Genomic DNA, 112859 nt, shown 5'->3' with positions numbered 1-112859 from the left:
GCAGTGCCATGGGAGGTACCTTCCCGCCCGGCGCCGCACCGCACGCGGCCCGCGCCCACGCGCCCGCCCGCACCGCCTCCTCGGCGGGTGGGCATCATGGGCCCGTGCGACTCGAAGCGATCACCTGGGAACGGCTCACGGACACCCTCGCCGACCGGCTCCTGGAGCTGGCGCCCGCCGACGGGGGCGCCTGGCCGCGCGTCGCCTTCGACGGCGCGCCCGCGGCCCGGCCCGGTGACCTCGCGGAGCGGGTCGGCGAGGCGCTGCGCGTGCGCGGGCGGTCCGCGCTCGTCGTCGGCGCCCAGGGGTTCCTGCGGCCCGCCTCGCTGCGGTTCGAGTACGGACACGAGGACGTCGAGGCCTACTACAGCGGCTGGTTCGACACCGGTGCCCTCTGGCGTGAGGTCTTCGGACCGCTGGACCCCGGCGGCACCGGACGCGTCCTGCCCGACCTGTGGGACCCGGCGGCCGACCGCGCCACACGCAGCCCCTACGCCCAGCTCCCGCCGGGAGGAGCGCTGTTGCTGCACGGCCCTCTGCTGCTCGGCCATTGGTTCCCCTTCGACCTGACGGTGCACGTACGGCTCTCTCCCGGGGCCCTGCGCAGGCGCACGGCCCCCGAGGAGCAGTGGACGCTCCCGGCCTTCGAGCGCTACGAGGCCGAGCGGGACCCCGCGTCCGCCGCCGACGTGGTCGTACGGGCCGACGACCCGCGCCACCCGGCGTGGAACGGCTGAGCCGCGGCGCGGCCGTCCCCTGCTGACCAGGTGCGGGTGCAGCCGTCCGACGGGGCGGTGACAATGAGGTCGTCGGGACTGGATGAGGCCGTAGCGAGGCCGTCGGTACCAGCGGTGCCCCCGCGCCGCGCCGGCCGTCCGGCATCGGGAGGTACGTCATGACCACCGCCGGAGACATCATGCACCGCGGGGCCCGGTGGATCCCCGCCCACGAGACCCTGGACCGCGCCGCGCAGCTGATGCGCCAGCTGGACGTGGGCGCCCTGCCCATCAGCGACGAGAACGAGCGGCTGTGCGGCATCCTCACCGACCGCGACATCGTCGTCCGCTGTGTGGCGATGGGACACGACCCGGCCAAGGTCACCGCGGGTGAACTCGCCCAGGGCACCCCGCGCTGGATCGCCTCGGACGCCGGTGTCGACGCCGTCCTGGAGGAGATGCAGGGCCACCAGATCCGCAGGCTGCCCGTGATCGAGGACAAGCGCCTCGTCGGGATGATCAGCGAGGCCGACCTGGCCAAGCACCTGACGGAGGAGCAGCTCGCGGCCTGGTGCGAGAGCGTCTACGCCAAGGGCTGACGGCTCCGGAGCCGGGGCGGCGCGCGGTCACAGCCAGCCGTTGCGCCGGAAGCCCCGGTACAGCACGACGCACGCCGTGGCGATCACCCCCATGACGAGTGCGTAGCCGAACCGCCAGCGCAGCTCGGGCATGTGGTCGAAGTTCATGCCGTAGATGCCGCACATCATCGTCGGGACGGCCACGATGGCGGCCCAGGCCGTGATCTTCCGGGTGGCGTCGTTCTGCGCGACCGTCACCTGGGCGAGGTGGGCCTGGAGGATCGAGTTCAGCAGTTCGTCGAAGGCCGCTATCTGCTCGGTGACCCGCTTGAGGTGGTCGTCCACGTCGCGGAAGTACGCCTGTATCTCGGGGGCGATGACGCGTATCGGCTGGGTGGCGAGCACCTGGAGCGGGCGGGCGAGGGGCACCACCGCGCGCTTCAGTTCGAGCAGTTCGCGCTTGAGCTGGTAGATGCGGCCGGGGTCGGCCGTGCGCGCCCCGGTGGAGGAGAACACCTCCGACTCGACCTCGTCGATGTCGGCCTGCACCGCCTCCGTCACGTCGAGGTAGTCGTCGACGACGTGGTCCGCGATCGCGTGCAGCACCGCGGCCGGTCCCTGGGCGAGCTGCTCGGGCGTCGACTCGAGCTGCTCGCGCAGCGGGCCGAGGGAGCCGTGCCTGCCGTGCCGCACGGTGATCACGAACTCGCGGCCGACGAAGACCATGATCTCGCCGGTGTCCACGACCTCGCTGGTCGCGGTCAGCTCGGCGTGCTCGACGTAGCAGACGGTTTTGAACACGGCGAACAGCGTCTGGTCATAGCGCTCGACCTTCGGCCGCTGGTGGGCGTGGACCGCGTCCTCGACCGCCAGCGGATGCAGGCCGAACAGCTCGGCGATGCCGGCGAACTCCAGCTCCGTGGGTTCGTGCAGGCCGAGCCAGACGAAGCCGTCGTCGTCCTTGCGGACCTGGGCCACGGCCTCGACGAGGTCACCGTCGCGCTCCGCGGTCTGCCGCACCCCTTTGCGATAGGTCACGCACTTCACCACTGAGGAGCCCAGGGGGGAGCGGGCGGGGTGGCTCAGATCGACGCGCGGGCTGCGCCGGGTCAGGCGCGCCACCTTCTGCAGGCCGCGAACGCTCCTCAGGTTCCCGACCTTGCGGAGGCTGCTCACCTTCCGCAAGTTGCTCCCCATCGACATGTGCGGCTCCTCGTGCTGGACTTGAGGGACAAGTCTGCCAGTCCGGCCCCCACCGCGTTTCAGCCTGGGGGATCGGAAGATTCCGGTCCGGGTCGTTGCCGCGCCTGCCCACCGCGGCGCCCCGGAACCGTTGCCGCTACGCCTGCCCGCCGCCGTCCGGCGGAACCGTCGGCGCGGGGCGCGCCCCCACCCGGGACACCGCCCGCGCCCCGGCGCCGCAGCCCTCGGCCACCGCGTCGCACAGCTTCGCGCCCGCGAGCCGAGAGGCGACGAACGCGCCGGTGAACGCGTCGCCCGCGCCCGTGGAGTCCCGCGCGTCCACCCGTTCCGCGGGCATCCGCACCCGCACCTCGCCGTCCCGTGCGGCCACCGCGCCCCCGCGGCCCGACGTGACCACCACCGTGGGGAAGCGGCGGCTCAGCGCCCGCGCCGCGTCCGCCGCGCCGGGCAGGCCCGTGAGCAGCTCCGCCTCGTCCCGGCTCGGCAGCAGGACGTCCACGCCGCCGCACCACGCCAGGAAGCGGTCCGTGCCGTGCCGTGCGAGGAAGCCCGCCGACGCCGGGTCCACGCTCACGGTCACGCCGCGTGCGCGCGCCGCGCCGAGGGCCGCCCGCGCGGCCGCCCGGCTGGACTCGGCGAAGAACAAGTAGCCGGACAGGTGCAGCCAGCCCACGCCGTCGAGCAGCGACGGCGACCAGTCGGCGGTGGTGAGGCGCAGCGACGCACCGCTGTCCGTGAGGAAGGTCCGCTCCGCCGTGCCGTTGCCCGTGTCGACCAGGCTGATCACGGTGCCGGTGGGCGCGTCGGGGTCGACGACGAGGTGGGGGCGTACGGCGGCCCGGACCAGGTTCTCCTCGTGCCAGGCCGCCGCGTCGGCGCCCACGCGCCCCAGGAAGCGCACGTCCCGGTGCCCCCAGCAGGCCGCCCAGCACGCGACGTTGGCGCCCGCGCCGCCCGGCACCGTGCGGATCGCGGCCTCGGTGTCGGTGCCGGGCACCAGCGGGGTGCGGTGCCGGGCGACGACGTCCGTGACGACGTCACCGACGACCAGCAGCCCCTGAGCACGGCTTCCGCCCGCCGGGTCCCCGGCGCGGCCCCCGCTCGTCATCCCCGCGCCCACGCGGCCGCGATCCGTGCCGCCAGCCGGACGTTGCCTCGTACGGCCGCCAGATTCGCCTCCAGGGAGGCCCCTTCGGTGTGCCGGACCAGGTGGTCGAGGAGGAACGGCGTCACCGCCTGCCCCGTCACGCCCCGCGCGTCGCACTCCCGTAGAGCCTCATCGAGTACGCGCGTGTGGAGTGCGGGATCGAGCTGCTGCTCCTCGGGCACGGGGTTCGCCACGACGAGCGCCGACTCCGGCCCGGCAAGCGCGTCCTGGGCCCGCATCACCCCCGCCACCTCGGCCGGCGTACGCAGCGTCCAGTCCACGGGGTGCCCGGAGTCGGCGAGGTAGAAGCCGGGGAAGCGCTCCGTCCGGTACCCGGCGACCGCGACGCCGAGAGTCTCCAGGCGCTGCAGCGTCGCCGCCACGTCCAGGATCGACTTCACCCCCGCGCACACCACCGTGATCCGCGTGCGGGCGAGCAGGCCGAGGTCGGCGGACTCGTCCTGCGTCGCCGTCCACTCCCGGTGCACCCCGCCGAGCCCGCCCGTGGCGAACACCCGCAGGCCCGCGCGGGCGGCGAGCAGCGCGGTCGCCGACACCGTGGTGGCCCCACTGGCGCCCGTGGCGGCGGCCAGGGGCAGATCGCGGTGGCCCAGCTTCCGGATGCCGTCCTCCCCGGCGACCCGTTCCAGCTGCTCCTTGTCCAGGCCGACATGGGGGCGGCCGTCCAGGACGGCGATCGTCGCCGGGACGGTGCCCTCCTCGCGCACGGCCTCTTCCAGTTCGAGCGCCACGCGCAGATTGCGCGGGCGCGGAAGGCCGTGCGCGATGATCGTGGACTCCAGGGCCACGACCGGCCGCCGCCGCGCGAGAGCCGCCTGTACCTCGTCGGACACCACCAACACGGGCCTGCCTCCTGCCAGTCGGGCCGCCTGAGCTCCTGGGTTCATCCCTGGCGGGCGGCGTGCCGCGGCAAACCCATTAGGGTGACCGGCCATGACCACGAATGATCAGAGCGTTGCCTCATTTGCCGTGCACATCCCGGATGTCGACCTCGAAGAGGAGCCGCTGGACCCGGAGCAGATCGTCTCCGGTACCCCGGTGGTCACCGGCAAGGTCCTGTGGGAGTCCGCCGACGGCAAGCAGCTGCGCGGCATCTGGCAGATCACGCCGGGCGTGGTGACCGACACCGAGGCCGACGAGCTGTTCGTGGTCGTCAGCGGGCGCGCCACCATCGAGGTGGAGGGCGGCGACGTCATCGAGGTCGGCCCCGGCGACGCGGCCGTCCTGCGCGAGGGCGACCGCACGACGTGGACGGTCCACGAGACGCTGCGCAAGGCGTACCACATCACGCTGGGCGGCTAGGGCGTGTCCGATGGGTCGGCGCGCTGCCGGGCGGCGGCTCGTGAGCCCCTGCTGAACAGGGCGAGGGCCGCGAGCGGCAGGAGCAGGAGCGCCGCCGCGAGGTTGAGCCAGCCGTAGCTGGCCCGCGCGACCACGAGTCCCGCGACGGCGCCGCCGACGCCCGCCGCCGCGTTCATCGTCAGGTCCGACAGGCCCTGCGCGGCGGCGCGCGCGCCCGGCGGCACGGAGTCGGTGAGCAGCGCGGAGCCGGCCACCAGGCCCGCCGACCAGCCGAGGCCGAGGACGAAGAGGCCCACCGCCGTCTGCGCGTGGTTGCTGCCCGCGGTGCCCGCGAGCAGCGCGGAGACGGCGAGCAGCCCCACGCACAGACCGATGACGCTGAGCCGTCCGAGCCGGTCCGCGAGCCGCCCCATCACCGGTGAGAACGCGTACATGCCCGCGATGTGCCCGCTGATCACCAGGCCGATCAGATCGATGCTCGCCCCGTGGTGACCGAGGTCGACCGGGGTCATCGACATGATCGCGACCATCGCGGTGTGCGCGATGGTGACCGTCACCAGGGCCAGCCTGGCCTTCCCCGAGGCGGCGACGGCGGCGATCCCGGCCCGCAGCGACCCGCCCGCCGCCGAGGTGTCCGCCTCGGGCTCCAGGGCGCGGGCGGTCAGGAGCGGATCGGGGCGCAGCAGCACCGCCACGACGACCGCCGAGAGCAGGAACACCCCGGCCGCCCACACGAAGGCCCCCGACGCCTTGGGGATGCCGAGCGCGGAGACGCTGCGGCCCGCGGGCGCCGCGATGTTCGGGCCGAGCACCGCGCCGATCGTCGTGGCCCACACGACGTTCGAGATGGCCCGGGCCCTGGCGCTCGGCTCGGCCAGGTCGGCGGCCGCGAACCGCGCCTGGAGGTTCGCGGCGGAGGCCGCGCCGAACCCGGCCATGCCCACCAGGAGCAGCGGAAAGCTCTCGACGGCCGCGGCCACGACGACGACCGCCGCGCCCAACGCGCCGATCAGATACGCCAGTACGAGACCGGGGCGCCGGCCCCGGGCCGTCATCAGGGCGGCCAGCGGCACCGAGAGGACGGCGGTGCCCGCGACGGTCGCGGTGGGCGCGAGCCCGGACAGCGACTCGGAGCCGCTGACCTCCGTCGCGAGCACGGTGGCGAGCGCGATGCCGGTGGCGACGCCGAGCCCGCCGAGGATCTGGCTGGCGACCAGGACCGCGGAGACGCGGCGGCGCAGGGCGGGCAGGTCCGTCACGTCGACAGGTCCGGCGGACACCCGCTCGGTCGCGGTCATCGCCCGCCTGCCGCGGCCGCGGCCGACGGGATGCCCGTACGGGACGACATCGAGGGGCACGGCGGCTGTGCCGGGTGCGGCACACCTCTCCGGAGGGGCGGGGGACACGGGGATATGGAGGATGCGCTCACGCGCGCAGTGTGCCAGCAGGTGCCGACACACCGACACGCCTCGCCCCGCGACGAGGCCCGCCTGCGGGAGGGCCCGTCGCCCCGCGGCCTCAGAACAGCGGCTCGGGCAGGACCCCCTCCAGGGCCAGCAGCTGCCGCTTGGTCTCCAGGCCCCCGCCGAAGCCGCCTATGCCGCCGTCGCTCTCGACCACGCGGTGGCAGGGCACCACGACCGGCAGCGGGTTGGCGCCCATCGCCATGCCCACGGCCTGGGCCGCTCCGGGCTGGCCGACACGGCGGGCGAGGTCTCCGTAGCCCACGACCGCCCCGAACGGGACGCCCGCCGCCAGCTCGCGCAGCACCTGGCGGTTGAAGCCGGAGATCAGCGACCAGTCGAGCGGCAGCTCGAAGTCGCGCCGACGGCCCGCGAAATAGTCCTCCAGCTGGCGTATGGGCTCCGCGAGCAGCGGCGAGGAGGGCGCTTCGGCCGGCTCGGCGCCGAGCCGGGAGCCGAGCCGCTCGACGGCCTTGTCCCGCACGTCGTCGGTGGCGTGGAAGACGACGTTGACCAGGCCGGTCCCGGTCGCGGCGAGCAGCAGTGGGCCGATGTCGCTGGCGACGACGGCCCAGACCGGGCCCGGCCGCCCGGCCCGCCGCTGCTCCTGCTGGGTGTGCCCCGTGGCGTTCATGGACACCACCGTACGACCGGGCACTGACAACGCCGCCGGGCCGGCCCGTCAGTGGCGGAGTGCCGCGCGCACCACGTCGGGCTTGTTGGTGATGATGCCGTTCACGCCGAAGCCCGCGACCCGCCGCGCCGCCGCGGGCTCGTCGACGGTCCAGGTGAAGATCTCCAGACGCTTGCCGTGCGGGCCCTTGAGGCGCTGGATCGCGGCGACGTAGCCGTCGGAGATGGACGTGTGCGTGGAGTTGATCTGGTCGGCGAACTTCGCGTACTTCGGCAGCTCGGCGACGGCGGGCGTCCCCAGGAAGCCGGTCTTGATGTCCGGCCGCAGCGCCCGCACCTGCCGCACGCTGTCCGCGCTGAAGCTCTGGACGACCAGGTCGTGCCGCACGCGGTGGCGCTCCAGCCAGCCCGTCTCGCGCAGCACGCGCAGGGTGTCGCGCTCGATGCCGGGGTACAGCTCGGGCTTCTTGATCTCCAGGACGAGCCGCTGGCCGTTGCGCGCGACGCGGTTCATGTACTGCGTGAGCGTCGGCACGCGCGCGCCCTTGTACTTGGCGCCGAACCAGCTGCCCGCGTCGAGCTTCGCGATCTCCTTGGCGGTGAAGTCCTTGACCTTCCAGGGAGCGCGGCCGGGGAAGACCTCCTCGACGTTCGTCGTCCGCTTGAGGTTGTCGTCGTGCACGATGACGAGCACCCCGTCCTTGGTGCGCTGCACGTCGTTCTCGACCCAGCGGAAGCCGAGGCGGTCGGCCTTGTCGATGGCGGCGAGGGTGTTCTCGGGGGCGTGGGCGGAGGCCCCGCGGTGGGCGACGACCAGCGGTTCGGCGTGCGCGGCGGCCGCGCTGACGCGGGTCTCCCGGGCTGGCGTCTCGGCGGCGGCGGTGGAGGGGAGCACCAGAGCACCCGCCCCCAGAAGGGCGGCGGTCGTGGCAGCGGCTGCGCGTGGGGGCACGGCTTCTCCTCGCGTCGGAACTCAGGGGGATGCCGTGAGCGTGACAGTGCACCGCCAACTACAGACAGGTGCAGGATGACCACAGGCTGAACACCAGCCACCCATGTGGGGACCCCGCGCGCGGAAGCCGTGTTTCTTTGCCGGAAAATCGTTCGTACGTTCCTGGATGGGCCCTACCCTCGCCTCAGCCGACGCTCCGTCACCCGGCGGTCGACCGGGGGCGGACGGGGTGTTCCGGGACATTCGGGTACGACAGGCGGAAGGGCTAGCGCTCATGGAGGGCACGGTCGACGGCTTCAGCTACGGGCTCGTCACGCCTGTGGTCGCGTACCTCATGGCCTGTCTCGGCGGGGCGCTCGGCCTGCGCTGCACCACGAGGTCGCTGCTCGTCGCACACTCCTGGCGGCCGGGCTGGCTCGCCCTCGGCTCCGCCGCGATCGGCTCCGGCATCTGGACCATGCACTTCATCGCCATGATGGGCTTCACCGTCCAGGGGACCCCCATCACCTACGACCGCCTGACGACCTTCGCGAGTCTCGCCGTCGCCATCGTCATGGTCGGCGTAGGGATCTTCATCGTCGGCTACCGGGGCGCCAGAGGGACGGCCCTGTTCACCGGCGGCACCATCACGGGCCTGGGCATCGCCTCGATGCACTACCTGGGAATGGCCGGGATGCGCCTGGGCGGCACGCTCCAGTACAACACCCTCACCGTCGCCGCCTCCGTCGTGATCGCCGTCGTCGCCGCCATCGCCGCGCTGTGGGCCGCAGGGCAGGTCAGGGGCTTCCTGTGGAGCCTCGGCGCCAGCCTGGTCATGGGCCTCGCCGTCAGCGGCATGCACTACACCGGCATGGCCGCCGTCAGCGTCCACCTGCACAGCACCCCGAGCCCGTCGCCCGGGGGCTCGTCGGCCGAGCTGCTCGCGCCCCTCATGATCGGCCCCCTGGCCTTCCTGCTGCTCTCGGGCGTGGTCGTGATGTTCGACCCGCTGATGATGCTCGGCAAGGCCGACCTGAAGGCCGCCGCGCGGCCGCGCACCCCCGCCTACCCCGTGCCGCGCTCCGGCGAGCGCCAGTACGGGCACGTCGGCCGCAGGGCACCGGCGCGGCCGGGCCGCAGGAGCCGCCGCAGGCCAGGTGCGCGCGCCCCGCAGAAGTGGTGAGAGCGCCGACGGGCGACGGCGGACGGAGCGGCGTTGTCAGTGCGGAGTCGTACGGTGGATCCCATGCGGCCCGTATCGAAGATCGAACGCACGGTGGCGCCTTTCGAGGTCGTCAGCCCGTTTCAGCCCAGTGGCGACCAGCCGGCCGCCATCGCCGAGCTGGAGAAGCGCATCCGCGCAGGTGAGAAGGATGTCGTCCTGCTCGGCGCGACCGGCACCGGCAAGTCGGCCACCACCGCGTGGATGATCGAGAAGCTCCAGCGCCCGACGCTCGTCATGGCGCCGAACAAGACCCTGGCCGCTCAGCTGGCGAACGAGTTCCGAGAGCTCCTGCCGAACAACGCGGTGGAGTACTTCGTCTCGTACTACGACTACTACCAGCCCGAGGCGTACGTCCCGCAGTCGGACACGTACATCGAGAAGGACTCCTCGATCAACGAGGAGGTGGAGCGCCTGCGCCACTCCGCGACGAATTCGCTGCTCACCCGCCGCGACGTCATCGTGGTCGCCTCCGTCTCCTGCATCTACGGCCTCGGCACCCCACAGGAGTACGTGGACCGCATGGTGCCGCTCAAGGTCGGTGAGGAGATCGACCGCGACCAGCTCCTGCGCCGCTTCGTCGACATCCAGTACACGCGCAACGACCTCGCCTTCACCCGGGGCACCTTCCGCGTCCGCGGCGACACCATCGAGATCTTCCCGGTCTACGAGGAGCTGGCCGTGCGCATCGAGATGTTCGGCGACGAGATCGAGGCGCTGTCCACGCTCCACCCGCTGACCGGCGAGGTCATCAGCGACGACGACCACCTGTACGTCTTCCCGGCGTCGCACTACGTGGCGGGCCCCGAGCGCATGGAGAAGGCGGTCAACGGCATCGAGAAGGAGCTCGCCGAGCGCCTCGCGGAGCTGGAGAAGCAGGGCAAGATGCTGGAGGCCCAGCGCCTGCGCATGCGCACCACGTACGACCTGGAGATGCTCCGCCAGATCGGCTCCTGCTCCGGCGTCGAGAACTACTCGATGCACTTCGACGGCCGCGACCCCGGCACCCCGCCGCACACCCTGCTCGACTACTTCCCGGACGACTTCCTGCTCGTCCTCGACGAGTCGCACGTCACCGTCCCCCAGATCGGCGCCATGTACGAGGGCGACGCCTCCCGCAAGCGCACCCTCGTCGACCACGGCTTCCGGCTCCCCTCCGCGCTCGACAACCGCCCCTTGAAGTGGGAGGAGTTCCAGGAGCGCATCGGGCAGACCGTCTATCTGTCGGCGACCCCGGGCGCGTACGAGATGTCCCGCTCCGACGGGCACGTGGAGCAGATCATCCGCCCCACCGGACTCGTCGACCCGGAGGTCGTCGTCAAGTCCACCGAGGGCCAGATCGACGACCTGGTGCACGAGATCCGCAAGCGCACCGAGAAGGACGAGCGCGTCCTCGTCACCACGCTCACCAAGAAGATGGCCGAGGACCTCACGGACTACTTCCTGGAGCTCGGCATCCAGGTCCGCTATCTGCACAGCGACGTCGACACCCTGCGCCGGGTGGAGCTCCTGCGCGAGCTGCGGGCCGGCGAGTTCGACGTCCTGGTCGGCATCAACCTCCTGCGGGAGGGCCTCGACCTGCCCGAGGTCTCCCTGGTGGCGATCCTCGACGCCGACAAGGAGGGCTTCCTGCGCTCCGGCACCTCCCTGATCCAGACCATCGGCCGCGCCGCGCGCAACGTCTCCGGTCAGGTCCACATGTACGCCGACAAGATCACCCCGGCGATGGAGAAGGCCATCGACGAGACCAACCGCCGCCGGGAGAAGCAGATCGCGTACAACAAGGAGCGGGGCATCGACCCGCAGCCGCTCCGCAAGAAGATCAACGACATCGTGTCGTCGATCGCGCGCGAAGAGGTCGACACCGAGCAGCTCCTCGGGACGAACTACCGCAAGACGAAGGACGGCAAGGGCGCCAAGGCCCCCGTGCCCTCGCTCGGCAAGGCGGCCGCCGGGGCCCCCGCCAAGGCGGCGAAGAAGTCCGCCAAGGACAAGCAGGTGCCCACGGACAAGCCCGCCACCGAGCTGGCCGCGCAGATCGAGGAGATGACCGAGCGGATGCGCGCCGCCGCCGCGGACCTCCAGTTCGAGATCGCCGCGCGGCTGCGCGACGAGGTGTCGGAGATGAAGAAGGAACTGCGGCAGATGAAGGAGGCGGGCCTGGCGTAGCGCGGAACGGTCCGCACGTCGCGGTGTGTTGCAACACCGACACAATGTGCGGACCGAGGTGCGGCGCGCTGGACACCGCTGCATAGGGTGATGGGGCGGTCGCCGGAAGGCGGCGGCCGCCCTGGGGAGTTCGAGAAGGGGACAGCGCGTGACGGTCAACATGACCAAGGGCCAGGCCATCAGCCTGCAGAAGAACGACGGGGGCGTCCTGACCGCGGTGCGCATGGGCCTCGGCTGGCAGGCGGCCCCGCGGCGCGGCCTGTTCGGCACCCGGACGCGCGAGGTCGACCTGGACGCCTCGGCCGTCCTGTTCGCCGACAAGCAGCCCGTGGACGTGGTGTTCTTCCGCCACCTCGTCAGCGACGACGGCTCCGTGCGGCACACCGGGGACAATCTGGTCGGCGGCGTCGGCCAGGGCGGCGACGACGAGGCCATCCTCGTCGACCTCCAGCGCGTCCCGGTCCACATCGACCAGATCATCTTCACGGTGAACTCCTTCACCGGCCAGACGTTCCAGGAGGTGCAGAACGCCTTCTGCCGCCTGGTCGACGAGACCAACGGCCAGGAGCTCGCCCGCTACACCCTGGACGGCGGCGGCCAGTACACCGCCCAGATCATGGCCAAGGTCCACCGCGCGGGCACCGGCTGGCAGATGACGGCCATCGGCAGCCCTGCCAACGGCCGCACCTTCCAGGACCTGATGCCGGCGATCCTGCCGCACCTGTAAGGCCCGACTCGGCCGTCCCCGGACGGCAGTCCGTACGTACGAAGGCCCGGCGAGGGGGCCGACAAGGGGGAACGAACGCGATGACGGCCGAGCTGGTCAGGGGGCAGAACCATCCGCTTCCCGGCACCCGTCTGGAAGTCCGGGTGTCGGCCGCTCAACCGGTCGTTGCCGCGGCCACGCTCAGCGACGACCGGCGCAAGGTGCGCGGCACCTCCTGGGTCGCCCACCCCGGGGCGCCCACCCTGCCGGGCCTCGAAGTGTCCCGGCAGGCCGCCGCCGACCACCGCCTCGCCGTCGACCTCGACGCGCTGCCGGACGACGCCCACCAGGTCAACGTCCTGCTCGCGCTCCCCGTCGGCGTCGCGGGCCCGGCAGGATTCGGGGCCGTCGCCGCGCCGTTCGTCGCCGTCACCGGCCTCGACGGCGCCGAGATCGCCAGCTACACCCTCACGGACCTCTCCGTGGAGTCGGCCGTCGTCGCCCTGGAGCTGTACCGCAGGCAGGACGCCTGGAAGGTGCGCGCCGTCGGCCAGGGCTACGCGGGCGGCCTCGCCGAGATGCTCACCGACCAGGGCCTGCCCCAGGCCCAGGACCTCGCGGCGACCATCGACGAGGCCGTGGCCCAGGGCCTCGCCCGCTCCGTCACCCCGCCCCCGCCGCGCCCCGCGGACGAGGCCCGGGTGCGCGCCGCCGCCCAGGGGCACACCACGGGCCGGCACCCCGCCGCGCCGCAGGGCGACCCGGCCGTCACCCACCCCGTCCCGCCCGCCCCCGCGCAGCCGGGCCCGCCCGCGCCGGGCGATGCCGCCCCGGCCCAGCCCGGCGACGGCGGCCCCGTCAACTACACGCACCCGCGCCGCCAGACCAGCGCGCCCCCGCCGCCCCCGCCCGCCGCACCGCGGGCCGCGCCGGGACAGCCCGCTCAGCCCGTCGCGGGCGACGCCACCGGCTGGTCCCTGGAGGAGCGCCTCTACAACCAGGTGTGGGGCATGTTCGAGGACCTGGCCCGCACCACGGCGGCGTACCGCAGCGCCGTCGACTTCGCCGACTCGCGCATGGAGCAGGAGCTGGACAAGGTCCTCTCCGACCCGCGTAGCCGCATCGGCGGCGCGGGCGACGCCGCCCGCGAGAGCGCCCGCGCCAAGCACGGCGACCTCGTCGACCAGGCCAGGGCCGCGCTTGACCGCGACCTGGGCCAGCTCGCCGCCGAGGCGGACGTCGTGGAGCCCGCGCTGCCCCCGGCCTTCGCCGACTGGTCGAGCCCCGTCTGGCACGCCTACCGCGCGCCCATGGAGATCCCCATGGCCGTGCGCCTCGGCGGGCTCCAGCTGCCCGAGCGCCCGGACCTGCGCATCCCCATGCTGGTGCGGCTGCCCCTGGAGCGCGGCCTGTGGATCGACAGCGGCCGCTCGGGCACCGACTCGCTCGCTGACGCCGACACCCTGCGCCGCCTCGCCCTGGACAGCGCCGTCGCACACGCGGCGCGCCTGCTGGCCGTCTATCCGCCCGGCGAGTTCACCGTGCACGTCATCGACCCGGCGGGCACCGGCGCGGCCGCGCTCGCCCCGCTCGTGACGTCCGGGGTCCTCGACGAGCCGCCCGCCTCCGGGGCCGCGGGCACCGGCGCCGTTCTCACCAAGCTCACCCAGCGCGTCGATCTTCTACAGATGGCCGTCCGCGGCGGCGTCACCTCGTCCCTGCCGCCGGACCTCGACACGGGCGAGCACCTCCTGGTGGTCAACGACTTCCCGCACGGCTTCGACGACCGCGCCGTGACCCAGCTGCGCTATCTGGCCGACGAGGGCCCGGCCGTCGGCGTCCACCTGATGATGGTCGCCGACCGCGAGGACGCCCGGGAGTACGGCCCGCTGCTCGACCCGCTGTGGCGCGCGCTCCTGCGTCTGACCCCGGTGCCCGACGACCACCTCGCCGACCCCTGGGTGGGCCACGCGTGGACGTACGAGCCGCCGCTGCCGCCGTCCGGCAGCGAGGTCCTCCACCACGTCCTGGCGGGCGTGGGCAGGGCCCGGCGCACCGGCAGCCGCTGAGCTCCGCCGACGCGCGCGTGTGCCCCTGACGCGTGACGCATGTGTCCCTGGCGAGTGATGCGTATGTCGACTAAGTGATCGCATCTGCCTTCTGACCTGGCCACTTGGCGGCCGTTTGCCGTGGCCTTTACCAAACCTTGGTCTTTCGCGTAGGCTTCTCCGTGCGGAGGGGAGTACTCCCGTACGCGACGTGCCCGTCAATACGGACCGCCATCGGTCCCGGGGCGTCGGCCCGGCAGGCACCGTGGGGTGCCCGGGTGGAAGAGACCTCCGGCAGCGACGACGCTGATCAGTAGCCGTACGACGCCGGAGGCGCAGTGGACGTTTCTATGACCTTGTGGGTGACGACCGTTCTCGGTCTGTGTGCCCTGATCGCGGTCGACTTCTTCATCGGGCGCAAGCCGCACGATGTGTCGATCAAGGAAGCCGGCATCTGGACGATCGTCTGGATCGTGCTCGCCGCGCTCTTCGGGCTCGGCCTGCTGATCGCGGGCGAGGGCCAGGCCTCGGGCGAGTTCTTCGCCGGCTTCATCACCGAGAAGTCGCTGAGTGTCGACAATCTCTTCGTCTTCATCCTGATCATGGCGAAGTTCTCGGTGCCGTCGCACCTCCAGCAGCGCGTGCTGCTGTTCGGTGTGCTGATCGCCCTGGTCCTGCGAGCGATCTTCATCGCCGCCGGCGCCGCGGTCATCGCCAACTTCTCGTGGGTCTTCTACATCTTCGGCGCGTTCCTGATCTACACCGCCTGGAAGCTCATCCAGGAGGCGCGTGCCGACGAGGAGGAAGAGGACTGGGAGGAGAACCGCCTCCTGAAGTCCATCGAGAAGAAGTTCGGCGTCTCGGACCGGTACGAGGGCACGAAGCTGTTCGTCCGTAAGAACGGCAAGAAGATCATGACGCCCCTGATGGTCGTCATGCTCGCCATCGGCACCACCGACGTCCTGTTCGCGATGGACTCGATCCCCGCGATCTTCGGCCTCACCCAGGACCCGTACATCGTCTTCACCGCCAACGCGTTCGCCCTGATGGGTCTGCGACAGCTGTACTTCCTCATCGGTGGCCTCCTCAGGAAGTTGGTCCACCTCAGCTACGGTCTGTCGGTGATCCTCGGCTTCATCGGCGTGAAGCTCGTCCTGCACGCCCTGCACGAGAACGGGGTGCACGTCCCCGAGATCTCCATCCCGGTCTCGCTCGGCGTCATCTGCGGTGTCCTGGTGATCACGACGATCACCAGCCTCATGGCCTCCAAGAAGCAGCAGGAGCGCGAGGCGGCGGCAGGCAAGGACGAGGCCTCGAAGGACAGCATCGAGGCGTAACCGCTCTCTCCGTAGAGAGGCAGTACGAAGGCGCCCCTCTCCGTAGGGAGCGGGTAGCGCCGAAACGAACCACCGGAAGCGGTGCACAGTCCACGACTGTGCACCGCTTCCGCATAGAGAGGAACGTATGGAGTCGCGGCCCTCCCGCGCGCGGGGCAGCATCGAAGACATGATCCCCAGACTCCGGGCCATCGCCTCGCGGTGGACAACCGCAGTGCCCGTTCTCGGAGTCGTCCTGCTCGCCTGCACCTGGGGGCGGGAGCTTCCCGGTGGCGTCGTCGCCCTGGTGACGGTGGTCCTCGCCGGAGCCGTGCTCGCCGCGGTGCACCACGCCGAGGTCATCGCGCACCGTGTGGGCGAACCGTTCGGCTCCCTCGTCCTCGCCGTGGCCGTGACGATCATCGAGGTGGCCCTGATCGTCACCCTGATGGCCGACGGCGGCGACAAGAGCTCCACCCTGGCGCGCGACACCGTCTTCGCCGCCGTGATGATCACCTGCAACGGCATAGTCGGTCTGTGCCTGCTCACCGCGGCCCTGCGGCACCGCGTCGCCGTCTTCAACCCCGAGGGCACCGGAGCCGCCCTCGCGACGGTCGCCACGCTGGCCACGCTCAGCCTGGTCCTGCCGACGTTCACGACGTCCAAGCCGGGCCCGGAGTTCTCCACCTCGCAGCTCACCTTCGCGGCCCTGGCCTCACTCGTCCTGTACGGCCTGTTCGTGGCGACGCAGACCGTGCGCCACCGCGACTACTTCCTGCCGGTCACCAAGGAGGGCGAGGTCCGCGACGCCGACGACCACGCCGAGGTGCCCTCCGCCCGCACCGCCCAGATCAGCCTCGGACTGCTCGCCCTCGCCCTGGTCGGCGTCGTCGGCCTCGCCAAGGGCGTGTCGCCGACCATCGAGTCGGGCGTCGAGTCCGCGGGCCTGCCGCACGCCGTCGTCGGCGTGATCATCGCGCTGCTCGTGCTGCTCCCGGAGACCATCGCGGCCGTGCGCGCCGCCCGCCGCGACCGCGTGCAGACCAGCCTGAACCTGGCCCTCGGCTCGGCGATGGCCAGCATCGGCCTGACCATCCCCGCCGTCGCCATCGCCTCCGTGTGGCTGACCGGACCGCTCGTGCTCGGACTCAGCTCGACCCACATGGTGCTGCTCCTGCTCACGGTCGGCGTCAGCACGCTCACCGTCGTGCCGGGCCGGGCCACCCTTCTCCAGGGCGGCGTCCACCTGGTGCTCTTCGCGGCCTATCTGGAACTGGCCATGAACCCGTGAGCGCGGGGCGGTGCCCGTCACCCGGTGACCGGCACCGCCCTGCTCTCGGGCCGCGTCTCCGGGAGCAGCGCGAAGCAGCCGAGGCTCAGCACCGCCACGGCCGTCAGATACGCCGCCACGCCCCAGGGCGTGCCCGTCCCGCGTGCCGTCGCGGTCGCCACGATCGGCGTGAGCGCGCCGCCGAGCACCCCGGCGAGGTTGTAGCCCACCGCGGCCCCCGTACAGCGCACACGCGGCTCGTACAGCTCCGGCAGATACGCCGCGACCACCCCGAACATCGTCGTGAACGCGATGAGGGCCACCAGGAAGCCGAGGAACATCAGCAGCGGCTGTCCTGTCGCCAGGAGCGCCACCATCGGGAACATCCACAGGGCGGTCGCCGCGCACCCGAGCAGGCACAGCGGACGCCGTCCGTAGCGGTCCCCCAGGTGCGCGGACACCGGGGTCAGCGCCCCCATGGCGACGACGGCCGCCATCACGCACGTCAGCATCACCGGACGGCTCACGCCGAGCCGCTCCACTCCGTAGGACAGCGACCACGTCGTCACGGCGTAGAAGACCGCGTACCCGACCGCGATGGCGCCCGCCGTGAGCAGGACGAGCCGCCAGTGGCCGCGCATCACTTCGACGAGCGGCACGCGCGCGGGCTCGCGTACGCCCAGGAAGTCCGGGCTCTCCTCCAGAGAGGCGCGCAGCGCGAGCCCGGCCGCCGCGAGCAGCCCCGCCACCCAGAACGGGATCCGCCATCCCCAGGAGGCGAACTGCGCCTCCGTGAGCGTCACCGAGAGCCCCAGGGTGATGCCGTTGGCGAACAGGAACCCGATCGCGGGGCCGACCTGCGGGAAGCTCGCCCACAGCCCGCGCCGTTCGGCGGGCGCGTGCTCGGCCGCCAGGAGCACCGCCCCGCCCCACTCGCCGCCGAGCCCCACGCCCTGCACGAACCGCAGGACGAGCAGCAGCAGGGGAGCGGCCGCGCCGATCGACTCGTACGTCGGTACGCAGCCGACGGCGACGGTGGCGAGGCCCGTCATGAGCAGCGAGCCCACCAGGACGGGCCGTCGGCCGTGCCGGTCGCCGATGTGCCCGAAGACCACGGACCCCAGCGGCCGGGCGACGAAGCCGACCCCGAACGTCGCGAACGCGGCGAGCGTCCCCGCCAGGGGCGAGAACGTCGGGAAGAACAGCGGCCCGAGCACGAGCGCCGCCGCGGTGCCGTACACGAAGAAGTCGTAGAACTCGATGGCGGTCCCCGCGAGCGCGGCGGCGGCGAGCCGCGGCAGCGACGGAGCGGCACCGGCCCGGGGGTTCGACGGAGAGTCACTGGTGTGCACGGTGCGTCAACTGCCCGCCGTACGGGGCGGTTACGGGAAGGGCTTCAGTACGTGACCGTGATGCGCCTCTCCCGGCCGTCCACCCGGACGACGCCCCCATAGGGGATCACGTACTGGGGATCCGTGTGCCCCAGGTCCACGTCGAAGACCGCCATGGTGTCCGGGGCGTACGCGCCGAGCGCCCGGAGCACCGCCTCGCGCTGTTCGAGCGCGTAGCGGGTGCGCTCCTCCGGGCCGTGGGGCCGGTCGAAGCTCCAGCTCTTCGCGCGGCCCATGACGAGCGCGCCGAAGCGGGCGAGGAGCCCGCGCTCGCCCATGCTGCGCAGGATCCGGAACACCTCGGCGGCGGAGGGGAGTTCCTCGGACGTCTCCAGGAAGAGCACATGACCGTCGTACGCCGCCGGGTCGGGGGCGATCTCGCGGTCCGCCATCAGGAGCCAGGACAGCACCTCCAGGCTGCCGCCCCAGGTGCGCCCCTCCACGACCCGCTCGGCTCCCTGTGGCAGGTGCCAGGTCCAGCCCTCGCCCGGTTCGGTCGCCGGTTCGTCGAGGAACGTGTCCGGGTCGTCCCACGGGACGTCCACGACACGGAAGCGGTCGGCGGGAACCACTTCGTAGGGCCCCGGTACGAAGAAGGCGGCCCGGAGGGAGTCGGCGGTCTGCCGAGCCATGGCTCCCGGCCGCCCCAGCTCGCACATCACCGAGGCGCCGTGGAAGCTGACGACGCCCGTCTGCCACAGGAAGGCGTGCAGGACGGTGTTGTCGCTGAACCCGAAGAAGGGCTTCGGGTGCGCGCGGATCAACTCGCGGTCCAGGAACGGCAGCAGGGTGATCTGGTCGTCGCCTCCGATGCTCGCGATGACGGCCTTCACGGTCGGGTCGGCGAACGCGGCGTGCAGGTCATCGGCCCGCTCGCGCGGCGAGGCACCCATCTTGCGCGTCGCCGGGTTCCACCGGCTCCAGGTGGAAGTGCGTCCGCAGGCGCGCGATCCCCAGGTCGTAGGGCAGTGGGAAGAGCTCCGGAAGCCCGGAGGACGGCGAGACGACCGCCACGCGGTCACCGGGCTGGGGCTTCGGGGGGTACCGGGGCGGCTCCACGGGCGGCGTCATGCCCGGCAGCGTACGTCGGCCCGCCCGGCACCCGCACCGCGATAAACGGCCTGTGACGCACCGCGCTGGACAGCCCGTGACGCACCGTGAGGAACGGCCTCCGACGCACCGTGATAGACCGTCTGTGAGCAGCAGCCCGACGCACGGAGGTCCCTGTGCCCCACACCCTCGCCACCGCTCCGATCATGATCCTGAACGGGCCCAATCTGAACCTCCTGGGCAAGCGGCAGCCGGAGATCTACGGCACCGACACGCTCGCCGACGTGGAGGCCCGGTGCGCCGAGGCGGCCGCGGCGCACGGCGGGTCGGTCGACCTCAGGCAGTCCAACCACGAGGGCGAGCTGGTGGACTGGATCCACGAGGCGCGCGAGAACCACGTGGGCATCGTCATCAACCCCGCTGCCTACTCCCACACGTCCGTCGCGATCCTGGACGCGCTCAACACCTGTGACGGCATGCCGGTGGTGGAGGTCCACATCTCCAACATCCACCAGCGGGAGGCCTTCCGGCACCACTCGTACGTCTCGCAGCGCGCCGACGGCGTCATCGCGGGGTGCGGGGTGCAGGGGTACGTGTTCGGAGTGGAGCGGGTGGCCGCGCTCGCCGCTGCCGGAGCGGCGCGGGGCTGACGGCGGCGCCGGGTCCCGGCGCCGCCCGGCCGTTCACCAGCCGCGCTCGCGCCACTCCGCCAGGTGCGGGCGCTCGGCGCCGAGCGTCGTGTCGTCGCCGTGCCCGGGGTAGACCCAGGTCTCGTCCGGAAGCGTGCCGAAGATCTTCGTCTCGACGTCGCCGATGAGGCTCGCGAACCGCTCCGGGTCCTCCCAGGTGTTGCCGACGCCCCCGGGGAAGAGGCAGTCGCCCGTGAAGACGTGCGGATGGCCGTGCGGGTCGTCGTAGACCAGCGCGATCGAGCCCGGAGTGTGGCCCACGAGATGGCGCGCGGTGAGCGAGATCCGGCCGAATTCGATCGTGTCGCCGTCGTCCACGAGGACGTCCGTCGGCACCGGGATGCCCTCGGCGTCCTCGCGGCCCGCGTACGTCCGCGCGCCCGTCGCCCCGACGACCTCCTCCAGGGCCTGCCAGTGGTCCCCGTGCTGATGCGTGGTGACGACGGCGGCGATGCCGTCGTCACCGATCAGGGTCAGCAGGGTCCCGGACTCGTTCGCCGCGTCGATCAGGAGCTGCTCGTCGGTGGCCCGACAGCGCAGCAGATAGGCGTTGTTGTTCATCGGCCCGACCGCGACCTTGGAGATCATCAGGTCCCGCAGCTCGTGCACGTCCGCGGGTCCACCGATCTTCACCGCTCCGCTGTACGTCATGGAAGTCAGCCTGATACGAAAATTCTTCGTTGGCAAACATCAACTGGGGGTCAGGAAGTCCCGGTGGGCTGCAGGCTGACCTGGTAGCCGAGTTGGTTGAGCTGGCTGATGAGCCGTCGGGTGGCCCGGGTCTTCCCGGTGCGTTCCAGGAAGTAGTCGCCGCCGAGGTCCTGGTGCGGGACGCCGTGGGTGAGCATGTGCCAGACGGCGATCAGGAGGGAGTGTTCCAGGGCGACCACCGCCCGGCGTTTGCCGCGGCGGGCGACCAGGCGTCGGTAGCGGGCGGCGAGGTAGGTGTTCTTGGTACGGGCGGCGGCCATCGCGGACTGGCCCAGCGCGGCCTTGAGCCAGGGGTCGCCGTGCCGAGTCCGTCCCGTGGGCTGGCGCCCCGCGGACTCGTGGTTGCCCGGGCAGACGCCGGCCCAGGAGGCCAGATGCTCGGCCGAGGCGAACCGGGCCATGTCCGCACCGATCTCGGCCAGGATCACCTCCGCGGCCCGGGTGCTGACACCGGGGATGGTGGTCAGCAGGTCCACGCTGCGACGCATCGGCTCCAGCGCGGTCCCGATCCGGGCACTGAGGCGCACCTCCATCGCGGTGGCGGCGTCGATCCGGTCCAGCATCGCCCTCGCGAGGAAGGCGTGGTGGTCACCGAAACGGCCGGTCAGGGCCTCGATCAGGTCCGGGATCTTCAACCGCAGGCGGCGCTTGGCCAGGTCCGCGAGCACCCGCGGGTCCCGTTCACCTGTGATCAGGGCCTCCAGCATGGCCCGTCCGGACACGCCCAGGATGTCACTGACCACGCAGGACAGCTTGATCCCGGCGTCCTCCAGGAGCTTCTCCAGCCGCTGGGCTTCCCGGGTGCGCTCGCGGATCACCTCGGTGCGGTAGCGGGTGAGGTCCCGCAGCTGGCGGATCGGCTCCGGAGGCACGAACGAAGCACGGACCAGGCCGTGCTCGACGAGCTTGGCGATCCACTCCGAGTCCTTCACGTCCGTCTTGCGGCCCGGCACGGCCTTCATGTGACGGGCGTTGAGCAGCCAGCACTCCATGTCGTGCTCCAGCAGGTAGAACACCGGCTTCCAGTAGATCCCGGTCGCCTCCATGCCGACCACGGTGACCCCTTCGGCCAGCAGCCAGTCCCGCATGGCCAGCAGACCGGAGGTCATCGACGTGAAGGTCCGCACCTCGCCCCGGCGCCGCCTGCCGGCACCGGGCACCCGGATACAGACCTTCACGTCAGCCTTGCTGATGTCGATCCCCGCACACCGCTCGTAGACCACGTCCATCGCTCCGGCACCTCCCTTGGGCCGTTCGCCCCGCGCACGGCCGCCCGGGGAGATCCGGAAGGCGAAAGATCCTGATACTCGTGCTCGAAGCAACACTTCCGGGTGCCTGTCGAGTGATCTCCAGCGTCTTGCTAATCCACGGGCTCGGACACGCCAAGGCTGAACGACGTCAACCGGACGGCCGCAAGGCCATTTTCGCGCCCTCGGGGCGGCGCGCGCAGGGCGCTCGGATTGCTAATCCGTCCTAGAGAGGGGGCAGAGAGGGGAGCGGGCCGCCCTCGACGGTCAGGGCGGCGGCGAGCTCCGCCGGGTCGCGGCGGCCGGCGAGCCAGCCGAGCAGAGCGGGTGCCGGGCCGCTGACCGTGACCTCCGGCTTCTCCCCGCCCTCCAGGGCGCGGCCCGTGCTCCACGCGCGCGTGCCGTCGGTGACACGGGTCGCGGGGACGTCGGCCTTCCCCAGGAAGCGGTCCGCGAGGAAGGCGATCTCGCGCTCCACGAAGTCGGCGGGCAGGTCCTCCAGCTCGTACCCCACGCCCAGGTCGACGTGGTGCAGCTCCATCTCGATCCACCGCCGGAACGGCACCCGGGAGGCGGAGTCCGTGACGCCGTTGCGCAGCTCCACCGTCCGGGACCAGTCCGCGGGCCGGTCGGCCTCGTCCTGGAAGCGGGCCGCGGAGAGCCGCAGGTCCTCGATCTGCTCGGCCAGGGGGCGCGGCGCGCCCCGCTCGATGTCGCCGTCGCGCGCCTCGGCGCTCGCGTACATGGGGCGGCCTGCGAGAACGTTTACCAGCGCGTCGGCGTTGCGTGCCAGGTGGGTGAGGACGTGGCCGCGGCTCCAGCCCGGAAGCCGTGACGGCTCGGCGGTCGCGGCGTTGTCCCATGCGGAGACTGCGCTCAGCAGTCTTTCGGTCGCGTCACGTACAGACGCCAGGTCGCGCACATGATCAATCATGGGCCAGACGATAGCCCCGCCACACGTTCGGGTGAAGGCGGTGGAGCACCCCCTCAAATCGAATGTCCGTGCTATACGCTCGGTGGCGGCATCGGGCACTCTTGATGGTCCGGGTTTCATCAACCACAGGTTCCGGCCCGGCGTTGTCAGTGGGTCGCCCTAGTCTGTGAAGGACGGGGGCCCCGCCCCTGTCACTTCTCTCAAGAAAGGTGCGGACCGGCGTGGCCGACCGTCTCATCGTCCGTGGCGCGCGCGAGCACAATCTCAAGAACGTCTCGCTCGACCTCCCGCGTGACTCCCTCATCGTCTTCACCGGTCTGTCCGGATCCGGCAAGTCCTCGCTCGCGTTCGACACGATCTTCGCCGAGGGCCAGCGCCGGTACGTCGAGTCCCTCTCGTCGTACGCGCGCCAGTTCCTCGGCCAGATGGACAAGCCGGACGTCGACTTCATCGAGGGCCTCTCGCCCGCGGTCTCCATCGACCAGAAGTCGACCTCGCGCAATCCGCGCTCGACGGTCGGCACCATCACCGAGGTGTACGACTACCTGCGCCTGCTGTTCGCGCGCATCGGCAAGCCGCACTGCCCCGAGTGCGGCCGCCCGATCAGCCGCCAGTCGCCGCAGGCCATCGTCGACAAGGTCCTCGAGCTGCCCGAGGGCAGCCGCTTCCAGGTCCTGTCGCCGCTGGTGCGCGAGCGCAAGGGCGAGTTCGTCGACCTCTTCGCCGATCTCCAGACGAAGGGGTACAGCCGCGCCCGGGTCGACGGCGCCACCATCCAGCTCTCCGAGCCGCCCCAGCTCAAGAAGCAGGAGAAGCACACCATCGAGGTGGTCGTCGACCGCCTCACGGTCAAGGAGAGCGCCAAGCGCCGCCTGACCGACTCCGTGGAGACCGCGCTCGGCCTCTCCGGCGGCATGGTCGTGCTCGACTTCGTCGACCTCCCCGAGGACGACCCCGAGCGCGAGCGGATGTACTCGGAGCACCTCTACTGCCCGTACGACGACCTGTCCTTCGAGGAGCTGGAGCCCCGCTCCTTCTCGTTCAACGCGCCCTTCGGCGCCTGCCCCGACTGCACCGGCATCGGCACCCGCATGGAGGTCGACCCCGAGCTCCTCGTCCCGGACGAGGAGAAGTCGCTCAACGAGGGCGCCATCCACCCCTGGTCGCACGGCCACACCAAGGACTACTTCGCGCGTCTCGTCGGCGCCCTCGCCGACGCGCTCGGCTTCTCCATGGACATGCCCTGGGCGGGCCTCCCGCAGCGCGCCAAGAAGGCCCTGCTGTACGGCCACAAGACCCAGATCGAAGTCCGCTACCGCAACCGGTACGGCCGCGAGCGGGTGTACACCACCGCCTTCGAAGGCGCCGTCCCCTTCGTCAAGCGGCGCCACTCCGAGGCCGAGAGCGACTCCAGCCGCGAGCGCTTCGAGGGCTATATGCGCGAGGTGCCCTGCCCCACCTGTGAGGGCACGCGCCTGAAGCCGATCATCCTGGCCGTCACGGTGATGGGGAGGTCCATCGCCGAGGTCTCCGCGATGTCCATCAGCGACTGCGCGGACTTCCTCGCCCAGCTGAAGCTGACCGCCCGCGACAAGAAGATCGCCGAGCGCGTCCTCAAGGAGGTCAACGAGCGGCTGCGCTTCCTCGTCGACGTCGGCCTCGACTACCTCTCGCTGAACCGCGCCGCGGGCACCCTCTCCGGCGGCGAGGCCCAGCGCATCCGCCTGGCCACCCAGATCGGCTCCGGCCTGGTCGGCGTGCTCTACGTCCTCGACGAGCCCTCCATCGGCCTGCACCAGCGGGACAACCACCGACTCATCGAGACCCTGGTCCGGCTCCGCGACATGGGCAACACCCTCATCGTGGTCGAGCACGACGAGGACACCATCAAGGTCGCCGACTGGGTCGTCGACATCGGCCCCGGCGCGGGCGAGCACGGCGGCAAGGTCGTGCACAGCGGCTCCCTGAAGGAGCTGCTCGCCAACGACAAGTCCATGACGGGCCAGTATCTGTCGGGCAAGAAGGAGATCCCGCTCCCCGACGTGCGCCGCCCCGCCGACCCGAGCCGCCGGCTCACGGTGCACGGCGCCCGGGAGAACAACCTCCAGGACATCGACGTCTCCTTCCCCCTCGGCGTGCTCACCGCCGTCACGGGCGTCTCCGGCTCCGGCAAGTCGACCCTCGTGAACGACATCCTGTACACGCACCTGGCCCGGGAGCTGAACGGCGCGCGCTCGGTCCCCGGCCGCCACACGCGCGTGGACGGCGACGACCTCGTCGACAAGGTCGTCCACGTCGACCAGTCGCCCATCGGCCGCACCCCCCGGTCGAACCCGGCGACGTACACCGGCGTCTTCGACCACGTCCGCAAGCTCTTCGCGGAGACCACGGAGGCCAAGGTCCGCGGCTACCTCCCCGGACGCTTCTCGTTCAACGTGAAGGGCGGCCGCTGCGAGAACTGCTCCGGCGACGGCACCATCAAGATCGAGATGAACTTCCTCCCGGACGTGTACGTCCCGTGCGAGGTCTGCCACGGCGCGCGGTACAACCGCGAGACGCTGGACGTGCACTACAAGGGCAAGTCCATCGCCGAGGTCCTCGACATGCCGATCGAGGAGGCGCTCGGCTTCTTCGAGGCGGTCCCCGGCATCGCCCGCCACCTGAAGACCCTCCACGAAGTGGGCCTCGGGTACGTCCGCCTCGGCCAGCCCGCGCCCACGCTCTCCGGCGGCGAGGCCCAGCGCGTCAAGCTGGCGAGCGAGCTGCAGAAGCGCTCCACGGGCCGCACGGTCTACGTCCTGGACGAGCCGACCACCGGTCTGCACTTCGAGGACATCAGCAAGCTCATCAAGGTCCTGTCCGGCCTCGTCGACAAGGGCAACACGGTCATCGTCATCGAGCACAACCTCGACGTGATCAAGACGGCCGACTGGGTCGTCGACATGGGCCCGGAGGGCGGCAGCGGCGGCGGCCTCGTCATCGCCGAAGGCACCCCCGAGCAGGTCGCCGGAGTCCCCGCGAGCCACACGGGCAAGTTCCTGCGGGACATCGTCGTCGCCGACCGCATCAGCGACGCGGGCGCGCCGCCGGCGCGGCGCACGCGGAAGAAGGCGGCCGTCGCGGCCACCTCCGCCCCCGCGAAGAAGACGGCGACGGCCAGGACGACCAAGACCGCCGCCGCGAAGAAGGCGACGGCCGCCACCAAGGGCGCCGCCGAGAAGGCCCCCGCCAAGAAGGCCCCCGCCAAGAAGGCAGCCACGAAGAAGACCGCTGCCAAGAAGGCGGTCGCGAAGAAGGCCCCCGCGAAGAAGGCGACGGCACGCAGCCGCAAGGCCTGACCACGCGCGGGCCGCGAGGCCCGACCGCGCCAGGCCTCAGGCCAGGCCGCACACCAGGGACGCGCCCTCCGCAAGGACGGCGCGTCCTTGGCTTGTCGCGCGGCGCCCCACCGTGATCGGCTGAGGCAACCGGGACCGACTGCGCCCGGCGCCGGGACCCGTACGACGACCAGGGAGACGGACGAGATGCCCACACCCGCAGCGCCCGCCGTCCGCACCGAGCGGAGCGGATCCGTCACCACCGTGGTCCTCTCCCGCCCGGACGTACGGAATGCCGTCGACGGACCCACCGCCCGCGCCCTGGCCGACGCCTTCCGGGCCTTTGAGGCCGACCCGGACGCGTCCGTCGCCGTTCTGTGGGGCGAAGGCGGCACCTTCTGCGCGGGCGCCGACCTCAAGGCGATGAACACCCCGGACAGCAACGACGTCGCCGAGGTGGACGGCGTGCACGACGGCCCGATGGGGCCCACCCGCCTCGCGCTGACCAAGCCCGTCATCGCCGCGATCTCCGGGCACGCCGTGGCGGGCGGCCTGGAGCTGGCCCTCTGGTGCGATCTGCGGGTCGCGGAGGACGACGCCGTGCTCGGCGTGTTCTGCCGCCGCTGGGGCGTGCCGCTCATCGACGGCGGGACGGTGCGGCTGCCCCGGATCATCGGCGAGGGACGCGCCATGGACCTGATCCTCACCGGGCGCCCCGTGGACGCCGCCGAGGCCCTCGGGATGGGGCTCGTCAACCGCGTCGTACCGAAGGGCGCCGCCCGTGCCGCCGCCGAGCGGCTGGCCGCCGAGATCGCCGCGTTCCCGCAGACCTGTCTGCGGCACGACCGGCTCTCCGCCCGTGAACAGCACGGGCTGCCCGAACAGCGGGCGCTGGCGGGCGAGTTGCGGCACGGCCTGCACGCGCTCGCCGAAGCGGCCGAAGGCGCCGCCCGTTTCACCGCCGGAGCGGGACGGCACGGCGCCTTCGGTGACGGCTGAACGACGAGGACGACGAGGACGACGAGGACAACGGCAGCGACAGGGGGGCGGCGACGGCAACGGCGAGAGCGCGACGCCCCGGGCTACGCGTCGCCCTTCCCGGGCTCCAGGAACTGCATGTCCAGCTGGATCTTGACGACCTCACCGAGCATCCCGGGAGCGAAGGACAGGCCGTACTCGCTGCGCCGGATCTCGCCCGTCGCCTCGAAACCGGCGTGCCGGACGTCCCCGAACTCACCGAGCCCGCCGAACTCCACGGCGAGCGTCACCGGACGCGTCACCTCGCCGATGGTCAGCTCGCCCTCCATCGTCCAGTCCTCGCCGGCGCCGTGGAGGCGCGTCGAGCGGAAGGCCATCGTGGGGCGGCGCTCCACGTCGAGCAGGTCGGAGGCGCGGACGTGCGCGTCGCGGTCGGCGTTGCCGGTGTCGATCGACGCCAGCTGGATCGTGGACGTCACGGAGCTGGTCTCCAGGGTCTCGCCCACGACGAGCTCCGCGTCGAACTCGGCGAAGCGGCCCCGCACCTTGGAGATGCCCAGGTGGCGGATCGTGAAGTTCACCGCGGAGTGGAACGGATCGATGGCCCAGCGGCCCGCGGGCAGCGGAAGAGGGGCGGTGGCAACGGTGGCGTCAGCGGTTTCGAAGCTCATGCCGACCACTCTGGGACGGGCCGGGAGGCGGAGGAAGGCCGGGCTGAGACTGGTAGTGACAGGGCCACGATCCGGGCCCGCCACCCTCGTCACCCCCTGGTACGTTCGCGGGGTGAGCGACAACGAGTTGGGCGCCTTCCTGCGTACGCGCCGGGAAGCCGTCACTCCCACCGAGGTCGGCCTGCCCAGCGGGCCGCGCCGGCGCACCCCCGGGTTGCGCCGCTCCGAGGTCGCCACGCTCGCGGGCATCAGCGTCGAGTACCTCACCCGTCTCGAACAGGGCCGTGACCGCAACCCGTCGGCGCAGGTCCTCGGCGCGCTCGCCGACACGCTGCGCCTGACCATCGAGGAGCGCATCCACCTGCGCCGCCTCGAAAAGGCGAGCAACGGCGCCGACAACCCGTGCTGCACGGCGGCCCCGCCCCCGGCCCGGGAAGTGCGCCCGACCGTGCGGGCCGTCGTCGCCCGCCTGGAGCCCACTCCGGCCGTGCTGCTCAACCGGCTCAGCGACGTCATCGCGTACACGACGGGTTACGAACGCGTCGCCCGCCCGCTGGGGTTGCTCGACGGAGACCGGCCCAATCTGCTGCGGTTCGTCTTCACCGACGAGCGGGCCCGCACCGCCTTCCCCGAGTGGGAGCGCGTCGCCGACGAGCAGATCGCGCACCTCAGAAGCGAATCGCCGTTGATCGACCCCCATGTGCTGCAGTTCGTGGACGAGTTGACGGTCCTCGCCGGAGCGCCGTTCGCCGATCGCGTCCGGGCCGTGCCCGCGGTGCCGCGCCGCAGCGGTGTGCAGCGCCTCGCCCATCCGCAGGTGGGCGCCTTGCGGCTCGCGTACGAGTCGCTCGCCATGCCCGACGTCGACGGGCAGCGCCTGCTGGTGCACCTCCCGGCCGACGACGCCACGTCGGCCGCGCTCGACCGGCTGAACGGCCGCCAGCCGGGCGGCCTGCGCGCGGTCAGCGGCTGAGACGGCACGCGCGGACACACCAGCACGCGCGGACCGCTCGGGCGGACCCCTACGCGTCTACGCGTCCACCTCCGCGGCGTACGGCGGCTCGGCGCCCGCCCGTGAGCAGGTCACGGCCGCAGCGCGCGCCGCGAACCGCAGGACATCCGTCCACGCCCCGGCGTCGAGCTCGGCCACGGCGTCCGCCGAGAGCGCGTCCCGGGCGGCCAGGCCGTGCAGCAGCGCGGCGTTGACCGTGTCGCCCGCGCCGATCGTGTCCACGACGTCCACGGGGACGCCCGGCACGCTGATCTCGCCGCACGCGCGCGTGAGCACCGACAGGCCCTCGCCGCCCCGCGTGACCACGACGGCGGCGGGCCCGGACGCCAGCCACTCCTCGGGCGTGCCGCCCAGCCACCGCGCGTCCTCCTCCGACAGCTTCAGGAGCGCCACCGACGGCAGCCAGCTCTTGAAGCGGGCGCGGTAGGCGTCCGGGTCGCGGATGAGCCCGTCCCGGATGTTGGGGTCGAGGGCCGTGAACACGCCCTCCGCCGCCGCGCGCCGCATCAGCTCCTCGTACGCGCTCGCGCCCGGCTCCAGGACCATGGAGCAGGTTCCGAAGATCATGGCCCGGACGCCGTCGGGGAGCCGCGCGGGCGCGGCGAAGAGCCGGTCGGCCGTGCCGTCGACGTAGAAGGAGTAGTCGGCCGAGCCGTCCGCGGCGATCGAGGCCACGGCAAGGGTCGTCGGCTCGGCGCCGCGCTGCACCCACGAGACGTCGACGTCCGCCGCCCGCAGCCGCGCGAGCAGGGCCTCGCCGAACGCGTCGTACGAGATCCGGGAGCAGAAGGCGGCGGGGGAGCCGAGGCGGCCGAGCGCGACCGCGGTGTTGAAGGGGCCGCCGCCGAGCCGGGGCGCGAGCGGGGAGAGCCCCGCGCCCGCGGGCGAACCGGCGTCCTGCGGAACGAGGTCGATGAGGGCTTCACCTGCGGCGACTATCACTGAGAGGTCCTTTCCTGCGCTCCGCTTGCGCACAGGCTAGAGCCTGTGCGCGGGGCCGGACCGGGGCGGGCGGCACTCGGTCACGGCGCGGGCCGACACGGTCACGCCCGTGCCGGACGCGGTCCCGAAGGTCCGTAACGGTAGGGTCTGCCCCGTCGCCAAACCCTCCTGACCTGTGGAGACCTCATGTCCGGCACCCCCCACGCCCGTCGCGCCGTGCTGCGAGCGGCCGCGCTCGTCCCGGTCGCCGGGCTCGGTCTGACGGCCTGCTCGTCCGGCGACGGCAAGGGCAACCGCTCGGCGCCGACGGAGCCGGTGGACCTGGGCGCGGCCGACGAGGTGGCGGTGGGCGCCTCGAAGCTGTACGGCGACCACAACGTGGTGGTGAGCCGGATCGCGGACGACGAGTACAAGGCGTTCAGCACGATCTGCACGCACGCGCGGTGCCCCATCAACAAGCTCCAGGGCAGCAGGCTGATCTGCCACTGCCACGGCAGCCAGTTCGACGCGAAGAACGGCAAGGTGCTGAAGGAGCCCGCCGTCGCGCCCCTGGAGGAGCTGCCCGTGAAGGTGGCGGGCGGCAAGATCGTGGCGGGCCCCGGGGCCTGAGCGGGACCGGTGCCCGGGCGGGATCAGGGGCGGCGCCGGGCGGGCCCGGGCGCTCACTCCCAGTCCCACTCGATCCCGATGATCCCGGCCCGCACCTGCGGCTCCACGAGGTGCACCGACCGGTGGCTGCCGCTCAGCGTCAGCTCCCGGCGCCCCGCGCGCGGGGCGGCCGCCGAGTGCTGTGTGAAGCGATGGCAGCGCACGGGCAGGGCGCCCTTGGCGAAGCGGACCTGGAGGGCGTACTGGCCGCCCGCGAAGCTGAAGCCGCGGAAGTACTCGCCGCTCGCTCCGGCCGTGCCGTCCTCGAAGCCGTAGCGGAACATGTGCGTCTCGCCGGTGCGCAGCCGTGCGTCGAAGAGCAGCTCGGCCACCAGGACGCCGGTGTCGTGGTGCCAGCGGACGCGCCCGGTGCGGCAGTTGTCCAGGGCGAGGATCCGGGTGCGCTCGGGCGCGCAGCCGGGGTCGCCGTGGTGGATGGCGACGTAGCGGTCCACACCGTCCCGGTGCGCCCGCACGATGTGCTCCGAGTCGCGGCCGAGCAGCTCGCGGTCCGCGCCGATGCGGACGCGCTCGTGGTGGCCCACGGTGTGCAGGCCGCCGTCGAGCGGGGACCCCAACTCGGCCAGGAGCGCCTGCAGGACGTCGGCGGCCTCCACCAGGGAGCGGTACGAACGGGCGGGGGGCCGTTCCCCGTCGGGGCGCTCGTCGGCGCGGGCGAGCAGCCGGATCAGTGACTCCTCGGGGAGGTCGAGTATCTGCTCCAGGGCGCGGACGGCCCGCAGCGACTCGGCGCGCTGCGGGCGGCGGGCGCCCTGCTGCCAGTAGCTGAGGCTGGTCACCCCGACGCTGACGCCGTGGCGCGCGAGGTGGTGGCGGACGCGTTGCAGGGGCAGCCTGCGCGCGGCGATCGCCGCGCGCAGCGCGACGTGGAAGGGGCCGGTGCGCAGGGCGGAGGCCAGCTCCGCGGGGACGGTGTCCGCGAGGGGAGAGGCGGGCAGGCGGGTGGGGGGCTGCGTGGGGGAGGGCGCGGGCCGCACCGCTGGTCCTTTCTGTGAACGTTCACACAGACCGTGGGTGTGTACGCGCTGATCGGAGCGGGCGACCAGGTGAGCGTACGGCCGGTGTTCACAGGGGTGGGCTGTTGTTCACGGTTCCATTAACCCCGCATTGAAGCGTGTTGACCGGAAGTCAACAAGGCTTGATGCTCAATCCAGCGTCCGGACGCGTTCCTCCACCTCAAACCCCCACTGCTCGGGAGGACCGCGATGCACCACAGATCCAGCAACTCCAGTCGGCAAAGACGGCTGTCCGCCCTCGCCGTCGCCGTGACGGCCGTGCTGGCCGTGCCGACGGCCACGGCCGCGGCGGCCCCGCACGACACCTCGGCGCCGCGCTCCGCAGCGTCCTCCGCGTCGTCCCCGGCGGCCGGCGCCCGCGCCGCCGCGGAGCCGTCCGTCCTCGCCGCCAAGCGCCTGAACGTCACCATGCAGGCGCAGCAGAAGACCAACTGGTGCTGGGCGGCGGCGGGCAACACCATCGCCACCTACCTGGGCAAGAACTACTCCCAGAACCAGTTCTGCAACGCCGCCTTCAACCGCAGCCAGAACACCGAGTGCCCCAACAACCAGGCCACCCTGGGCAACGTCCAGAACGCCCTGGGCTGGATGGGCATCAACCGCGGCTCGTACGTCACCGGCTGGCTGCGCTACGACACCGTGCAGGCGGAGGTCAACGCCAACCGCCCCGTCGAGACCCGCATCCAGTGGTCCAACGGCGGCGGCCACATGCACACCATCTACGGCTACGACACCGCCAACAGCTGGGTGTACTGGGGCGACCCGTGGCCGTCGAGCGACCGGTACAACTGGGCGTCGCACTCCTGGTACGTCAACAACAACACCTTCTCCTGGACCCACTCGCTGTACCGGATCGGGGCGTGAGAGCGATGACCCGTCACCTGCCCCACGCCTCCGTGGAGAGCCGTTACGCCCGTGGCCGCCTCCTGAAGGCCGCGCTCGCCGGTTCCGCCGCCGCGCTGCTGCTCGGGGTCGCGGCGCCGCACGCCACCGCCGACTCAGGACCGGCGGCGCCACCCGCGCCCGCCGCGCCCTCCGAGGCCACCCGGGGCGCCGCCCACGACGCGGCCGAGGCCCCGGAGACCCTCGACACGCTCTCCCGGTTCTTCGCCCGTGACGGGGCGGTCAGCAAGGCGAAGGCCGCGCCGCGCGTGACGGGGGAGCGGGCCGTACCCGTCTACTACATGTCGCCCGACTTCGTCGCGGGCAAGCGGGGCGCACCGATCGCCCGCATGGAGTTCCTCGCCAGCGAGGCGGTCTCCTCCGACGGCCAGAAGGCGTCGCTGTGGACGGCCAGGCAGTCCGGCTCCTGGCAGGTGGTGAACATAGCCACCGGGAACGACGAGACGCGCTACGCGCGCGTGGGCGGCGACAAGCTCCCCGGCGGCACCGTCTTCCTGGAGCCCCAGATCAACGCCTGGTACGTGCAGAAGGGGGAGCGGGTCCTTCCGCTCGACCGGGACGCGATACGTGCCGTCGGCGCGAACGGCACCACGGTCGCCGCCTACCAGCGGCGGGTGCACAAGGCGTACGGGGACAAGCTGCCGGGATCCGCGTACGCGAAGTCCGGCAAGGCCGGAGGCTACGACAAGCCCGCGGCCGCGCCCGGTTCCGCGGGCAGGACCGCTTCCGCCGCCGGTGGCGCGGACGGTCCGGTGACCGTGGTGTCCTCGGTGGCCGCCGCCGGTGCCGCCGTCGCGCTCGGCCTGTCCGGGGTCGCGTTCGTCCGGCGTCGCTCGCGCCGCCTCGGCTGACGGGCCCGGCCCGCCGGCACGTCTCCCGCCCGCCCCGCCGGGGCGGGCGGGTCGTCCCGGTCGGGACGCGGGGATGTCACACCCCGCCAGTAGGCTGTCCGACATGGCCGACCCTTCCAGCTACCGCCCCAAGCCGGGACAGATCCCCGACTCGCCCGGGGTCTACAAGTTCCGTGACGAGCACCGTCGTGTGATCTACGTCGGGAAGGCCAAGAGCCTGCGCCAGCGCCTCGCCAGCTACTTCCAGGACCTGGCGAACCTGCACCCGCGCACGGCCACCATGGTGACGAGCGCCGCCTCCGTGGAGTGGACCGTCGTCGCCACGGAGACCGCCGCGCTCCAGCTGGAGTACACCTGGATCAAGGAGTACGACCCGCGTTTCAACGTCAAGTACCGCGACGACAAGAGCTATCCCTATCTCGCGGTGACGATGAACGAGGAGTTCCCGCGCGTGCAGGTGATGCGCGGTCAGAAGAAGAAGGGCGTGCGCTACTTCGGCCCGTACGGCCACGCCTGGGCCATCCGCGACACCGTGGACCTGCTGCTCCGGGTGTTCCCCGTGCGGACGTGCTCGGCGGGCGTCTTCAAGAACGCCGCCCGCACCGGCCGCCCCTGCCTGCTCGGCTACATCGGCAAGTGCTCCGCGCCCTGCGTGGACCGCGTCTCCGCCGAGGACCACCGCGAACTGGCCGAGGACTTCTGCGAGTTCATGACGGGCCGCACCGGCACGTACATCCGGCGCCTGGAGCGTCAGATGACGGACGCGGCCGAGGAGATGGAGTACGAGCGCGCGGCCCGCCTCCGCGACGACATAGACGCCCTCAGGAAGGCGATGGAGAAGAGCGCGGTCGTCCTGGCCGACGCCACCGACGCCGACCTGATCGCCGTCGCCGAGGACGAGCTGGAGGCCGCCGTCCAGATCTTCCACGTACGCGGCGGACGCGTGCGCGGCCAGCGGGGCTGGGTCACCGACAAGGTCGAGGCCGTCACCACCGCCGACCTCGTCGAGCACGCCCTCCAGCAGCTGTACGGCGAGGAGAGCGGCGACGCCGTGCCCAAGGAGGTGCTCGTCCCCGCGCTGCCCGACCCCGTGGCACCCGTCCAGGAGTGGCTCACCCAGCGCCGCGGGTCGAACGTGTCCCTGCGCATCCCGCAGCGCGGCGACAAGAAGGCCCTCATGGAGACCGTCGCGCGCAACGCCCAGCAGTCGCTCGTCCTGCACAAGACCAAGCGCGCCTCCGACCTCACCACCCGCTCCCGGGCCCTGGAGGAGATCGCCGCCGCCCTGGAGCTTGACAGCGCGCCGCTGCGCATCGAGTGCTACGACATCTCGCACCTCCAGGGCGACGACGTCGTCGCCTCCATGGTCGTCTTCGAGGACGGACTCGCCCGGAAGAGCGAGTACCGCCGTTTCCAGATCAAGGGCTTCGAGGGGCAGGACGACGTCCGGTCCATGCACGAAGTGATCACGCGGCGCTTCCGGCGTTACCTCGTCGAGAAGGAGAAGACGGGGGAGTGGTCCGCCGAAGAGGTCCAGGAGAGCCTGACCGAGGAGGACGGGCGCCCCAAGAGGTTCGCGTATCCGCCGCAGCTCGTCGTCGTGGACGGCGGCCAGCCGCAGGTCGCCGCCGCCCAGCGGGCCCTGGACGACCTCGGCATCGACGACATCGCGGTCTGCGGCCTCGCCAAGCGCCTCGAAGAGGTCTGGGTGCCCGGCGACGACGACCCCGTGGTCCTGCCGCGCACCAGCGAGGGGCTCTATCTGCTCCAGCGCGTACGAGACGAGGCGCACCGTTTCGCGATCACGTATCAGCGGTCCAAACGGGCCAAGCGGTTCAGGGCGAGCCCGCTGGACGCCGTGCCCGGCCTCGGCGAGTCCAGGAAGCAGACACTGATCAAGCACTTCGGGTCGCTGAAGCGGCTCAGGTCCGCCACCATCGACCAGATCTGCGAGGTTCCGGGCATCGGCCGCAAGACGGCGGAGGCCGTCCTCGTGGCCTTCGCCCAGGCGGCACCGGCGCCCCCCGCCGTGAACACCGCCACAGGAGAGATCATGGAAGACGAGGACCTCGCGGGGGCGGGAGACTCGGAAGAAGGCGAGGAGCCCGCACCGGCGGGAGACTCGTCCCACGACAAGGGGGCCACACCGACCGCGGCCCCGGATGAAGGCGGGACGGCCACGCACGTGGGCGTTCCGGAACGACGACGGGGGATGGAGACATGAGCGAGCACGACGAAGGCGGTACCCAGGTGAGTACGGGCACGACCATAGAGCCGGGCGAGGCCGCCGAAGCGGCCATCCCGGAGCTGGTCATCATCTCCGGCATGTCCGGCGCGGGGCGCAGCACGGCCGCCAAGTGTCTGGAGGACCTCGGCTGGTTCGTCGTGGACAACCTGCCGCCCGCGCTGATCCCCACCATGGTCGAGCTGGGCGCCCGCTCGCAGGGCAACGTGGCGCGCATCGCGGTCGTCGTCGACGTGCGCGGCCGCCGCTTCTTCGACAACCTCCGCGAGTCCCTCGCGGACCTGGAGTCCAAGCACGTCACCCGGCGCATCGTCTTCCTGGAGTCCTCGGACGAGGCCCTGGTGCGCCGCTTCGAGTCGGTGCGCCGCCCGCACCCGCTGCAGGGCGACGGCCGCATCGTCGACGGCATCGCCGCCGAGCGCGAGCTCCTGCGCGAGCTGCGCGGCGACGCCGACCTGGTCATCGACACCTCCAGCCTGAACGTGCACGAGCTGCGCGCCAAGATGGACGCCCAGTTCGCGGGCGACGAGGAGCCCGAGCTGCGGGCCACGGTGATGTCCTTCGGCTTCAAGTACGGCCTGCCGGTCGACGCGGACCTCGTGGTGGACATGCGCTTCCTGCCCAACCCGCACTGGGTCCCGGAGCTGCGCCCCTACACCGGTCTCAACGAAGAGGTGTCGGCGTACGTCTTCAACCAGCCGGGCGCCAAGGAGTTCCTCGACCGCTACACCGAGCTGCTCCAGCTGATCGCCGCGGGCTACCGCCGCGAGGGCAAGCGGTACGTGACCATCGCCGTGGGCTGCACGGGCGGCAAGCACCGCTCCGTCGCCACGTCCGAGAGGCTCGCCGCGAGCCTGTCCTCCGCCGGCATCGAAACGGTCATCGTCCACCGGGACATGGGGCGCGAATGAAGCCCAACCGCCGGGTGCTCCGTCTGAACCGCCTGGGCCGCAAGCGGGGCACCCAGCCCAAGGTCGTCGCCCTCGGCGGCGGCATGGGCCTGTCCGCCTCGCTCACCGCCCTGCGCCGCATCACCGGAGACCTCACCGCCGTCGTCACCGTCGCCGACGACGGCGGCTCCAGCGGCCGCCTGCGCCAGGAGCTCGGCGTGCTGCCGCCCGGCGACCTGCGCAAGGCGCTCGCCGCGCTGTGCGGCGACGACGACTGGGGCCAGACCTGGGCCCGGGTCATCCAGCACCGCTTCCAGTCCCGCGGCGACCTGCACGAGCACGCGGTCGGGAACGTACTGATCGTCGCCCTGTGGGAGCAGCTCGGCGACCACGTCCAGGCGCTCGACCTGGTCGGCAAGCTGCTCGGCGCGCACGGGCGCGTGCTGCCCATGTCGGCTGTGCCCCTGGAGCTCCAGGCGCTGGTCAGGGGCCACGACCCGGAGCGCCCGGACGACGTGGACACCGTGCGCGGCCAGGCCACCGTGGCGCTGACGCCCGGCGAGGTGCAGTCCGTGCACCTGGTCCCGCAGGACCCGCCCGCCGTCCCGGAGGCCGTGGCCGCCGTCCTGGACGCCGACTGGGTGGTCCTCGGGCCCGGCTCCTGGTTCTCCTCCGTGATCCCGCACCTGCTCGTGCCCGAACTGCTCGACGCGCTCACGGAGACGAAGGCCCGCCGGGTCCTGTCGCTCAACCTCGCGCCGCAGCCCGGAGAAACCGAAGGCTTCTCTCCGCAGCGTCATTTGGAGGTTTTGGCCCGACACGCCCCTAAACTCGCCCTGGACGTGGTGCTGGCCGACGAGGCCGCCGTGCCCGACCGTGGGTCCCTGACCGATGCCGCCAAGCGGTTCGGTGCCACGGTGGAGCTGGCGCCGGTGGCCCGCGAGGACGGCAGCCCCAAGCACGACCCGGAGCTGCTTGCCGCCGCGTACGACCGTATTTTTCGGATGCATGGAAGGATCGGCCCATGGCGATGACGGCAGCGGTGAAGGACGAGATCTCCCGGCTTCCCGTCACCCGGACCTGCTGCAGGAAGGCGGAGGTCTCGGCGATCCTGCGGTTCGCGGGCGGCCTGCACCTGGTCAGCGGCCGCATCGTGATCGAGGCGGAGCTGGACACGGCGATGGCGGCGCGCCGCCTCAAGCGGGACATCCTGGAGATCTTCGGACACGGCTCCGAGCTGATCGTGATGGCCCCGGGCGGCCTGCGCCGCGGCTCGCGCTACGTGGTCCGCGTGGTCGCGGGCGGCGACCAGCTGGCCCGCCAGACCGGCCTGGTGGACGGCCGCGGCCGGCCCATCCGCGGTCTGCCGCCGCAGGTGGTCTCGGGGGCCACCTGCGACGCCGAGGCCGCCTGGCGCGGGGCCTTCCTGGCCCACGGCTCGCTGACCGAGCCGGGCCGCTCCTCCTCCCTGGAGGTGACCTGCCCCGGTCCCGAGGCCGCGCTCGCCCTGGTCGGCGCCGCCCGGCGGCTGCAGATCGCCGCGAAGGCCCGCGAGGTGCGCGGCGTGGACCGCGTCGTCGTCCGTGACGGGGACGCGATCGGCGCCCTGCTGACGCGCCTCGGCGCCCACGAGTCCGTGCTCGCCTGGGAGGAGCGGCGGATGCGGCGCGAGGTGCGCGCCACCGCCAACCGCCTCGCCAACTTCGACGACGCCAATCTGCGCCGCTCGGCCCGTGCCGCCGTCGCCGCGGGCGCCCGGGTGCAGCGCGCCCTGGAGATCCTCGGCGAGGAGGTCCCCGAGCACCTCGCGGCCGCGGGCCGCCTTCGCATGGAGCACAAGCAGGCCTCCCTCGAGGAGCTGGGCGCGCTCGCCGACCCGCCGCTGACCAAGGACGCCGTCGCGGGGCGCATCCGCCGTCTGCTCGCGATGGCCGACAAGCGGGCCCAGGACCTGGGCATCCCCGGCACGGAGTCCAATCTGACCGAGGACCTGACCGAGGAGATGGCGGACAACCTCGCCGTCTGACGGACCGTCCCGCCGGACCCGCCCGACAGGGCCGGTCCGGCGGAGCGCTTTCCGGGGCCCGGAAGGCGCTCCGGAGGCGTCCGAAACGCGGAATTTGCGCTCACCCGTGCACGAGGTGAAACGGGTGAGCGGCATGGTGAGCGTGGTGCTTCTCACTACCGGACGGTATTGCCTTCGAGGGGTCCTCTCGATGTCACCCGGAGGCCTTCGGAGAGGTAGGGTCGGAGGCGGTCGGGGACATCCCAATACAACTCGCCGGCGTCTCAGACCGGCGTACCAACGAGGAGATCGGTTCGTGACGATCCGCGTAGGCATCAACGGCTTTGGCCGCATCGGTCGTAACTACTTCCGCGCGCTCCTTGAGCAGGGTGCGGACATCGAGATCGTGGCTGTCAACGACCTGGGTGACACCGCGACCACCGCACACCTGCTGAAGTACGACACCATCCTCGGCCGCCTCAAGGCCGAGGTGTCCCACACCGAGGACACCATCACCGTCGACGGCCACACCATCAAGGTGCTGTCCGAGCGCAACCCCGCCGACATTCCGTGGGGCGAGCTGGGCGTCGACATCGTGATCGAGTCCACCGGCATCTTCACCAAGCGCGAGGACGCCGCCAAGCACCTCGCCGGTGGCGCCAAGAAGGTCCTCATCTCGGCCCCGGCCAAGAACGAGGACATCACCATCGTGATGGGCGTCAACCAGGACAAGTACGACGCGGCCAACCACCACGTCATCTCCAACGCCTCCTGCACCACCAACTGTGTGGCGCCGATGGCGAAGGTCCTGGACGAGAACTTCGGCATCGTCCGCGGCCTGATGACCACCGTGCACGCGTACACGAACGACCAGCGCATCCTGGACTTCCCGCACTCGGACCTGCGCCGCGCCCGCGCCGCCGCCGAGAACATCATCCCGACCACCACCGGTGCCGCCAAGGCCACCGCCCTGGTCCTGCCGCAGCTCAAGGGCAAGCTGGACGGCATCGCCATGCGCGTCCCGGTCCCCACCGGCTCCGCCACCGACCTGGTCGTCGAGCTGCAGCGCGAGGTCACCAAGGACGAGGTCAACGCCGCGTTCAAGAAGGCCGCGGACGGCGAGCTCAAGGGCATCCTGTACTACACCGAGGACCCGATCGTGTCCTCGGACATCGTCAGCGACCCGGCCTCCTGCACCTTCGACTCCTCCCTGACCATGGTCCAGGAGGGCAACTCGGTGAAGATCCTCGGCTGGTACGACAACGAGTGGGGCTACTCCAACCGCCTCGTCGACCTCACGGTCTTCGTCGGCGGTCAGCTCTGAGGCGCGAGCGCGCTTAGAGCAGGCACCCCGATGTGAGCAGCAGGGTCCGGACCGTTAACGTCCGGACCCTGCAGCATGTCAAAGCCCTCTCCGGAGCCCCTTCTCAAGGAGTCCCTCTCTATGAAGACGATCGATGAACTGCTCGCCGGCGGTGTCGCGGGCAAGCGGGTCTTCGTCCGCGCGGACCTGAACGTGCCCCTCGACGGCACCACGATCACCGACGACGGCCGCATCCGCGCCGTCGTGCCCACCGTCAAGGCCCTCGCCGACGCGGGTGCCCGCGTGGTCGTCGCCTCGCACCTGGGCCGCCCCAAGGGCGCCCCGGACCCTGCCTTCTCGCTGGCCCCGGCCGCCACCCGTCTCGGTGAACTCCTGGGCGCGGACGTACGGTTCGCCACCGACACGGTCGGCGACTCCGCCAAGGCCGCCGTCGCGGACCTGGCCGACGGCCAGGTCGCGGTCGTGGAGAACCTGCGCTTCAACGCGGGCGAGACCAGCAAGGACGACGCCGAGCGCGGCGCCTTCGCGGCGCAGCTCGCCGAGCTGGCCGACGTCTACGTGGGCGACGGCTTCGGCGCCGTGCACCGCAAGCACGCCTCCGTCTTCGACCTGCCGGGCAAGCTGCCGCACTACGCGGGCTACCTGATCGCCACCGAGGTCGGCGTCCTGAAGAAGCTCACCGCCGACGTCAAGCGGCCGTACGCGGTCGTCCTCGGCGGCGCCAAGGTCTCCGACAAGCTCGGTGTCATCGACCACCTCCTGGAGCGGGCCGACCGCATCCTCATCGGCGGCGGCATGGCCTACACCTTCCTCAAGGCCCAGGGCCACGAGGTCGGCATCTCCCTCCTCCAGGAGGACCAGATCCCGGCGGTCAAGGGCTATCTGAAGCGTGCCGAGGAGCGCGGCGTGGAGTTCGTGCTCCCCGTCGACGTCCTGGTCTCGGCGGACTTCCCCGACCTGAAGACCAAGGCTCCGGCCCACCCCACCACGGTCGCAGCCGACGCCATCCCGGCGGACCAGGAGGGCCTCGACATCGGCCCGGAGACCCGTAAGCTCTACGCCTCGAAGCTCGCCGACGCGGCCACCGTCTTCTGGAACGGCCCCATGGGCGTCTTCGAGCACCCCGATTACGCCGAGGGCACCAAGGCGGTCGCCCAGGCCCTCCTCGACTCCCCGGCCTTCACGGTCGTCGGCGGTGGCGACTCCGCCGCCGCCGTGCGCCAGCTGGGCTTCGACGAGAAGGCATTCGGCCACATTTCGACCGGCGGCGGCGCGTCCCTCGAATACCTCGAGGGCAAGACGCTCCCCGGCCTCGCCGCACTGGAGGACTGACCCTGATGAGCACGCGCACGCCGCTGATGGCGGGCAACTGGAAGATGAACCTCAACCACCTCGAGGCCATCGCGCACGTCCAGAAGCTCGCGTTCGCGCTCGCCGACAAGGACTACGAGACCGTCGAGGTCGCCGTCCTGCCGCCGTTCACCGATCTGCGCTCCGTGCAGACCCTGGTCGACGGCGACAAGCTCAAGATCAAGTACGGCGCCCAGGACATCTCGGCGCACGACTCCGGCGCGTACACCGGTGAGATCTCGGGCCCGATGCTCTCGAAGCTGAAGTGCACGTACGTGGCCGTCGGCCACTCCGAGCGCCGGCAGTACCACAAGGAGACCGACGAGGTCTGCAACGCCAAGGTGAAGGCGGCCTTCAAGCACGGCATCACGCCGATCCTGTGCGTCGGCGAGGAGCTGGAGGTCCGTGAGGCGGGCAACGCCGTCGCGCACACGCTCGCCCAGGTCGAGGGCGGCCTCAAGGACGTCCCGGCCGAGCAGGCCGAGTCGATCGTGATCGCGTACGAGCCCGTCTGGGCCATCGGCACCGGCAAGGTCTGCGGCGCCGACGACGCGCAGCAGGTCTGCGCGGCCATCCGCGGCAAGCTCGCCGAGCTGTACACGCAGGAGCTCGCGGACCGGGTCCGCATCCAGTACGGCGGCTCCGTGAAGTCCGGCAACGTCGCCGAGATCATGGCGAAGCCCGACATCGACGGTGCCCTGGTGGGCGGCGCGAGCCTGGACACGGACGAGTTCGTCAAGATCGTTCGCTTCACCGAGCAGTGAGTATGCGCTAACGCCGTTACGACGTACCCTTGCGGGGGTCGGGGCTTGAAATGTGAGCGGAAATCGCTCGCGGAGTAAGCTTCGGCCCCCGTCGTCGATTCAGATCCGAGGAAGTTGGTCCAGCCGTGGTTATGGGGTTCTCGATCGCCCTGATCGTCTTCAGCCTGCTGCTGATGCTGCTGGTGCTGATGCACAAGGGCAAGGGCGGCGGCCTTTCCGACATGTTCGGTGGCGGAATGCAGTCGTCGGTCGGTGGCTCCTCGGTCGCCGAGCGCAACCTGGACCGCATCACCGTCGTGGTCGGTCTGCTCTGGTTCGCCAGCATTGTCGTGCTCGGCATCCTGATGAAGGTCAACAACTGACAACAGGAACGGGCCGCTTGCCACATGATCGCGGCCACGCCCTGAAGTCCCGCTCATAGCCCCATGTTCCGTACGCGCCCGCGCGCGCGGCCTATCATGGGGCTTGCGTGTCGGGGTGGGGTGTAACTCCCAACACTGGACGCGCGTTGGGCCTTACGTAGACTGAGGCGCCCGCAGCGGAGCCGGCAGTCGACCCCGCGGCGCAGCCGCCGTTCGAACAGGCAGCACCATCACGCAGGGAGTTACGACCGTGGCAAGTGGCAACGCGATCCGAGGCAGTCGGGTCGGGGCGGGGCCGATGGGCGAGGCCGAGCGCGGTGAGTCCGCGCCGCGACTGCGCATCTCCTTCTGGTGCTCCAACGGGCACGAGACGCAGCCCAGCTTCGCCAGCGACGCGCAGGTCCCCGACACATGGGACTGCCCCCGCTGCGGCTTTCCGGCAGGTCAGGACCGGGACAACCCCCCGGACCCGCCGCGCACCGAGCCGTACAAGACCCACCTCGCGTATGTGCGCGAGCGACGCAGCGACGCGGACGGCGAGGCGATCCTCGCCGAGGCGCTGGCCAAACTGCGGGGCGAGATCTAGAAGTTGAGAACCGGCCGGGCACCGTGAGGTGCCCGGCCGGATCCGTTTCGGCGTCGCCCCGCCGCAGCCCGCCGTCGGTGCGGAACGCGCAGGTCAGCGTGTGTTCCGTCGGCCGTTGTCAGTGGTGCCCCCTACCGTGGTGCGTGATCGTGAACCACGCGGTGGACGGGGGGAGTTGTGAAGGCTGCGGAGACCGCGCAGGCCGACGTCGACGGCGCGCGGAGCCTCGCCTGGCGCGGGGGATTCGGGAGGCTGTGGAGCGCCGCCGTGCTCTCCAGCTTCGGCGACTCGCTGCGCAAGGCGGCCCTGCCGCTGCTCGCCGCGTCGCTCACCGACGATCCGCTGCTCATAGCCTCCGTGACCGCCTGCGGCTATCTGCCGTGGCTCGTCTTCGGGCTGCTCGGCGGCGCCGTCGCCGACCGCGTGGACCAGCGGCGCGCCATGTGGCGGGTGGACGTGGCGCGCGGTGTGCTCGTCGGGGTCTTCGCCCTCGCCGTGGCGCTCGGCCACGCCTCCATCGGCCTGCTCATCGCGCTCGCCCTGGTGCTCACGACGTTCCAGACGCTGTTCGACAACGCCGCCACGGCCCTGCTGCCCGCCCTCGTGGACCGCTCCGCCCTGGGCAGTGCGAACGCCCGGCTGCTGACCGGGCAGCAGCTCGTCGGCGGCCTCCTCGCCGCGCCCGTGGTGCCCTTCCTGATCGCCGCGGGCCCCGGCCTGCCGTACGCGGTGGACGCGGTGACGTATCTGGTGGCGGCCGCGCTCGTGGCCTCCCTGCGCACGCCCGCGCCCGCGCATCCGCCCAGACCCGCCGGGGCCACCCTGCGGTCCGACATCGCGCACGGCCTGCGGGCCCTGGCGGGGGACCGGGTGCTGCGGGGGCTGTGCGCGGCCACCGCCGTGGGCAACGTCGGCATAGGCGCGCTCCTCGCCACCCTCGTCGTCCTCGTCACCGACTGGCTGCACGCCGGCAGCGGCGGGTACGCGGCGGCCATGACCGCGTACGCGGCCGGGAGCCTCGTGGGCGGGGCGCTCGCCGGGCGCCTCGCGCGGCGGCTCGGGCGGGTCCGCGGCGTGCTCGCCGCCGGGACGGCCCAGATCGCCGCGCTCGTGGCCATGGGCACGGTCCGCGACATCACGGCCCTGACCGCGAGCATGGCCCTGTTCGGCGCCATGGGGATGGTGTGGAACGTGAGCACCCACACCTTGATGCAGGAGCGGGTGCCCGTCGCCGTGCTCGGGCGCATCAGCGCGGCGTTCCGGACCCTGGCCCTCGCGGGGGCGCCGCTCGGGGCGATGCTCGGCGGGGCCGTGGCCGCGCTCCGGGGGCCCAGTGCGCCGATGCTGCTCGCGGCCGCCCTGTTCGCGCTCTCGGTCGCCGTGCTCACCCCTGTTCTCAAGTCGGCCGACAGCGGGCAGACGGCTCAAACCGCACGCTGATCAACTAGGTTGGGAGGGCAGTGGGGCGTACGCACGGTACTCAGGTTGTACGAGAGAGGGCTGAAGTACAGATGAACGCAGTTGGCCGCACCAGGCTCAACCAGACGGCCGAGTGGACGGCCCTGGTCAAGCACCGGGAGCAGCTGGGGGAGGTGCGGCTGAGGGAGCTGTTCGACGCCGACCCCGCGCGCGGCACCGCGTACACCCTCCAGGTCGGCGATCTGCACGTCGACTACTCCAAGCACCTGGTGACCGACGAGACCCTCGCGCTCCTGCGGGACCTCGCCGCGGCGACGGACGTGTTCGGGCTGCGGGACGCGATGTTCCGGGGCGAGAAGATCAATACGACGGAGGGGCGTGCGGTGCTGCACACCGCGCTGCGTGCGCCCGCCGACGCGGTGATCGAGGTCGATGGTGAGAACGTCGTGCCGAAGGTCCACGCGGTGCTCGACAAGATGGCGGCGTTCGCGGAGCGGGTCCGTACGGGTGAGTGGACGGGGCACACCGGCCGGCGCATCAAGAACGTGGTCAACGTCGGCATCGGCGGCTCCGACCTCGGCCCCGCCATGGCCCATGAGGCGCTGCGTGCCTACACCGACCGCGATCTGACGGTCCGCTTCGTGTCGAACGTGGACGGTGCCGATCTGCACGAGGCGGTGCGGGACCTGGACGCGGCGGAGACGCTGTTCATCATCGCCTCCAAGACGTTCACGACCATCGAGACGATCACCAACGCCACGTCCGCGCGGGACTGGCTCCTGACCGAGCTGCGTGCCGACCAGAGCGCGGTCGCCAAGCACTTCGTGGCCCTGTCGACGAATGCCGAGAAGGTCGCGGACTTCGGTATCGACACGGCGAACATGTTCGAGTTCTGGGACTGGGTCGGTGGTCGGTACTCGTTCGACTCGGCCATTGGTCTGTCGTTGATGATCGCGATCGGTTCGGATGCCTTCGGGGAGATGCTCGGCGGGTTCCGGCTGGTCGATGAGCACTTCCGTACGGCGCCGGCGGAGGCGAATGTGCCGTTGCTGCTCGGTCTGCTGGGGGTCTGGTACGGCAATTTCCATGACGCGCAGGCGCACGCGGTGCTGCCGTACTCGCATTACCTGTCGAAGTTCACGGCGTATCTCCAGCAGCTGGACATGGAGTCCAACGGCAAGTCGGTGGACCGGGACGGCCGTGCGGTGGAGTGGCAGACCGGTCCGGTGGTGTGGGGCACGCCGGGGACCAACGGCCAGCACGCGTACTACCAGCTCATCCACCAGGGCACCAAGCTCATCCCGGCCGACTTCATCGGCTTCGCCGAGCCGGTCACCGATCTGCGGCCGGGCCTGGTCGCCCAGCACGACCTGCTGATGGCCAACTTCTTCGCCCAGACGCAGGCCCTGGCCTTCGGCAAGACGCCGGAGGAGGTGCGCGCGGAGGGGGTGCCGGAGGAGCTGGTGCCGCACAAGACGTTCCGGGGCAACCACCCGACGACGACGGTCCTGGCCCGCGCGCTGACGCCCTCGGTCCTGGGCCAGCTCATCGCGCTCTACGAGCACAAGGTGTTCGTCCAGGGCGCGATCTGGAACATCGACTCCTTCGACCAGTGGGGCGTCGAACTCGGCAAGGTCCTCGCCAAGCGCGTCGAACCCGCCCTGACCGAGGGCGCCGACGTACCCGGCCTGGACCCGTCCACGAAGGCCCTGGTCGCGAAGTACCGGGAGCTGCGCGGGCGTTGAGCCCGGCGGGGCGCCTCCTGGACGTTGCCGGGCCAGGCCCGGCAACGTCCGCGTTCACCCGCATGGCCGATCGGAGCCCTCTCCGGACTGCGGGGACCCGGGCCCCGCTGAAGCATGGCGGACATGACGCGACAGCAGGGCTGGTCCGCACCCGTACCGCCACCCCAGCCGAGGAGTCGGAGCGCGAGATCACAGTCACGTACGAGGTGACCGGTGACGCGAAGGACGTCACGATCACGTACTCGACGTACGGCGACGGCCATGCGTCGCAGAACCAGGTGACCGACGTCGACCCGCCGTGGCGCAAGCAGTTGAAGACGAAGGGCTTCGTCAAGGGCGGGAGGCTCGCCATCACCACCGCGGCTTCAGGCGGCACAGTCCACTGCCGGGTCACGGCCGACGGGACCACCCGTACCGCCACGGCCAGTGGTGTCTTCGCCACGGCCGTCTGTGACGGCTTCTGAGAGTGGTAGTACGCCGACGGGCCCCGATCCGGTGGAGGATCGGGGCCCGTCGGCGTGTGCGGTGCGGTCAGGGAGACGCCGGGGGATACAGGTCCCGCGGCAGCTGGGACGCCGCTGCCGCGTCCAGGAGCCACAGCGTGCGGGAGCGGCCGTAGGCGCCCGCCGCGGGGGCCTGGACCTCGCCGGCCCCGGAGAGCGCGATCGCCGCCGCCTTCGCCTTGTCCTCGCCCGCCGCGAGCAGCCACACCTCGCGGGCGGACCGGATCGCGGGAAGGGTCAGCGAGATGCGGGTGGGCGGCGGCTTCGGCGCGCCGTGCACGCCGACCACCGTGCGCTCCGTCTCGCGGACCGCGGGCAGCTCGGGGAAGAGTGACGCCACGTGCGTGTCCGGGCCGACGCCGAGCATGAGCACGTCGAACGTCGGCACGCGACCGCCCGCGGCGGCCGCCGACTGATAGTGCTCGGGCCCGGCCGCGGCGGCCAGCTCGGCCGCGTACGCCTCGGCGGCGGCGTCCGCGCCGTCCGTGTCGGCACCCACGCCGTACGGGCCGTCCGACGCGGGCATCGGGTGCACCCGCGCCGGGTCGAGCGGCACCGAGTCGAGCAGGGCCTCGCGGGCCTGCGTGTAGTTGCGCTCGGGGTCGCCCTCCGGCAGGAACCGCTCGTCGCCCCACCACAGGTCGAGCCGGGACCAGTCCACCGCGTCGCGCGCGGGGGCCGAACTCAGCGCCGCGAGCAGGCCGTTGCCGTTGCGCCCGCCGGTGAGGACCACCGAGGCGAAGCCGCGGGCGGCCTGCGCGTCGACGATCTTCGTGATCAGGCGCGCCGCGGCGGCCTGGGCCATCAGCTCCTTGTCGCGGTGGACGACGAGCTGCGGTGCGGTGGTCACTTGGCGGCCGCCTTCTTCGACGGGGCCTTCTTCGCGGAGGCCGTCTTCTTCGGCGCGGGGGCTTCGCCCGCCGGGGCCTGCCCGGCAGGGGCGGCGGCACCGGACGGCTCCGCCGGGGCCTTCGCGGAGACGGTCGACCGCGCGGTCTCGCCGAGCCGGTCCACGCCGAACTTCAGCGCCGACGCGTACGTGTCGTCCGGGTCGAGGCGCCGCAGCTCCTCCGCGATCAGCTCGGAGGTCTCGCGGCGCTTGAGCGCCACCGCGCGGTCCGGCTGCCCCTGGATGGAGAGCGTGGCGAGCGCGCCGTCCGCACGGTCGAGCACGATCGGGCCGCAGTTGGTGTCCATGCGCACGCCGGTCAGACCGGGGCCCGTGGAGAGGCTGCGCTTGACCGGCACGGAGAGCCGGTCGGCGAGCCACATCGCGAGCAGCTCGACGCTCGGGTTGAACTCCTCGCCCTCCACCTCGGCGGCGGTGACCTCGCAGGTCACCTGGTCCAGGGCGGCCGCGAGCATGGAGCGCCACGGCGTGATCCGGGTCCAGGACAGATCGGTGTCACCGGGGTGGTACGCCTCGGCGCGAGCGGTCAGCTCCTGTACGGGCCGCTCGGCGGCGTAGGTGTCGGTGACCCGGCGCTGGGCCAGCGCGCCCAGGGGGTCCTGGGCGGGGTCGAGCGGAGCGTTCACCGGCCACCACACGACGGTCGGGGCGTCCGGCAGGAGCAGCGGGAGCACCACGGACTGGGCGTGGTCGACGACCTCGCCGTACAGCCGCAGGACCACCGTCTCGCCGGTGCCCGCGTCGGCGCCGACGCGGACCTCGGCGTCCAGGCGCGATGACGTGCGGTCCCGGGGCGAGCGCGAGACGCGCTTGATGACGACCAGCGTGCGCGAGGGGTGCTCGCGCGAGGCCTCGCTGGCCGCCTTCAGGGCGTCGTACGCGTTCTCCTCGTCGGTGACGATGACGAGGGTGAGGACCATGCCCACGGCCGGGGTGCCGATCGCCCGGCGGCCCTGCACGAGCGCCTTGTTGATCTTGCTGGCCGTGGTGTCCGTAAGGTCGATCTTCATGGCCGGCGCCAGCTCCGTCCGTCTCGTGCGAGCATCTCGTCCGCCTCGACCGGGCCCCAGGTGCCGGACGGGTACTGCGCGGGCTTGCCGTTGGCGTCCCAGTACTCCTCGATCGGGTCGAGGATCTTCCAGGACAGCTCGACCTCCTCCGTGCGCGGGAAGAGGTTGGCGTCGCCGAGCAGGACGTCCAGGATCAGGCGCTCGTACGCCTCGGGGCTGGACTCGGTGAAGGACTCGCCGTAGGCGAAGTCCATCGACACGTCCCTGATCTCCATGGACGTGCCGGGCACCTTGGAGCCGAAGCGGACCGTGATGCCCTCGTCGGGCTGGACGCGGATGACGATGGCGTTCTGCCCGAGCTCCTCCGTCGCCGTGTGGTCGAAGGGGGAGTGCGGGGCGCGCTGGAAGACGACCGCGATCTCGGTGACGCGGCGGCCGAGGCGCTTGCCGGTGCGCAGGTAGAACGGCACGCCCGCCCAGCGGCGGTTGTCCACCGACAGTTTGACGGCGGCGTAGGTGTCGGTCTTCGACTTGGCGTCGATGCCGTCTTCCTGGAGGTAGCCGACGGCCTTCTCGCCGCCCTGCCACCCGGCCGAGTACTGTCCGCGCACGGTGTCGCGGCCCAGGTCCTTCGGAAGGCGCACGGCGCCGAGCACCTTGGCCTTCTCGGCGACCAGCGCGTCCGCGTCGAAGGAGGCGGGCTCCTCCATGGCGGTCAGGGCCATGAGCTGGAGCAGGTGGTTCTGGATGACGTCACGAGCGGCGCCGATGCCGTCGTAGTAGCCCGCGCGGCCACCGATGCCGATGTCCTCGGCCATGGTGATCTGCACGTGGTCGACGTACGACCGGTTCCAGATCGGCTCGAACATCTGGTTGGCGAAGCGGAGCGCCAGGATGTTCTGGACGGTCTCCTTGCCCAGGTAGTGGTCGATCCGGAACACCTGGTCCGGGGCGAACACCTCGTGGACGATCGCGTTCAGCTCCTGGGCCGACTTCAGGTCGTGGCCGAAGGGCTTCTCGATGACGGCGCGCCGCCACGAGCCCTCGGGCGCGTCCGCGAGGCCGTGCTTCTTGAGCTGCTGGACGACCTGGGGGAAGAACTTCGGCGGCACCGACAGGTAGAAGGCGAAGTTGCCGCCCGTGCCCTGCTTCTTGTCCAGGTCCTGGATCGTGGCCTTGAGCTGCTCGAAGGCGTCGTCGTCGTCGAAGTTGCCCTGGACGAAGCGCATGCCCTGGATGAGCTGCTGCCAGACCTCCTCGCGGAAGGGGGTGCGCGCGTGCTCCTTGACGGCGTCGTGCACCTCCTGCGCGAAGTCCTCGTCCTGCCACTCGCGGCGGGCGAAGCCGATCAGGGAGAAGCCCGGCGGCAGGAGGCCGCGGTTGGCGAGGTCGTACACCGCGGGCATCAGTTTTTTTCGGGACAAATCGCCCGTTACGCCAAAGATGACCAGGCCCGACGGCCCCGCGATGCGCGGGAGCCGTCGGTCCGCGGCGTCACGAAGCGGATTGGCTCCATGAACTGCGGTCAAGGTGTCAGCCCTCCGAGGGGGTGAGGCGCTTCAGCTCGGCCTCGGTCGACTTGAGCAGGTCGTTCCAGGACGCCTCGAACTTGTCGACGCCCTCGTCCTCCAGGAGCTGCACGACCTCGTCGTACGAGATGCCGAGCTTCTCGACGGCCTCGATGTCCGCGCGCGCCTGCTCGTACGTCCCGGCGATGGTGTTGCCGGTGATCTGGCCGTGGTCGGCGGTGGCCTCCAGGGTGGCCTCCGGCATGGTGTTCACCGTGCCGGGCGCGACCAGGTCGTCGACGTACAGCGTGTCCTTGTACGCCTTGTCCTTGACGCCCGTCGACGCCCACAGCGGGCGCTGCTTGTTGGCGTGCGCCTTGTCGAGCGCGACCCAGCGGTCCGAGGAGAAGACCTCCTCGTACGCCTCGTACGCGAGCCGGGCGTTGGCGAGGGCGGCCTTGCCGCGCTGCGCCTTGGCCTCGTCGGTGCCGAGGGCGTCGATGCGCTGGTCGATCTCGGTGTCCACGCGGGACACGAAGAACGACGCCACCGAGTGGATCTTCTCCAGGTCCAGGCCGCGCTCCTTGGCCTTCTCCAGGCCCGCCAGATACGCGTCCATGACCTCGCGGTAGCGCTCGAGCGAGAAGATCAGCGTCACGTTGACGCTGATGCCGAGGCCGATGACCTCGGTGATCGCCGGGAGGCCCGCCTTGGTCGCGGGGATCTTGATCAGCGTGTTCGGCCGGTCCACCAGCCACGCCAGCTGCTTCGCCTCGGCGATCGTCGCCGCCGTGTGGTGCGCGAGCCGCGGGTCGACCTCGATGGACACCCGGCCGTCCTGGCCGCCCGTGGCGTCGAAGACCGGACGCAGGATGTCGGCGGCGTCGCGGACGTCCGCCGTCGTGATCATGCGGATCGCTTCCTCGACGGTCACCTTGCGCGCGGCGAGGTCGGCGAGCTGCTGCTCGTAGCCGTCACCGGACGAGATGGCCTTCTGGAAGATCGACGGGTTGGTCGTGACGCCCACGACGTGCTGCTGGTCGATCAGTTCGGCGAGGTTGCCGGACGTGATCCGCTTGCGCGACAGGTCGTCCAGCCAGATCGCGACGCCTTCGTCGGAGAGGCGCTTGAGTGCGTCTGTCATGGAATTACATCTCCTACTGGTCGTATGGGGGCGTCAGCGCTGGGCTGCCGCGATCGATTCCCGTGCCGCCGCGGCGACCGCGTCGGCAGTGAATCCGAACTCGCGGAAGAGGACCTTTCCGTCCGCGGAAGCGCCGAAGTGCTCCAGCGAAACGATGCGGCCCGCGTCACCGACGTACTTGTGCCAGGTCAGGCCGATGCCCGCCTCGACGGCCACGCGCGCCTTGACGGACGGCGGCAGCACGCTGTCGCGGTACCCCTGGTCCTGCTCCTCGAACCACTCGACCGACGGCATCGAGACGACCCGCGTGGGCACGCCCGCGGCCTGCAGCTGCTCGCGCGCCTCGACGGCGAGCTGCACTTCGGAACCGGTGCCGATGAGGATGGCCTCGGGGCTGCCGCCCTCGGCCTCGAACAGCACGTAGCCGCCCTTGGCCGCGCCCTCGGTGACCTCACGGTCGTACGTCGGCACGCCCTGACGGGTCAGCGCCAGGCCGTGCGGGGCGCCCTTGCCGAACTCCTTGGTCCAGCGGGTGAGGATCTCGCGCCAGGCGATCGCGGTCTCGTTGGCGTCCGCGGGACGGACCACGTTCAGGCCCGGGATGGCACGCAGCGAGGCCAGGTGCTCGACGGGCTGGTGCGTGGGGCCGTCCTCGCCCAGGCCGATGGAGTCGTGCGTCCACACGTACGTCACCGGCAGGTGCATCAGCGCGGACAGGCGCACGGCGTTGCGCATGTAGTCCGAGAACACCAGGAACGTACCGCCGTAGATACGGGTGTTCCCGTGCAGCGCGATGCCGTTCATCTCCGCGGCCATGGAGTGCTCGCGGATGCCGTAGTGGATCGTGCGGCCGTACGGGTCGGCCTCCGGCAGCGGGTTGTCCGCGGGCAGGAACGACGACGTCTTGTCGATCGTGGTGTTGTTCGAGCCGGCCAGGTCGGCGGAGCCGCCCCACAGCTCGGGGATCACCGCGCCGAGCGCCTGCAGCACCTTGCCGGAGGCGGCACGCGTCGCGACGCCCTTGCCCGCCTCGAAGACCGGGAGCTTCTCCTGCCAGCCGGCGGGCAGCTCACCCGCGGCGACGCGGTCGAACTCGGCGGCCCGCTCGGCGTTGGCGGTGCGCCAGGCGGCGAAGCCCTTCTCCCACTCGGCCTTGGCCTGGGCGCCCCGGTCGAGGGCCTGGCGGGTGTGCGCGATGACCTCGTCGGCGACCTCGAAGCTCTGCTCCGGGTCGAAGCCGAGGACGCGCTTGGTGGCCGCGACCTCCTCGTCGCCGAGCGCCGAGCCGTGCGCGGCCTCGGTGTTCTGCGCGTGCGGCGCGGGCCAGGCGATGATCGAGCGCATGGCGATGAACGAGGGCTTGTCCGTGACGGCCTTGGCCCGCTGGATCGCCTCGTACAGCGCGGCGGGGTCGAGGTCGCCGTTCTCCTTGGGCTCCACGCGCTGGACGTGCCAGCCGTAGGCCTCGTAGCGCTTCTCGGTGTCCTCGGAGACCGCGGTCTCCGTGTCGCCCTCGATCGAGATGTGGTTGTCGTCCCACAGCAGGATCAGATTGCCGAGCTTCTGGTGCCCGGCCATCGACGACGCCTCGGCGGAGATGCCCTCCTGGAGGCAGCCGTCACCGGCGATGGCGTAGACGAAGTGGTCGAACGGGGAGGTGCCCGGGGCGGCCTCGGGGTCGAAGAGACCGCGCTCGTAGCGCGCGGCCATCGCCATGCCCACGGCGTTCGCGACACCCTGGCCGAGCGGCCCCGTGGTGGTCTCCACGCCGACCGTGTGGCCGTACTCCGGGTGGCCCGGGGTCTTCGAGCCCCAGGTGCGGAAGGCCTTGAGGTCATCCAGCTCAAGACCGAAACCGGCCAGGTAGAGCTGGACGTACAAGGTCAGCGAGGAGTGCCCCGCGGAGAGCACGAATCGGTCCCGGCCGGTCCAGTCGGCGTCCGCCGGGTCGTGCCGCATCACCTTCTGGAAGAGGGTGTACGCGGCAGGCGCGAGGCTCATGGCCGTACCCGGATGGCCGTTGCCGACCTTCTGTACGGAATCCATGGCCAGGACCCGGCCGGTATCGACGGCACGCTGGTCCAGATCGGTCCACTCGAGGTCTGTGGTGGTCGGCTTGATGCTCACCCTGGGTCAGGGCTCCTCTCCACAATGTCGAATGCCGGTGGCAGGAATCGCACCGGCCGCTGTCGAGCCTACCCCTGTAAGAACGTGCATTTTTTCGAGTCATTCCAGACTGCCGGGGCCCGCTCGGATCCGCCTCCTGAACGGGCGACACCGCTCTCACCATGTGAAGTCGGGGCCGCTCATCTGGGTTCCGATTCCGCCCGCGGTGTCCGTTCGCGCGCCCGGCCGCGAAGACCCCTCGTCTGGAGGCTCAACACGAACCCACCCCCGCGAAGGGCCAGGTATGGGCAACGTCTACAGTGGCGTGGTACGCGTGAGCCTTTACCGGATCTTCATGTCTGAAGGTCCGTCGTGGGCTTGCTGGGATGTCTCTGTCAGGGGTGTGCGTGACGGCCGTTGAATCCCGTCCAGTGGGGACGCTCGGGACGAGCCAGAGCCCGAGCCACCGGCCGTTCGGGGCCCGAGTCAAAGCGTTCGTGGCGCTGACCAAGCCGCGGATCATCGAGCTGCTGCTGATCACCACCGTTCCGGTGATGTTCCTCGCCGAGCAGGGTGTGCCCGATCTGAAGCTGGTGTTCCTCACCTGCCTCGGCGGCTACCTGTCCGCGGGCGGCGCCAACGCGCTGAACATGTGGTACGACCGCGACATCGACGCCCTCATGGAGCGCACGTCGCAGCGGCCGCTGGTCACCGGGATGGTCAGCCCGCGCGAGTGCCTGGTCTTCGGCATCACCCTCGCCGTCGTCTCCACCCTGCTCTTCGGCCTCGCCGTCAACTGGCTGTCCGCCTGGCTGTCCCTCGGCGCGCTGCTCTTCTACGTGGTCGTCTACACGATGATCCTCAAGCGGCGCACCTCCCAGAACATCGTCTGGGGCGGCATCGCGGGCTGTCTGCCGGTGCTCATCGGCTGGTCGTCCGTGACCAACTCGATGTCCTGGGCGCCCGTCATCCTCTTCCTCGTGATGTTCTTCTGGACGCCGCCGCACTACTGGCCGCTGTCCATGCGGGTCAAGGAGGACTACGCGCGCGTGGGCGTGCCGATGCTCCCGGTCATCGCCTCCAACAAGGTGGTCGCCCGGCAGATCGTCCTCTACAGCTGGGTCATGGTCCTGGTCTCGCTGCTGCTCCAGCCGCTGGGCTACACCGGCTGGTTCTACACGGTCGTCGCCCTGGCCACGGGCGGCTGGTGGCTGTGGGAGGCGCACGCGCTGCAGAACCGCGCGAAGGCGGAGGAGACCGGCGGCAAGCTCAAGGAGATGCGCCTGTTCCACTGGTCCATCACCTATGTGTCGCTGCTGTTCGTGGCCGTCGCGGTGGACCCGTTCCTGCGCTAGTCCCTCGACGCCGCTCGGGCTTCTCGGCCCCGTCGCCCTCCGGGTGACGGGGCCGTTCCGTGCTCAGGGCCCGGTGAGGTGCAGATGGCCGTCCCCGTCGAGGCGGGCCGCGCGGCCGGTGCGGAACCAGCCGTCCCGCAGCACCGCGTCCGTGGCCTTCTTGTCCTTGAGGTACCCGTCGAAGAGCAGCGGGCCGCGCACCCACAGCTCGCCGTGCGCGACGCGCGCCGCGACGCCCGGCGCGGGCACCCCGCAGCTGCCGGGCCTGGCCCGTACGTCGGCGTGGTCGAGGACCGCCACGTCCCCCGCCTCGGGCGTGCTGAGGAAGGCGCGGACGCGGGCCGCCGGGGTCGCGGTGCGGATGGCCTCCAGAAGACGCGGGGGAGTGGCGCCCGCCGCCGTCTCCGTGTCGGCGCTGCGCAGCGTGGCCAGGTGGTGCGGGGCCGTGTCCAGGACCTGCCACCACACCTCGGGCGGGCACAGCAGACGCGTGGCCCGGTGCTCACGCACGGCCGCGCAGATCGCCCCGGGCCCCGGCGCCTCCGGGAGCACGACGGTGCCCCGGGCCTGCCACTGCCGCAGCACGGCGGTCCACACGCCCCAGTGCCCCGCGGGGAAGCCGCACACCAGGACGCCCGGCGGCTCGGGGCGGCCGCCGCAGTGCGCGCGCAGGACGCTCGCGCGGTGCGACAGGACGACGCCGCGCGGCCGCCCCGGCCCGGCGAAGAGCACCAGGTGCGGGTCATTCTCCTCGGGAGTCTCAGCCGCCTCGGGCTCCCCGGGCCGGTCGCCATCCGTGCGTACGGCGTCTTCGGTGAGTACGGCGTGCCGCACCCGCGCCGCCGTCGCGAGCCGTGCGCCCTCCGTCGCCGCCTCGGTGTCCGTCAGGACCAGGCACGGTGCCGCCGCCCGCACGACGCGGGCCGACCACGCGTCCCGGGCCAGCGGCACGAGGACCGCCCCGGCGCGCGCGGCCCCCGCGTACACCCGGAGCGTCTCGACCGGATCCCCGGTCGGCGGCCACACGACGCGGTCGCCCCGCCGCACACCGAGGGCCGCCAGCCGCCCGGCGGCCCGGTCGGCCCCCGCGTCGAGGGCGGCGAAGGTGAGCGCCCGCCCGCCGAGCACCACGGCCGGGCGGTGCGGGGCGGCCCCGGCGGCGGACCGGACGACCTCGCCGACCAGCAGACCGGACATGCCCTCGTCCTACCACGGGGCGCCGCAAGGCGGAACGGCCGCGCGCGCCCGCCGTACGACCGTGGCCGAGACCACGCCACCCAGGCGTCGCCCCGCGATCTACCCGTCGGTAGCATCCTGTGCCATGGCAGACACGGAGCAGGGCGAGCAGGCGGCCGAGGCGGCCACGGAAGTCACGGTCGACAAGGACGCCGCGCGCGCCGAACGCAAGGCCGCCAAGCTGGCCAAGCAGATCACCGCGTTCGCGCGGGCCCACGGCGGCGCCGAGGGGCAGGTCGCGTACATCGGGCAGCGGGGCTCCCGGATCGTCCTCGTCGGGGCGGACGGCGGCTGGGGCGACCTCGTCGCGCCCACCCACGCGATCGCCCTGAGCGCCGTGGAGAAGGCCGGGATCACGGTCCACGACGACTTCGACGGCGACTTCGCCGCCAAGGTGCGGACCGGCCCCTACGAGTGGACGCGCATGGCGGGGATCCAGATCGGCGGCCCCTCGGGCGGATGAGACGCGCCCGGGACGGGCACGGAGTGACAAGGCGAGCAACACCTGTCGCCACGGTCACCCGTTAGGACCGTAGGAGTACGGTCCACGCAGGGGAGCCAGGATGATCGAAACGCCGTCCCTGGTGGACCAGCACTGCCACGGCGTCCTGCGCACGGAGCTGGGCCTCGGCACGTTCGAGGCCCATCTGGGCCGGGGCGAGGGGCCGCCCGCCCCCGGCACCACCTTCTTCGACACCCAGACCGGCTTCGCGGTGCGCCGCTGGTGTCCGCCGCTGCTCGGTCTCGAACCGCACTGTCCGCCCGCCCGCTATCTGGCCCGGCGCCGGGAGCTGGGCGTCCTGGAGGCCGGGCGGCGCCTGCTGCGCGGCAGCGGCATCACCACGTACCTCGTCGACACCGGTCTGCCGGGGGACCTCACGCGGCCGGGGGAGCTCGCGACCACCGGGGCCGCCCAGGCGCACGAGATCGTGCGCCTGGAACTGCTCGCCGAGCAGGTCGCCGACACCTCGGGAACCGTCGACTCCTTCCTCGCCAACCTGGCCGAGTCCGTGCACGGGGCCGCGGCCGGAGCGGTCGCGTTCACCTCGGTCGCGGGTCTGCGCGAGGACCGGCCGCTGCCGCCGGAGCCGCCGGGGCCCGGCGAGGTGCGCGGCGCCGCGGGCCGCTGGCTCGCCGGACGGCAGGTGGGCGGCGAGCTGGCCGACCCCGTGCTCCTGCGGCATCTGCTGTGGATCGCCGTGGCCTCGGGCCTGCCGCTGCAACTGCACACCGGCGCCGCGGACCCGCAGCGCTCCTTCGGCGCGTTCGCCCGTGCCACCGCGGGGCTCGGCACCGACCTGGTGCTGCTGCACGGCTATCCGCACCACCGCGCGGCGGCCCACCTCGCGGGCGTCTTCCCGCACGTGTACGCGGATCTGGGCCCGGCCCTGGTGCGCACCGGGGCCCGGGCGGCCGCCGTGCTCGCCGAGATCCTGGAGCTGGCCCCCTTCGGCAAGCTCCTGTTCTCCAGCGGCGCCCACGGCCTGCCGGAGCTGCACGTGGTCGGCGCCACCCTGTTCCGTGAGGCGCTCGGCCGGGTGCTCGGCACCTGGGTGGCCGAGGGCGCGTGGTCGCTCGCGGACGCGCAGCGGGTGGCGGCGATGATCGCGGCGGACAACGCGCGGCGGGTCTACGGCCTCACGGACGAGTGACGCCCCGCTGCGTCAGCGGGGCGTCGGGCGCGTCGGGCGAAGCGGGCGGGCGCGGGCGCGGCGCTCAGACCGCGGACAGCTCCGCGTCGGCCTGCGCCGGGACCTCCGGTGCCGCCGTCGGCCGCTCGCGCAGCGACAGCAGCACCCGCAGGACCGCGATCCACACCGCGCACGAGCCCAGCATGTGCGCCGCGACCAGGACCTCCGGCAGGTCCGTGAAGTACTGGACGTAGCCGATCGCGCCCTGTGCGAGCAGCACCAGGAACAGGTCGCGGGTGCGGGCCAGCGGCCCTGCCGGGGCGTCGACCGCCTTGAGGACGAACCACAGGGCGAAGGCCAGCGTGACCACGATCCACGCCAGGACGGCGTGCAGCTTGCTCACGCCCTCCCAGTCCAGGCCGATCGCGCCCACGTTCATGCGCGGCACGTCGCTGGAGTCGCCCGCGTGCGGGCCCGCGCCGGTCACCACCGTGCCGACCGCGATCAGCAGTACGGTCACACCGGTCAGGACCCAGACGAGCTGGGCGACGGCCTTGCCGATCAGCGGGCGGGTCGGGGCGTCGCCCTCGCGGGTGCGCTGCCACGTCGCCGTGGCGACCGCGATCAGGGCGGTGGAGAGCAGGAAGTGCGCCGCGACCGTGTACGGGTTGAGCCCGACGAGCACGACGATGCCGCCGAGGACCGCGTTGCCCATGACGATCCAGAACTGGACCCAGCCGTACCGCGTCAGGCTGCGCCGCCACGGCTTCTGCGAGCGGGCCGCGATGATCGCGAATCCGACCGCCGCGCACAGGGCGTACGTCAGCATGCGGTTGCCGAACTCGACGACGCCGTGGAAGCCCATCTCGCTGGTCGCGGTGAGGGAGTCCTCGGTGCACTTGGGCCAGGTCGGGCAGCCGAGGCCGGACCCCGTCAGGCGTACGGCGCCGCCGGTGACCACGATGACGACCGTCATCAGGAGGGAGACGAGGGCCGCGCGCTGGACGGTCCGTTGGGTCGGGGTCCAGCGTTCGGCGATGAAGGCGAGCGGGTTGCGCGCGAACTGGGCGGCTTCGGCTCGGGTCACTTTTGGCACGGCCCCATCGTAGGGGGCCGCTTGTGCACGGCTTCACGAGGGGGACGTATCCGCTCCAACTGTGAGGGCGATGACGTCCTGCGGGCCCCGCGGGCTACTCCCAGCGGAAGAAGCGCGCCGCCGCGCCGAGCCCGAGAACCGCCCACACCGCGAGGATCCCGAGGTCGCCCCACGGCATCGCGGCGCCGTCCTGGAGCACGTCGCGCAGGCCGTCCGAGAGGGCCGAGATGGGCAGCAGGGCCAGCGCGGACTCGACGGCTCCGGGGAACCGGTCGAGCGGCACGATGACGCCGCCGCCGACGAGCAGCAGCAGGAACACGAGGTTCGCGGCGGCCAGCGTCGCCTCCGCCTTGAGCGTGCCCGCCATCAGCAGGCCGAGCCCGGAGAAGGCGGCCGTGCCGAGGACCAGGAGCAGCAGGACGGCCAGCGGGTTGCCGTGCGGCGACCAGCCGAGCGCGAAGGCGATCACGGTGAGGAGCGCGATCTGGAGCACCTCGGTGACCAGGACCGACAGGGTCTTCGCGGTCATCAGGCCCCAGCGCGGCAGTGGCGAGGCGCCCAGCCGCTTGAGCACGCCGTAGCGCCGCTCGAAGCCGGTGGCGATGGCCTGCCCGGTGAACGCCGTGGACAGGACGGCGAGCGCGAGGACGCCGGGGGCGAGGAAGTCCACGGCCTTGCCGTCGCCGGTGTCGACGACGTCGACAGCGCTGAAGAGGACGAGCAGCAGCGTGGGGATGACGATGGTGAGCAGCAGCTGCTCGCCGTTGCGCAGCAGCATCTTCGTCTCCAGGGCCGCCTGCGCGCGGATCATCCGGGAGAGCGGGGCGGCGCCCGGCGCGGGGGCGTACGTCCCCGGCGTACCGGTGGTGGCAGTGGTGTCGGGGGCGCTTGTCACGACCGCAGCTCCTTACCCGTGAGCTCCAAGAAGACGTCCTCCAGGGTGTGCCGTTCGACGGAGATCCGGTCCGGCATGACGCCGTGCTGCGCGCACCAGGAGGTGACGGTGGCGAGCAGCTGGGGGTCGACGGTGCCGCTCACGCGGTACGCGCCGGGCGTGAGCTCGGCGGCGGCCGAGTCCGGCGGCAGGGCCTTGAGGAGCGAGCCGACGTCGAGGCCGGGGCGGCCGGTGAAGCGCAGGGTGTTCTCGGCGCCGCCGCGGCACAGCTGCTCGGGGCTGCCCTGGGCGATGACCTTGCCCGCGTCGATGATGGCGACGTCGTCGGCGAGCTCCTCGGCCTCGTCCATGTAGTGGGTCGTGAGGATCACCGAGACGCCGTCGCGGCGCAGGTCGCGGACGAGGTCCCAGGTGGCGCGGCGGGCCTGGGGGTCGAGCCCTGCGGTCGGCTCGTCGAGGAAGACAAGGTCGGGGCGGCCGACGACGGCCAGGGCGAGGGCGAGCCGCTGCTGCTGGCCGCCGGAGAGGCGCCGGTAGCCGGTGCGGCCGCAGGACTCCAGGCCCAGGCGCGCGATCAGGGCGTCCACGTCCAGGGGGTGGGCGTGCAGCTTGGCGACGTGCCGCAGCATCTCGTCGGCGCGGGCGCCGGAGTAGACGCCGCCGGACTGGAGCATCACGCCGATGCGCGGGCGCAGCGCGGCGGCCTGCGTGACCGGGTCGAGGCCGAGGACGCGGACCGTCCCGGCGTCGGGGGTGCGGTAGCCCTCGCAGGTCTCGATGGTGGTGGTCTTCCCGGCGCCGTTCGGGCCGAGCACGGCGGTCACGGTGCCTGCGCGGACGTCCAGGTCGAGGCCGTCCACCGCGGTCTTCGCCCCGTACCGCTTGACCAGGCCGTGGACCTGGACGACGGACTCATTTCCCATGACGGGAAGTCTAGAGAGGACCGCGGGGGCTGTGGGCAGGGGGCCGGTCGGCCTTCGGCGGGGCCGCGTCAGACGGTGTGCGGCCGGTGCTCGGCCAGCCACCCCCGCGCGTACGCGACCGCGTCCGGCAGCGAGAAGAGGCGGGCCGTGGCGGCGCCGACCCGGCCCCGCGTCACCGGGCGCTCCTTCTCGAAGGCCGCGCCGAGGTCGGCGAAGCGGTCTTCGGAGATGGCGGGCTCGCGCACGGTGATCCAGCGGCGGCCCTCGTCCGTCATGACCGCGAAGGAGTTCTCGACCAGGGGTGCGGGGAGCCGGTACTCGGCCAGGTGGAAGGCCGTGCAGGAGTCGAATCCCGCCCCCAGGAGCAGCACGCGCGCGCCGGTCGCCTCCAGGGCGGCCAGCGGGCTCCGCTCGCCCAGGCGGCAGTCCAGGGCGTGCTCGGCCATCAGCTCCGCCGCGCGCGGGCCGACGGCCGCGAAGGAGGTCTGCGGGTGGGCGCTGCGCACGGCGCCGGGCCAGGTGCGCACGGTCTCCGGGACGACGCCCACGCCGCGGACGCGCGCGGTGCGCGGGTCGTACGCGGGCATGGAGTCGCGGATCGCGGGCCACCACTCCTCGGGCACGGGAGGGTGCTGCCACTCCGCGGGGTCGGAGTTGTCCGAGGAGTGCGTGGGCACCACCAGGGTGCCCTCGTCCCCGAGGGCGTCGAGCAGGGCGAGGACGACTGCTTCGGCGCCGCCGCAGACCCAGCCGAGCGAGCTGAGCGAGGTGTGCGTGAAGAGCGTGTCACCGCGTCGCACGCCGAGTGCGCGCAGCTCGTCGGCGAGCGTGGCGCGCGTGCACAACGGGCCGGTCACAGGGGGTGTCGACATGCTTGAAGAGTGTTCTGGAAAGCTTGCGGAAGCGCCACCGATTTGATCGGGCGGTGATCGTTTTCGCAGGTCAGCTTAGGTATGCCTAAGTGATGCACCGCACCGCCCGGTGATCGAAGCACGGCTTGTCAGGCTCTGAGGAATTACGCAACAATGGCGTTGTGAAAAACGTTGGCGAGGCTCGGGAGACCCCTCCGGGGGCTCCTCAGGAAGAGCTCGCGACCGGTGAGCGGTCCACGCGCAACCGTGTCGCGCGCTCCATCCTGGACCACGGCCCGTCCACCGTGGCCGACCTCGCGGGCCGCCTCGGCCTGACCCAGGCCGCCGTCCGCCGCCACCTCGACACCCTCCTTCAGGAGAACGTGGTCGAACCCCGCGAGAAGCGGGTGTACGGCGCCCGTACGCGCGGCCGCCCCGCCAAGGTCTTCGCGCTCACCGACTGCGGCCGGGACGCCTTCGACCAGTCGTACGACAAGCTGGCCGCCGACGCCCTGCGCTGGATCGGGGAGACGCACGGCGAGGAGGCCGTCGTCGCGTTCGCCCGGGCCCGCGTCGCCGAGCAGGCGAAGGCCTACCGGGCGGCGATGGACGCGGTCCCCGCCGAGGACCGCACCCAGGCACTGGCGAAGGCGTTGACCGCGGACGGGTACGCTGCTACGGCGCGTAGCGCACCCCATCCGCACAGGGGCGAGCAGCTCTGCCAGCACCACTGCCCGGTCGCCCATGTCGCCGAGCAGTATCCGCAGCTGTGCGAGGCGGAGACGGAGATCTTCTCCCAGCTGCTCGGGACGCACGTCCAGCGACTCGCCACCATCGCCCACGGTGACGGCGTCTGCACGACGTTCATCCCGCGCCGCGAGATCCCGCACAGCACCCCACAGACCACCAACCACGCATCAGCAAGCACGGCCGGGAGGAACCCCGCATGACTCTCCCCACGGAGACTGCCCACCCTGAGCTCGAGGGCCTGGGCAATTACGAGTACGGCTGGGCCGACTCCGACGCGGCCGGTGCCGCCGCCAAGCGCGGTCTGAGCGAGGATGTCGTCCGCGACATCTCGGCGAAGAAGTCCGAGCCGGAGTGGATGACGAAGCTGCGCCTGAAGGGCCTCCGGCTCTTCGACAAGAAGCCCATGCCGAACTGGGGCTCGGACCTCTCCGGCATCGACTTCGACAACATCAAGTACTTCGTGCGCTCCACGGAGAAGCAGGCGGAGTCCTGGGAGGACCTGCCCGAGGACATCAAGAACACGTACGACAAGCTCGGCATCCCCGAGGCGGAGAAGCAGCGCCTGGTCGCCGGCGTCGCCGCGCAGTACGAGTCCGAGGTCGTCTACCACCAGATCCGCGAGGACCTGGAGGAGCAGGGCGTCATCTTCCTGGACACCGACACGGCGCTGAAGGAGCACCCGGAGCTCTTCAAGGAGTACTTCGGAACCGTCATCCCCGTCGGTGACAACAAGTTCGCGTCGCTGAACACGGCCGTGTGGTCCGGCGGATCGTTCATCTACGTCCCCAAGGGCGTGCACGTCGAGATCCCGCTCCAGGCCTACTTCCGCATCAACACGGAGAACATGGGCCAGTTCGAGCGGACGCTGATCATCGTCGACGAGGACGCCTACGTCCACTACGTCGAGGGCTGCACCGCCCCGATCTACAAGTCGGACTCGCTGCACTCCGCGGTCGTCGAGATCATCGTCAAGAAGGGCGGCCGCTGCCGCTACACGACGATCCAGAACTGGTCGAACAACGTCTACAACCTGGTCACCAAGCGCGCCGTGGCGTACGAGGGCGCGACCATGGAGTGGATCGACGGCAACATCGGCTCCAAGGTCACCATGAAGTACCCGGCCGTCTACCTGATGGGCGAGCACGCCAAGGGCGAGACCCTGTCCATCGCCTTCGCGGGCGAGGGCCAGCACCAGGACGCGGGCTCCAAGATGGTCCACATGGCGCCGAACACCTCCTCCAACATCGTGTCGAAGTCGGTGGCCCGTGGTGGCGGCCGCACCTCGTACCGCGGTCTGGTCGAGATCGGCGAGGGCGCCGCGGGCTCCAAGTCCAACGTGCTCTGTGACGCGCTGCTCGTCGACACGATCTCCCGCTCGGACACCTACCCCTACGTGGACGTCCGCGAGGACGACGTGTCCATGGGCCACGAGGCCACCGTCTCCAAGGTCTCCGAGGACCAGCTCTTCTACCTGATGAGCCGCGGCCTCACCGAGTTCGAGGCGATGGCGATGATCGTGCGCGGCTTCGTCGAGCCGATCGCCAAGGAGCTCCCCATGGAGTACGCCCTGGAGCTCAACCGGCTGATCGAGCTGCAGATGGAGGGCTCGGTCGGCTGACCGGCCGCCGTTCCAAGCAGCTGGCGGCCCAGCGGGCCGAGGATCGCAATACGCAGAGAGAGAGCACTACGACAGCCATGGCTGAGGCTCAGAACATCCCGGTGGGATCGACCACCGCCGGTTCCATCGCGGTGGCCGCCGAGTCCACCGTCGCCACCCGTATGAGCGCGCCCCCGTCCTTCGACGTGGCGGACTTCCCGGTGCCGCACGGCCGCGAGGAGGAGTGGCGGTTCACCCCCCTCGAGCGCCTGCGCGGGCTGCACGACGGCACCGCCGTCGCCACCGGCGAGGGCGTCAAGGTCGAGGTCGAGGCCCCCGAGGGCGTCACCGTCGAGACCGTCGGGCGCGACGACGCCCGGCTCGGCAGGGCCGGCACGCCGGTGGACCGTGTCGCCGCCCAGGCGTACTCGTCCTTCGAGAAGGCCTCGGTCGTGACCGTGCCCAAGGAGACGGTGCTCAGCGAGCCGATCCGGATCGCCGTGCACGGCGAGGGCGGCACCGCCTTCGGCCACCAGGTCATCGAGCTGGGCGCGTTCGCCGAGGCCGTCGTCGTGATCGACCACTCCGGCGACGCGGTCCTCGCCGCCAACGTGGACTACGTCCTCGGTGACGGCGCGAAGCTCACCGTCGTCTCCGTGCAGGACTGGGACGACAAGGCGGTGCACGTCGCGCAGCACAACGCGCTCGTGGGCCGCGACGCCTCCTTCAAGTCCGTGGTCGTCACCTTCGGCGGTGACACGGTCCGCATCCACCCGCGCGTGGCGTACGCCGGCACGGGCGGCGAGGCCGAGCTCTTCGGCCTGTACTTCACGGACGCGGGCCAGCACCAGGAGCACCGCCTCCTGGTCGACCACAACGTCCCGCACTGCAAGTCCAACGTCGTGTACAAGGGCGCCCTGCAGGGCGAGGCCGCGCACGCCGTGTGGATCGGCGACGTCCTCATCGAGGCCAGGGCCGAGGGCACGGACACCTACGAGATGAACCGCAACCTCGTCCTGACGGACGGCGCCCGGGTCGACTCGGTGCCGAACCTGGAGATCGAGACCGGCGAGATCGTCGGCGCGGGCCACGCGTCGGCGACCGGCCGCTTCGACGACGAGCAGCTGTTCTACCTGATGGCCCGCGGCATCCCGCAGCACGAGGCGCGCCGCCTCGTGGTCCGCGGCTTCTTCGCCGAGCTCGTCCAGCAGATCGGTGTCGACGACATCGAGGAGCGGCTCATCGCGAAGATCGAAGAGGAGCTGGAGGCGTCCGTCGCATGACGTTCGTACGCGCCTGTGGACTGAGCGAGCTGGAGGAGGACACCCCCAAGCGGGTGGAACTCGACGGCACGCCGGTCTCGGTCGTCCACACCGAGGGTGAGGTGTTCGCGATCCACGACATCTGCTCGCACGCGAACGTCTCGCTCTCCGAGGGCGAGGTGGAGGACTGCCAGATCGAGTGCTGGCTGCACGGCTCCGCGTTCGACCTCCGCACCGGCAAGCCGTCCGGCCTTCCCGCGACGCGCCCCGTCCCCGTTTACCCCGTAAAGATCGAAGGGGACGACGTGCTCGTCTCCCTCTCCCAGGAGTCCTGAGGCACCCATGGCAACGCTTGAAATCCGCGACCTGCACGTGACCGTCGAGGTCGAGAACGGCACCAAGGAAATCCTCAAGGGTGTCGACCTGACCGTGAAGCAGGGCGAGACGCACGCCATCATGGGCCCGAACGGCTCCGGCAAGTCGACCCTCGCCTACTCCATCGCGGGCCACCCGAAGTACACCATCACCGGCGGCACCGTCACCCTCGACGGTGAGGACGTCCTGGAGATGGAGGTCGACGAACGCGCCCGCGCCGGCATGTTCCTCGCCATGCAGTACCCGGTCGAGGTCCCGGGTGTGTCCGTCTCCAACTTCCTGCGCACCTCCGCCACCGCCATCCGCGGCGAGGCCCCCAAGCTCCGCACCTGGGTGAAGGAGGTCAAGGAGACGATGGCCGGGCTCCAGATGGACCCGTCCTTCGCCGAGCGCAACGTGAACGAGGGCTTCTCCGGCGGTGAGAAGAAGCGCCACGAGATCCTCCAGATGGAGCTCCTCAAGCCGAAGATCGCGATCCTCGACGAGACCGACTCCGGCCTGGACGTCGACGCGCTGCGCGTCGTCTCCGAGGGCGTCAACCGCGTCCGCGACACCGGCGAGGTGGGCACCCTGCTCATCACCCACTACACGCGCATCCTGCGCTACATCAAGCCCGACTTCGTCCACGTGTTCGCGAACGGGCGCATCGCCGAGTCCGGCGGCCCCGAGCTCGCCGACAAGCTGGAGGCCGAGGGCTACGAGGCTTACGTGAAGGGAGGCGCGTCCGCGTGACACAGCTGCCGGGTCTCCTCGACGCCGAGGCGCTCCGCAAGGACTTCCCCATCCTGGAGCGCTCGCTCCACGACGGCAAGAAGCTGGTCTACCTGGACAACGCGGCGACTTCGCAGACGCCGCGCCAGGTCATCGACGCAGTCAGCGAGTACTACGAGCAGCACAACGCCAACGTCCACCGCGGCGTGCACGTCCTCGCCGAGGAGGCCACGGCGCTGTACGAGGGCGCCCGTGACAAGGTCGCCGCGTTCATCAACGCGCCGAGCCGCGACGAGGTGATCTTCACCAAGAACGCCTCGGAGTCGCTCAACCTCGTGGCGAACATGCTCGGCTGGGCCGACGAGCCCTACCGCGTGGACCACGAGACCGAGATCGTCATCACGGAGATGGAGCACCACTCCAACATCGTGCCGTGGCAGCTGCTCTCGCAGCGCACGGGCGCGAAGCTGAAGTGGTTCGGCCTGACCGACGACGGTCGGCTCGACCTGTCGAACATCGACGAGGTCATCACGGAGAAGACGAAGATCGTCTCCTTCGTCCTGGTGTCGAACATCCTGGGCACGGTCAACCCGGTCGAGGCGATCGTGCGCCGCGCCCAGGAGGTCGGCGCGCTCGTCCTGATCGACGCCTCCCAGGCAGCGCCGCACATGCCGCTCGACGTGCAGGCCCTGCAGGCCGACTTCGTGGCCTTCACCGGCCACAAGATGTGCGGCCCGACGGGCATCGGCGTGCTGTGGGGCCGCCAGGAGCTGCTGGAGGACCTGCCTCCGTTCCTCGGCGGCGGCGAGATGATCGAGACGGTGTCGATGCACTCCTCGACCTACGCCCCCGCGCCGCACAAGTTCGAGGCGGGTACGCCCCCGATCGCGCAGGCCGTCGGCCTCGGCGCGGCCGTGGACTACCTCACGGCCATCGGCATGGACAAGATCGAGCAGCACGAGCACGCGATCACCGAGTACGCGGTGAAGCGCCTGCTCGAGGTCCCGGACCTGAGGATCATCGGCCCGTCCACGGCCGAGGACCGGGGCGCCGCGATCTCCTTCACGCTCGGCGACATCCACCCGCACGACGTGGGCCAGGTCCTCGACGAGCAGGGCATCGCGGTCCGGGTCGGCCACCACTGCGCCCGCCCCGTCTGCCTGCGCTACGGAATTCCCGCGACCACGCGAGCGTCGTTCTATCTGTACTCCACGCCCGGCGAGATCGACGCCCTGGTCGACGGCCTGGAGCACGTACGGAACTTCTTCGGCTGAGGGGCTGGCTCGGAGTGAAGCTGGATTCGATGTACCAGGACGTGATCCTGGACCACTACAAGCACCCGCACGGGCGCGGTCTGCGCGACGGCGACGCCGAGGTGCACCACGTCAACCCGACGTGCGGTGACGAGATCACGCTGCGGGTCAAGTACGACGGCTCGCGCATCGCCGACGTGAGTTACGAGGGCCAGGGCTGCTCCATCAGCCAGGCCAGCGCGTCGGTGCTCAACGACCTGCTCGTGGGCAAGGACCTCGCGGAGGCGCAGAAGATCCAGGCTGTGTTCCTGGAGCTGATGCAGTCCAAGGGCAAGCTGGAGCCGGACGACGCGATGGAGGAGGTCCTGGAGGACGCGGTCGCGTTCGCCGGGGTCTCCAAGTACCCCGCGCGCGTCAAGTGTGCTCTGCTGAGCTGGATGGCGTGGAAGGACGCGACGGCGCAGGCCCTAGGGGCCGACGCCGACGCTGAAAGGAAGACGGCATGAGCGAGAACACTGTGACTTCTGAAGAGGGCCTCACGACCAAGCCCGCCTCGGAGGAAGAGGTCCGCGAGGCGCTCTACGACGTCGTCGACCCCGAGCTGGGCATCGACGTCGTCAATCTGGGCCTGATCTACGGCATCCACGTGGACGACGCCAACATCGCCACCATCGACATGACGCTCACCTCGGCGGCCTGCCCGCTGACCGACGTCATCGAGGACCAGGCGAAGTCCGCGACGGACGGCATCGTCAACGAGCTCCGGATCAACTGGGTCTGGATGCCGCCGTGGGGCCCGGACAAGATCACCGACGACGGCCGCGAGCAGCTGCGGGCGCTCGGGTTCAACGTCTGAGTTCCCCGCCCGAGCGGCCACGCTCCCGGGCTCGAGAGGCCCCCTGTGCCCTGGCACAGGGGGCCTCTTCGTATATGGCGCCCCGGGTTTATGTACACCCGTACGCATCGATGCGTACACTCGTACGCATGGGATACGGACTGCTGGCCGCGGCCATCGCGGCGGAGGTGGCCGGGACGACGGCCATGAAGTACAGCGAGGGGTTCAGCAAGCTGTGGCCCTCGCTGGTCACCGTGGTGGGGTATGTGCTGGCCTTCGCGCTGCTCGCGCAGACCCTGAAGACGCTGTCGGTGGGGACCGCGTACGCGATCTGGGCGGGGATCGGGACCGCCGCGGTCGCCGGCATCGGCATGGTGTTCATGGGGGAGTCGGCGAGTCTGCTCAAGCTGTCCGGCATCGCGCTGGTCATCGCGGGGGTCGTCGTGCTGAATCTGGGCGGGGCCCACTGATGGGGCGCCGCTACGACCCCGACAGACGGCAGCGGATCATCGACGCGGCCCTGCGGGTCGCGGGCGAGAAGGGGATCGCGGGCCTCAGCCACCGGTCCGTCGCCGCCGAGGCCGATGTGCCGCTGGGCTCGACGACGTACCACTTCAAGACCCTCGACGACCTTCTGGTGGCGGCCCTGCGGCAGTCCAACGAGGGGTTCGCGCGGCTCGTGCGGGAGCGCGGGGTGCTCCAGGACCCGGACGCCGACCTCGCGGCCGAGCTCGCGGCCCTCCTCGGGGAGTGGGCCGCCCGAGGGCGTGAGGGGCTTGAGCTGGAGTACGAGCTGTATCTGGCCGCGCTGCGCCGCCCCGTGCTGCGGCCGGTGGCCGCCGAGTGGTGCGAGGGGGTCGCGGTGGTGCTGCGCGAGCGCACCGACCCCGCCACCGCGCGGGGGCTGGTCGCGCTCATGGACGGCATCTGCCTTCAGGCGCTGCTCACGGGCGGCGAGTACGACGAGGCGTACACCCGCGAGATGCTCGGCCGGGTCCTGCTCAACTCCCGGGCGCCCGAAGGCGTGTGACGGCGCGCAGGGCCGTCTCGACGCTCGCCGTGACGTCCGTGACGGGGTACTGCACGTGGCGCACCACGCGCTTGGCGTCCACGACCAGGGTCAGGCGCTTGAGGCGGCTCACGCCCGCCGCGCGGAACGTGGGCAGGCGGAGCGCCGCCGTCAGGGCCAGATCCGCGTCCGACAGGAGCGGGAACCGCAGGCCCTCCTTGGCGGCGAAGGCCCGCTGCTCGTCGGGGCGCTGCGTCGACACGCCGCGCACGGCGGCGCCCGCCGCGGTGAACTCCGCGAGCCGGTCGCGGTAGGTGCAGGACTCCAGGGTGCAGCCCGGTGCGCCGGGGATCGCCGACCAGCCGGGCGGATAGGCGTCCTTGCGGGCGTAGGCGCCCGGGAAGCAGTACAGGACGGTGTGCGCCGCGTCCGCGACCGGGTCGCCCGGCTCGCCGTCCGCGGAGCGCAGCCGGAGCTCCGGCACGCGCGTGCCCAGGAGTTCGTGGACGCGCCGGGCCTCCTGCGAGGCCTGCGTCGGTGTCGTCGCGCTCATCTCTCCCTCTCCAAGGACCCAGGTGTCTCCCCAGTCCTGAAGGGCGATCAGGACCGGCAGCAGGGCCCGCCCGCGCGGCGTCAGACGGTATTCGTGGCGCGGCGGGCGGTCCTGGTACGGCACCCGGGTCAGCACGTCCGCGTCCACCAGGAGCCGCAGGCGCTCGGCGAGCACCTTGCGGGACAGGCCGAGTTCGCGCTGGAGCTCGTCGAAGCGGTGCACTCCGCGGGCCGTGTCGCGCACGATCAGCAGGGTCCACCAGTCGCCGACGACGTCCAGGGCCTGCGCGATGGCGCAGTGGGCGTCGCCGAGGCTCGTCCGCCGTGGCATGTCCCTCACACTCTCCCGGGATCGGTGGGGCGTTGACCCGGAGCTTCGCATGCTGCCATAGTCCATTCCCAAAAGGAACTCACTAATCAGGGCAGGGGGACGCCGCATGCCGCGCGCGCTGCGTGAGGTGCCGAGGACGGTCTGGCTCCTGGCCGCCGGCCAGTTCTTCAACATGGTCGTGGCCTTCACCTTCGTGTACTTCTTCGTGTACCTCACGCACGAGCGCGGTCTGTCCGTCGCCCAGGCCGGTCTGATCAGCGGCATCGGCGGGGCCGGGCAGGTCGCGGGGAACTTCACCGGAGGCTGGTTCGGCGACAAGTACGGGCACCGGCGCGTGCTGCTCGTCGGGTCGCTCGTCAGCGGCGCCGGGGTGCTCGCGCTGCCCGTCCTGCCGCTCGCCCTGCTGTACGTCGTGCCGGGCCTCGGCCAGTACGCGGGCGGCTGCGTGCGGGCCGCCAACGGCGCGCTCGTCGCCGTGACCGTGCCGGAGGGGGCGCGGCGGCAGGGCTTCGCGGTGATGCGGTTCGCGGCCAACGCGGGCTTCACCGCGGGGCCGCCGCTCGGCGCGCTGCTCATCGCCCACTTCTCGTACGCCGTCCTGTTCGTCGTCGACGGGGTCGGCACGCTCGTCTTCGCCGCGTACGCCGCGCGCGTGCTGCCCGCGCGCGGGGCCGGGCGCGCGGCCGCCGGAGAGCCGGGCGGCCCCGGGGTGTTCGCGTCGCTGCGGCGGCGGCCCACCGTCGTCGCGCTGCTCGCCGCCGTCCTCGTGACCGACCTCGTCTACCGGCAGCAGTACGTGACGCTGCCCGTCGACCTCGGCCGGAACGGCCTCGACACCGGCTTCTACGGGTGGCTCCTCGCCGTCAACGGCGGGCTCATCCTGCTCCTGGAGCTGCCGGTGACGCTCGCGCTGCGGGGGCGGCGGCCGCTGCGGATCGTGGGGAGCGGGGTGCTGCTCGTCGGGGCGGGGTACGGGGTGCTCGCGCTCGGCGTGGGCGCGGGGACCGCCGTCGCGATGATGGCGCTGCTCACGGCGGGGGAGATCCTCTACAAGACCACGGCCACGGCGTACGTCGCGGACAGCGCGCCCGCGCACGCGCAGGGGCGGTTCCAGAGCCTGTACTCCGGGGTGTCGGTGAGCGGGGTGGTGCTCGCGGGGCCGCTGGGCGGGGCGCTGTACGAGGGGGCACCGGGGGCGCTGTGGCCGGTGTGCGCCGCTCTCGCCGGGCTCGCGGGGGCGCTGCTGCTGTGGGCGGGGCGCGGCCCCGGTGGCGGGCCGTGCCCCTGCGGGACGATCGCCCGCGGCGAGCGCGAAGAGTGCCGGTTAGCGTCCGCGGGCCCGGCCCGGTTAGGTTCTCACTCATGACCGATACGACTGCTTCCCGCACCACCGGCGCCGTGGGCGCCGGGCTCGCCACCATCGCCGCTGACGGCACCGTGCTCGACACCTGGTTCCCCGCCCCCGAGCTCGTCGACGAGCCGGGCCCCGCCGGGAGCGAGCGGCTGAGCGCCGAGCGTGCCGTGGAGCTGCTCGGCGAAGGTGCCGCGAAGGCGATCGGGCCGGACGCCCGCCGCGGTGTGGAGGTCGTCGCCGTCCGTACGGTCATCGCGTCGCTCGACGAGAAGCCGCTGGACGCGCACGACGTCTACCTGCGGCTGCACCTGCTCAGCCACCGCCTGATCAAGCCGCACGGCGCGAGCCTGGACGGCATGTTCGGCTTCCTCGCCAACGTCGCCTGGACCTCGCTCGGCCCGGTCGCCGTCGACGACCTGGAGAAGGTCCGTCTGAACGCCCGCGCCGAGGGCCTGCACCTCGCCGTGACGAGCGTCGACAAGTTCCCGCGCATGACGGACTACGTCGCGCCCAAGGGCGTCCGCATCGGCGACGCCGACCGCGTCCGGCTCGGCGCGCACCTCGCCGAGGGCACCACCGTGATGCACGAGGGCTTCGTGAACTTCAACGCGGGCACGCTCGGCACCTCCATGGTCGAGGGCCGCATCTCCGCCGGCGTCGTCGTCGGCGACGGCTCCGACATCGGCGGCGGCGCCTCCACCATGGGCACGCTCTCCGGCGGCGGCAACGTCCGCATCGTCATCGGCGAGCGCTGCCTGATCGGCGCCGAGGCCGGCGTCGGCATCGCGCTCGGCGACGAGTGCGTCGTCGAGGCGGGCCTGTACGTCACGGCCGGTACGCGCGTGACCATGCCCGACGGCCAGATCGTCAAGGCCCGTGAGCTCTCCGGCGCCTCGAACATCCTCTTCCGCCGCAACTCGGTCACCGGCGCCGTCGAGGCCCGGCCGAACAACGCGGTGTGGGGCGGCCTCAACGACGTACTGCACAGCCACAACTGACCGTCACGGTCCCGCACGAAAGGGCGCCCCTCCTCACTGGAGGGGCGCCCTCTGTGCGTATGCTGCGCGAAACGGAGGGGAGATCGACATGAACAGAGCAGGAACGAAGGCCTTGGTGTCGGCGGGCGCGGCGGTGGCCCTGCTGCTCGCCGGGGGCGGGTCGAGCGTGGCCGGCCCGAGCGTGGCCAAGGACGCGGGCGCTAAGCCCAAGGGGAGCCACAGCTACAAGCTCCAGCACACCGACATCCACTACGGCGGCGACAAGACGCGCTTCGAGTCGCAGGTGAAGCTCGCGGACGGCCGCCGCGTCGCCATGCACTACCTGGACAAGAAGGGCCTGTACGTCCAGGACTACAGCCCCAAGGCGCGCGGCTGGTCCAAGCCCAAGAACGTCTACCGCACCAAGACCGACGTCTGCCAGGGCATCACGCTCAAGGCCCGCGCCGGGACCGTCGCGGCGATCGCCGACTGGGCGAGGTACTGCTACGACGGCGAGCCCCCGCAGGAGTCGCTCGCCGCCGTCGCCACCGGCCGCCTGACCACGTGGGACCGCCACCTCACCAAGAGCTTCGACGGCTGGATCAAGGCCGAGATCACCAAGAACGGCAAGCAGGTCACGTTCAAGCGCTACGCGCACCGGCTGAAGTGGACCAAGGGGGAGGGCTTCGGCCCCAAGCACTGAGCCACTCCTGCCGCACCCGCCCCGGACCCGCGTCGCGCCACAGGCATAGCGACGCGGGTCCGCGCACGTCATCCACAGCAGAGGGGGCAGCGAGGCCGCCGGAGAAGAGAAGGTGACGATGGATGCCGAAAGCCAGGAACGCTTCCGGGAGTTCGTGGAGAGCAGGTCCGGCGCTCTGCTGAGGACCGCCGTCCTGCTCAGCGGCGGCGACCGGCACGCCGCGGAGGACCTGCTGCAGACCGCTCTGGTGAAGGTCGCCGACCGGTGGAGCAGGGTCGACGAGCCGGAGGCGTACGTACGGCAGGTCCTCTACCGGCAGCAGGTCGGCCGGTGGCGGCTGAAGTGGCCGCGCCGCGAGGTGGCCGTCGCCGAGCCGCCCGAGCGGGCGGACGACGGCGGTGAGGGAGCCGCCGAACTGCGCGTCGTGATGCGCGGCGCGCTCGCCCGGCTCACCGCGCGCCAGCGCGCCGTGCTCGTCCTGCGGTACTTCGAGGACCTGCCCGAGGCCGACGTGGCCCGCATCCTCGGCTGCTCCGTCGGCACGGTCCGCAGCACCACGCACCGTTCGCTCGCCCGGCTGCGCGCGCTCGCGCCCGAGCTGGCGGCGCTCGGCCCGGCGACCGCCGGGATCGCCCCGCCCCGTGGCATCTCACCTGTGGAGGTACGTCCGTGAACGTGGAACAGCTGGTGCGCGAGACGCTCCAGGAGGAGGCCGCGGCGAGCGGTACGGCGCGGGGCGACCTCGCCGACCGGGTCCTGACCGCCCGGCGGCGCCGCAACCGGCGCGGCGCCGCCGGAGCCGTCGCCGTGGCGGCGGCCCTGGTCGCCGCGGCGGTGACGGTGCCGGAGCTGGGTGACGACGCGGAGGCCGCGAGCCCGGCGAGCGAGTCGATCACCGGGGACGTGGTGGCGCACCCCGACCAGTCCCCGCCGCGTGACATGGTCGCGGCCGGAGGCACCGCCGTGTCGGGGTACTTCACCAGCCGCACGGTCAAACAGCCGGGCGGCGACGAGCTGTTCACCCGCCACTACACCGTCCTCGACCAGAAGGCCGGCCGGTACAAGGCGCTCGACACGAAGTGGGCCTGGGTCGACGTGGCACCCGGAATGCGCACCGCCGCCGTCCTGGAGGGCGAACTGCCCGCCCGGCGCATCGGCATGCTCGACCTCATCACGGGGAAGGTCGAGCGCTGGATCCCCGTCGAGCGCCCGGTCGCGGGCGTCGAATGGTCCCCGGACGGCAAGCGCCTCGTGGCGACCGCCTACAGCAAGAACCCCGACCGGCTCATCGACAGGTCCGGCGACCACCCGGCCAACGGCGCCCAGCCGCACGGCAGCCGCACCGGCTTCTACCTCGTCGACGCGGGCTCGGGCGAGGTCGGACCCTTCCGGAAGCTGCGGCAGCCTCCGCCGTCGACCGAGTGGAGCGGCTACGACGGCAACCCGCGCGAAGACGTCGACTGGAGCCACGACGGCACCAAGCTCTACGTCGAGCAGCTCAAGCCCAGCAACGGAAAGTCCGACAGCCGCGCCTGGTACACCACGTCCGGCGCGAAGACGACCGCGCCCGCAGGCGAGCGGTTCGGGGGCTGGTCCCGGGCCGGTCTCTCGCCCGACGGAAAGCTCGTCGCGTCCGACGGCGACTCCGGCGGATCGAGGCTCGTGGACCCCAGGACCGGCAAGAAGGTCGGCCTCGTGCCCGGCATGCAGCCGCTCGCCTGGGCCGACAACAAACGCCTCATCACCATCGGCTGCGACCCCAAGAAGTGCAGCGGCAAGAACGAGTTCCGCAACCAGCTGCTGCTCGTCACCGTCGGCAGCAAGAAGGCCGTGCCGCTGAGCGGCTTCCGCAAGGCGTCCAGCGACTACCTCGGGCGCTGGGTACCGCTGACCGCCGCCCGCTGAGACGGGGGTGCCAACACGCCCGGCAATGCGTCACCATGGCGGGAGCCAGGCGCACAGGTCCGTACCCCGTGTACAGGAGGCAGCATGAGGCTGGGCAAGGCACTCGCCACCGGAATCGCCGAGGAAGAGCCCCGCGGGAGCGCGGCCTTCGACGAAGAGACCCCCGAACCCGCCCTCGACGCCGAAGAGCTGGAAGCGGCCGTCGCGCGCGAGGTGCCCGTCGGCCGATGAGCCCCCGGCTTCCCGAGGAACGCCCGAAGGAGCCGCCGACCGGATACAAGATCGCCCACCCGATGCTGTCCCACGACGGCACCCGGGCCGCCTTCACCGGCATCTCCCTGGGCGGCAGCCTGCCCTACGGCGTGCTCGACGAGGCCCGCTGCGCCTACGGCCGGCGGCACCGCGCGCCGCACCGGCGCTGCGACTGCGGCTTCCACTGCGTGCACGCGCGTGCCGAGGCCGAGGGGCTGCTGTGCACCGCCGAGCACCGCTCGGCCGCCCTCCTGCGGGTGGCGGTGCTCGGCGCGTACATCCGCTTCGAGCGGGGCTTCCGGTACGCGCGCCAGCGGGTCCGCGCGCTGACCGTGCAGCCCTGCGACTGCGGAGCGGCCGCCACCGGGCTCGCCGACGCGGGCTGGGGCAGGCCCGGGTGGCGCGCCCTCGAAGGGGTGTGCGGCCGGTGCGGGCGCGGCGGCGGCCGCGCGGCGGTGACCCTGCCCGGGTTCGCGGCCGCGGCGGGCGAGGGGCTGCGGGTGACCGCCGCCCCCGCGGTGCCCGGAGCGGTCCCGGCGGGCCTCGGCCTGCCCGAGCTGGCCGCCGAGGCGGCACTGCTCCAGGCCCGGCTCGACTGGTTCCAGAGCGAGTTGGGGAGGCTGCGGAAAGCGGACTAGACCACCCTGCGGGACCGGCCCAGGGGGCACCCGGGCGGGGTGGGGCGCGCGGTGGCCGGAGTGCGCCGAGGGGCATCGACGCCTCGTTGACGGAAGCCTCGTCTCCGCAGGACCCTCGGGCCATGACCTCGCATCCGTACGCGCGGTACGTCGCCGTCGGAGACAGCCGTACCGAAGGGCTCGGCGACGGTGACGAACACCGTGGCTACCGCGGCTGGGCCGACCGGCTCGCGGAGATCCTCGCCGTCGGCCACCCGGACTTCTCGTACGCCAACCTCGCGGTGCGCGGCCGCGTCACGGAGCAGGTGAGGGACGACCAGCTCCCGTCCGCCCTGGCCCTGAAGCCGGACCTCGCGACCGTCGTGGCCGGGGTCGACGATCTGGTCGGCCCTGGCTACGACGCGGCCCGCACGGCACGCGCCATGGAGGAGATGTTCGCCGAACTCACCGGGGCGGGCGCGTGCGTGGCCACCGTGACCATCCCCGACATCGGCCGCATCGCCCCGCTCGCGCGCCGCGCGCAGCCCCGCGTGATGGACCTCAACGCCCGCATCCGGGCGGCCGCCGACCGGCACGGCGTCGTCGTGCTCGACCTGTTCCCCATGCGGATCACGGCCGACCCGCGGCTGTGGAGCCGCGACCGGATGCACGCGAGCCCGCTCGGCCACGCCCTGATCGCCGAGGGCGTCGCCGACGCGCTCGGCGTCCCCGGGTACGCGCACTGGGCCCGCCCGCTGCCGCCGCTCGCCCCGGTCTCCGCGCTCGGCGGCGCGGCCCAGGAGGTGCGGTGGCTGGCCGGGGCGGCGGGGCCCTGGGTGCGGCGGCGGGCCCGGCGGTGGCGCGTGCCGCGGAACGACGGACACACCGCGAAGCGGCCGGGGCTCGACGTGGTGACGCTGACGGAACGGGCTTGACGACGGTCGAGGCCGACTTCGACGAGCCGGACCTCGACCGTCGCCGCGGCCGGGGACGCGGTGACGGCGAGCGGTACCGTGCGGCGGTACCGGTTCGCCTTCGGGGTGGGACCTACGGCTTGAAGCGGACGATCTGCGGGTCGTGGTCGCTGTTCTGGGCGCTGAACTCGGCGTTGATGTGGACGCTGTCGTAGGCGAAGCGGCCGACGCCGGGGCTCACCAGGATCTGGTCGAGGACCTGGGAGTTGCCCTGGTAGACGTAGGAGTAGCGCTCGGCGCGCGGCAGGGACTTGATGCCCGCGCGCAGCGCGCCGCCCGCCTCCAGGGCCCGGGTGGCCGGGGAGAACTCGAAGTCGTTGATGTCGCCGAGGACCACGACGTCCGCGTTCCGCTCGACCGCGCGGACCTTGCGCGCGAAGGCGTTGACCGCCTCGGCCTGCTTCACCCGCTGGACCTCGGAGGAGCGGGACGGCGGCTGGTGGTGGGAGGTCAGGGACTCGTCGCCGCCCTTGGACGCGAAGTGGTTGGCGACCACGAAGACGGTCCTGCCGCGGAAGGTGAACTCGCCCGCGAGCGGCTTGCGGCTGTTGGTCCACGCCGCGTTCGCCGGGTCGATCCGGCCGGGCGAGTGGGTGAGGGCCGCGCGCTTGCCCCGGCGCACGACGTCCGTCGCCGTGGTCGCGTCGCCGCCGTCGCGGTCGGTGAACGACACGCGCTCGGGGTTGTAGAGGAACACCTGGCGGATGTTGCCGCCGGGCTCGCCGCCGTCCTTGTTGTTCTCCGGGTCGACCGAGCGCCACGCGTAGCGCGGGCCGCCCGCCGCGGCGATGGCGTCCGTGAACTTCGTCAGCGTCTGGTCGGCGGCCACCGTGCCGTCGTTCTTCGCGCCGTTGTTGTCCTGGATCTCCTCCAGGGCCAGGATGTCGGGCGAGGCGAGGTTGGTGACGACGGCCTGCGCGAGCGCGTCGAACTTGGCCTGCGGGTCGCCCGGGTCCAGGTTCTCCACGTTGTACGTGGCCACGGCCAGCTCGCGCTCGCGCTGCGGCCGGGTCCGCTCCCGCTCCAGGCCCTTGCCCACGACCTTGCCGAGGGAGCGCGCGGTGAGCGTGTACCCGCCGAACTGGTTGAAGTCCAGCGGGCCCTCGGTGACCCCGGTCAGGACGTCCCCGACGTCCGCCTTCGGGAACGGCTGCTCGGAGACCGGCGCCAGCTGCTGGATCTGGAGCCGCCCGGTGTTCTGCGCCTCGTACGAGCCGTAGCGCGCGCCCCCGCGCCGGGTGGTGTTCTCGTGCGGTTTCACGGTCACCCACAGCTCGTTGTACGGGTCGCTCGCGCCGACCACGCGCGAGGAGCCGACGCGTACGTTCATGCCTTCCAGGGACTCGTAGAGGTCCAGGGCGTACGAGCGGGGCCGCAGCGGCAGCTTGTTGACGCTGTTGCCGTCGGCCGGGTCGCCCGCGGGCGCGTACGCGGACGGCACCGACTTGGCGTTGATCGTGACCGGGGCGGGCAGCTCGTTGCCGGACGACTCGACGGTCACGGTCGGCTTGGTGATCTGCGTGAGGGACTGGTTGCCGGAGCCCGCGCCGCCGGGCACGTACTCGGTGACCGTGCCGGAGACACGGACCGCGTCGCCCGTCTTCACGGTCGGGTTCGCGCCGGTGTAGACGAAGACGCCCTCGCTGGTGGCGCGGTCGCCGTCCGCCTTCGGGTCCTGGATCCAGAAGCCCTTCGAGCCGTACGCCCGTACTCCGGTGACGATGCCCGGCACGTCGGCGACCTGCTGCCCCGCGAGCGGTGAGAGGCGCGTGGTGCCCTGGATGTCGTGCACGCGCACCTCGCCGGCGTCCGGCGCGGCCGTCGAGGAGGCCGCCGAGCTGGTCGCGGCGAGCAGACCGGCCGCGAGGGCGGTGGCGACGACCGTGCTGACGGCGGCGGATCTGGCCATGCGGGATCGGGATATGTGGGACATCGAGGACTCCGGGAATCGGGGATGAATCGGGGATGAGGGGCAGAGGGTCACACGGCTCGGGGAGGTGGCGCTCTACGCGCGTCAATCTCCGGTGTGAGCAGGGGAGTTGTCAAGGTCGGGCCGGTGTCCCGCGCCTGTACGTTTTCTGACAGGGACATGAACCCCAGCAAAGAGGGGCAAGCCCGGAACGCCACGGGGCCCTGCGGCGGAGGCGGAGCGGCGGGCGGCGGGCGGTCAAACCCGTCTAGGCTTCACGCAGCAGACCCGTACCCCGTCAGGCCCGTCAGGAGAACCAGCCGATGTCCCAAAGCCCCGCCACCCTGCCGCCGGTGCTGCTGCACTCAGAAGCGGAGCTCGCGCGGGACGCGCTCGCGACCCCCCTGCTCGGCCGCGCCGTGCGGCTCGCCCGCTGGGCCGGGCCCGACACACGGGTCGGCGCGGGCGGCGAGCTCGTCGACGAGCAGCTGCCCGCGGCGGCGGCCGAGCTCGGGCTCGTCGACGGGGTCGACGGCCTGGAGGCCGGGGACGCGGCGGCGTACGCGAGCGAGGCCTGGCGGGTCGCCGTCGACACCGGGCTCGTCGAGGTCGAGGACGCCGACGAGGACGACGCCGAGGGCACCGTGGCCACCGGCGAGGAGCTCGCCCTGATCACCTCCGGCGGGCCGCAGGACGTGCTCGGCATCTGGCTCGGCGCCCTGGACACCGTCTTCGCCGACGCGACGGTGCCCGACCTGGAGAACCTCGTCGACGTCATCCAGGGCGGCGGCGAGATCGACTTCGCCGAACTGGGCTGGGACCCGCAGGCCGAGGCCGAGTTCCTGGAGGGCGTCCTCGGCAATCTGTATCTGCTGACCGTCAGCGAGGGCGCACCGGAGGACGGCGCGGTGCCGCTGCCCGCGCTCGCCGCCTCCATGATCGTGCCGGACGACATGGGCGAGCCCACCGACGACATCCTGGAGCAGGTCTCCGACGCGATGATGCGGCTCGACGACCAGTTCCGGATGCTCGAACCCGTCGGGCTCGTCGCGTACCGGCCCGTGGACGAGGCCCTCATGGCGGACGTCGACGAGGCCGAGGCCGCCGCGGCCGCGGGGGAGCCGCTGCCGGACGTCGACGACGAGGACGTCACGCGGTACGGCATGGTCCGCCTCACGCCGCTCGGTCTGTACGGGGTGCGGGCGCGGATGCTGGACGCCGGGGTGGACGCGCCCGCCGTCGGCGACCTCGCGGACAAGGGCGCCGACTCGCTGCTCGACGCCACCGCCGCCTTTCCGCGCGCCGCCGCGCAGGCCGAGATCGAGCAGTGGCTCGACGGGCGCGAGCCGCTGGCCGCGGCGCGCGATCTCCTTGCCGCCGCGCGCGGGGCGGACGAGGGGGCACCGCTGCGGCGGCTGCACTGCCAGCAGGCGCTGTCCCTGGTCGGGGGCGCGGCCGAGCCCGCGCTTCGCGAGGTCCTCGACGACGCGGAGCTGGGTGGCCTCGCGCGCGTGTGGCTCGCCGAGCACGGGGCCGCGGACGTGCCCGCCCCCTCCGAGGGCCTGGTCTTCTGGCTGACCATCGACACGGTCGCCGCGCAGCTGGCGGCCGAGGGGAACTCCGACGAGCTGCGCGACCTGGTCGAAGGCCTGGCCGCACAGCACAGCGGGTTCTTCGCCGCGGCGTGGCGGGTCGACCACCCCGCCACGGCGGAGGTCCTGGAGGCGATGGGGCGGCTGCACTCGGACAAGAAGGTCGCCAAGGAGGCCCGCAAGGCGGCCTTCAAGGCCAGGTCACAACAGCCTTAGCCGCACCCGGGCGCTAGCACTCGTAGCGGGTGGTGTGGCGGAACGAGGACGTGGCGCCCTCGAAGCCGTACGTGCCCCGGTACGCGGGCGGATTCTGGTACTGCCCGACGATCGTGATCGTCGACGCACAGGACCCCTGCCCCGCCCGCTTCGCGTCGAGGCGCAGCGTGTCGCCGATGTGGCCGCCCGTGATGTCCCAGGGCGCACCGCAGATGCCCGCGGTGATCCGGCCGCCGATGACGACGTGCGGGTAGGTGTTGGGGTTGTACTTCACCTCCATCTCGAAGGTGACCTGCCCGTTGTGGAGGCTGAGCTTGCAGGCCGTCGCGACGGCCTCCGCGGAGACCTCCAGCTGTGCGGGCGCGGCGAACGCCTCGTCACGGGTCTTGACCTGGGCGCCCTGCGGGTTGAAGAAGTGGTGCTCCGCGCGGGGCCTGTCCTTCTGCTTGCGTGCTTGGGTGGTCATGGGGTGGGCCCTCCCTTCCCGGCCGTCAGGCCAGCTGCTCCGCCATCTCGACGCGCAGCAGCGCGCGGACGTTCTCGATGTGGTTGATCACGGTGACGGTCGACGAACCGGCGAAGAGCAGCCCGAGCGCGACGTTGTCGAAGGACGTCACCAGGGACCCGGAGTCGCCCCCCGCGGAGATGTTCGTGGTGAGGATCTGGTCCTTGAACCGGGCGGTGCCCGCCGTGCCGTAGTTGACGTCGACGGTCGCGTCGACGGAGATGATGCGGCCGAAGCTGATGTTGGTGGTGCGGCCGGACTTCTTCACGCGGTCGCCCACCGCCACATTGGTCTTGCGCCGCCAGGCGCGCGGCGCCCCGCTGAAGTACTGCTCGCGCGTGGCGTCCTGGAAGTCCACGGCCGCGAGGGCCGCGTCGACCACGTTGTTGTGCCGGTCGAGCGGGATCTGCGGGGCGAACTGGATCGTGATGAAGCGCTCCAGGGTCGCGATGCGGTCCGCGGGGTCCTGGCCGCCGTCGAAGACGCCGGGCTGGACGACGGGGCTGCCGAGCTGGGCCCGGTTGGAGTCGGCGAGCACGTGGTTGTTGGACAGGATGTAGAACTTCGCCGGTACGCCGAGGCCCGCGGCGGGCGGGTCGACGGAGGCGCCGGGCAGGAAGTCGTAGACGACGCTGCCGAGCGTGCCCGCGGTCACGCGGACGTTGCCGACGGAGAAGCCCGAGGGGCACGGCCGCATCCGGCGCTTGAGCAGCTGTGGCTCGAAGGCGCCGAGTCCGCCGGGCTCTTCGAGCCGCGGCTGGCCGACGCCGCCGAGCTGGTCGCCGATGGCGCCGTCGCCGTCGTACGCGCGTCGCCCGCGGTTCTCGGCCCGTACGCCGGCGCGCTGCTGCCGCTGGGCGGCGATGTGGCCGACGGCGATGATGTCGGTGGGCGTCCCGTCGTCCATCTGACGCGGAATCACATCCCGTTCGGGAAGCAGCGACTCCGGTACCTTCTGGGTCACGAAGACCAGGACGGCGGGCTCGCCGGTGGGCTGCCCGTCGGTCCACTTCACGCCGTGCCCGAAGCCGACGACGTTCGCGAGCGGCTCCTCGCGGCGCAGGAAGTCGCCGAGCGCCTGCTGCCGGGAACTGTCGCTGAGGGTGCCGCCGGTGGGTCCGCGCATCCATTCGGACTGGCTCACGCCAGACCACCCCATTTCCTGAGTTTCCCCTGGCTGGAGGTGTGCGGTCCGGATCGCGCCGTCAGGGGCCGCCCTGCGCGCCGACGTCGCCGATCGCGAGCACGCGCACGGGGACGCCTTCGAGCGTGTCCGGGACCACGTCTTCGTTCCGGAGCCGGTCGCGAGGCACTCGGCGGGTGACGAAGACGATGATCACGTCCGCGCCCGAGTGTTCGTCCCTCCCGATCCCGACCCCGGTCACATTGGCCAGCCTCATCAGCTGGTCCTCGTGCAGGTGGCGTGCCTGGCGTGCGTCCACTCCGGCTCGCCTCCCGCGTGGGTGATGCAGGTAGGGGTCTGTTTATTGCCGGGGGCATCGGCGGTCAAGGCGGTCTGCGGTAAATCATGGCTTTACAGCCGTTCCATGCCTGTTGACCTTGTTTACGAAGACCCTCCCGACCAGTTACGTGCCGGTCATCTTCGTACACCTGAGCGACGCACGGGTGAGCCCCCCCCGGCGGAGTGCTCAAGTCCGCAGATACGAGGCGCCGTTGAGGTCCATCACCGTGCCGGACGCCCACTCCGCGGCGGGCGAGGCCAGCCAGAGGACCGCCGCCGCGATCTCCTCCGCGGTGCCCGCGCGTCCGAACGGGCTCTGCGCCCGGATGGCCTCGCCCTCCGCACCGCTGAGGCGGTGCGCGACGCGCTCGGTGGCGAAGAAGCCGGGCGCGACCGACGCCACCGCGATGCCGTGCGGGGCGAGCGCCACCGCGAGGGACTGGCCGAGCGCGTGCACGGCCGCCTTGGTCGCGCCGTACGCGGGGTGGTCGGGCTCGCCCCGGAAGGCGCCGCGCGAGCCGACGTTGAGGATGCGGCCGCCCGTGCCCTGGCCGATCATCCGGTGCGCGGCGAGGTGGCTGAGGTTCGCCGTCGCCAGCAGGTTGACGGCGGTGTGCCGCTGCCACAGGGCCGCCCAGTCCTCGTACGAGGTGGTGGCGGGCGGGTGCGGCAGGTTCACGGCGGCGTTGTTGACGAGCACGTCGATGCCCCTGAGCGCCGCGGCCGCGCGGTCCGCGACGTCCTTCGCCCCGGTGGGGTCCGACAGATCGCCGCCGACGAGCGCGTGCCCGTCACCGGCGAGCGAGTCGAGCGTCTCGCGCGCCTCCTGCTCACGGGCGCCGAAGTGCACCGCGACCCGGTCGCCGTTGTCCGCGAACGCCCGGGCGAGGGCCCGGCCGAGGCCGCGTGAGGCACCGCTGATCAGCACGCGGCGGCCGGTGTTCTGCACAGTCATACGGATCTCCCGGTCCCTGATGTCCCTTGGAACGCCGTACTCCGGAAGTCGACCGCCGAAGTCGGGCAGTGTTCAACCGCCGTTTATACGTGAGCGGGAATCTGACGCCGACAGCGGCCCGGCGGTACGCACGCCCAGGACGGGCCCGAACGCCAGCATTCGCTCCCTCAGGCCCGAGGAGAAACCATGTCGTCGCTCACCCGCAGGGACTTCGCCAGACGATCCGCGCTCACCGGGGCGGGCGTCGCGCTCGTCGGCAGCGTCGGCGCGCTCGCCACCGCGCCCGGCGCCCTCGCCGCACCGGACCTCGACGCGGCCGACGCGCACGGCCACGGCGGGCCCGGCTACGGCCCGCTCCTGCCCGACCCGAAGGGCCTGCTCGCCCTGCCCGCCGGATTCTCCTACCGCGTCCTCACGTACAGCGGCAGGACCAAGCTGGAGACGGGCGAGTTCACGCCCTCCAACCACGACGGCACCGCGACCTTCGACGGGCCGCGCGGGGTGACGCTGCTCGTCAACAACCACGAGCTGAGCGGCGCCCGCACCAAGTGGAAGCACCCGGTCCCGCTGACCGAGGGCCTCGTCTACGACCCGGCGGCCTCCGGCGGCTGCACCGTCGTCGAGCACCGGCGCGGCGGCCAGGTCGCCGAGTGGGTCGGCGTCGCGGGCACCAGCACCAACTGCGCGGGCGGGTCCACCCCCTGGGGCACCTGGCTGACCTGCGAGGAGACCGAGGACAAGGCCGGCCAGAACGGCATGACCAAGGACCACGGCTACGTCTTCGAGGTCGACCCCTACGACCGGCGCGCCAACCGCGCCCCCAAGCCCCTCAAGGCCCTGGGCCGCTACGCCCACGAGGCCGTCGTCGTCGACCCCAAGCGCGGCCACCTGTACCTCACGGAGGACGCCTCGGGGCCCAACGGCCTGTTCTACCGCTGGACCCCGCCGCACGGCTTCAAGCACGGCCGCGGCAAGCTGCGCGCCCTCGCCGACGACGCGGGCGTCCTGAAGGCGCCCAAGTGCTTCGACTCCGGCGGCCGGTTCGTCGACGACCTGTCCCGGGCCACGCGGATCGGCACCGTCTACGGCGTCGACTGGGTGGAGGTCCCCGATCGCGACGCCCGCACGGTCCCGGTCCGCAAGCAGTTCACCACCGGCGCCGTCACCCGCGCCCGCAAGCTCGAAGGCATGTGGTGGGGCGACGGCGGCGCGTACATCGTCTCCTCCTACGCCCGCGAGGAGAGCCCCGGCGCGCAGCACGACGGGCAGGTGTGGTTCTACCACCCGGGCCGCCGCACCCTGACCCTGAAGGTGCTGCTGGGCGTGAACCAGGACCCGGGCAAGGACGGCGCCTTCGACGGCCCGGACAACATCACCGTCTCGCCGTACGGCGGACTGGTCATCGCCGAGGACGGCGACGGGATCCAGCACCTGTTCGGCGCCACGGACCGCGGCCGCACCTACCCGATCGCCCGCAACGAACTCAACGAGGGCACGCCGGAGAAGCCCGCCTACAGCGAGTTCACCGGCGTCACCTTCTCGCCGGACGGCAGGACGCTGTACGCCAACATCCAGACGCCCGGCATCATGCTCGCGATCACCGGACCGTGGCGGCGCCAGCGCCCCTGACCTCACCCGGCGGATCCCGGATCGGGGCGGGCGCCGGCGCCGGCGCCCGCCTACAGGGCCTGTGCGGCGGGCTTCACCATGCCACGGACCGTGCGGGACTTGACGAAGTCGCCCATGGCGGTCATCTCCCACTCGCCGGAGAACTGGCGGATGAGCTTGGCCATCATGACGCCGGTCTGCGCCTCCGCGTTCGTCAGGTCGAAGCGGACCAGCTCCTCGCCGGTGGCCGCGTCGATGAGGCGGCAGTAGGCCTTGGCGACCTCCGTGAACTTCTGGCCCGAGAAGGAGTTCACGGTGAAGACCAGGCCGCTGACCTCCTGGGGGAGACGGCCGAGGTCCACGACGATCACCTCGTCGTCACCGCCGCCCTCGCCCGTGAGGTTGTCGCCGGAGTGCTTGACGGAGCCGTGCAGGATGGACAGCTTGCCGAAGTAGCAGCTGTCGATGTGGTTGCGCTGCGGGCCGTACGCGATGACCGAGGCGTCCAGGTCGATGTCCTTGCCGCGGAACGCGGGCTCCCAGCCGAGGCCCATCTTGACCTGGGAGAGCAGCGGGCGGCCGCCCTTGACCAGGGACACCGTCTGGTTCTTCTGGAGGCTGACGCGGCCCTTGTCCAGATTGATCTTCCCGGCGCCGGGGGCGGGGGCGGCCGGGGCCGCGGGGGCCTGCGGGGCGGCGGGCTGCGGGGCCGCGGCGGGCGGCGGCGGGCCCTGGACCGGCGGGCCGGACGGGGGCGCCATGGTCGGCGCGGCGGGCTGTGGGGGCGCGGCGGCCGGGGCGGGCTCCTCGACCGAGACGCCGAAGTCCGTCGCGATGCCCGCGAGGCCGTTCGCATAGCCCTGGCCGACCGCGCGGGCCTTCCAGGCGCCGTTGCGCAGATAGACCTCCACGATGACCAGGGCCGTCTCGGCGCCGAGCTGGGGCGGGGTGAAGGTGGCGAGCACCGAGCCGTCGTCCGCGTTGCGGATGGTGGCGGTGGGCTCGACGCCCTGGAAGGTCTGGCCTGCCGCGTCCGGGCTCGCCGTGACGACGATCTTCTCGATGCCGGGCGGGACGGCACCGGTGTCCACCGTGATCGCGTCCGGCGTGCTGCCGCCGCCGGAGCGGTACGTCACGCCGGGGCCCGTGGGCTGGTTGTAGAAGATGAAGTCGTCGTCGGAGCGCACCTTGCCGTCGGCGGTGAGCAGCAGGCCCGATACGTCTAGCCGCACGGGGGCGGAGACGTCCACGGCGACGCGGGTCGCGGCGAGCGGGATGTTCGAGCCGGGGGTCATAGCTGTCATGCCTGGGGTAACGAGCGGAAGGACTTTGCCGTTCCCTTACCCCGGCCCGATTTCCCCGTCCTTGACCCCGGCTAGGGAAGCACCACGATCTTCCGGCCCTCGCCCGCGGCGAACCTGGCCAGGGCCTGCGGGTATTCCGTCAGGGGCAGGCGGTCGCTGATGAAGACGTCAGGGTCGAGCACTCCGTTCGCGAAGAGTTCCGCGGCGCGCTCGTAGCTGTGCAGGACGGCCATGGAGCCCGTGATGGTGATCTCCTGGTTGTAGATGCGGTAGGGGTCGATCGTCACGCGCGTGTCGTAGTCCGCCACCCCGAACTGGAGGAAGGTGCCGGCCTTGGCCACCCTCCCCAGGCCGTCCTGGATCGCCGCCGCGTTCCCCGTGGCGTCGACGACGACGTCCCACCGCCGCGGCCGGTCGAGCTCGTCGGCGTGCGCGGCCGCCCCCGTGACACCGAGCTGCTCGGCGGTGGCGAGCCGGTCGGGGTTGAGGTCGACGACGTCCACGCTCGCCGCGCCCGTCCGCTTGGCCAGCTCCAGCATCATCAGGCCCATGGTCCCGGACCCGTAGATCAGCACGTGCGCTCCGAGCCGCGCGCGCAGCACGTCGTAGCCGCGCACCGCGCAGGAGAGGGGCTCGATGAGCGCCGCGTCCTCGGTGCGCACGTGCTCGGGAAGCCGTACGCAGTTGGCGACGGGAGCCACCGCGTACTGGGCGGCGCCCCCGGCCCGGGTGACGCCGATCGCCGCCCACCGCTCGCACAGGTTGTTGTGGCCGGTGCGGCAGTAGCGGCACTCGTAGCAGTAGAGGGAGGGGTCGACGGCGACGCGGTCGCCCGTCCGCACCTCGGTGACGGCGGTGCCGACCGCCACCACCGTGCCCGCGAACTCGTGCCCCGGCACGACGGGCAGCGTCGGCGCGAACTCGCCCTGGAGGATGTGCAGATCGGTCCCGCACAGGCCGCACGCGGCGACTTCGACGACGACGTCGCGCGGCCCGGGCGTGGGGTCGGGCACCTCGCCGACCACCGCGGTGCCGACGGACTCGATGATGGCGGCCTTCACTTGACGGCTCCCAACGACAGGCCCTGGACCAGTTTGTCCTGGGCGGCGAACCCCGCGGCGAGCACCGGCAGGGAGATGACGAGCGACGCGGCGCACACCTTGGCCAGGAACAGGCCCTGGCTGGTGATGAAGCCGGTCAGGAACACGGGTGCGGTCTGGGCGACGACGCCGGTGAGCACCCGGGCGAAGAGCAGTTCGTTCCAGCTGAAGATGAAGCAGATCAGGGCGGTCGCGGCGATGCCGGGCAGGGCGATGGGCGCGACGATGCGGGTGAGGATCGTGGGCAGCCGCGCGCCGTCCACATGGGCGGCCTCGATGACGGCGACCGGCACCTCGGACAGGAACGACTGCATCATCCAGACGGCGATCGGCAGGTTCATCGAGGTGTAGAGGAGGACCAGGAGCCAGATGTTGTCGAGGAGGCCGGTGTTCTTCGCGAAGAGGTAGATCGGCAGCAGGCCCGCCACCACCGGCAGCATCTTCGTGGAGAGGAAGAAGAACAGGACGTCGGTCCACTTGCGCACCCGGCGGACGGACAGCGCGTACGCGGCGGGCAGCGCCAGGACCAGGACGAGCAGGGTGGACGCCGTCGACGCCACCAGGGAGTTGATCAGCGAGGGCCAGGGGCTCGCGCCGCCGTCCGCGCCGAAGAACTCGCGGTAGCCGTCCAGGGTGAGCGACGCGGCGAGCGAGGGCGGATTGGTCGCCGCGTCCTCCTCGGAGTGGAAGGACGTCAGGGCCATCCAGGCGATCGGCAGGAAGAACACGATCCCGGCCAGCCAGGCCGTCAGGCCCAGGCCGAGCCGCTTCGCCCTTACGGTGTTCATGCGCGGGACGCCTCCTCGCGGAACAGTGACGACACCACGCGCAGCGCGAAGGTCGCGATGACGATCGAGCCGATGACGACGAGCACACCGGCGGCGGACGCCAGACCGTTCTCGTGGGCCTGGTAGAAGCTCTGGTAGACGGTGTAGGGCAGGTTCGCGGTGCCGAGGCCGCCGGAGGTGATCGTGAAGACGGCGTCGAAGTTCTGCACGATGTAGATCGAGCCGAGCAGCCCGCCCAGTTCGAGGTAGCGGCGCAGATGGGGGAAGGTCAGATGGCGGAACACCTGCCAGTTGCCCGCGCCGTCCATCCGGGCCGCCTCGATGAGTTCGGGGTCACGGCTCTGCAGCCCGGCCAGCAGGATCAGCATCATGAACGGCGTCCACTGCCAGATCAGGGCCAGCTCGACGGCGAGCAGCGGGGTGTTGGAGATCCAGTCGGGCTGGGTGGCGCCGTCGCCGCCCACCCAGTGCAGGACCCCGTTGAACAGGCCGTACTCGGGGTTGTAGAGGACGTGCTTCCACAGCAGGGCCGCCGCGACCGGGACGAGCAGGAACGGCGCGATGAGCAGGGTGCGGACCACGCCCCGGCCGCGGAACCTGCGGTCCAGGAGCAGCGCGAGGCCGAGCCCGATGACGAGGCTCGCGAGGACCACCGTCGCCGTCAGGACGATCGTCGTCAGGACGGACTTGCGCAGGTCGGCGTCCGTGAGGACCTCTTGGTAGTTGGCGAGGCCGGTGAAAGCGCGCGCGTCGGGGTAGAGCGCGTTCCAGTCGAAGAACGAGATCACGAGCGTGGCCACGAACGGCAGCTGGGTCACGGCGATCATGAAGATGAGGGCGGGGAGCAGCGGGGCCCGGGTGACCCAGGCGCGCAGCCGGGGCGAGGGGCGCGGCGCGGCGGCGGGCTCCGCCGCGTGCGCGGGGGTGGCGGTCGTCGTGGCGGTCATCGTCCCTCGTACTCCTCGGAGATCTTCTCGGCGAGGTCCTGGGCCCTGCCGAGGGCCGCGTCGACGGAGGTGCGTCCGGCGATGGCCGCGCTGATCTCCTGCGAGACCTTCGTGCCGAGGTCGGTGAACTCGGGGATGCCGACGAACTGGATGCCGGGCGCGGGCCGGGGCTGCACGCCCGGGTCGCGCGGCCGCGCGCCCGCGATGGCGGCGCGCGTCACGCTCTGGAAGGCGGCCGCCTCCTTGCGGTAGCGCGGGTCGGCGTACGTGGAGGCGCGTTTGCCCGCGGGCACGTTGGACCAGCCGATCTTCTCGCCGACGAGTTCCTCGTACTCCTTGCCGGATGCCCAGGAGATGAACTTCCAGGCCTTGTCCTGGTTCCGGGAGGCCTTCTGCAGGCCCCAGGCCCAGGTGTAGAGCCAGCCGGAGCTCGGGGTCCGCTCCACGGGCGCGGCCACGTAGCCGATCTTCCCCTTGACCGGCGACTTGGCGGATTCGAGCGAGCCGGCGGCGGCCGTGGCGTCGTACCACATGGCGGTCTTGCCCTGGGTGAGGTTGTTGAGGCACTCCGCGTACCCGGACTGCGCCGCCCCGGACTGTCCGTGCTCGCGTACGAGGTCCACGTAGAAGCGGGTGGCCCGCTCGAAGGCGGGGGAGTCGAGGCGCGCCTTCCAGTCCTTGTCGAACCAGGTGCCGCCGAAGGTGTTCACGACGGTCGTCAGCGGTGCCATGACCTCGCCCCAGCCGGGCAGGCCGCGCAGGCAGATGCCCTTCATGCCGTCCTGGGCACCGTCGACCTTCGCGGCGAGGTCGGCGACCTGCCGCCAGGTGGGGCGCGCGGGCATGGTGAGCCCGGCCTTCTCGAAGACGTCCTTGCGGTACATCAGGAAGGACGACTCGCCGTAGAAGGGCTCTCCGTAGAGCTTGCCGTCCTCGCCGGTGAGGGACTGGCGCATCGGCGGCAGGATGTCGTTCTGGTCGAAGGCGCGGTCCTTGCGCGCGTACGGACCGAGCTGGCGCAGCCAGCCGTTCCTGGCGTAGATGGGGATCTCGTAGTTGCTGAGCGTCGCCACGTCGTACTGGCCCGCCTGGTTGGCGAAGTCCTGGCTGATCTTGTCGCGGACGTCGTTCTCGGGCAGCACGGTGAAGTTGACCTTGATGCCCGTCTCCTCGGTGAAGTGGGCGGCCGTGAGCTTCTGCAACTCGATCATCTGCGGGTTGTTCACCATCAGGACGTTGACGGCGTCGCCGCCGGATCCGGAGCCGCCCGCGCCGGCCCAGCAGCCGGACAGCGGCGGGGCGAGCAGCATCCCGGCGGCGGCAGCGGCGAGCAGGGGCCGCGGCCTCCGTCGGCTCTGGGTACGCATGAATCGCTCCTGGGATGAAGGGGATATATGGGGCACCGCAGGGCGTGCGGGGGCCCGGATGAGGAGGGGGACGCTCAGCCGTCGCCCGGGACGCGCGCGTCGCTCGGGCGCGGTCCTGGCCTCGGCCGGGCGGCGCTCAGACGCGGATGACCTGCGGTCCGAGGAGTGCGTAGCGGTGGGCTTCGGACGCGGGCAGGCGGGTGCTCGTGACGATGGCCTCCAGATCGCCGACGGACGCGAACCTGCAGAAGCTCGCCGCCCCGAACTTGGTGTGCACACCTGTGAACACGACCCGTCGCGACGCCCGCATCGCCTGCGCCTTCACCTCGCTGACCGCCGGGTCGGGGGTGGTGAGCCCGTGTTCGCGGGAGATGCCGTTGGAGCCGATGAAGGCGAGGTCGATGACGAAGCCCGCCAGCATGCGGGTCGTCCAGTGGTCGACCGTCGCGAGGGTCCCGGAGCGGACCCGGCCGCCGAGGAGCAGCACGGTGACGTGGTCGGCCGCGGCGAGGCTGCTCGCCGTGGCGAGCGACGCGGTGATCACGGTCAGCTCGCGGTTCTTCGGCAGTGCCTCGGCGATCAGCTGCGGGGTGAAGCCCTCGTCGACGAACACGGTCTCGGCGTCGCCGAGCAGCTCGGCCGCGGCGGCCGCCACCCGCCGCTTCTCCGGCACGTGCATGGTCGTACGGAACGCGAGGGTGGTCTCGAAGCCCGAGCTCTCCACCGGATAGGCGCCGCCGTGGGTGCGCCGGACCAGACCGTGGTCCTCCAGGGCGCGCAGATCGCGGCGCACGGTCTCCTTCGCGACGCCCAGCTCGACGGCGAGCGCGCTGACGTCGACGGACCCCGAGCGGCGGGCCGTGCGGACGATCTGCCGCTGTCGCTCCTCCGCCGTCATGGCGCTCCCTCTTCCCCTGGCTCGAACCGGGTGCCCGTTCGGGCCCGTGGGGACGTTTCTACAGGGCGATCAGAGGGCTGAACAGGCGGAAAGCGGACTCGATGATGCCCGGATGTGCCCGCCCGGGGCGGCCCTGACCTGCGGTACGCGCGGCGGGCGTGTCCGTTCGCGGTGCGGACGGCGCCCGTTCACCGCCCGCACCGGGTGCACGGATCAGGGCTGGTGGAAGGTCACCTCCGGGTTGCCGGGGGTCGGGCCTTCCAGGAGCGGTCGCTTGATGCCGCGCAGGTGCTGGTCGTAGAAGGCGCCGATGTAGGCGCGGGTGATCTCCGCGGAGCGCTTGCCGGAGATCGGCGCGTCGGGGTCGACGTCACCGAGCTGCTGGAGTACGACCGGGGCGTCGGTGAACGTGAAGTGCCCGGACCCGGCGACCGCGAGCCAGCGCTTCCAGCCGTCCATCAGGGGCCAGGCGCCCGCCCAGTCGTAGGGGTCGTCCGGCTGCGTGGTCTGCTGGGTGCCGAGCATCAGGAAGGGGCGGCCGCGCAGGCCTTCGGGCTTGATCTGGATGCCGCCGTCCATGTTCGTGCCCGCCCGCACCCGGCGGTCGGTGTTCATCAGGGCCATGGTGGCGGCGCCGCCGATGGAGTGGCCGCCCGATCCGATCCGCTCGGGGTCGATCATCTTCGCGCGCCGCCAGGCCGGCTCGGCCCCCTCGGTGGACTCGCCGGCCTTGCCGGACTTCCCGCCGACGAGGCGGTCCAGGACATACGACAGGTCCTGGGCCCGGTTCTCGGTGATGCGTGACCCCGGAACGGTCGAGTCCGGGTCGCAGCCCAGGCACGGCGGCATGCGGCCGCCCTCGAACTCCCCGCCCGCGGCTTCGTGGGCGTGGTCGACGGTCGCCACGACGTAGCCCCGGCTCGCCAGGTCCTCGGCGAGGTGCGTGAGCGTCGAGCGCGGCGCGGTGAAGCCGGGCGAGAGGAGCACGAGCGGGAACCTGCCCCGCGCGGCGGGCGCCCCGGCGCGGGCGTAGGTGCGCGTCGAGCTGTAGGCGGCGGGCGAGACGTCGAGCTTGTAGTACGTGATCAGGGCGCGCGCGGAGGCGAGGGACGTGTACGCGGTGGCGCGCCCGCCCTCTCCTGACGCCGGGTAGTACACCGACGCCATCAGCTCGCGCGGCTTCGTCGGGTCCCACAGGTCCTTGCGGCTCTTGTCGACGAGGTGCAGGGTGTCGCGGCCGACGGCGTACTTGCCGGTGGGGCGCGGGAGTTCGGGCCGGGTGGCGGGCGCCTCGGCGGTGGTCCGGTCGGGGGCGGAGGGCGCGGCGAGCGCCCCCGAGGCCCCCGCGAGCGGCAGGGCGAGGGCCAGCGCGAGCACGGTCGCGGCGGCACGGCCGCGCGCGGTGTTTCGGGTCCCAGTCATGTCAAGTCAGGCTAGGGGGCGTGCTGTTCGCACACGTCAGCCGACGGTCTGACCCGGGCGCGACCCCAGGCTGACGAGGGCGTCCCCTCCAGGGAGGAGGCTCAATACGGCCACACTGGCGGGTTCGTGCAGAAGCGGCCGCCGAGGTGGGCGTGGTCGGGGTTGGCGGGGTCGAGCTCCCCCTGCTCCGCGACGAGCTTGGCCGCGAACCGCTCGGAGTCGTCACGGGGTTCGTACCCGAGCGCCCGCGCGGGCTCCAGGTCCCACCACAGCCGGGTGTTGGCGGACGAGCCGTACACGACGGTGTGTCCGACGTCCGGGGCGGTGAGCGCCGCGTGGAAGAGCCGCGCGCCGTCGTCGGGGGACATCCACACCGACAGCATCCGGACGTCGACGGGCTCGGCGAAGCAGGCGCCGATCCGCACGGACACCGTCTGCACGCCGTGCTTGTCCCAGTAGAACTGGGCCAGGTCCTCGCCGAAGGACTTCGACAGGCCGTAGTAGGTGTCGGGGCGGCGCGGCGCGTCGACGGGGATCAGCGGGTCCGCGCCGACCGGGCGCGGGGTGAAGCCCACCGCGTGGTTGGAGGAGGCGAGGACGACGCGCTCCACGCCCTCCTCGCGCACCGCCTCGTAGAGGTGGTACGTGCCTTCGATGTTGGCCTTCAGGATCTTGTCGAAGCTGGACTCCAGGGAGATGCCCGCGAGGTGGAGCACCGCGTCCACGCCGCGCACGGCCTCGCGAAGGGCCGCCCGGTCGGCGAGGTCGACGGTGAGCGCGTCGGGCTCGCCCTCGACCGGGCGCAGGTCGAGCAGGCGCAGCCGGTAGCCGTACGCGGGCAGCAGGTCGCGCATCAGGGTGCCGAGACCGCCGGCGGCGCCGGTCAGCAGGACGGTGCGGGGAGCGGGCATGCGGCGGTCTCCTTGGGGTGGGGCGGCGGGGTGGCGCCGACGGGAGTGGCGCGCCACGTGCGTGCTTGTGTCCAGGATTCACATCCATGGACACGCTAGGGAGCGGCGGGCGGTGCGGTCAAGGGGGGCGCGGAGCCCATGGATCCGTTCCTGAGTTGCGTGTTTGCGCGCTTGACCCGCGCGAAGAGCCGCCCTAGCGTGGGCGCGTTCAGGGACATGGACGTGAATCAGAAACGTGCACGCTAAGGGAGAGCCCGTGACGTCAGGCAGGTCAGGTCGGTCAGCATCCCTCGCCTCCCGGCTCCGCGTTCCCAGCGGGCCGCTGTTCTTCCCCGTCACCCCCTTCGGGCCCGGCGGATCCGTGGACGTCGAGGCGCTGCGCACGCATGTGCGCCGGGGGGTGGAGGCGGGTGCGGCGGCGGTGTTCGCCTGCTGCGGCACGGGCGAGTTCCACGCGCTGACGCCCGAGGAGTACCAGGAGTGCGTCGCCGCCGCCGTCGCGGAGACCGCGGGCCGCGTCCCGGTGGTCGCGGGCACCGGGTACGGCACCGCGCTCGCCGTGCGGTACGCGCGCCTCGCCGAGGACGCGGGCGCCGACGGGCTGCTCGCGCTGCCGCCCTACCTGGTCGTCGCCGCCCAGGAGGGCCTGCTGCGGCACTACGCCGAACTGGCCGCGGCGACCTCGCTCGACGTCATCGTCTACCAGCGCGACAACGCCGTGTTCACGCCCGGCACGGTCGTCGGGCTCGCCCGCACCGAAGGGGTCATCGGCTTCAAGGACGGCGTCGGCGACCTCGACCTGATGCAGCGGATCGTCAGCGCCGTACGCACCGAAGGCCCCGGCGACTTCCTGTACTTCAACGGCCTGCCCACCGCCGAGCTGACCGGCCTCGCCTACCGCGGCATCGGCGTGAGCCTGTACTCGTCGGCCGTGTTCTGCTTCCTGCCCGACCTCGCGCTGGCCTTCCACCGCGCGCTGAACTCCGGCGACGACGCGACGGCGGCCCGTCTGGTCGACGGCTTCTACCGGCCCTTCGTGGAACTGCGCGCCCAGGGCAGGGGCTACGCGGTCTCGCTGGTCAAGGCGGGCGTGCGGCTCGGCGGCCTTGACGTCGGCGGGGTACGGCCGCCGCTGCACGAGCCGGCCGACGACCACGTCAAGCGCCTGGCCGAACTCATCGAGCGGGGCCGGGCCCTGGTGGCGGAGGCCGGGGCGTGAAGGCGGCCGCGTTCCTCTACCCCTGGGACGTCGTCGGCGACCCCGGAGCCGCCGACCGCGTCGCCGCCCTCGGCGTGCGCCAGGTGACCCTCGCCTCGGCCTACCACTCCACCCGCGCCCTCACCCCGCGCCATCCGCGCCACCGCGTCGTCACCGCGGAGCACGCCGCCGTCCTCTACCCGCCGGGCGAGCGCTGGCGGGGTCGGGCGCCGCGGCCGCACCCCGCGGGGGACTGGGCGCCGGGCGACGCCTACGGCCGGGCCGCGCGGGCCCTCGCGGCCGCCGGGCTCGACGTCCACGCCTGGGTGGTGCTCGCCCACAACTCCCGCCTGGGCGCCGAGCACCCGGACACCAGCGTGGTCAACGCCTACGGCGACCGCTACCCCTGGGCGCCCTGCGTCGCGAGCCCCGACAACCGCGCCTACCTCGTCGACCTCGCCGCCGAGGCGGCCGTGCGGCCGGGGGCGGCCGGGGCCGAACTGGAGTCGTGCGGCTGGTACGGCTTCGCGCATCTGCACGCCCACGACAAGGTCGCGGGCGTCGGGCTCGGCGAGGCGGGCCAGTACGCGATGTCGCTGTGCTTCTGCGCCACCTGCCGCGCCGGGTACGCCGAGCACGGCCAGGACCCCGACCGGCTCGCCGCCACCGTGCGCCGCGGCCTGGAGCCGATGTGGCGCGGCACCGTGCCGGAGCCCGGCTGGGCGGGCGTGGAGAAGCTCATCGGCGCCGCGGCGGCGGCCGCCACGCGCGCGTGGCGCGAGCACAGCGCCCGCACTTTCCAGGAGGCGGCGGTCGCGGCCGTGCGCGCCGAGGCGCCCGCAGGCTTCCAAGTGCTCCTGCACGCGGACCCGGTGGCCTACCGCTGCGGCGCCAACGCCGGGGTGGACCCCGAGCACGTCCTGTCCGTGGCCGACGGCGTGGTCGTGCCCTGCGCCGGGGGCGCCGAGCCGCTCGCGCCCTTCGCCGCCCACGCGCGCGAGGGCACCGTCGTCGCCGCCAACCTCACCGTGGTGGCGGGCCTGGGCGGAAGCCCCGCGACGCTCGCCGCCGACGCCCGGCGCGCGGCGGCGCTCGGCGCCACCGAACTGCGCCTCTACCACGCGGGCCTGGCATCCGACGAGGACCTCGCGCACGTCAGGACGGCCCTGTCGCGGCTCGCCTGACAGCCGTTACGATCCGCGCACCACACATCGCTACATCGCTCACGGGGCGGGGAACAGAGGAGACAAGGTGCGCAACAAGGGGATATCCGCGCTGGTCTGCGCCGGGCTCACGGCGGGCGTCGCGGTGCTCGCCACCGCCGGGACCGCGACCGCGCGGGACGGGGCCGGACAGACGGGGGCCGTACGGGCGGACTCCGTACGGGCCGGGTCCACGGCGTCCGCCACGGCGGAGGACGTCCGCGAACGCCTGGAGAAGATACCGGGGATGACGGTCGTCTCCGTGACGGACAAGGAGGGCTACCCCTTCTACTCCTTGACCTACCGTCAGCCGGTGGACCACAAGCGTCCGCACAAGGCCACGTTCACCCAGCGCCTGACGCTGTGGCACAAGTCGACGGACAGGCCGACCGTCCTGTACACCACCGGCTACGGCATCGGCTCCGGCACCAGCGCCGTCACCAGACTCCTGGACGCCAACCAGGTCAGCCTCGAACACCGCTACTTCCTCCAGTCCCGCCCCCAGGGTGCGGCGGGCGACGACTGGACGAAGATGACCGTCCAGCAGGAGGCGGCCGACGAGCACCGCCTCACCCAGGCCCTGCGCTCCATCGAGAAGGGCAAGTGGATCGGCACCGGCGCCAGCAAGGGCGGCATGACGGCCACGTACCACGAGCGCTTCTACCCCGAGGACCTGGACGCCGTGGTCGCGTTCGTCGCGCCCAACGACAAGAACAACCGGGACGACTCCGGCTACGAGCGCTTCTTCGCGACCGTGGGCACCAAGGAGTGCCGCGCGGCCCTGAACGCCGTGCAGCGCGAGATGCTCGTCCGCCGCGACGCGCTCCTGCCCAAGTTCGAGGCGGACGCGAAGGCGAACGGCCAGACCTTCGAGGAGACGCTCGGCACCACCGACCGCGCCTATGAGTTCGCGGTCCTCGACCAGGTGTGGAACTTCTGGCAGTCGGGCAGCATCGACAACTGCGCCACCGTGCCCGACGCGAAGAAGGCCACGGACGACGAGCTCTACTCCTGGTCGAAGGGGCACGGCCTGAGCGTCTACTACGACGAGGACCTCGGCGTGAACAGCTCGGGCCCCTACTACCGCCAGGCCGCCACCCAGCTCGGCTGGGCCGACCTGAAGTTCAAGCACCTCAAGGGCGTGCGCCACTACCCGGACATCTACCAGCCGAACTCGGTCCTGCCCGCCGCCATGCGCGGCTCGTACAACAACGCGACGATCGCCGACGTCGACCGCTGGGTGAAGACCCGGGGCCAGCGGATGATGTTCATCTACGGCGAGAACGACCCGTGGAGCGCGGAGAAGTTCACCCCGAGCCACCGCGACTCGTACCGCTACGAGGTGCCGGGCGCCAACCACGGCGCGTCCATAGCGAAGCTGCCCGAGCCGCAGCAGTCGCGGGTCATCGCGACGATCAAGCGCTGGGCGGACGTGAAGTGACCCCTCGCGGGGGCGCGGCCACCGGCGGCCGCGCCCCCGCGGGACCACGTGTCGGGGTGACCGGCGGGATCCGGCGGCGATGAATTCCGGCGGCCGGGGCAGTCAGGTCAGGGAGAGGGTCCCCAGGGGCACGCTCAGGACCCGCATCCCGACGCGAAGGAGACGGCCATGCCGGAGATCACGAACCCCCAGCCGGGCGCGGTGGACCCCGCGGGCGAGCCGCACGAGCTGCCGGACCTCAGGCCGCAGGCGCGCCTGGTCGCGCGCCTCGCCGCGGGCGTCACCGACGACCGGCTCGACGGGCCCACGCCCTGCCCCGACTACGCCGTGCGCCATCTGCTCGGCCACCTCGTCGGGCTCGCCGCCGCGTTCACCGACGCCGCGCGCAAGGACCTCGGGGCGCGCACCGACACCGATCCGTCGAGCAGGCTGCCCGACATCGGTGCCGACTGGCGCGACGAGCTGCCGCGCCGCCTCGCCGAGCTGGCGGAGGTGTGGCGCGACTCGGCCGCGTGGACCGGGCAGACCCGGGCGGGCGGCGTGGACCTGCCCGGCGAGCTCGCCGGGGTCATCGCCCTGAACGAACTCGTCGTGCACGGCTGGGACCTGGCGCGGGCCACGGGCCAGGAGTACGCGCCGGACGCGGCGGGCCTCGGCGTCTCCCACCAGATGCTGTCCGCCGCCGCGACGGAGGACCCGGCGGCGCGGGGCACGCTCTTCGGACCGCCGGTGCCCGTCCCCCCTGGGGCTTCCGTCCTCGACCAGGTCGTCGCCCTCAGCGGCCGCGACCCGCTCTGGCACCCGTAGCCCACACCCCGGAGGTCTCGGTGCCCCGAGCTAGATTGCGTAACTGACTAGCTAGCCATACGGTCTAGCCCTGACCAGTACGCACGCGCGTCTACGCCGTGTGCACATGCTCGTAGCCAGGGGGACCCATGACGATCTCGCCCGACCTCTCGATGGCCGCCACGGCCATCGGGGGTGCGCTCGCCGCCTATCTGCTCCTCGGCGAGCCGTGGCTCGGCCGCCGCGTGTACGCGTCGCTCGCGTGCCGCCGGGCCACCGAACCGGGCGCCCTCGTCCGCTACTTCACCTTCACGATCGTCGCCTGGTGGGCCTTCGCGGCGCTGACCGTCGCGGTCCTGCTCCTCTCGCCCGGCACGTCGGCCGCCGACCTCGGCGTCGCGGCGCCCGACGACCTGACGTTCGCCGTGCCGCTCGTCCTGTTGTGCTCGGTCGCCGCCGCCCTGTCCGGGCGCCACTTCCGGGACCTCGCCGAGGAGGGCAAGCACGTGCCCGGCCGGGCCGCGATCGCGGCCATGCTGCCGCGGACCGCGCGGGAGCGGCGGTTCGCGATGGCCGCCGCCGTGACCGACGGCGTCTGCGCCGAACTCGTCTACCGCGGCCTGCTCATCGCCTTCGGCGTCGGCGCGCTCGGCCTGCCGCTGTACGCGGCGGCCGCGCTGAGCCTGGCGGTGTACGCGCTCGCCGGGTGGTACCAGGGCGGCACCGGCATCGTCGTCTTCGGGCTCTTCGGGACGCTCCTGACCGGCCTGTACCTGGCGTCCGGCAGCCTGCTCGTGCCCGTCGTCGTGCACGTGGCGCTCTCGGCCCGGGACCTGACGATCCCCGCGCCCGAAGCGCCCTGCGCCGAGGGCGGGACGGCGTGAGCGCCGACCGCCGCGCGAGCTGGTTCAAGGGCGTGCTCGACCTGCTGGTCCTCGCGAGCCTCACCGAGGGCGAGAGCTACGGCTACGAGATCGCCAAGCGGCTCGACGCCGCCGGGTTCGGGCAGATCAGGGGCGGCACGCTGTACCCGGTGCTCAACCGCCTGGAGGAGGCGGATCTCGTCGCGGCGGAGTTCCGCGCCACGGAGAAGGGCCCGGGGCGGCGGTACTACACCCTGACCCCGGCCGGGCACCGGACACTCACCGAGCAGGGCGGACTGTGGCTCGCCTTCGACACCTCCGTACGCGAGGTCCTCGGACGGGCGGGTGTGCGATGAGCGAGACCTATCTGCCGCGCCTGACCGCGCGGCTGCGGGAGCTGGGGCTCCCTGAGGAGCGGGTGCGGGAGACCGCGGCCGACCTCGCCGCGCACCTCGCGGAGTGCGGGGCCGACCCGGTGCGGGAGTTCGGCCCGGTCGAGGAGTTCGCGCGGCAGCTCGCGCCGGACGCCGCCGGGCCGGTGCCGCCCGGGGCGGGCGCCGAGACCTGGCGGTGGACCGCCGACACGTCCGTCGACGAGGAGCTGCTCGGGCGCTTCGGCGACGAGGGCTGGGAGGTCGAGCGCGTCGACGCGCTCGGGCGGTTCGTGTGCCGCCGCGACCGGGAGCGGCCGCAGCGGTGGGAGTACCGGCGCGAGCTGGTCACGCGCGGGCGCGAGGGCCTCGACGAGCGGCTCGCCCCGGACGGATGGGAGCCGTGCGGGAACTGGGTGGTGTACGCCTGGTTCAAGCGGCCTCGGGCGGCGAGCGACGGGCCTGCCGCCGAGCTGGGCGGGGCTCCGCCCGCGCCGCCTGCCCGGCGGGTCTTCCTCAGCCGTCGGTTCCGCGCCCTCTGCGCGGGCGCGGCCGTGGTGGCGCTGGCCGCGGGGGTCGCCGTCTCCGTGCGGGACGGCGACCCCCTCAGCGGCCTGGGCCTGCTCACCGGCCTGGCGGCGGGGGCGCTGCTGCCCCTGGGCGTGGCCTTCGCCCTGAGCCGGCGGACCTGAGCACCCCGTAGGGGCGCGGGGACCTGCGCGGTCCGCTGCGGGGGACCTCAGTGGAGTGCGGCGCGCATCATGGCGGTGGCGATGGGGGCCGCCAGGCCGTTGCCGCTGACCTCGGAGCGGGCCGCGTCGGAGGACTCCACGATGACCGCGACGGCGACCTCCTTGCCGTCGGACCCCTTGGCGTAGGACGTGAACCAGGCGTACGGCGTCTTGCTGTTGTTCTCGCCGTGCTGCGCGGTGCCCGTCTTGCCGCCCACGGTCGCCCCGCTGATGCGCGCGTTCGTCGCCGTGCCCTTCTCGACGACCGACCGCATCGCGGATGCGAGCTGCTCGGCGGTGGACTCGCTGACGACGCGCTGCGCGCCCGCGTCCTCGTCGTAGTCCTTCAGGACGTCACCGTCGGCGTCCGTGGTCTTGGAGACCATGTGCGGGGACCGCAGCTCCCCGCCGTTGGCGATCGCGGCCGACACCATGGCCATCTGGAGCGGCGTCGCGGTCACGTCGAACTGGCCGATGCCGGTGAGGCCGGTGCTCGCCTTGTCCATGCCCTTCGGATACAGGCTGACGCCCGCGCGCACCGGCACGTCCAGCTTCTGGGTGTTGAAGCCGAACTTCTCCGCCTGCGCCCGCAGCTTGTCCTGGCCGAGGTCGACGGCGAGCTTGGTGAAGACGTTGTTGCACGACCACTGGAGCGCGGTGCGCAGCGAGGCGTTCTCGCAGGGGGCGGACTTGACCTCGTTCGGGATGGACGTGCGCGTGCCGGGCAGCGTGTACGGATCCGGGCTCGCGGTCTTCTGGTCGACCGAGTCGTACAGACCGTCCTCCAGGGCGGCCGCCGCGACCACCAGCTTGAACGTCGAGCCGGGCGGCAGCGGCTGGCGAAGGGCGCGGTTCACCATCGGCTTGTCCTCGTCGCCGAGGAGCGCCTTCCAGGCGTCGCCGTCGGCGGAGCCGCTGATCTTCGACGGGTCGTAGGACGGCGTGGAGACCATCCCGAGGATCCGGCCCGTCTTGGGGTCGATGGCGACGGCGGCGCCCTTCTTGTCGCCGAGCGCCTTGTACCCGGCCTTCTGGACGGCCGGGTCGATGGTGGTCACGACGTCACCGGGGTCGGCACGCTTGTTGGTGAGCGTGTCGAGCGGGTTCTTCAGCCGGTTGTCGCTGCCGTCCAGGAGGTCCCCGAAGATGCCTTCGAGCTGCGTGGCGCCGTACACCTGCGAGCTGTAGCCGGTGACGGACGAATACAGCGCTCCGTTCTTGTACGTGCGCTTGTACGCCAGGTCACCGCCCGAGGTGCGCTTGGAGCCGGTAATGGGCTCACCGGCCACGATGATGTCGCCGAGCGGGTGCGCGTACGTCTTGATCGCGTTCCGTTTGTTCAGCTTGTCCTCCGCGAGCGCCTTCGAGTCGTGGAACTGCACCCAGGTGGCCCGCACGAGGAGGGCGACCACCAGGAGCAGCGTGAAGACCGCGGTGTGCCTGATCGTCTTGTTCATCCCTGACAAGGACGAGCACCGGGGGCCCGGGCGTTCCCGGCTTGCGCGGATGTGTCCTGTTTCTCAGGCGTTCTTCATGAAGCCCGCCTCGTACGCCGCGATCACCGCCTGCGTGCGGTCCCGCGCGCCCGTCTTCGCGAGGACCGCCGCCACGTGCGTCTTGACCGTCGCCGGGCCCACCTCCATGCGCCCGGCGATCTCGGCGTTGGTGAGCCCGGCGGCCATCAGCTTCAGGACCTCGCTCTCGCGGCCGGTGAGCCGGGCCACCCAGGGCGCCCGCACGGTCGTGGCCCGCGCGTGCTCGTCGGCCAGGGCGCGCACGGCCGCGGGGAAGAGCAGCGAGTCGCTGCGCGCGACCAGGCGCACCGCCTGCACGAGGGCGTCCGCGTCGGCCCGCTTCAGCAGGAAGCCGGACGCTCCGGCGCGCAGCGCCTCGTACACGTACGCGTCGTTCTCGAAGGTGGTGACGACCACGACGCGCGGCGGCTCCGCCATCGTCTGGAGGATCTGCTCGGTGGCGCGGATGCCGTCGACCTCCGGCATGCGCACGTCCATCAGGACCACGTCGGGCCGCAGTTCCCGTACGACGGACACCGCCTCGGCGCCGGTCGCCGCCTCGCCGACGACCTCCAGATCGGGCTCGGCGGAGAGGATGACGCGCAGCGCGGTGCGCACCATGCGCTCGTCGTCGGCGAGCACGACGCGCAGCGGGGTGTCGGTCATGGGGCGGGCCTCCAGGGTCGGTCACGCGAGCGGGGGAGCGGGGACGGTTCGGTCAGTCGGACGGTCGCAGCGGCAGGCGTACGCGCAGCCGCCACACCCCGGCCGCGGGCCCGGACTCGGCGGTGCCGCCGAGGAGCCGCGCCCGGTCGGCGATGCCGCGCAGGCCGTGGCCGCCGCCCGCCCGGTCGGCCGGGGCGCCGGGCGGTGCCGACGGCAGCGGGTTCTCGGCACTCAGGTCGAGGCCGGTGTCGTCGCGCGCGATGCGCAGCGTCACGGTGGTGTCGGCGCCCGCGTGCTTGAGGGCGTTGCTGAGGGCCTCCTGCACGATGCGGTACGCCTCCCGGGACACCATCGGCGGCAGCGCGTCGGCGCCCCCGGGGCCGAGGGCGACGGCGGCCTTCACGCGCAGGCCGCCCGCGCGGGTGCGGCGCAGGAGCCCGTCCAGGTCGGCGGCGAGCGTGGGCGCGGGGGCCGTGGAGGCCCGCTGGTCGCCCTCGCGCAGGACGCCGAGGACCGCGTCCAGTTCGCCGACGGTGCGCCGGGTGGTGTCCTCGATGGCGGCGAGCGCCTCGCGGACGAACTCCGGGTCGTGGTCGAGGACGCGGCGTGCGGCGCTCGCCTGGAGCGTGACCGCGCTCAGCGCGTGGCCCACGGAGTCGTGCAGCTCGCGGGCGAGGCGGTTGCGCACGGCGAGGTCGGCGGCGCGCTGCTCGGCGGCGGCGAGCCGGTCGGCGGGCGTGGGCCCGAGCAGCCGGGGCGCCCACCGCGCGAGCAGCTCGCCGCAGCCCGCCGCGCACCCGGCGAGCAGGAGGAGGCACACCGCGCCCGACACCGGCGCGAGGACCAGCGTCCAGGAGCTGCGGAGGTGGTCGGGGAGGCCGAGCCAGGAGTCCCAGACGCCCACGGTGAGGGGCAGCACGAGCTGGAACGACGCGAACGGCACGAGGCCGAGCGTCATCCCGCTGATGATCCCGCCGAACCCGAGGTGCAGCGTGAACCACGTGACCGTGCGCCCGCGCTCCTGGCGGGTGCGCGGCGGCCCGTCGGCCAGCGCCTCGTCCGGCACCCCGCACAGCGCCCGCACCGCCGCCACCGACATCGGCCGGGTCAGCGGGAACAGCGCGGTGATCGCGGCCAGTGGCAACCCGAGCGCGAACGCGAGGAGTTGGGCGGAGAAGGAGCCGAAGAACCGGTCGTCGCCGAAGAGCGGACCGGAGAGGATGGAGCCCACGAAGACATACGGCATGGCGAGCGCGCCGCCGAGGACCAGATGGATCCACCGCCGTCGCGCCCGCCGCCCGAGCAGGGCGGAGCCGACGCGTCTCACGCGGCCCCACCGCCGCCCGCGCGCTCCTTGAACAGGCGCACGCCGACGGTGGCCACGAGCGTTCCGATGATCATCTGCACAGCGTAGGACAGGAGCATCGCCGCCGTCGGCCGCTCGGCCACGTCGTCCACGGGCCCGAGCGAGGCGAGGAACAGCCAGGCGCCCCAGCACGCCACCGCCGCGGAGCCCAGCCAGGCGAGGGCCAGCGGCACCCGCACGGGCAGCGCGCGCCCCCACCGGAAGGCGAGGACCAGGGCGCCCGCCGCGGCCGCCGCGAGGTAGCAGGCCTCGAGCGCCTGGAGGACGGAGAAGTCACTGGTGCGCTCCGCGGCCCGCGCCTCGTTCAGGCCGAGCGTCGAGCCGCCCGCCCAGAGCAGGCGCAGGGCGGCCGGGTACAGGGCGAGGACGGCAGCGGCGAGCGCGCACCGCCGCGCGGCCCGGCCGGGGTCCGCGAGCCCCGCCACCCGGCCCCGCCACACCCGGCCCCACCGGTCGCGGGCGTACAGGGCGAACAGCAGGCCCAGGCTGAGGCCTTGGAGGATGAAGCCGCCGTAGACCACCCCGAAGACCCACTCGTCGAGGAACGGCTCGCGGCCGGTGTCCTCGGCGCTGTTCACCGAGCCGCCGAGCGCGCGCACCGCGAGCTGCGCCGGGAACCCGGCCATGATCGGCGCGAGCAGCCCGGTGGCCGCCCACATCGGCAGGGCGAGCAGCCAGGCCGGGACGCGGTGCCCCCAGGGCCGGGTGAGCAGCAGCGCGAGGACGATCACGGCCGCGTCCATGAGCACGGTCAGGGTGTTGGCGGCGATCATCACGCCGCGGTGGTCGAGGAGCGCACTGCCCTCGGGGATGCCGACGCGGCTCCCGGCGATCCAGGCCGCCTTCAGGGAGAGGTAGGGCAGACAGGAGACGACGGCCACGGCCCGCAGCGCGCGGCGGGCCCCGGTGGGCCGGTCGGAGGCGGTCGGACCGGGGGCGGGGGCGAGGAGCTGGGTCATGCCTCCACGCTCCCGCGCGGCCGCCCGCGCCACCTCCTGCCCGATGACGAGCCGCCTCCACCGCGCGGGGGAGGAGGGCCGCCGGGAAAGCGGAGGTCAGAGCCGCCGCGTGGCCAGGGTGAGCCGGTCGCGGGCGTCGAAGAGCGCGTCCTTGACCATCTGCTCGTGCGCGGGCGTGAGCCGGGCCACCGGCACGGAGCAGCTGATCGCGTCCCGGGCGGGGGTGCGGTAGGGGATGGCCACGCCGAAGCAGCGCAGGCCCAGCGTGTTCTCCTCGCGGTCCACGGCGAAGCCCTGCTCGCGCACGGTGCGCAGCTCCTCGATCAGCTGCTCGCGGTCGGTGATCGTGTTCTCGGTCAGCGACGGGAGCGTCTCCGGCAGGAGCTTGCGCACCTGTTCGTCGGTGTGGGTGGCGAGCAGGGCCTTGCCGAGCGAGGTGGAGTGCGCGGGAAGGCGGCGGCCCACGCGGGTGAACGGGCGCAGATAGTGCTGGGACTGACGGGTGGCCAGATACACCACGTTCGTGCCGTCGAGCCGGGCGAGGTGGATCGTCTCGGTGGTGTCGTCCGAGAGCCGGTCGAGCGTGGGCCGGGCCGCCGCGACGACCTCGTCGCCGTCGATGTACGAGGTGCCGACGAGCAGCGCGCGCACCCCGATGCCGTACCGCGTGCCGGTGGCGTCCGTCTCGATCCAGCCCAGCTCGACGAGCGTGCGCAGGAGCATGTAGAGGCTGGACTTGGGGTAGCCGACCGCCTCTTGGACGTCGGCGAGGGAGTGCATCCCGGGGCGGCCCGCGAAGAACTCGAGCAACTCCACCGTCCGCACCGCGGACTTGACCTGCGCGCCTCCGCCCGTCTCAGCACCCGCCATCGCCCTTGACCCCTCACGTGCGACGAGAAATAGTCTCCACTGTCCCCCCGGGGATTCACCATGGGAGACGGCGTTCAGTATATCGAACGGCCCTGACGGGTGGCAGTAAACGGCGGCGGCTCACGCCACGTCAATCGCGGATGTCTTGGGAAACCTGGAGGACCCCCGGTGGCAGCAGCACCAGTCTGGAGTGTCGACCCCCGAACCGGGAAGCGGCGCGAGCAGGTCGCCGTCGAAGCCACGCCCGGCGAGGTCGGCCGGACCGTCGCCGCCGCCCACGCGGCGCGCGCCGCCCTCGCGGACCGCGCGACCCGCGCGGCCTTCCTGCGCACCGCGGCGGACCTCCTCGAAGGCGCCGAGGGCCCGCTGGTGGAGGCCGCCGACGCGGAGACCGCGCTCGGCCCGGTCCGGCTCGGCGGCGAGCTGGCCCGCACCCGCTTCCAGCTGCGCGCCTTCGCGGACGTCGTGGACGAGGGCGCCTATCTGGGCGTCGCCATCGACCACCCCGACGAGAGCACCACGCCCCCCACCCCCGACCTGCGCCGCTACCGGATTCCGCTCGGCGTCGTCGCCGTCTACGGCGCGTCCAACTTCCCCTTCGCGTTCTCCGTGCCCGGCGGCGACACCGCGAGCGCGCTCGCCGCGGGCTGCCCCGTCGTCGTCAAGGCGCACCCCGACCACCCGGCCACCTCCGAACTCGTCGCGAAGGTGCTGCGCCGCGCGGCCGCCGAGCACGGCGTCCCGCAGGCCGTCGTCGGCCTGGTGCACGGGTTCGACGCGGGCCTCGAACTGATCCGGCACCCGCTGGTCGCCGCCGCCGGGTTCACCGGTTCGGTGCGCGGCGGGCGCGCCCTCTTCGACGCGGCGGCCGCGCGCCCGGTGCCGATCCCCTTCCACGGCGAGCTGGGCTCGCTCAACCCGGTCGTCGTCACCGAGGCCGCGGCCGCCGAGCGCGCCGAGCAGATCGGCACCGGGCTCGCGGGCTCCATGACGCTCGGCGTCGGCCAGTTCTGTGTGAAGCCGGGACTCGTCCTCGCCCCCGAGGGCGCGGACGGCGACCGCCTGGTGAAGTCCCTCACCGACGCCGTCAGCGACACCGAACCGGGCGTGCTCCTGGACCACCGCATGCGCGACGACTTCGTCACCGGGGTCGCCGCGCGCGCCGGACTGACCGACGTGAGCGCGCCGGTGACGCCCGGCGCGGGCGGCGTGCACACCGTGGCGGCGGGCTTCCTCACCGTCCCGGCGGCGCGCCTGGCCGCCGAGGGCCCGCACGACCTGCTCCTGGAGGAGTGCTTCGGCCCGGTCACCGTGGTCGCCCGCTACGCGTCCCCGCAGGAGATCACGGCCGTGCTCTCCCGGCTCCCCGGCAACCTCACGGCGACCGTGCAGCTCTCGGCCGAAGAGGCCGCGGGCGCGGGGCGGGGCGCCGAACTGCTCGCCGAACTGACGCCGCTCGCCGGCCGCGTCCTCGTCAACGGCTGGCCCACCGGCGTCGCCGTGGCCCCCGCGCAGCACCACGGCGGCCCCTACCCGGCCACGACCAGCACCGCCACCTCCGTCGGCGGCACCGCCATCGGGCGCTGGCTGCGCCCCGTCGTGTACCAGAGCACCCCTCAGGCGCTCCTTCCGCCCGAGCTCCACGACGCCAATCCCCTGGGTCTGCCCCGCCGTTACGACGGCCGCCTGGAACACTGACGGGCATGAACGCCAAGGACACCGGCAGTCTCGCGCTGCCCGAACTGCCCTTCCTGCTCAGACCGTACGGCCCCGACGGCGACTGGACGTACGAGGACGGGGTCCTCACCGGCTGGGCGGGCCCCCGCCAGGACCGCTTCGTGCCGCCCACCGGCGAGGCCCTGGACCCCGCGTCCGATGCGCCGCGCCTGCTCGGCGCGCCCGAGGGCGACTTCCAGCTGATCGCCCGCGTCACGGTCGGCTTCGCCGCCGCCTTCGACGCGGGCGTGCTCTATCTGCACGCCGGCGAACGGGAGTGGGCGAAGCTCTGCTTCGAGCGCTCGCCCGACCTGCCCACGATCTGCACCGTCGTCACCCGCGGCCGCTCCGACGACGCCAACGCCTTCGTCGTGGACGGCTCCAGCGCCTGGCTGCGGATCAGCCGCACCGGCGCGGCGTTCGCGTTCCACGCGTCGACGGACGGCGCGCACTGGACGTTCGTCCGCATCTTCCAGCTCGGCGACGCGGACGCGGCGGCGGCCGCGCTCGTCGGCTTCCTCGCGCAGTCCCCGCAGGGCGAAGGCTGTGTGGTGACCTTCGACCACATCGAGTTCCGCCCCAACTGGCCGAAGGGTCTACGAGACGGTTCCTGAGGGGCGCCCCGAAGGGGCGCGGGGAACTGCGCGGCCAGCCCAAGACGACCCGCAGTGTCCGGTCACAGCGCGACGCGCACCCCCGTGCCGGCGGCCCGCTCGATGGCGTCGAGCAGCCGCTGCCGCCGGGCCGCATGCCCGAAATCCGGCACGGTGAAAGTGCCCTCGCGCAGGTCGCGCAGGACGTCGGCGTACTGCACACCGATGTTGTACGGCACCTCGCCGCGCAGAGCGTCGAGCGCGGGCACGTCGAAGTACCGCTCGGGGACGGTGAGTTCGCGCAGCGAGCCCTCCGCGCCCCGGGCGCCGCGCAGCGTCAGGCGGGCCTGCTGGAGGTGCCCGTGGTCACCGGTGACCACGAGGTCGCCGTCCGTGCCGTTGATCTCCCAGTGGAAGTTGGTGCCGCGCGCGAGCCCGCCCCGGAAGTGCACGGAGGCGACGGCACCGGACGTCAGCCGTCCGCTCACCGCGATCTGGTCGGCGACCGTCATGGCCGCGGCGCGCCCCGAACCCTCCTCGCGCACGACGGGCCGCCGCGTCGCCGTCGTCGCGGACACCTCGGTGAACTCCCCGAGCACCATGGCCAGGGCGTCGACGGTGTGCCCGAAGGGGATGGTGAGCATCGTGCCGCCGTTGTCGCGGTCCAGGAGGTAGCCGCCGCCCGGCTCGAAGGTGGGGCCCCAGCGGCGCCCCGACGCGACGAGGCTCGTGGACAGGACCTCGCCGACGAAGCCGTCGGCGACCAGGTCGCGCACATACCGCACGGCGGGCGCCGAGCGGGCCTGGAGTCCGGCGAACGTGCGCACGCCCGCGGCCGCGGCGGCGGCCGCCAGCTCCTCGGCCTCCGCGAGGCCGTTGCCGAGCGGCCACTCCGACAGGACGGCCTTGCCCGCCGCGAGCGCCGCCAGGATCACCTCGCGGTGCAGCGGCACCCGGACGCTGACCACGACGAGCTCGACATCGGGGTCGCGGACCAGCTCACCGGCGCCGGCGTACGCGCGCGGGACGCCGTACGCCGCGCCCGCGGCGGCGGCCGACGCGGGGCTCGACGCGGCGAGCGCGAGGACCTCGTAGCCGTCGAGGCGGGCGAGGGCGGGCAGATGCGACTGCGGGGCCCAGCCGCCACGGGCGGAGAGCCCGACGATGCCGGCCCTGACGGGGTTCTGGGTGTGGATCTCCATGCCGGGAACGTATGGGCAGGACCCTGATCACCCACAAGGGCCCCAACTATATTCTGGAAACCATGACAGGTCAGAGCGGGTTTTCCGCAGCCGGCGCCCGTACGGACGCCGCGTACCGGCACGACATCTACGGCTTGCTGTGCCCCGGCCGGGAGATCTTCGAGCTGCTCGCCAACAAGTGGACGGGCCTGGCGATCACCGCCCTCGCCGACGGGCCGCGCCGCTTCGGCGAGCTGCGCCGCAAGCTGGAGGGGATCAGCCCCAAGGTCCTCACCCGGACGCTGCGCCGCCTGGAGGACTACGGCCTGGTGCGGCGCACGGTCTTCGCCGAGGTGCCGCCCCGCGTCGAGTACGAGCTGACGCCGCTGGGCCGGGGCGCCCTGGAGCCGCTGGCCGGGCTGCGCACCTGGATCCGGGCGAACACGGAACATTTCACCCGGCCCGAGGAATGGACGGGCCCTGCCGGGGGTTGAACCCCAGGAGCGGAGGCCGTCTCCGCATCGCACGACCTGGAGATGAGTCACACCATGCGCGTCGAGATCTGGAGCGACATCGCCTGCCCCTGGTGCTACGTGGGCAAGGCACGCTTCGAGCGGGCACTCGCGGACTTCCCGCACCGCGAATCCGTCGAGGTGGTGCACCGTTCCTTCGAGCTCGACCCGAACCGCGCCAAGGGCGACACCACCGCCGTGCTCACCATGCTGGAGCGCAAGTACGGGATGTCGCGGGCCCAGGCGGAGGCGGCCGAGGAGGGCGTCGGCGCCCAGGCGGGCGCCGAGGGACTCGCGTACCGCACGAAGGGCCGCGACCACGGCAGCACCTTCGACATGCACCGCCTGCTGCACTTCGCCAAGGCCGAGGGCGCCGACCGGCAGGACGCGCTGATCGCCGCCCTGTACCGGGCGAACTTCGCCGAGGAGGACTCGGTCTTCGACGACGACGAGCGCCTCGTCGCGCTCGCCGCCGAGGCGGGCCTCGACCCCGAGGCGGCCCGCGCGGTCCTCGCCGACCCCGCCGCCTACGCCGACGACGTGCGCGCCGACGAGCGCGAGGCCGCGGAGCTGGGCGCGAACGGCGTGCCGTTCTTCGTCCTGGACCGCACGTACGGCGTCTCCGGCGCCCAGCCCGCCGAGGTGTTCGAGCAGGCCCTCGCGCAGGCCTGGGGCAGCCGTGCGCCGCTGACAGTGCTCGGCGAGGGCGCCGCCGACGGGCCGGACGCCGAGGCCTGCGGCCCCGACGGCTGCGCGGTGCCGCAGGCCTGACCGGGCCGCACGCACGGGTTAGCGGTGCTTACCGGTACCGCTCACACTTCCGTGATGGACCGGCGCGCGCTCAGGGGGCACAGTGATCTCATGGAGACCCCCGGACCGCGCACCGGCCAGAGCCCCGACCTCGACCCGACCCTCGTACGCTCCGAATTCGCTCCCAGGACCACGTATCTGAACAGTGCGAGCACGGGCCTGCTCCCGGCCCGTGCCGTCACCGCGATGCACGAGGGCGCCCTGTCCGTGGCGCAGGGCCGCCCCGCGGACATGTTCGCGGACGTCGAGGCGGCTCGCGCCGCCTTCGCGCGGCTCGTCGGCGTGCCGGTGGGCCGGGTCGCGGCGGGTGCCTCGGTGGCCGTCTACAGCGGCCTGGTCGCCGCGGCGCTGCCGGAGGGCGCCGAAGTCCTCACCGCCGAGGGCGACTTCAGCTCGACGGTGAACCCCTTCCACGTGCGCGCCGACCTCAAGGTGCGCGCCGTGCCCCTGGAGCGGCTCGCCGAGTCGGTCCGGCCGGGCACGGACCTGGTCGCGGTCAGCGTCGCGCAGTCGGCCGACGGCCGGATCGCGGACCTCGACGCGCTCCGCGCGGCGGCCCGCGCCCACGGCGCCCGCGTCTACCTCGACGCCTCGCAGGCCACCGGCTGGATGGACCTGGGCGACCACGTCGCGACGGCCGACTTCACCGCGTCCGTCGCGTTCAAGTGGCTCACCTGCCCGCGCGGCGTCGCCTTCTTCGTCGCGCCGGAGGAGGCCGAGGGCTTCGGCGGTCTGCGGCCCCTGCTCGCGGGCTGGGTCGCGGGGGAGCGCCCCTGGGACAGCTGCTACGGCCCCGTCGAGGAACTCGCCCACTCCGCGCGCCGGTTCGACGAGAGTCCCGCTCTGCTCGCGTACGCGGGCGCGCGGCACTCCCTGGAGCTCATCGAGGACCTCGGCGTGGCCGCGATCGGCGCGCACGACCTGGCCCTGGCGGACCGCTTCCGCGCCGGGCTCGCCGGGCTCGGCCACGAGCCGGTGCCCGCGCCGGGCTCACCCGTCGTGGCGGTGCCCGGACTCGGCGCCCGGCAGCCGGAGCTGAGCGCGGCGGGCATCGAGGTGTCGGACCGCGCGGGGAACCTGCGGGTCGCCTTCCACTTCTACAACACGGCGGCGGACGTGGACCGGCTGCTCGCCGCCCTCAGCGGCTGACGTTCGGGCAGTCGGCCGTCTCCACGCACAGATTGGCCTCGACGCGGGAGAGCAGCCGCCCCAGCTGGGCGCGCTCGTCCGGGTCGAGGCCCGCGAGCGTGCGCTTCTCCAGGTCGGTCCAGGCGCGCTCCACGGCGTTCATGAGGTCGTTGCTGTCGTCGGTGGCCTCGACGAGCACGGCACGCCGGTCGGCGGGGTCGGGGCGGCGCCGGACGTGCCCGGCCTGCTCCAGGCGCTGGAGCATCTTCGTGACCGTCGAGGGGTCGAGCTCCACCATCCTGATCAGCTCCGACTGACGCACGGCGCCCGACTCCCAGAGGTGCATCATCATCAGCTCCTGGCCGGGGTAGAGCCCGGCGCCCTTCAGGAGCTTGCCCGCGGCGGTGCGGTGCAGGCGCGCGACCCGGGCGATGGCGGTGCTGACGGGCCCGCCCGCGGCCGCGGAGGGACAGACGGGCTCGGCCCGCTCGGCTTCGGTCTCGGTCTTCATCGCGGAACTCCTGATCGGTGCGGGCTGCGGCCGGTCGTCCGGTGGCCACGACGCCGTCCGCCCGTGCTTCCCGACGTCTCCTCCGAGATTACCTTGGCCGACCAAGAAATGAGCTACAGTGACTCCCGATTGAATTACTTGGCCGACCAAGAATGGTGGGCCAGGACTAGCTACGCATGCTTTGGAGCACGCCATGACCACCGCGTTCGACCCGATCGACCTCGCCGGCACCCCGCTCGCCAACCGCATCGCGATGGCACCGATGACCCGCAGCCGGGCCGCCGCGGGCGGCGTGCCGACGGACCTCAACGCCGACTACTACGCACAGCGCGCCACCGCGGGCCTCGTCATCACCGAAGGCGTCCAGCCCTCGGCCGTCGGCCAGGGCTACCCGGACACCCCCGGGCTGCACAGCGACGAGCAGATCGCGGGCTGGCGCAAGGTCACCGACGCGGTGCACGCCGCGGGCGGCCGGATCTTCGCCCAGCTCATGCACACCGGCCGCATCGGCCACCCGGTGCTCCTGCCCGAGGGCCTCGTGCCCGTCGGCCCGTCCCCGATAGCCGCCGCGGGCCAGGTGTACACGCACGAGGGCCCCAAGGACTACGTCACGCCGCGCGAGCTGACCGGCGACGAGGTGCGCGCCACCGTCGGCGAGTTCGTGACCGCCGCGCGCAACGCGATCGAGGCGGGCTTCGACGGCGTCGAGCTGCACGGGGCCAACGGCTATCTGATCCACCAGTTCCTCGCGCCGGGCTCCAACCGGCGCACCGACGAGTGGGGCGGCTCGGTGGAGAACCGCGTCCGCTTCGCCGTCGAGGTCGCCGAGGCCGTCTCCGCCGAGATCGGCGCGGCCCGCACCGGCATCCGCCTCTCGCCCGGCAACCCGCTCAACGACATCCACGAGCCGGACCCCGACGAGACCTACCTCGCCCTCGTCGAGCGGCTCGCCCCGCTCGGCCTCGCCTATCTGCACGTCATGGAGGTCGGCCCGATCCGCGACCTGGTCACCGCCCTGCGCAAGGGCTTCGACGGG

At 72.3% G+C, this 112859-nt stretch carries 109 protein-coding genes and 1 pseudogene (2 of these 110 cut by a window edge); 64 read left to right on the top strand and 46 right to left on the bottom strand.

Features of this window, described 5'->3' with window-relative positions:
- Positions 1-10, bottom strand: partial view of a DUF2293 domain-containing protein gene (locus tag CP982_RS11520; RefSeq protein ID WP_150510432.1) — the 5' end (the start) only. Its footprint begins 683 nt before the window's first position; only the first 10 of its 693 coding nucleotides appear in the window; its start codon is at positions 8-10; the stop codon falls past the left edge of the window.
- Positions 11-104: 94 nt separating this feature from the next.
- On the opposite strand from CP982_RS11520, the gene CP982_RS11515 reads away from it, so the two are divergent.
- Both CP982_RS11515 and CP982_RS11510 read left to right on the top strand, forming a co-directional pair.
- The gene (locus tag CP982_RS11515; protein ID WP_150510431.1) at positions 105-737 is read left to right on the top strand and encodes a nucleoside/nucleotide kinase family protein; all 633 of its coding nucleotides are present in this window, start codon (positions 105-107) and stop codon (positions 735-737) included.
- Between the two features lie 158 nt (positions 738-895).
- Positions 896-1315 carry a CBS domain-containing protein gene (locus CP982_RS11510; RefSeq protein WP_144002838.1) on the top strand — a complete coding sequence of 140 codons (420 nt, stop codon included), beginning with the start codon at positions 896-898 and terminating at the stop codon, positions 1313-1315.
- 27 nt (positions 1316-1342) lie between these two features.
- Here the strand turns inward: CP982_RS11510 and corA are convergent, their stop codons facing one another.
- The 3 genes from corA to CP982_RS11495 form a co-directional block, all read right to left on the bottom strand.
- Entirely contained in the window at positions 1343-2497 is a 1155-nt protein-coding gene (gene corA, locus CP982_RS11505) for a magnesium/cobalt transporter CorA (protein ID WP_150510430.1), read from the bottom strand.
- A gap of 136 nt (positions 2498-2633) precedes the next feature.
- Positions 2634-3605, bottom strand: coding sequence for a carbohydrate kinase family protein (locus CP982_RS11500; RefSeq protein ID WP_150510429.1), 972 nt, complete (start codon positions 3603-3605; stop codon positions 2634-2636).
- Entirely contained in the window at positions 3602-4507 is a 906-nt protein-coding gene (locus CP982_RS11495; RefSeq protein WP_150510428.1) for a pseudouridine-5'-phosphate glycosidase, read from the bottom strand. The genes CP982_RS11500 and CP982_RS11495 overlap by 4 nt, the downstream gene beginning before the upstream one ends.
- Before the next feature lie 91 nt (positions 4508-4598).
- Between CP982_RS11495 and CP982_RS11490 the strand changes: the two genes are divergently transcribed.
- Positions 4599-4967 carry a cupin domain-containing protein gene (locus CP982_RS11490; RefSeq protein ID WP_150510427.1) on the top strand — a complete coding sequence of 123 codons (369 nt, stop codon included), beginning with the start codon at positions 4599-4601 and terminating at the stop codon, positions 4965-4967.
- On the opposite strand, the gene CP982_RS11485 is transcribed toward CP982_RS11490, so the two are convergent.
- The 3 genes from CP982_RS11485 to CP982_RS11475 form a co-directional block, all read right to left on the bottom strand.
- Positions 4964-6265: an MFS transporter gene (locus CP982_RS11485; protein WP_150510426.1), complete on the bottom strand. Its 1302-nt coding sequence runs from the start codon at positions 6263-6265 to the stop codon at positions 4964-4966. The genes CP982_RS11490 and CP982_RS11485 overlap by 4 nt on opposite strands.
- 220 nt (positions 6266-6485) lie before the next feature.
- Positions 6486-7064, bottom strand: a complete 579-nt coding sequence (locus CP982_RS11480) for a methylated-DNA--[protein]-cysteine S-methyltransferase (RefSeq protein ID WP_150510425.1) — start codon at positions 7062-7064, stop codon at positions 6486-6488.
- Positions 7065-7112: 48 nt separating this feature from the next.
- Positions 7113-8015 carry a glycerophosphodiester phosphodiesterase gene (locus CP982_RS11475; protein WP_150510424.1) on the bottom strand — a complete coding sequence of 301 codons (903 nt, stop codon included), beginning with the start codon at positions 8013-8015 and terminating at the stop codon, positions 7113-7115.
- A gap of 274 nt (positions 8016-8289) precedes the next feature.
- Between CP982_RS11475 and CP982_RS11470 the strand changes: the two genes are divergently transcribed.
- From CP982_RS11470 to CP982_RS11445, 6 genes are all read left to right on the top strand, one after another.
- Positions 8290-9177 (top strand): MHYT domain-containing protein, encoded by an 888-nt coding sequence (locus CP982_RS11470; RefSeq protein WP_150510423.1) that lies wholly within the window; start codon positions 8290-8292, stop codon positions 9175-9177.
- Between the two features lie 63 nt (positions 9178-9240).
- Positions 9241-11385 carry an excinuclease ABC subunit UvrB gene (gene uvrB, locus CP982_RS11465; protein WP_150510422.1) on the top strand — a complete coding sequence of 715 codons (2145 nt, stop codon included), beginning with the start codon at positions 9241-9243 and terminating at the stop codon, positions 11383-11385.
- A gap of 148 nt (positions 11386-11533) precedes the next feature.
- On the top strand, positions 11534-12112 hold the full coding sequence (locus CP982_RS11460; protein ID WP_150510421.1) for a TerD family protein: 579 nt from the start codon (positions 11534-11536) through the stop codon (positions 12110-12112).
- An 80-nt stretch (positions 12113-12192) separates the two neighbouring features.
- Entirely contained in the window at positions 12193-14160 is a 1968-nt protein-coding gene (locus CP982_RS11455; RefSeq protein ID WP_150510420.1) for a TerD family protein, read from the top strand.
- A 317-nt stretch (positions 14161-14477) separates the two neighbouring features.
- Positions 14478-15476 carry a TerC family protein gene (locus tag CP982_RS11450; RefSeq protein ID WP_150510419.1) on the top strand — a complete coding sequence of 333 codons (999 nt, stop codon included), beginning with the start codon at positions 14478-14480 and terminating at the stop codon, positions 15474-15476.
- A 169-nt stretch (positions 15477-15645) separates the two neighbouring features.
- Positions 15646-16746: a calcium:cation antiporter gene (locus tag CP982_RS11445; RefSeq protein ID WP_150510418.1), complete on the top strand. Its 1101-nt coding sequence runs from the start codon at positions 15646-15648 to the stop codon at positions 16744-16746.
- 17 nt (positions 16747-16763) lie between these two features.
- On the opposite strand, the gene CP982_RS11440 is transcribed toward CP982_RS11445, so the two are convergent.
- Together CP982_RS11440 and CP982_RS11435 are read right to left on the bottom strand one after the other, a co-directional pair.
- Complete coding sequence (locus tag CP982_RS11440) at positions 16764-18026, bottom strand: MFS transporter (RefSeq protein ID WP_150515424.1); 1263 nt, start codon at positions 18024-18026, stop codon at positions 16764-16766.
- A 95-nt stretch (positions 18027-18121) separates the two neighbouring features.
- Positions 18122-19187, bottom strand: a pseudogene (locus tag CP982_RS11435) (S66 family peptidase).
- 155 nt (positions 19188-19342) lie between these two features.
- Here CP982_RS11435 and aroQ point away from each other — a divergent pair.
- Positions 19343-19816 carry a type II 3-dehydroquinate dehydratase gene (gene aroQ / locus CP982_RS11430; RefSeq protein ID WP_150510417.1) on the top strand — a complete coding sequence of 158 codons (474 nt, stop codon included), beginning with the start codon at positions 19343-19345 and terminating at the stop codon, positions 19814-19816.
- A 33-nt stretch (positions 19817-19849) separates the two neighbouring features.
- Here the strand turns inward: aroQ and CP982_RS11425 are convergent, their stop codons facing one another.
- From CP982_RS11425 to CP982_RS11415, 3 genes are all read right to left on the bottom strand, one after another.
- On the bottom strand, positions 19850-20506 hold the full coding sequence (locus tag CP982_RS11425; RefSeq protein WP_150510416.1) for an MBL fold metallo-hydrolase: 657 nt from the start codon (positions 20504-20506) through the stop codon (positions 19850-19852).
- Positions 20507-20556: 50 nt separating this feature from the next.
- Entirely contained in the window at positions 20557-21795 is a 1239-nt protein-coding gene (locus CP982_RS11420; protein ID WP_150510415.1) for an IS110 family RNA-guided transposase, read from the bottom strand.
- Between the two features lie 244 nt (positions 21796-22039).
- Positions 22040-22747 (bottom strand): maleylpyruvate isomerase family mycothiol-dependent enzyme, encoded by a 708-nt coding sequence (locus tag CP982_RS11415; protein WP_150510414.1) that lies wholly within the window; start codon positions 22745-22747, stop codon positions 22040-22042.
- A 221-nt stretch (positions 22748-22968) separates the two neighbouring features.
- Here CP982_RS11415 and uvrA point away from each other — a divergent pair, with 221 nt between their 5' ends.
- Positions 22969-26085, top strand: coding sequence for an excinuclease ABC subunit UvrA (uvrA, locus tag CP982_RS11410; RefSeq protein WP_150510413.1), 3117 nt, complete (start codon positions 22969-22971; stop codon positions 26083-26085).
- Positions 26086-26271: 186 nt separating this feature from the next.
- Complete coding sequence (locus CP982_RS11405) at positions 26272-27063, top strand: crotonase/enoyl-CoA hydratase family protein (RefSeq protein ID WP_150510412.1); 792 nt, start codon at positions 26272-26274, stop codon at positions 27061-27063.
- Positions 27064-27146: 83 nt separating this feature from the next.
- Here CP982_RS11405 and CP982_RS11400 read toward each other — a convergent pair whose 3' ends face one another.
- Complete coding sequence (locus CP982_RS11400; protein ID WP_150510411.1) at positions 27147-27713, bottom strand: YceI family protein; 567 nt, start codon at positions 27711-27713, stop codon at positions 27147-27149.
- Between the two features lie 112 nt (positions 27714-27825).
- Between CP982_RS11400 and CP982_RS11395 the strand changes: the two genes are divergently transcribed.
- Entirely contained in the window at positions 27826-28686 is an 861-nt protein-coding gene (locus tag CP982_RS11395) for a helix-turn-helix domain-containing protein (protein WP_150510410.1), read from the top strand.
- 57 nt (positions 28687-28743) lie between these two features.
- Here CP982_RS11395 and CP982_RS11390 read toward each other — a convergent pair whose 3' ends face one another.
- On the bottom strand, positions 28744-29667 hold the full coding sequence (locus CP982_RS11390; RefSeq protein ID WP_150510409.1) for a carbohydrate kinase family protein: 924 nt from the start codon (positions 29665-29667) through the stop codon (positions 28744-28746).
- 186 nt (positions 29668-29853) lie between these two features.
- On the opposite strand from CP982_RS11390, the gene CP982_RS11385 reads away from it, so the two are divergent.
- Positions 29854-30276, top strand: coding sequence for a Rieske (2Fe-2S) protein (locus CP982_RS11385; RefSeq protein WP_150510408.1), 423 nt, complete (start codon positions 29854-29856; stop codon positions 30274-30276).
- Positions 30277-30329: 53 nt separating this feature from the next.
- Here the strand turns inward: CP982_RS11385 and CP982_RS11380 are convergent, their stop codons facing one another.
- Positions 30330-31274, bottom strand: coding sequence for a hypothetical protein (locus tag CP982_RS11380; RefSeq protein WP_150515423.1), 945 nt, complete (start codon positions 31272-31274; stop codon positions 30330-30332).
- A gap of 267 nt (positions 31275-31541) precedes the next feature.
- Between CP982_RS11380 and CP982_RS11375 the strand changes: the two genes are divergently transcribed.
- From CP982_RS11375 to CP982_RS11310, 14 genes are all read left to right on the top strand, one after another.
- Positions 31542-32216 (top strand): papain-like cysteine protease family protein, encoded by a 675-nt coding sequence (locus CP982_RS11375; protein ID WP_150510407.1) that lies wholly within the window; start codon positions 31542-31544, stop codon positions 32214-32216.
- Between the two features lie 5 nt (positions 32217-32221).
- Positions 32222-33106 (top strand): hypothetical protein, encoded by an 885-nt coding sequence (locus tag CP982_RS11370; protein ID WP_150510406.1) that lies wholly within the window; start codon positions 32222-32224, stop codon positions 33104-33106.
- A 103-nt stretch (positions 33107-33209) separates the two neighbouring features.
- On the top strand, positions 33210-35330 hold the full coding sequence (gene uvrC / locus CP982_RS11365) for an excinuclease ABC subunit UvrC (protein WP_229879499.1): 2121 nt from the start codon (positions 33210-33212) through the stop codon (positions 35328-35330).
- Positions 35327-36262 (top strand): RNase adapter RapZ, encoded by a 936-nt coding sequence (rapZ, locus tag CP982_RS11360; RefSeq protein ID WP_150510405.1) that lies wholly within the window; start codon positions 35327-35329, stop codon positions 36260-36262. The genes uvrC and rapZ overlap by 4 nt, the downstream gene beginning before the upstream one ends.
- A complete protein-coding gene (locus CP982_RS11355) occupies positions 36259-37275 on the top strand; it encodes a gluconeogenesis factor YvcK family protein (protein WP_150510404.1) in 1017 nt (338 codons plus the stop codon). Before rapZ ends, CP982_RS11355 begins: the two co-directional genes overlap by 4 nt.
- Positions 37266-38267 (top strand): DNA-binding protein WhiA, encoded by a 1002-nt coding sequence (gene whiA, locus CP982_RS11350; RefSeq protein WP_030687891.1) that lies wholly within the window; start codon positions 37266-37268, stop codon positions 38265-38267. Before CP982_RS11355 ends, whiA begins: the two co-directional genes overlap by 10 nt.
- A gap of 295 nt (positions 38268-38562) precedes the next feature.
- On the top strand, positions 38563-39570 hold the full coding sequence (gap, locus tag CP982_RS11345) for a type I glyceraldehyde-3-phosphate dehydrogenase (RefSeq protein ID WP_150510403.1): 1008 nt from the start codon (positions 38563-38565) through the stop codon (positions 39568-39570).
- A gap of 120 nt (positions 39571-39690) precedes the next feature.
- Positions 39691-40902 (top strand): phosphoglycerate kinase, encoded by a 1212-nt coding sequence (locus CP982_RS11340; protein WP_150510402.1) that lies wholly within the window; start codon positions 39691-39693, stop codon positions 40900-40902.
- Positions 40903-40907: 5 nt separating this feature from the next.
- Positions 40908-41684, top strand: coding sequence for a triose-phosphate isomerase (gene tpiA / locus CP982_RS11335; RefSeq protein WP_150510401.1), 777 nt, complete (start codon positions 40908-40910; stop codon positions 41682-41684).
- 131 nt (positions 41685-41815) lie between these two features.
- On the top strand, positions 41816-42046 hold the full coding sequence (secG, locus tag CP982_RS11330; RefSeq protein WP_030358806.1) for a preprotein translocase subunit SecG: 231 nt from the start codon (positions 41816-41818) through the stop codon (positions 42044-42046).
- A gap of 250 nt (positions 42047-42296) precedes the next feature.
- Complete coding sequence (locus CP982_RS11325) at positions 42297-42632, top strand: RNA polymerase-binding protein RbpA (RefSeq protein WP_003957010.1); 336 nt, start codon at positions 42297-42299, stop codon at positions 42630-42632.
- A 177-nt stretch (positions 42633-42809) separates the two neighbouring features.
- Positions 42810-44072: an MFS transporter gene (locus CP982_RS11320; RefSeq protein ID WP_150510400.1), complete on the top strand. Its 1263-nt coding sequence runs from the start codon at positions 42810-42812 to the stop codon at positions 44070-44072.
- 71 nt (positions 44073-44143) lie between these two features.
- A complete protein-coding gene (gene pgi, locus CP982_RS11315; protein WP_150510399.1) occupies positions 44144-45796 on the top strand; it encodes a glucose-6-phosphate isomerase in 1653 nt (550 codons plus the stop codon).
- 206 nt (positions 45797-46002) lie between these two features.
- Entirely contained in the window at positions 46003-46260 is a 258-nt protein-coding gene (locus CP982_RS11310; protein ID WP_150510398.1) for a hypothetical protein, read from the top strand.
- A 67-nt stretch (positions 46261-46327) separates the two neighbouring features.
- Here CP982_RS11310 and pgl read toward each other — a convergent pair whose 3' ends face one another.
- Genes pgl through tkt form a run of 5 tightly spaced genes read right to left on the bottom strand, consistent with a single transcriptional unit; the run spans position 46328 to position 52998 of the window.
- Positions 46328-47149 (bottom strand): 6-phosphogluconolactonase, encoded by an 822-nt coding sequence (gene pgl / locus CP982_RS11305; RefSeq protein WP_150510397.1) that lies wholly within the window; start codon positions 47147-47149, stop codon positions 46328-46330.
- Entirely contained in the window at positions 47146-48219 is a 1074-nt protein-coding gene (gene opcA, locus CP982_RS11300; RefSeq protein ID WP_150510396.1) for a glucose-6-phosphate dehydrogenase assembly protein OpcA, read from the bottom strand. Before opcA ends, pgl begins: the two co-directional genes overlap by 4 nt.
- The gene (zwf, locus tag CP982_RS11295; RefSeq protein WP_150510395.1) at positions 48216-49748 is read right to left on the bottom strand and encodes a glucose-6-phosphate dehydrogenase; all 1533 of its coding nucleotides are present in this window, start codon (positions 49746-49748) and stop codon (positions 48216-48218) included. Before zwf ends, opcA begins: the two co-directional genes overlap by 4 nt.
- A gap of 4 nt (positions 49749-49752) precedes the next feature.
- Positions 49753-50871, bottom strand: coding sequence for a transaldolase (gene tal / locus CP982_RS11290; RefSeq protein ID WP_150510394.1), 1119 nt, complete (start codon positions 50869-50871; stop codon positions 49753-49755).
- 33 nt (positions 50872-50904) lie between these two features.
- Positions 50905-52998, bottom strand: a complete 2094-nt coding sequence (gene tkt / locus CP982_RS11285; protein WP_150510393.1) for a transketolase — start codon at positions 52996-52998, stop codon at positions 50905-50907.
- Between the two features lie 365 nt (positions 52999-53363).
- Between tkt and CP982_RS11275 the strand changes: the two genes are divergently transcribed.
- Positions 53364-54332, top strand: a complete 969-nt coding sequence (locus tag CP982_RS11275) for a heme o synthase (protein WP_221515868.1) — start codon at positions 53364-53366, stop codon at positions 54330-54332.
- Positions 54333-54395: 63 nt separating this feature from the next.
- Here CP982_RS11275 and CP982_RS11270 read toward each other — a convergent pair whose 3' ends face one another.
- Positions 54396-55529 (bottom strand): class I adenylate-forming enzyme family protein, encoded by a 1134-nt coding sequence (locus CP982_RS11270; RefSeq protein WP_150510392.1) that lies wholly within the window; start codon positions 55527-55529, stop codon positions 54396-54398.
- A 124-nt stretch (positions 55530-55653) separates the two neighbouring features.
- Here CP982_RS11270 and CP982_RS11265 point away from each other — a divergent pair, with 124 nt between their 5' ends.
- Positions 55654-56031, top strand: coding sequence for a hypothetical protein (locus CP982_RS11265; protein ID WP_150510391.1), 378 nt, complete (start codon positions 55654-55656; stop codon positions 56029-56031).
- Positions 56032-56131: 100 nt separating this feature from the next.
- Complete coding sequence (locus CP982_RS11260; protein ID WP_150510390.1) at positions 56132-57220, top strand: amidohydrolase family protein; 1089 nt, start codon at positions 56132-56134, stop codon at positions 57218-57220.
- Between the two features lie 64 nt (positions 57221-57284).
- On the opposite strand, the gene CP982_RS11255 is transcribed toward CP982_RS11260, so the two are convergent.
- The 4 genes from CP982_RS11255 to CP982_RS11240 all read right to left on the bottom strand — a co-directional run bounded on the left by CP982_RS11255 (position 57285) and on the right by CP982_RS11240 (position 60985).
- A complete protein-coding gene (locus CP982_RS11255; protein ID WP_150515421.1) occupies positions 57285-58286 on the bottom strand; it encodes a COX15/CtaA family protein in 1002 nt (333 codons plus the stop codon).
- A gap of 103 nt (positions 58287-58389) precedes the next feature.
- Entirely contained in the window at positions 58390-59106 is a 717-nt protein-coding gene (locus tag CP982_RS11250) for an ABC transporter permease (protein ID WP_170316634.1), read from the bottom strand.
- An 80-nt stretch (positions 59107-59186) separates the two neighbouring features.
- The gene (locus CP982_RS11245; RefSeq protein WP_150510388.1) at positions 59187-60113 is read right to left on the bottom strand and encodes an ABC transporter ATP-binding protein; all 927 of its coding nucleotides are present in this window, start codon (positions 60111-60113) and stop codon (positions 59187-59189) included.
- A gap of 68 nt (positions 60114-60181) precedes the next feature.
- Positions 60182-60985 (bottom strand): AAC(3) family N-acetyltransferase, encoded by an 804-nt coding sequence (locus CP982_RS11240; protein WP_150510387.1) that lies wholly within the window; start codon positions 60983-60985, stop codon positions 60182-60184.
- A 161-nt stretch (positions 60986-61146) separates the two neighbouring features.
- On the opposite strand from CP982_RS11240, the gene CP982_RS11235 reads away from it, so the two are divergent.
- The 10 genes from CP982_RS11235 (at position 61147) to CP982_RS11190 (ending at position 68777) form a co-directional block, all read left to right on the top strand.
- On the top strand, positions 61147-61914 hold the full coding sequence (locus CP982_RS11235; protein WP_150510386.1) for a helix-turn-helix transcriptional regulator: 768 nt from the start codon (positions 61147-61149) through the stop codon (positions 61912-61914).
- Positions 61911-63332, top strand: coding sequence for a Fe-S cluster assembly protein SufB (gene sufB, locus CP982_RS11230; protein WP_144002790.1), 1422 nt, complete (start codon positions 61911-61913; stop codon positions 63330-63332). Before CP982_RS11235 ends, sufB begins: the two co-directional genes overlap by 4 nt.
- A 77-nt stretch (positions 63333-63409) precedes the next feature.
- Positions 63410-64594 carry a Fe-S cluster assembly protein SufD gene (gene sufD, locus CP982_RS11225; RefSeq protein ID WP_150510385.1) on the top strand — a complete coding sequence of 395 codons (1185 nt, stop codon included), beginning with the start codon at positions 63410-63412 and terminating at the stop codon, positions 64592-64594.
- Positions 64591-64908 carry a bifunctional 3-phenylpropionate/cinnamic acid dioxygenase ferredoxin subunit gene (locus tag CP982_RS11220; RefSeq protein WP_030687200.1) on the top strand — a complete coding sequence of 106 codons (318 nt, stop codon included), beginning with the start codon at positions 64591-64593 and terminating at the stop codon, positions 64906-64908. Before sufD ends, CP982_RS11220 begins: the two co-directional genes overlap by 4 nt.
- A 7-nt stretch (positions 64909-64915) precedes the next feature.
- Positions 64916-65680 carry a Fe-S cluster assembly ATPase SufC gene (gene sufC / locus CP982_RS11215; RefSeq protein ID WP_150510384.1) on the top strand — a complete coding sequence of 255 codons (765 nt, stop codon included), beginning with the start codon at positions 64916-64918 and terminating at the stop codon, positions 65678-65680.
- Positions 65677-66933, top strand: coding sequence for a cysteine desulfurase (locus tag CP982_RS11210; protein ID WP_150510383.1), 1257 nt, complete (start codon positions 65677-65679; stop codon positions 66931-66933). The genes sufC and CP982_RS11210 overlap by 4 nt, the downstream gene beginning before the upstream one ends.
- A gap of 14 nt (positions 66934-66947) precedes the next feature.
- Entirely contained in the window at positions 66948-67418 is a 471-nt protein-coding gene (gene sufU, locus CP982_RS11205) for a Fe-S cluster assembly sulfur transfer protein SufU (protein WP_150510382.1), read from the top strand.
- A complete protein-coding gene (locus tag CP982_RS11200) occupies positions 67415-67768 on the top strand; it encodes a metal-sulfur cluster assembly factor (protein WP_144002785.1) in 354 nt (117 codons plus the stop codon). Before sufU ends, CP982_RS11200 begins: the two co-directional genes overlap by 4 nt.
- A 128-nt stretch (positions 67769-67896) precedes the next feature.
- Entirely contained in the window at positions 67897-68217 is a 321-nt protein-coding gene (locus CP982_RS11195; protein ID WP_144002784.1) for a DMT family transporter, read from the top strand.
- On the top strand, positions 68217-68777 hold the full coding sequence (locus CP982_RS11190) for a TetR/AcrR family transcriptional regulator (protein WP_150510381.1): 561 nt from the start codon (positions 68217-68219) through the stop codon (positions 68775-68777). The genes CP982_RS11195 and CP982_RS11190 overlap by 1 nt, the downstream gene beginning before the upstream one ends.
- On the opposite strand, the gene CP982_RS11185 is transcribed toward CP982_RS11190, so the two are convergent.
- The gene (locus CP982_RS11185; RefSeq protein ID WP_150510380.1) at positions 68749-69639 is read right to left on the bottom strand and encodes a winged helix-turn-helix transcriptional regulator; all 891 of its coding nucleotides are present in this window, start codon (positions 69637-69639) and stop codon (positions 68749-68751) included. The two genes, CP982_RS11190 and CP982_RS11185, sit on opposite strands and share 29 nt — an antisense overlap.
- A 106-nt stretch (positions 69640-69745) precedes the next feature.
- On the opposite strand from CP982_RS11185, the gene CP982_RS11180 reads away from it, so the two are divergent.
- From CP982_RS11180 to CP982_RS11150, 8 genes are all read left to right on the top strand, one after another.
- Positions 69746-71005, top strand: coding sequence for an MFS transporter (locus CP982_RS11180; RefSeq protein WP_150510379.1), 1260 nt, complete (start codon positions 69746-69748; stop codon positions 71003-71005).
- On the top strand, positions 71002-71991 hold the full coding sequence (gene dapD, locus CP982_RS11175) for a 2,3,4,5-tetrahydropyridine-2,6-dicarboxylate N-succinyltransferase (protein WP_138959060.1): 990 nt from the start codon (positions 71002-71004) through the stop codon (positions 71989-71991). The genes CP982_RS11180 and dapD overlap by 4 nt, the downstream gene beginning before the upstream one ends.
- An 88-nt stretch (positions 71992-72079) precedes the next feature.
- Positions 72080-72673, top strand: coding sequence for a hypothetical protein (locus tag CP982_RS11170; protein WP_229879501.1), 594 nt, complete (start codon positions 72080-72082; stop codon positions 72671-72673).
- 118 nt (positions 72674-72791) lie between these two features.
- The gene (locus tag CP982_RS11165) at positions 72792-73346 is read left to right on the top strand and encodes a SigE family RNA polymerase sigma factor (RefSeq protein ID WP_150510378.1); all 555 of its coding nucleotides are present in this window, start codon (positions 72792-72794) and stop codon (positions 73344-73346) included.
- Entirely contained in the window at positions 73343-74578 is a 1236-nt protein-coding gene (locus tag CP982_RS11160) for a WD40 repeat domain-containing protein (protein ID WP_150510377.1), read from the top strand. Before CP982_RS11165 ends, CP982_RS11160 begins: the two co-directional genes overlap by 4 nt.
- 84 nt (positions 74579-74662) lie before the next feature.
- The gene (locus CP982_RS41655) at positions 74663-74809 is read left to right on the top strand and encodes a hypothetical protein (RefSeq protein WP_170316403.1); all 147 of its coding nucleotides are present in this window, start codon (positions 74663-74665) and stop codon (positions 74807-74809) included.
- Positions 74806-75468 carry a hypothetical protein gene (locus CP982_RS11155; RefSeq protein WP_150510376.1) on the top strand — a complete coding sequence of 221 codons (663 nt, stop codon included), beginning with the start codon at positions 74806-74808 and terminating at the stop codon, positions 75466-75468. The genes CP982_RS41655 and CP982_RS11155 overlap by 4 nt, the downstream gene beginning before the upstream one ends.
- Positions 75469-75590: 122 nt before the next feature.
- Complete coding sequence (locus tag CP982_RS11150) at positions 75591-76382, top strand: SGNH/GDSL hydrolase family protein (protein ID WP_150510375.1); 792 nt, start codon at positions 75591-75593, stop codon at positions 76380-76382.
- 112 nt (positions 76383-76494) lie between these two features.
- On the opposite strand, the gene CP982_RS11145 is transcribed toward CP982_RS11150, so the two are convergent.
- Complete coding sequence (locus tag CP982_RS11145) at positions 76495-78330, bottom strand: endonuclease/exonuclease/phosphatase family protein (RefSeq protein ID WP_150510374.1); 1836 nt, start codon at positions 78328-78330, stop codon at positions 76495-76497.
- A gap of 323 nt (positions 78331-78653) precedes the next feature.
- Between CP982_RS11145 and CP982_RS11140 the strand changes: the two genes are divergently transcribed.
- On the top strand, positions 78654-80138 hold the full coding sequence (locus CP982_RS11140) for a hypothetical protein (protein WP_150510373.1): 1485 nt from the start codon (positions 78654-78656) through the stop codon (positions 80136-80138).
- A gap of 13 nt (positions 80139-80151) precedes the next feature.
- Here the strand turns inward: CP982_RS11140 and CP982_RS11135 are convergent, their stop codons facing one another.
- From CP982_RS11135 to CP982_RS11120, 4 genes are all read right to left on the bottom strand, one after another.
- On the bottom strand, positions 80152-80604 hold the full coding sequence (locus tag CP982_RS11135) for a hypothetical protein (RefSeq protein WP_150510372.1): 453 nt from the start codon (positions 80602-80604) through the stop codon (positions 80152-80154).
- 25 nt (positions 80605-80629) lie between these two features.
- Positions 80630-81787, bottom strand: coding sequence for a S1 family peptidase (locus CP982_RS11130; RefSeq protein ID WP_229879502.1), 1158 nt, complete (start codon positions 81785-81787; stop codon positions 80630-80632).
- A gap of 61 nt (positions 81788-81848) precedes the next feature.
- Positions 81849-82085 (bottom strand): hypothetical protein, encoded by a 237-nt coding sequence (locus CP982_RS11125; RefSeq protein ID WP_229879503.1) that lies wholly within the window; start codon positions 82083-82085, stop codon positions 81849-81851.
- A gap of 207 nt (positions 82086-82292) precedes the next feature.
- Positions 82293-83060, bottom strand: a complete 768-nt coding sequence (locus CP982_RS11120) for an SDR family NAD(P)-dependent oxidoreductase (protein ID WP_150510371.1) — start codon at positions 83058-83060, stop codon at positions 82293-82295.
- 186 nt (positions 83061-83246) lie between these two features.
- Here CP982_RS11120 and CP982_RS11115 point away from each other — a divergent pair, with 186 nt between their 5' ends.
- Positions 83247-84689 (top strand): alkaline phosphatase PhoX, encoded by a 1443-nt coding sequence (locus tag CP982_RS11115; RefSeq protein WP_150510370.1) that lies wholly within the window; start codon positions 83247-83249, stop codon positions 84687-84689.
- A 50-nt stretch (positions 84690-84739) separates the two neighbouring features.
- Here the strand turns inward: CP982_RS11115 and CP982_RS11110 are convergent, their stop codons facing one another.
- From CP982_RS11110 to CP982_RS11075, 8 genes are all read right to left on the bottom strand, one after another.
- On the bottom strand, positions 84740-85963 hold the full coding sequence (locus CP982_RS11110) for a TerD family protein (protein WP_150515418.1): 1224 nt from the start codon (positions 85961-85963) through the stop codon (positions 84740-84742).
- Between the two features lie 80 nt (positions 85964-86043).
- Positions 86044-87033 (bottom strand): zinc-dependent alcohol dehydrogenase family protein, encoded by a 990-nt coding sequence (locus CP982_RS11105; protein ID WP_150510369.1) that lies wholly within the window; start codon positions 87031-87033, stop codon positions 86044-86046.
- On the bottom strand, positions 87030-87860 hold the full coding sequence (locus CP982_RS11100) for a carbohydrate ABC transporter permease (protein ID WP_150510368.1): 831 nt from the start codon (positions 87858-87860) through the stop codon (positions 87030-87032). Before CP982_RS11100 ends, CP982_RS11105 begins: the two co-directional genes overlap by 4 nt.
- Positions 87857-88807, bottom strand: coding sequence for a carbohydrate ABC transporter permease (locus CP982_RS11095; RefSeq protein ID WP_150510367.1), 951 nt, complete (start codon positions 88805-88807; stop codon positions 87857-87859). The genes CP982_RS11100 and CP982_RS11095 overlap by 4 nt, the downstream gene beginning before the upstream one ends.
- Positions 88804-90174, bottom strand: a complete 1371-nt coding sequence (locus tag CP982_RS11090; RefSeq protein WP_150510366.1) for an ABC transporter substrate-binding protein — start codon at positions 90172-90174, stop codon at positions 88804-88806. Before CP982_RS11090 ends, CP982_RS11095 begins: the two co-directional genes overlap by 4 nt.
- Positions 90175-90310: 136 nt before the next feature.
- Positions 90311-91072, bottom strand: coding sequence for a DeoR/GlpR family DNA-binding transcription regulator (locus CP982_RS11085; protein WP_150510365.1), 762 nt, complete (start codon positions 91070-91072; stop codon positions 90311-90313).
- Positions 91073-91285: 213 nt separating this feature from the next.
- Positions 91286-92494, bottom strand: coding sequence for an alpha/beta hydrolase family protein (locus CP982_RS11080; protein WP_150510364.1), 1209 nt, complete (start codon positions 92492-92494; stop codon positions 91286-91288).
- 101 nt (positions 92495-92595) lie between these two features.
- Positions 92596-93405: an NAD-dependent epimerase/dehydratase family protein gene (locus tag CP982_RS11075; protein WP_150510363.1), complete on the bottom strand. Its 810-nt coding sequence runs from the start codon at positions 93403-93405 to the stop codon at positions 92596-92598.
- Between the two features lie 256 nt (positions 93406-93661).
- On the opposite strand from CP982_RS11075, the gene CP982_RS11070 reads away from it, so the two are divergent.
- From CP982_RS11070 to CP982_RS11040, 7 genes are all read left to right on the top strand, one after another.
- Positions 93662-94624 (top strand): 5-dehydro-4-deoxyglucarate dehydratase, encoded by a 963-nt coding sequence (locus CP982_RS11070; RefSeq protein ID WP_150510362.1) that lies wholly within the window; start codon positions 93662-93664, stop codon positions 94622-94624.
- On the top strand, positions 94621-95787 hold the full coding sequence (locus CP982_RS11065; RefSeq protein WP_150510361.1) for a hypothetical protein: 1167 nt from the start codon (positions 94621-94623) through the stop codon (positions 95785-95787). The genes CP982_RS11070 and CP982_RS11065 overlap by 4 nt, the downstream gene beginning before the upstream one ends.
- 67 nt (positions 95788-95854) lie before the next feature.
- A complete protein-coding gene (locus tag CP982_RS11060; RefSeq protein WP_150510360.1) occupies positions 95855-97246 on the top strand; it encodes a S28 family serine protease in 1392 nt (463 codons plus the stop codon).
- 168 nt (positions 97247-97414) lie between these two features.
- Positions 97415-98053 (top strand): TIGR03086 family metal-binding protein, encoded by a 639-nt coding sequence (locus tag CP982_RS11055; RefSeq protein WP_150510359.1) that lies wholly within the window; start codon positions 97415-97417, stop codon positions 98051-98053.
- Positions 98054-98181: 128 nt separating this feature from the next.
- Entirely contained in the window at positions 98182-98916 is a 735-nt protein-coding gene (locus CP982_RS11050; protein WP_150510358.1) for a CPBP family glutamic-type intramembrane protease, read from the top strand.
- Positions 98913-99251 (top strand): PadR family transcriptional regulator, encoded by a 339-nt coding sequence (locus CP982_RS11045; protein WP_150510357.1) that lies wholly within the window; start codon positions 98913-98915, stop codon positions 99249-99251. The genes CP982_RS11050 and CP982_RS11045 overlap by 4 nt, the downstream gene beginning before the upstream one ends.
- Entirely contained in the window at positions 99248-99958 is a 711-nt protein-coding gene (locus CP982_RS11040; RefSeq protein ID WP_150510356.1) for a hypothetical protein, read from the top strand. Before CP982_RS11045 ends, CP982_RS11040 begins: the two co-directional genes overlap by 4 nt.
- Positions 99959-100005: 47 nt before the next feature.
- On the opposite strand, the gene CP982_RS11035 is transcribed toward CP982_RS11040, so the two are convergent.
- From CP982_RS11035 to CP982_RS11010, 5 genes are all read right to left on the bottom strand, one after another.
- Entirely contained in the window at positions 100006-101454 is a 1449-nt protein-coding gene (locus CP982_RS11035; RefSeq protein ID WP_150510355.1) for a peptidoglycan D,D-transpeptidase FtsI family protein, read from the bottom strand.
- Between the two features lie 63 nt (positions 101455-101517).
- A complete protein-coding gene (locus tag CP982_RS11030) occupies positions 101518-102177 on the bottom strand; it encodes a response regulator transcription factor (RefSeq protein WP_150510354.1) in 660 nt (219 codons plus the stop codon).
- Positions 102178-102229: 52 nt separating this feature from the next.
- The gene (locus tag CP982_RS11025) at positions 102230-103504 is read right to left on the bottom strand and encodes a sensor histidine kinase (RefSeq protein WP_229879504.1); all 1275 of its coding nucleotides are present in this window, start codon (positions 103502-103504) and stop codon (positions 102230-102232) included.
- Positions 103501-104502 carry a hypothetical protein gene (locus CP982_RS11020; RefSeq protein ID WP_150510353.1) on the bottom strand — a complete coding sequence of 334 codons (1002 nt, stop codon included), beginning with the start codon at positions 104500-104502 and terminating at the stop codon, positions 103501-103503. The genes CP982_RS11025 and CP982_RS11020 overlap by 4 nt, the downstream gene beginning before the upstream one ends.
- A 96-nt stretch (positions 104503-104598) precedes the next feature.
- Entirely contained in the window at positions 104599-105372 is a 774-nt protein-coding gene (locus CP982_RS11010; RefSeq protein ID WP_144002754.1) for an IclR family transcriptional regulator, read from the bottom strand.
- Positions 105373-105540: 168 nt separating this feature from the next.
- Between CP982_RS11010 and CP982_RS11005 the strand changes: the two genes are divergently transcribed.
- Both CP982_RS11005 and CP982_RS11000 read left to right on the top strand, forming a co-directional pair.
- Complete coding sequence (locus CP982_RS11005; protein ID WP_150510352.1) at positions 105541-107070, top strand: aldehyde dehydrogenase (NADP(+)); 1530 nt, start codon at positions 105541-105543, stop codon at positions 107068-107070.
- A gap of 5 nt (positions 107071-107075) precedes the next feature.
- On the top strand, positions 107076-107702 hold the full coding sequence (locus CP982_RS11000) for a DUF1349 domain-containing protein (protein WP_150510351.1): 627 nt from the start codon (positions 107076-107078) through the stop codon (positions 107700-107702).
- Positions 107703-107764: 62 nt separating this feature from the next.
- On the opposite strand, the gene CP982_RS10995 is transcribed toward CP982_RS11000, so the two are convergent.
- Positions 107765-108883: a Gfo/Idh/MocA family protein gene (locus tag CP982_RS10995; protein WP_150510350.1), complete on the bottom strand. Its 1119-nt coding sequence runs from the start codon at positions 108881-108883 to the stop codon at positions 107765-107767.
- A gap of 62 nt (positions 108884-108945) precedes the next feature.
- Here CP982_RS10995 and CP982_RS10990 point away from each other — a divergent pair, with 62 nt between their 5' ends.
- From CP982_RS10990 to CP982_RS10980, 3 genes are all read left to right on the top strand, one after another.
- Positions 108946-109356, top strand: coding sequence for a winged helix-turn-helix transcriptional regulator (locus CP982_RS10990; RefSeq protein ID WP_150510349.1), 411 nt, complete (start codon positions 108946-108948; stop codon positions 109354-109356).
- A 54-nt stretch (positions 109357-109410) separates the two neighbouring features.
- Complete coding sequence (locus CP982_RS10985) at positions 109411-110145, top strand: DsbA family oxidoreductase (protein ID WP_150510348.1); 735 nt, start codon at positions 109411-109413, stop codon at positions 110143-110145.
- A 90-nt stretch (positions 110146-110235) separates the two neighbouring features.
- Positions 110236-111333, top strand: a complete 1098-nt coding sequence (locus CP982_RS10980) for an aminotransferase class V-fold PLP-dependent enzyme (protein WP_150510347.1) — start codon at positions 110236-110238, stop codon at positions 111331-111333.
- Here CP982_RS10980 and CP982_RS10975 read toward each other — a convergent pair.
- Complete coding sequence (locus tag CP982_RS10975) at positions 111323-111823, bottom strand: MarR family winged helix-turn-helix transcriptional regulator (protein WP_150510346.1); 501 nt, start codon at positions 111821-111823, stop codon at positions 111323-111325. The genes CP982_RS10980 and CP982_RS10975 overlap by 11 nt on opposite strands.
- Positions 111824-112016: 193 nt before the next feature.
- On the opposite strand from CP982_RS10975, the gene CP982_RS10970 reads away from it, so the two are divergent.
- Positions 112017-112859, top strand: the 5' portion of a protein-coding gene (locus CP982_RS10970; protein WP_150510345.1) for an alkene reductase. 219 nt of this gene lie beyond the right edge of the window; the window shows 843 of its 1062 coding nt (coding positions 1-843); the start codon lies at positions 112017-112019; its stop codon lies off the right edge, out of view.

It is taken from the genome of Streptomyces spectabilis (assembly GCF_008704795.1).
GTDB classification, from domain to species: domain Bacteria; phylum Actinomycetota; class Actinomycetes; order Streptomycetales; family Streptomycetaceae; genus Streptomyces; species Streptomyces spectabilis.
This window is presented reverse-complemented; position numbering and strand designations above follow the sequence as displayed.

Coding starts and splice junctions, on each gene's coding strand:
- CP982_RS11510 (WP_144002838.1), top strand. CDS start 896: ATGACCACCGCCGGAGACATCATGCACCGCGGGGCCCGGTGGATCCCC.
- corA (WP_150510430.1), bottom strand. CDS start 2,497: ATGTCGATGGGGAGCAACTTGCGGAAGGTGAGCAGCCTCCGCAAGGTC.
- CP982_RS11500 (WP_150510429.1), bottom strand. CDS start 3,605: ATGACGAGCGGGGGCCGCGCCGGGGACCCGGCGGGCGGAAGCCGTGCT.
- CP982_RS11490 (WP_150510427.1), top strand. CDS start 4,599: ATGACCACGAATGATCAGAGCGTTGCCTCATTTGCCGTGCACATCCCG.
- CP982_RS11485 (WP_150510426.1), bottom strand. CDS start 6,265: ATGACCGCGACCGAGCGGGTGTCCGCCGGACCTGTCGACGTGACGGAC.
- CP982_RS11480 (WP_150510425.1), bottom strand. CDS start 7,064: ATGAACGCCACGGGGCACACCCAGCAGGAGCAGCGGCGGGCCGGGCGG.
- CP982_RS11470 (WP_150510423.1), top strand. CDS start 8,290: ATGGAGGGCACGGTCGACGGCTTCAGCTACGGGCTCGTCACGCCTGTG.
- uvrB (WP_150510422.1), top strand. CDS start 9,241: ATGCGGCCCGTATCGAAGATCGAACGCACGGTGGCGCCTTTCGAGGTC.
- CP982_RS11455 (WP_150510420.1), top strand. CDS start 12,193: ATGACGGCCGAGCTGGTCAGGGGGCAGAACCATCCGCTTCCCGGCACC.
- CP982_RS11445 (WP_150510418.1), top strand. CDS start 15,646: ATGATCCCCAGACTCCGGGCCATCGCCTCGCGGTGGACAACCGCAGTG.
- CP982_RS11425 (WP_150510416.1), bottom strand. CDS start 20,506: ATGACGTACAGCGGAGCGGTGAAGATCGGTGGACCCGCGGACGTGCAC.
- CP982_RS11420 (WP_150510415.1), bottom strand. CDS start 21,795: ATGGACGTGGTCTACGAGCGGTGTGCGGGGATCGACATCAGCAAGGCT.
- CP982_RS11415 (WP_150510414.1), bottom strand. CDS start 22,747: ATGATTGATCATGTGCGCGACCTGGCGTCTGTACGTGACGCGACCGAA.
- CP982_RS11405 (WP_150510412.1), top strand. CDS start 26,272: ATGCCCACACCCGCAGCGCCCGCCGTCCGCACCGAGCGGAGCGGATCC.
- CP982_RS11400 (WP_150510411.1), bottom strand. CDS start 27,713: ATGAGCTTCGAAACCGCTGACGCCACCGTTGCCACCGCCCCTCTTCCG.
- CP982_RS11385 (WP_150510408.1), top strand. CDS start 29,854: ATGTCCGGCACCCCCCACGCCCGTCGCGCCGTGCTGCGAGCGGCCGCG.
- CP982_RS11375 (WP_150510407.1), top strand. CDS start 31,542: ATGCACCACAGATCCAGCAACTCCAGTCGGCAAAGACGGCTGTCCGCC.
- CP982_RS11370 (WP_150510406.1), top strand. CDS start 32,222: ATGACCCGTCACCTGCCCCACGCCTCCGTGGAGAGCCGTTACGCCCGT.
- uvrC (WP_229879499.1), top strand. CDS start 33,210: ATGGCCGACCCTTCCAGCTACCGCCCCAAGCCGGGACAGATCCCCGAC.
- rapZ (WP_150510405.1), top strand. CDS start 35,327: ATGAGCGAGCACGACGAAGGCGGTACCCAGGTGAGTACGGGCACGACC.
- CP982_RS11355 (WP_150510404.1), top strand. CDS start 36,259: ATGAAGCCCAACCGCCGGGTGCTCCGTCTGAACCGCCTGGGCCGCAAG.
- whiA (WP_030687891.1), top strand. CDS start 37,266: ATGGCGATGACGGCAGCGGTGAAGGACGAGATCTCCCGGCTTCCCGTC.
- CP982_RS11340 (WP_150510402.1), top strand. CDS start 39,691: ATGAAGACGATCGATGAACTGCTCGCCGGCGGTGTCGCGGGCAAGCGG.
- tpiA (WP_150510401.1), top strand. CDS start 40,908: ATGAGCACGCGCACGCCGCTGATGGCGGGCAACTGGAAGATGAACCTC.
- secG (WP_030358806.1), top strand. CDS start 41,816: ATGGGGTTCTCGATCGCCCTGATCGTCTTCAGCCTGCTGCTGATGCTG.
- pgi (WP_150510399.1), top strand. CDS start 44,144: ATGAACGCAGTTGGCCGCACCAGGCTCAACCAGACGGCCGAGTGGACG.
- opcA (WP_150510396.1), bottom strand. CDS start 48,219: ATGAAGATCGACCTTACGGACACCACGGCCAGCAAGATCAACAAGGCG.
- tal (WP_150510394.1), bottom strand. CDS start 50,871: ATGACAGACGCACTCAAGCGCCTCTCCGACGAAGGCGTCGCGATCTGG.
- CP982_RS11275 (WP_221515868.1), top strand. CDS start 53,364: ATGTCTCTGTCAGGGGTGTGCGTGACGGCCGTTGAATCCCGTCCAGTG.
- CP982_RS11270 (WP_150510392.1), bottom strand. CDS start 55,529: ATGTCCGGTCTGCTGGTCGGCGAGGTCGTCCGGTCCGCCGCCGGGGCC.
- CP982_RS11265 (WP_150510391.1), top strand. CDS start 55,654: ATGGCAGACACGGAGCAGGGCGAGCAGGCGGCCGAGGCGGCCACGGAA.
- CP982_RS11260 (WP_150510390.1), top strand. CDS start 56,132: ATGATCGAAACGCCGTCCCTGGTGGACCAGCACTGCCACGGCGTCCTG.
- CP982_RS11250 (WP_170316634.1), bottom strand. CDS start 59,106: ATGATCCGCGCGCAGGCGGCCCTGGAGACGAAGATGCTGCTGCGCAAC.
- CP982_RS11245 (WP_150510388.1), bottom strand. CDS start 60,113: ATGGGAAATGAGTCCGTCGTCCAGGTCCACGGCCTGGTCAAGCGGTAC.
- CP982_RS11240 (WP_150510387.1), bottom strand. CDS start 60,985: ATGTCGACACCCCCTGTGACCGGCCCGTTGTGCACGCGCGCCACGCTC.
- sufB (WP_144002790.1), top strand. CDS start 61,911: ATGACTCTCCCCACGGAGACTGCCCACCCTGAGCTCGAGGGCCTGGGC.
- sufD (WP_150510385.1), top strand. CDS start 63,410: ATGGCTGAGGCTCAGAACATCCCGGTGGGATCGACCACCGCCGGTTCC.
- CP982_RS11220 (WP_030687200.1), top strand. CDS start 64,591: ATGACGTTCGTACGCGCCTGTGGACTGAGCGAGCTGGAGGAGGACACC.
- sufC (WP_150510384.1), top strand. CDS start 64,916: ATGGCAACGCTTGAAATCCGCGACCTGCACGTGACCGTCGAGGTCGAG.
- CP982_RS11200 (WP_144002785.1), top strand. CDS start 67,415: ATGAGCGAGAACACTGTGACTTCTGAAGAGGGCCTCACGACCAAGCCC.
- CP982_RS11195 (WP_144002784.1), top strand. CDS start 67,897: ATGGGATACGGACTGCTGGCCGCGGCCATCGCGGCGGAGGTGGCCGGG.
- CP982_RS11190 (WP_150510381.1), top strand. CDS start 68,217: ATGGGGCGCCGCTACGACCCCGACAGACGGCAGCGGATCATCGACGCG.
- CP982_RS11185 (WP_150510380.1), bottom strand. CDS start 69,639: ATGCCACGGCGGACGAGCCTCGGCGACGCCCACTGCGCCATCGCGCAG.
- CP982_RS11180 (WP_150510379.1), top strand. CDS start 69,746: ATGCCGCGCGCGCTGCGTGAGGTGCCGAGGACGGTCTGGCTCCTGGCC.
- dapD (WP_138959060.1), top strand. CDS start 71,002: ATGACCGATACGACTGCTTCCCGCACCACCGGCGCCGTGGGCGCCGGG.
- CP982_RS11170 (WP_229879501.1), top strand. CDS start 72,080: ATGAACAGAGCAGGAACGAAGGCCTTGGTGTCGGCGGGCGCGGCGGTG.
- CP982_RS11165 (WP_150510378.1), top strand. CDS start 72,792: ATGGATGCCGAAAGCCAGGAACGCTTCCGGGAGTTCGTGGAGAGCAGG.
- CP982_RS41655 (WP_170316403.1), top strand. CDS start 74,663: ATGAGGCTGGGCAAGGCACTCGCCACCGGAATCGCCGAGGAAGAGCCC.
- CP982_RS11155 (WP_150510376.1), top strand. CDS start 74,806: ATGAGCCCCCGGCTTCCCGAGGAACGCCCGAAGGAGCCGCCGACCGGA.
- CP982_RS11150 (WP_150510375.1), top strand. CDS start 75,591: ATGACCTCGCATCCGTACGCGCGGTACGTCGCCGTCGGAGACAGCCGT.
- CP982_RS11145 (WP_150510374.1), bottom strand. CDS start 78,330: ATGGCCAGATCCGCCGCCGTCAGCACGGTCGTCGCCACCGCCCTCGCG.
- CP982_RS11140 (WP_150510373.1), top strand. CDS start 78,654: ATGTCCCAAAGCCCCGCCACCCTGCCGCCGGTGCTGCTGCACTCAGAA.
- CP982_RS11135 (WP_150510372.1), bottom strand. CDS start 80,604: ATGACCACCCAAGCACGCAAGCAGAAGGACAGGCCCCGCGCGGAGCAC.
- CP982_RS11120 (WP_150510371.1), bottom strand. CDS start 83,060: ATGACTGTGCAGAACACCGGCCGCCGCGTGCTGATCAGCGGTGCCTCA.
- CP982_RS11115 (WP_150510370.1), top strand. CDS start 83,247: ATGTCGTCGCTCACCCGCAGGGACTTCGCCAGACGATCCGCGCTCACC.
- CP982_RS11110 (WP_150515418.1), bottom strand. CDS start 85,963: ATGACCCCCGGCTCGAACATCCCGCTCGCCGCGACCCGCGTCGCCGTG.
- CP982_RS11100 (WP_150510368.1), bottom strand. CDS start 87,860: ATGAACACCGTAAGGGCGAAGCGGCTCGGCCTGGGCCTGACGGCCTGG.
- CP982_RS11095 (WP_150510367.1), bottom strand. CDS start 88,807: ATGACCGCCACGACGACCGCCACCCCCGCGCACGCGGCGGAGCCCGCC.
- CP982_RS11090 (WP_150510366.1), bottom strand. CDS start 90,174: ATGCGTACCCAGAGCCGACGGAGGCCGCGGCCCCTGCTCGCCGCTGCC.
- CP982_RS11085 (WP_150510365.1), bottom strand. CDS start 91,072: ATGACGGCGGAGGAGCGACAGCGGCAGATCGTCCGCACGGCCCGCCGC.
- CP982_RS11080 (WP_150510364.1), bottom strand. CDS start 92,494: ATGACTGGGACCCGAAACACCGCGCGCGGCCGTGCCGCCGCGACCGTG.
- CP982_RS11075 (WP_150510363.1), bottom strand. CDS start 93,405: ATGCCCGCTCCCCGCACCGTCCTGCTGACCGGCGCCGCCGGCGGTCTC.
- CP982_RS11055 (WP_150510359.1), top strand. CDS start 97,415: ATGCCGGAGATCACGAACCCCCAGCCGGGCGCGGTGGACCCCGCGGGC.
- CP982_RS11050 (WP_150510358.1), top strand. CDS start 98,182: ATGACGATCTCGCCCGACCTCTCGATGGCCGCCACGGCCATCGGGGGT.
- CP982_RS11040 (WP_150510356.1), top strand. CDS start 99,248: ATGAGCGAGACCTATCTGCCGCGCCTGACCGCGCGGCTGCGGGAGCTG.
- CP982_RS11035 (WP_150510355.1), bottom strand. CDS start 101,454: ATGAACAAGACGATCAGGCACACCGCGGTCTTCACGCTGCTCCTGGTG.
- CP982_RS11030 (WP_150510354.1), bottom strand. CDS start 102,177: ATGACCGACACCCCGCTGCGCGTCGTGCTCGCCGACGACGAGCGCATG.
- CP982_RS11020 (WP_150510353.1), bottom strand. CDS start 104,502: ATGACCCAGCTCCTCGCCCCCGCCCCCGGTCCGACCGCCTCCGACCGG.
- CP982_RS11010 (WP_144002754.1), bottom strand. CDS start 105,372: ATGGCGGGTGCTGAGACGGGCGGAGGCGCGCAGGTCAAGTCCGCGGTG.
- CP982_RS11000 (WP_150510351.1), top strand. CDS start 107,076: ATGAACGCCAAGGACACCGGCAGTCTCGCGCTGCCCGAACTGCCCTTC.
- CP982_RS10995 (WP_150510350.1), bottom strand. CDS start 108,883: ATGGAGATCCACACCCAGAACCCCGTCAGGGCCGGCATCGTCGGGCTC.
- CP982_RS10990 (WP_150510349.1), top strand. CDS start 108,946: ATGACAGGTCAGAGCGGGTTTTCCGCAGCCGGCGCCCGTACGGACGCC.
- CP982_RS10985 (WP_150510348.1), top strand. CDS start 109,411: ATGCGCGTCGAGATCTGGAGCGACATCGCCTGCCCCTGGTGCTACGTG.
- CP982_RS10980 (WP_150510347.1), top strand. CDS start 110,236: ATGGAGACCCCCGGACCGCGCACCGGCCAGAGCCCCGACCTCGACCCG.
- CP982_RS10975 (WP_150510346.1), bottom strand. CDS start 111,823: ATGAAGACCGAGACCGAAGCCGAGCGGGCCGAGCCCGTCTGTCCCTCC.